Source organism: Saccharicrinis aurantiacus (genome assembly GCF_947489045.1).
GTDB classification, from domain to species: domain Bacteria; phylum Bacteroidota; class Bacteroidia; order Bacteroidales; family Marinilabiliaceae; genus Saccharicrinis; species Saccharicrinis aurantiacus.
This window is the reverse complement of sequence record NZ_CANLCN010000006.1, coordinates 1-115343: the sequence shown is the minus strand read 5'-3', so window position 1 is coordinate 115343 and position 115343 is coordinate 1. Positions and strand designations below refer to the sequence as shown.

General features: G+C 34.5%; 90 protein-coding genes (1 of these 90 running past the window's edge). 59 read left to right on the top strand and 31 right to left on the bottom strand.

Features of this window, described 5'->3' with window-relative positions:
• The 4 genes from hisD to QMO11_RS08880 form a co-directional block, all read left to right on the top strand.
• A protein-coding gene (gene hisD, locus QMO11_RS08895) for a histidinol dehydrogenase (RefSeq protein WP_282036957.1) crosses the window boundary here: on the top strand, positions 1-712 show its 3' portion. Its footprint begins 620 nt before the window's first position; only the last 712 of its 1332 coding nucleotides appear in the window; the start codon falls outside the window, past its left edge; it ends in the stop codon at positions 710-712.
• Between the two features lie 6 nt (positions 713-718).
• Positions 719-1756 (top strand): histidinol-phosphate transaminase, encoded by a 1038-nt coding sequence (gene hisC, locus QMO11_RS08890; protein ID WP_282036956.1) that lies wholly within the window; start codon positions 719-721, stop codon positions 1754-1756.
• A 10-nt stretch (positions 1757-1766) separates the two neighbouring features.
• The gene (gene hisB, locus QMO11_RS08885) at positions 1767-2900 is read left to right on the top strand and encodes a bifunctional histidinol-phosphatase/imidazoleglycerol-phosphate dehydratase HisB (protein ID WP_282036955.1); all 1134 of its coding nucleotides are present in this window, start codon (positions 1767-1769) and stop codon (positions 2898-2900) included.
• A 132-nt stretch (positions 2901-3032) separates the two neighbouring features.
• On the top strand, positions 3033-4253 hold the full coding sequence (locus tag QMO11_RS08880; RefSeq protein WP_282036954.1) for an alanine dehydrogenase: 1221 nt from the start codon (positions 3033-3035) through the stop codon (positions 4251-4253).
• Here QMO11_RS08880 and QMO11_RS08875 read toward each other — a convergent pair.
• Positions 4237-5589, bottom strand: coding sequence for a GAF domain-containing sensor histidine kinase (locus QMO11_RS08875; protein ID WP_282036953.1), 1353 nt, complete (start codon positions 5587-5589; stop codon positions 4237-4239). The genes QMO11_RS08880 and QMO11_RS08875 overlap by 17 nt on opposite strands.
• A gap of 215 nt (positions 5590-5804) precedes the next feature.
• On the opposite strand from QMO11_RS08875, the gene cysS reads away from it, so the two are divergent.
• The 6 genes from cysS to QMO11_RS08845 all read left to right on the top strand — a co-directional run bounded on the left by cysS (position 5805) and on the right by QMO11_RS08845 (position 12620).
• On the top strand, positions 5805-7280 hold the full coding sequence (gene cysS, locus QMO11_RS08870; protein ID WP_282036952.1) for a cysteine--tRNA ligase: 1476 nt from the start codon (positions 5805-5807) through the stop codon (positions 7278-7280).
• 31 nt (positions 7281-7311) lie between these two features.
• Positions 7312-8307, top strand: a complete 996-nt coding sequence (locus QMO11_RS08865; RefSeq protein ID WP_282036951.1) for a M28 family peptidase — start codon at positions 7312-7314, stop codon at positions 8305-8307.
• A 6-nt stretch (positions 8308-8313) separates the two neighbouring features.
• Complete coding sequence (locus tag QMO11_RS08860) at positions 8314-8922, top strand: ribonuclease HII (RefSeq protein WP_282036950.1); 609 nt, start codon at positions 8314-8316, stop codon at positions 8920-8922.
• A 164-nt stretch (positions 8923-9086) separates the two neighbouring features.
• Positions 9087-11240, top strand: coding sequence for a S46 family peptidase (locus QMO11_RS08855; RefSeq protein WP_282036949.1), 2154 nt, complete (start codon positions 9087-9089; stop codon positions 11238-11240).
• Positions 11241-11384: 144 nt separating this feature from the next.
• Positions 11385-11984 carry a MarC family protein gene (locus QMO11_RS08850; protein ID WP_282036948.1) on the top strand — a complete coding sequence of 200 codons (600 nt, stop codon included), beginning with the start codon at positions 11385-11387 and terminating at the stop codon, positions 11982-11984.
• 3 nt (positions 11985-11987) lie between these two features.
• Positions 11988-12620, top strand: coding sequence for a ribonuclease H1 domain-containing protein (locus tag QMO11_RS08845; RefSeq protein WP_282036947.1), 633 nt, complete (start codon positions 11988-11990; stop codon positions 12618-12620).
• Between the two features lie 13 nt (positions 12621-12633).
• Here the strand turns inward: QMO11_RS08845 and QMO11_RS08840 are convergent, their stop codons facing one another.
• On the bottom strand, positions 12634-14514 hold the full coding sequence (locus tag QMO11_RS08840) for a tetratricopeptide repeat-containing sensor histidine kinase (RefSeq protein WP_282036946.1): 1881 nt from the start codon (positions 14512-14514) through the stop codon (positions 12634-12636).
• Positions 14515-14610: 96 nt separating this feature from the next.
• A complete protein-coding gene (locus QMO11_RS08835; protein ID WP_282036945.1) occupies positions 14611-14808 on the bottom strand; it encodes a hypothetical protein in 198 nt (65 codons plus the stop codon).
• Positions 14809-14957: 149 nt separating this feature from the next.
• Between QMO11_RS08835 and QMO11_RS08830 the strand changes: the two genes are divergently transcribed.
• The 3 genes from QMO11_RS08830 (at position 14958) to QMO11_RS08820 (ending at position 19085) form a co-directional block, all read left to right on the top strand.
• Positions 14958-16196, top strand: a complete 1239-nt coding sequence (locus QMO11_RS08830; RefSeq protein WP_282036944.1) for a sensor histidine kinase — start codon at positions 14958-14960, stop codon at positions 16194-16196.
• Complete coding sequence (locus tag QMO11_RS08825) at positions 16186-16881, top strand: response regulator transcription factor (protein WP_282036943.1); 696 nt, start codon at positions 16186-16188, stop codon at positions 16879-16881. The genes QMO11_RS08830 and QMO11_RS08825 overlap by 11 nt, the downstream gene beginning before the upstream one ends.
• Positions 16882-17045: 164 nt before the next feature.
• A complete protein-coding gene (locus QMO11_RS08820; RefSeq protein ID WP_282036942.1) occupies positions 17046-19085 on the top strand; it encodes a TolB family protein in 2040 nt (679 codons plus the stop codon).
• A gap of 63 nt (positions 19086-19148) precedes the next feature.
• On the opposite strand, the gene QMO11_RS08815 is transcribed toward QMO11_RS08820, so the two are convergent.
• From QMO11_RS08815 to gltB, 3 genes are all read right to left on the bottom strand, one after another.
• Positions 19149-20357: a uracil-xanthine permease family protein gene (locus QMO11_RS08815; protein ID WP_068474647.1), complete on the bottom strand. Its 1209-nt coding sequence runs from the start codon at positions 20355-20357 to the stop codon at positions 19149-19151.
• A 210-nt stretch (positions 20358-20567) separates the two neighbouring features.
• On the bottom strand, positions 20568-21995 hold the full coding sequence (locus tag QMO11_RS08810) for a glutamate synthase subunit beta (RefSeq protein WP_282036941.1): 1428 nt from the start codon (positions 21993-21995) through the stop codon (positions 20568-20570).
• A 94-nt stretch (positions 21996-22089) separates the two neighbouring features.
• The gene (gene gltB, locus QMO11_RS08805) at positions 22090-26607 is read right to left on the bottom strand and encodes a glutamate synthase large subunit (protein WP_282036940.1); all 4518 of its coding nucleotides are present in this window, start codon (positions 26605-26607) and stop codon (positions 22090-22092) included.
• An 868-nt stretch (positions 26608-27475) separates the two neighbouring features.
• On the opposite strand from gltB, the gene QMO11_RS08800 reads away from it, so the two are divergent.
• The 13 genes from QMO11_RS08800 (at position 27476) to QMO11_RS08740 (ending at position 46925) form a co-directional block, all read left to right on the top strand.
• Positions 27476-28498, top strand: a complete 1023-nt coding sequence (locus QMO11_RS08800) for an outer membrane beta-barrel protein (protein WP_282036939.1) — start codon at positions 27476-27478, stop codon at positions 28496-28498.
• 198 nt (positions 28499-28696) lie between these two features.
• The gene (locus QMO11_RS08795) at positions 28697-29041 is read left to right on the top strand and encodes a P-II family nitrogen regulator (RefSeq protein WP_068474656.1); all 345 of its coding nucleotides are present in this window, start codon (positions 28697-28699) and stop codon (positions 29039-29041) included.
• Between the two features lie 40 nt (positions 29042-29081).
• Positions 29082-30275: an ammonium transporter gene (locus QMO11_RS08790; protein ID WP_282036938.1), complete on the top strand. Its 1194-nt coding sequence runs from the start codon at positions 29082-29084 to the stop codon at positions 30273-30275.
• Positions 30276-30720: 445 nt separating this feature from the next.
• On the top strand, positions 30721-32946 hold the full coding sequence (locus QMO11_RS08785) for an amino acid permease (RefSeq protein WP_068474664.1): 2226 nt from the start codon (positions 30721-30723) through the stop codon (positions 32944-32946).
• Between the two features lie 8 nt (positions 32947-32954).
• Positions 32955-34601 carry a hypothetical protein gene (locus QMO11_RS08780; protein ID WP_282036937.1) on the top strand — a complete coding sequence of 549 codons (1647 nt, stop codon included), beginning with the start codon at positions 32955-32957 and terminating at the stop codon, positions 34599-34601.
• Positions 34598-36031 carry a bifunctional class I SAM-dependent methyltransferase/glycosyltransferase family 2 protein gene (locus QMO11_RS08775; RefSeq protein ID WP_282036936.1) on the top strand — a complete coding sequence of 478 codons (1434 nt, stop codon included), beginning with the start codon at positions 34598-34600 and terminating at the stop codon, positions 36029-36031. The genes QMO11_RS08780 and QMO11_RS08775 overlap by 4 nt, the downstream gene beginning before the upstream one ends.
• 56 nt (positions 36032-36087) lie before the next feature.
• A complete protein-coding gene (gene coaD, locus QMO11_RS08770) occupies positions 36088-36576 on the top strand; it encodes a pantetheine-phosphate adenylyltransferase (RefSeq protein WP_068474673.1) in 489 nt (162 codons plus the stop codon).
• A gap of 2 nt (positions 36577-36578) precedes the next feature.
• Positions 36579-38033, top strand: coding sequence for a TlpA family protein disulfide reductase (locus QMO11_RS08765; RefSeq protein WP_282036935.1), 1455 nt, complete (start codon positions 36579-36581; stop codon positions 38031-38033).
• Between the two features lie 158 nt (positions 38034-38191).
• Positions 38192-40396, top strand: coding sequence for a T9SS type B sorting domain-containing protein (locus QMO11_RS08760; protein ID WP_282036934.1), 2205 nt, complete (start codon positions 38192-38194; stop codon positions 40394-40396).
• Positions 40389-41324, top strand: coding sequence for a PorP/SprF family type IX secretion system membrane protein (locus tag QMO11_RS08755; RefSeq protein ID WP_282036933.1), 936 nt, complete (start codon positions 40389-40391; stop codon positions 41322-41324). Before QMO11_RS08760 ends, QMO11_RS08755 begins: the two co-directional genes overlap by 8 nt.
• Positions 41325-41326: 2 nt before the next feature.
• Positions 41327-42742 carry a PKD domain-containing protein gene (locus QMO11_RS08750; protein WP_282036932.1) on the top strand — a complete coding sequence of 472 codons (1416 nt, stop codon included), beginning with the start codon at positions 41327-41329 and terminating at the stop codon, positions 42740-42742.
• 7 nt (positions 42743-42749) lie between these two features.
• Positions 42750-43721, top strand: coding sequence for a hypothetical protein (locus QMO11_RS08745; protein ID WP_282036931.1), 972 nt, complete (start codon positions 42750-42752; stop codon positions 43719-43721).
• Between the two features lie 6 nt (positions 43722-43727).
• Entirely contained in the window at positions 43728-46925 is a 3198-nt protein-coding gene (locus QMO11_RS08740; protein WP_282036930.1) for a two-component regulator propeller domain-containing protein, read from the top strand.
• Positions 46926-47008: 83 nt separating this feature from the next.
• Here QMO11_RS08740 and QMO11_RS08735 read toward each other — a convergent pair whose 3' ends face one another.
• Genes QMO11_RS08735 through rsfS form a run of 5 tightly spaced genes read right to left on the bottom strand, consistent with a single transcriptional unit; the run spans position 47009 to position 51607 of the window.
• Entirely contained in the window at positions 47009-47665 is a 657-nt protein-coding gene (locus tag QMO11_RS08735) for a phosphatidylserine decarboxylase family protein (RefSeq protein ID WP_282036929.1), read from the bottom strand.
• 14 nt (positions 47666-47679) lie between these two features.
• Positions 47680-48492 carry a phosphatidate cytidylyltransferase gene (locus QMO11_RS08730; protein ID WP_068474701.1) on the bottom strand — a complete coding sequence of 271 codons (813 nt, stop codon included), beginning with the start codon at positions 48490-48492 and terminating at the stop codon, positions 47680-47682.
• A gap of 45 nt (positions 48493-48537) precedes the next feature.
• A complete protein-coding gene (locus QMO11_RS08725; protein WP_282036928.1) occupies positions 48538-49173 on the bottom strand; it encodes a LutC/YkgG family protein in 636 nt (211 codons plus the stop codon).
• The gene (ftsH, locus tag QMO11_RS08720) at positions 49166-51208 is read right to left on the bottom strand and encodes an ATP-dependent zinc metalloprotease FtsH (protein ID WP_068474707.1); all 2043 of its coding nucleotides are present in this window, start codon (positions 51206-51208) and stop codon (positions 49166-49168) included. Before ftsH ends, QMO11_RS08725 begins: the two co-directional genes overlap by 8 nt.
• A 24-nt stretch (positions 51209-51232) precedes the next feature.
• The gene (gene rsfS, locus QMO11_RS08715) at positions 51233-51607 is read right to left on the bottom strand and encodes a ribosome silencing factor (RefSeq protein ID WP_282036927.1); all 375 of its coding nucleotides are present in this window, start codon (positions 51605-51607) and stop codon (positions 51233-51235) included.
• A gap of 164 nt (positions 51608-51771) precedes the next feature.
• Between rsfS and QMO11_RS08710 the strand changes: the two genes are divergently transcribed.
• The gene (locus tag QMO11_RS08710; RefSeq protein ID WP_282036926.1) at positions 51772-52518 is read left to right on the top strand and encodes a biotin--[acetyl-CoA-carboxylase] ligase; all 747 of its coding nucleotides are present in this window, start codon (positions 51772-51774) and stop codon (positions 52516-52518) included.
• On the opposite strand, the gene QMO11_RS08705 is transcribed toward QMO11_RS08710, so the two are convergent.
• Complete coding sequence (locus QMO11_RS08705) at positions 52515-52922, bottom strand: SRPBCC family protein (protein WP_282036925.1); 408 nt, start codon at positions 52920-52922, stop codon at positions 52515-52517. The genes QMO11_RS08710 and QMO11_RS08705 overlap by 4 nt on opposite strands.
• Before the next feature lie 70 nt (positions 52923-52992).
• Positions 52993-53625: an orotate phosphoribosyltransferase gene (gene pyrE / locus QMO11_RS08700; RefSeq protein ID WP_282036924.1), complete on the bottom strand. Its 633-nt coding sequence runs from the start codon at positions 53623-53625 to the stop codon at positions 52993-52995.
• A gap of 7 nt (positions 53626-53632) precedes the next feature.
• On the opposite strand from pyrE, the gene QMO11_RS08695 reads away from it, so the two are divergent.
• The 3 genes from QMO11_RS08695 (at position 53633) to QMO11_RS08685 (ending at position 56059) form a co-directional block, all read left to right on the top strand.
• Positions 53633-54244: an NUDIX hydrolase gene (locus QMO11_RS08695; RefSeq protein ID WP_282036923.1), complete on the top strand. Its 612-nt coding sequence runs from the start codon at positions 53633-53635 to the stop codon at positions 54242-54244.
• A gap of 103 nt (positions 54245-54347) precedes the next feature.
• A complete protein-coding gene (locus QMO11_RS08690) occupies positions 54348-54941 on the top strand; it encodes a hypothetical protein (protein WP_282036922.1) in 594 nt (197 codons plus the stop codon).
• A gap of 308 nt (positions 54942-55249) precedes the next feature.
• Positions 55250-56059, top strand: a complete 810-nt coding sequence (locus QMO11_RS08685; RefSeq protein ID WP_282036921.1) for an ADP-ribosylglycohydrolase family protein — start codon at positions 55250-55252, stop codon at positions 56057-56059.
• A gap of 75 nt (positions 56060-56134) precedes the next feature.
• Here the strand turns inward: QMO11_RS08685 and QMO11_RS08680 are convergent, their stop codons facing one another.
• The gene (locus tag QMO11_RS08680; RefSeq protein ID WP_068474729.1) at positions 56135-56326 is read right to left on the bottom strand and encodes a cold-shock protein; all 192 of its coding nucleotides are present in this window, start codon (positions 56324-56326) and stop codon (positions 56135-56137) included.
• Between the two features lie 215 nt (positions 56327-56541).
• On the opposite strand from QMO11_RS08680, the gene QMO11_RS08675 reads away from it, so the two are divergent.
• Complete coding sequence (locus QMO11_RS08675; protein WP_282036920.1) at positions 56542-57348, top strand: MBL fold metallo-hydrolase; 807 nt, start codon at positions 56542-56544, stop codon at positions 57346-57348.
• Positions 57349-57350: 2 nt separating this feature from the next.
• Here QMO11_RS08675 and QMO11_RS08670 read toward each other — a convergent pair whose 3' ends face one another.
• Entirely contained in the window at positions 57351-57635 is a 285-nt protein-coding gene (locus QMO11_RS08670; RefSeq protein ID WP_282036919.1) for a hypothetical protein, read from the bottom strand.
• A gap of 376 nt (positions 57636-58011) precedes the next feature.
• On the opposite strand from QMO11_RS08670, the gene QMO11_RS08665 reads away from it, so the two are divergent.
• The 3 genes from QMO11_RS08665 to QMO11_RS08655 all read left to right on the top strand — a co-directional run bounded on the left by QMO11_RS08665 (position 58012) and on the right by QMO11_RS08655 (position 59408).
• Entirely contained in the window at positions 58012-58209 is a 198-nt protein-coding gene (locus tag QMO11_RS08665) for a hypothetical protein (protein WP_068474738.1), read from the top strand.
• 227 nt (positions 58210-58436) lie between these two features.
• Positions 58437-58883, top strand: a complete 447-nt coding sequence (locus tag QMO11_RS08660) for a DUF2147 domain-containing protein (protein WP_282036918.1) — start codon at positions 58437-58439, stop codon at positions 58881-58883.
• A gap of 21 nt (positions 58884-58904) precedes the next feature.
• Positions 58905-59408 carry a DUF3124 domain-containing protein gene (locus QMO11_RS08655; protein WP_282036917.1) on the top strand — a complete coding sequence of 168 codons (504 nt, stop codon included), beginning with the start codon at positions 58905-58907 and terminating at the stop codon, positions 59406-59408.
• 51 nt (positions 59409-59459) lie between these two features.
• Here the strand turns inward: QMO11_RS08655 and QMO11_RS08650 are convergent, their stop codons facing one another.
• The 14 genes from QMO11_RS08650 to QMO11_RS08585 form a co-directional block, all read right to left on the bottom strand.
• Entirely contained in the window at positions 59460-60152 is a 693-nt protein-coding gene (locus QMO11_RS08650; protein WP_068474749.1) for a zinc metallopeptidase, read from the bottom strand.
• Between the two features lie 118 nt (positions 60153-60270).
• Positions 60271-61782 carry an MBOAT family O-acyltransferase gene (locus tag QMO11_RS08645; protein ID WP_282036916.1) on the bottom strand — a complete coding sequence of 504 codons (1512 nt, stop codon included), beginning with the start codon at positions 61780-61782 and terminating at the stop codon, positions 60271-60273.
• A gap of 2 nt (positions 61783-61784) precedes the next feature.
• Entirely contained in the window at positions 61785-63161 is a 1377-nt protein-coding gene (locus QMO11_RS08640) for an SGNH/GDSL hydrolase family protein (protein ID WP_282036915.1), read from the bottom strand.
• 130 nt (positions 63162-63291) lie between these two features.
• Complete coding sequence (locus tag QMO11_RS08635) at positions 63292-64833, bottom strand: lytic transglycosylase domain-containing protein (protein WP_282036914.1); 1542 nt, start codon at positions 64831-64833, stop codon at positions 63292-63294.
• A gap of 52 nt (positions 64834-64885) precedes the next feature.
• A complete protein-coding gene (locus QMO11_RS08630) occupies positions 64886-65542 on the bottom strand; it encodes a DUF5683 domain-containing protein (RefSeq protein WP_282036913.1) in 657 nt (218 codons plus the stop codon).
• A 27-nt stretch (positions 65543-65569) separates the two neighbouring features.
• Positions 65570-66442 (bottom strand): ParB/RepB/Spo0J family partition protein, encoded by an 873-nt coding sequence (locus QMO11_RS08625; protein ID WP_068474765.1) that lies wholly within the window; start codon positions 66440-66442, stop codon positions 65570-65572.
• Between the two features lie 18 nt (positions 66443-66460).
• On the bottom strand, positions 66461-67261 hold the full coding sequence (locus QMO11_RS08620; RefSeq protein WP_068474768.1) for a ParA family protein: 801 nt from the start codon (positions 67259-67261) through the stop codon (positions 66461-66463).
• A gap of 171 nt (positions 67262-67432) precedes the next feature.
• Positions 67433-68434 carry a bifunctional heptose 7-phosphate kinase/heptose 1-phosphate adenyltransferase gene (locus QMO11_RS08615; protein WP_282036912.1) on the bottom strand — a complete coding sequence of 334 codons (1002 nt, stop codon included), beginning with the start codon at positions 68432-68434 and terminating at the stop codon, positions 67433-67435.
• Positions 68435-68535: 101 nt separating this feature from the next.
• The gene (gene priA, locus QMO11_RS08610; protein WP_282036911.1) at positions 68536-71001 is read right to left on the bottom strand and encodes a replication restart helicase PriA; all 2466 of its coding nucleotides are present in this window, start codon (positions 70999-71001) and stop codon (positions 68536-68538) included.
• 118 nt (positions 71002-71119) lie between these two features.
• Positions 71120-72106: a Gfo/Idh/MocA family protein gene (locus QMO11_RS08605; protein WP_282036910.1), complete on the bottom strand. Its 987-nt coding sequence runs from the start codon at positions 72104-72106 to the stop codon at positions 71120-71122.
• Between the two features lie 8 nt (positions 72107-72114).
• Positions 72115-74673 (bottom strand): DUF3352 domain-containing protein, encoded by a 2559-nt coding sequence (locus QMO11_RS08600; RefSeq protein WP_282036909.1) that lies wholly within the window; start codon positions 74671-74673, stop codon positions 72115-72117.
• A 159-nt stretch (positions 74674-74832) separates the two neighbouring features.
• The gene (porZ, locus tag QMO11_RS08595; protein WP_282036908.1) at positions 74833-77193 is read right to left on the bottom strand and encodes a type IX secretion system anionic LPS delivery protein PorZ; all 2361 of its coding nucleotides are present in this window, start codon (positions 77191-77193) and stop codon (positions 74833-74835) included.
• Between the two features lie 3 nt (positions 77194-77196).
• Positions 77197-77772, bottom strand: coding sequence for a non-canonical purine NTP diphosphatase (locus tag QMO11_RS08590; protein WP_282036907.1), 576 nt, complete (start codon positions 77770-77772; stop codon positions 77197-77199).
• A 75-nt stretch (positions 77773-77847) separates the two neighbouring features.
• Complete coding sequence (locus QMO11_RS08585) at positions 77848-78681, bottom strand: universal stress protein (protein WP_282036906.1); 834 nt, start codon at positions 78679-78681, stop codon at positions 77848-77850.
• 93 nt (positions 78682-78774) lie between these two features.
• Between QMO11_RS08585 and QMO11_RS08580 the strand changes: the two genes are divergently transcribed.
• The 22 genes from QMO11_RS08580 to QMO11_RS08475 all read left to right on the top strand — a co-directional run bounded on the left by QMO11_RS08580 (position 78775) and on the right by QMO11_RS08475 (position 105556).
• Positions 78775-80541 (top strand): adenylate/guanylate cyclase domain-containing protein, encoded by a 1767-nt coding sequence (locus QMO11_RS08580; RefSeq protein WP_282036905.1) that lies wholly within the window; start codon positions 78775-78777, stop codon positions 80539-80541.
• Positions 80542-80656: 115 nt separating this feature from the next.
• On the top strand, positions 80657-81034 hold the full coding sequence (locus QMO11_RS08575; protein ID WP_282036904.1) for a bactofilin family protein: 378 nt from the start codon (positions 80657-80659) through the stop codon (positions 81032-81034).
• A gap of 15 nt (positions 81035-81049) precedes the next feature.
• A complete protein-coding gene (locus QMO11_RS08570) occupies positions 81050-81400 on the top strand; it encodes a hypothetical protein (protein WP_282036903.1) in 351 nt (116 codons plus the stop codon).
• 33 nt (positions 81401-81433) lie between these two features.
• Positions 81434-82495 (top strand): F0F1 ATP synthase subunit A, encoded by a 1062-nt coding sequence (gene atpB, locus QMO11_RS08565; protein ID WP_282036902.1) that lies wholly within the window; start codon positions 81434-81436, stop codon positions 82493-82495.
• Positions 82496-82529: 34 nt separating this feature from the next.
• Positions 82530-82739, top strand: coding sequence for an ATP synthase F0 subunit C (gene atpE, locus QMO11_RS08560; RefSeq protein ID WP_171973234.1), 210 nt, complete (start codon positions 82530-82532; stop codon positions 82737-82739).
• A 33-nt stretch (positions 82740-82772) separates the two neighbouring features.
• On the top strand, positions 82773-83270 hold the full coding sequence (atpF, locus tag QMO11_RS08555; RefSeq protein WP_068474800.1) for a F0F1 ATP synthase subunit B: 498 nt from the start codon (positions 82773-82775) through the stop codon (positions 83268-83270).
• An 18-nt stretch (positions 83271-83288) separates the two neighbouring features.
• Positions 83289-83825 (top strand): ATP synthase F1 subunit delta, encoded by a 537-nt coding sequence (gene atpH / locus QMO11_RS08550; RefSeq protein WP_282036901.1) that lies wholly within the window; start codon positions 83289-83291, stop codon positions 83823-83825.
• Between the two features lie 26 nt (positions 83826-83851).
• Positions 83852-85435, top strand: a complete 1584-nt coding sequence (gene atpA / locus QMO11_RS08545) for a F0F1 ATP synthase subunit alpha (RefSeq protein WP_282036900.1) — start codon at positions 83852-83854, stop codon at positions 85433-85435.
• A gap of 7 nt (positions 85436-85442) precedes the next feature.
• Entirely contained in the window at positions 85443-86318 is an 876-nt protein-coding gene (atpG, locus tag QMO11_RS08540) for an ATP synthase F1 subunit gamma (RefSeq protein WP_282036899.1), read from the top strand.
• A 260-nt stretch (positions 86319-86578) separates the two neighbouring features.
• Positions 86579-90313, top strand: coding sequence for a methionine synthase (metH, locus tag QMO11_RS08535; RefSeq protein WP_282036898.1), 3735 nt, complete (start codon positions 86579-86581; stop codon positions 90311-90313).
• 141 nt (positions 90314-90454) lie between these two features.
• Positions 90455-91408, top strand: a complete 954-nt coding sequence (locus QMO11_RS08530; protein ID WP_282036897.1) for a methylenetetrahydrofolate reductase — start codon at positions 90455-90457, stop codon at positions 91406-91408.
• 435 nt (positions 91409-91843) lie between these two features.
• Positions 91844-93214, top strand: a complete 1371-nt coding sequence (locus QMO11_RS08525) for an NAD-dependent succinate-semialdehyde dehydrogenase (RefSeq protein ID WP_282036896.1) — start codon at positions 91844-91846, stop codon at positions 93212-93214.
• A gap of 48 nt (positions 93215-93262) precedes the next feature.
• Positions 93263-93721 (top strand): regulatory protein RecX, encoded by a 459-nt coding sequence (locus QMO11_RS08520; RefSeq protein ID WP_282036895.1) that lies wholly within the window; start codon positions 93263-93265, stop codon positions 93719-93721.
• An 18-nt stretch (positions 93722-93739) separates the two neighbouring features.
• Positions 93740-95140, top strand: coding sequence for an LPP20 family lipoprotein (locus tag QMO11_RS08515; RefSeq protein WP_282036894.1), 1401 nt, complete (start codon positions 93740-93742; stop codon positions 95138-95140).
• Positions 95141-95453: 313 nt separating this feature from the next.
• The gene (purH, locus tag QMO11_RS08510) at positions 95454-97043 is read left to right on the top strand and encodes a bifunctional phosphoribosylaminoimidazolecarboxamide formyltransferase/IMP cyclohydrolase (protein WP_282036893.1); all 1590 of its coding nucleotides are present in this window, start codon (positions 95454-95456) and stop codon (positions 97041-97043) included.
• An 11-nt stretch (positions 97044-97054) separates the two neighbouring features.
• Positions 97055-98077, top strand: coding sequence for a rod shape-determining protein (locus QMO11_RS08505; RefSeq protein WP_068474831.1), 1023 nt, complete (start codon positions 97055-97057; stop codon positions 98075-98077).
• Between the two features lie 146 nt (positions 98078-98223).
• Positions 98224-99051 (top strand): rod shape-determining protein MreC, encoded by an 828-nt coding sequence (gene mreC / locus QMO11_RS08500; protein ID WP_068474834.1) that lies wholly within the window; start codon positions 98224-98226, stop codon positions 99049-99051.
• On the top strand, positions 99048-99566 hold the full coding sequence (gene mreD / locus QMO11_RS08495; RefSeq protein WP_282036892.1) for a rod shape-determining protein MreD: 519 nt from the start codon (positions 99048-99050) through the stop codon (positions 99564-99566). Before mreC ends, mreD begins: the two co-directional genes overlap by 4 nt.
• Positions 99567-99577: 11 nt before the next feature.
• Complete coding sequence (gene mrdA / locus QMO11_RS08490; protein WP_282036891.1) at positions 99578-101422, top strand: penicillin-binding protein 2; 1845 nt, start codon at positions 99578-99580, stop codon at positions 101420-101422.
• Positions 101409-102827: a rod shape-determining protein RodA gene (gene rodA / locus QMO11_RS08485; protein WP_282036890.1), complete on the top strand. Its 1419-nt coding sequence runs from the start codon at positions 101409-101411 to the stop codon at positions 102825-102827. Before mrdA ends, rodA begins: the two co-directional genes overlap by 14 nt.
• 271 nt (positions 102828-103098) lie before the next feature.
• Entirely contained in the window at positions 103099-104403 is a 1305-nt protein-coding gene (locus QMO11_RS08480) for a KamA family radical SAM protein (RefSeq protein ID WP_068474846.1), read from the top strand.
• A 184-nt stretch (positions 104404-104587) separates the two neighbouring features.
• The gene (locus QMO11_RS08475; RefSeq protein ID WP_282036889.1) at positions 104588-105556 is read left to right on the top strand and encodes a lysylphosphatidylglycerol synthase transmembrane domain-containing protein; all 969 of its coding nucleotides are present in this window, start codon (positions 104588-104590) and stop codon (positions 105554-105556) included.
• Positions 105557-105739: 183 nt separating this feature from the next.
• Here QMO11_RS08475 and gnd read toward each other — a convergent pair whose 3' ends face one another.
• Positions 105740-107191, bottom strand: coding sequence for a decarboxylating NADP(+)-dependent phosphogluconate dehydrogenase (gnd, locus tag QMO11_RS08470; RefSeq protein WP_068474851.1), 1452 nt, complete (start codon positions 107189-107191; stop codon positions 105740-105742).
• Positions 107192-107370: 179 nt separating this feature from the next.
• Positions 107371-108507 carry a 4-phosphoerythronate dehydrogenase PdxB gene (gene pdxB, locus QMO11_RS08465; protein ID WP_282036888.1) on the bottom strand — a complete coding sequence of 379 codons (1137 nt, stop codon included), beginning with the start codon at positions 108505-108507 and terminating at the stop codon, positions 107371-107373.
• A 2021-nt stretch (positions 108508-110528) separates the two neighbouring features.
• On the opposite strand from pdxB, the gene QMO11_RS08460 reads away from it, so the two are divergent.
• The 3 genes from QMO11_RS08460 (at position 110529) to QMO11_RS08450 (ending at position 114948) form a co-directional block, all read left to right on the top strand.
• Complete coding sequence (locus QMO11_RS08460) at positions 110529-112811, top strand: sodium-translocating pyrophosphatase (protein ID WP_282036887.1); 2283 nt, start codon at positions 110529-110531, stop codon at positions 112809-112811.
• Between the two features lie 603 nt (positions 112812-113414).
• Positions 113415-114359, top strand: coding sequence for a pyridoxal-phosphate dependent enzyme (locus tag QMO11_RS08455; protein ID WP_282036886.1), 945 nt, complete (start codon positions 113415-113417; stop codon positions 114357-114359).
• A gap of 199 nt (positions 114360-114558) precedes the next feature.
• Entirely contained in the window at positions 114559-114948 is a 390-nt protein-coding gene (locus QMO11_RS08450; protein ID WP_282036885.1) for an HU family DNA-binding protein, read from the top strand.
• Positions 114949-115343 lie beyond the last annotated feature (395 nt).

Below are 115343 nucleotides of genomic sequence, written 5' to 3'. Positions count from 1 at the left end.
CGGAACCGAATCAATTACAAAAGTTGATAAGATTTTTGGACCTGGGAATAGCTATGTAACCGCAGCAAAACAATTGGTAAGTTTAAAAGATGTTGCCATTGATATGCCAGCCGGTCCTTCTGAGGTGGAGGTAATGGCCGACGAAAGTTGCATACCTTCGTTTATTGCTTCTGATTTATTAAGCCAAGCTGAACACGGTGTAGACAGTCAGGTAATATTAATTACTGATAGTAAAAAAGTAATTGTTGAGGTTCAGGAAGAACTTACAAAGCAATTGAACCAATTACCTAGAAAAGAAATTGCTGAAAAGGCCCTACTAAATAGTAGGATTATCCTATTAAAGGATAAAAATGAAATGATTGAGATAACCAATCAATATGCTCCTGAACATCTAATTATTGCGATGCGCGATGATGATGAAGTTGCCAACAAAATTACCAATGCAGGCTCTGTATTTATTGGAAACTACACCCCCGAAAGTGCTGGTGATTATGCTTCAGGAACCAACCACACTTTGCCTACGCATGGTTATGCACGAGCTTATAGCGGTGTGAATTTAGATAGTTATGTAAAGAAAATTACCTTTCAAAAAATTTCACCTGCTGGCCTAAAAAACATTGGCCCATCCATAGAAATTATGGCTGCTGCAGAACAGCTTGATGCCCACAAAAATGCAGTTACCATTCGTTTAGAAGCATTGAAAAATAAATAACTTGCCATGAGAACACTAGAACAGTTGGTTCGACCAAATATAAAGTCGCTTAAACCATATTCATCCGCACGCGATGAATATAGCGGTGTAGAGGCCATCTTTTTAGATGCCAATGAAAATCCATTTAATGACCCTTACAATAGATATCCAGATCCCTATCAACGCAAGTTGAAAGCCAAAATAGCAGAGCTTAAGAATATCTCTAGCAATTCGCTATTTTTAGGCAATGGAAGCGATGAACCTATCGATTTATCTTTCCGTGCTTTTTGCGAACCTGGAGTTGATAATATAGTATCTATTGATCCAACATATGGTATGTATCAAGTGGCTGCCGACATCAATAATATTGCTGTAAAAAAGGTAAAACTGACTTCTGAATTCGAGTTAGATGTTGATGCATTATTAAAGGCTACAGATTCAAATACTAAATTACTTTTCATTTGCTCGCCCAACAATCCAACAGGGAATAGTTTTAAGAAAAAGGATATTGAAAGAATCCTCAATGAATTTAATGGAATCACCATTTTAGATGAAGCCTACATTGATTTTGTTCCAGAAAAAAGCTTTTTACCAGAACTGAGTAAATATCCTAATTTAATTATCCTGCAAACCTTTAGTAAAGCATGGGGTATGGCAGGTATTCGCTTAGGAATGGCTTTCGCTTCGCCAGAAATTGTGAGTGTGTTTAATCACATCAAATACCCTTACAACATTAATATTCTTACGCAACAAAAGGCCTTTGATTTATTACAAAATCCTGAAGCCAAAGACGAGTGGGTGAACATTTTAAATAATGAAAAAGAAATCTTAAAAGAGAATCTTAGCCAGTTTTCTTTTGTTGAAAAGATATACCCTTCTGACGCCAATTACCTGTTAATTAAAACAGAGAAACCTTTAGCTATTTATGATTTTTTAGTTGAACAAGGAATCATTATCAGAAATAGATCAACCGTATCACTTTGCGAAGGATGTTTAAGAATAACCATCGGATCAGAAAGTGAAAATGCATCGTTACTTGATGCTTTAAAGAAATACAACAGCTAAAAAGAAACTTATGAGTTTAAAGAGAGTACTTTTCATAGATAGAGACGGAACGATAATTAACGAACCTCCTGTTGACTTTCAGGTGGACAGCTTGGAAAAATTAGAGTTCTACCCTAAAGCAATTTCTAACTTACAAAAAATTGCTGATAAGCTCGATTTTGAATTAGTGATGGTCACCAACCAAGATGGCTTAGGAACTGATTCATTCCCTGAAGATACATTCTGGCCTGCACAAAATAAAATGCTTAAAACACTTGAAGGAGAAGGTATTATATTTGATGAAATTTTCATTGATAAATCTTTCCCTGAGGATAATGCTCCAACCCGCAAACCTGAAACCGGACTACTTACAAAGTATTTTAATAAGGAGGAATATGATCTTAAAAACTCCTTTGTAATTGGAGATAGAATTACGGATATTATTTTAGCACAAAACCTTGGCGCTAAGGGTATTTTTATTGCTCAGGAAGGTAATGCTGAAAAAATAAAAGAAGCCAACCTCACTGACAGTTGTGGGCTGATTTCTGATGATTGGGACAAAATATGTGCATTCCTCTTTGCTAAAGAACGCACTGCACAAGTAAAGCGCACTACATCTGAAACCGATATCGATATTAAACTCAACTTAGATGGAACAGGCAAATGTGATATATCAACAGGCCTGAACTTCTTTGATCATATGCTTGAACAAATAGGCAAACATGCAAGCTGTGATTTAAGTATCAAAGTAAAAGGAGATTTACACATTGATGAGCACCATACTATTGAAGATACAGCCTTGGCACTCGGTCAGGCTTTTAAGGATGCATTAGGCGATAAAAGAGGAATTGAACGTTACGGATTTTGTCTGCCAATGGATGATTGCAAAGCATTAGTAGCGCTAGATTTTGGTGGTCGCCCATGGCTCATCTGGGATGTAGAGTTCAAAAGAGAGAAGGTAGGTGACATGCCAACAGAGATGTTCCTACATTTCTTTAAAAGCTTTTCTGATGCTTCGCTTTCTAATTTGCGCATTGAAGCCGATGGAGATAATGAACATCACAAAATAGAAGGCATCTTTAAAGCTTTAGCTAGAGCGATAAAAATGGCCATCAGAAAAGATGTTTTTAACAATACACTTCCCTCAACTAAAGGGACTTTATAAGATTTTAATCAAAATGGCGAGCTTAGTAATATTGTATTACTAAGCTCGCTATCTTTAACCCATAGGGAGTTTGTTAACTCAGCCATATTTTACTACCTTACACCATTAATTATCTCATAATCCTGATAAGAAATGGCAAGTTCAATTGGCAATTCAGATTTCCCACTTTTTCATACCTCTCTTCTACCACAAGAAGAAATGCTTGAGGTAAAACACACTCAGAAAAAGTTAACAATTGGGATACCTAAAGAATTATCAAAATTTGAAAATAGGCTAGCTTTAACCCCCCAAGGTGTAGAGTTATTAGCTGAAAATGGACATACCATTTTATTTGAATCAGGAGCAGGTGCACCTTGCAATTACACCGATCAACAATTTGCTGAATCAGGCGCAAGCATCGTTAAATCTCATGCTGAAGTTTTTGAATGTGAAATATTACTTAAAGTATCTCCTCTAACACCTGATGAAGTCAGCTTGGTAAAAAAATGCCAAACTATAATTTCATTAGTTCAAGTGCAACAACAGTCGCGTGATTGTATGCTCAAACTCATGTCTAAAAAAGTAAATGCTATAGGTTTTGAGCTGATTAGAGATGAGAATAGATGCTATCCGGTTTTACGAATTATGAGTGAAATTGAAGGTTATACATCTATTATGATAGCTAGTGAATATTTAAGCAAGGCACATAACGGTAAAGGGGTATTTTTAGGAGGTATAACAGGCATTGCTCCTGCGGAGGTTGTTATCCTTGGAGCCGGCATGGCAGGCGAAAATGCTGCTAGGGCTGCAATAGGCTTAGGAGCAACTGTTAAGGTATTTGATAATTCTTTTAAAAGCCTGCGAGAATTAGAATTGAACATCGGACAAAAAGTATTTACATCAGTTCTATCTCCAAAGGTATTAACCAAAGCTTTAAAAACGGCAGAGGTTGTGATTGGCAACCTTAGATATTTGCAATCAGGCATAAAATATATGGTTACTGAAGAACAGGTTATGCAAATGAAACCCGGCTCAGTGCTTATCGACCTAAGTATGGGACAAGGAGGTTGTTTTGAAACCTCAATGTGTACTGATTTTTCACATCCTGTATTTAAAAAACATGGGGTTACGCACTATTGTGTTCCTAATGTTGCATCACATGTTTCAAGAACAGCTACTATTGCACTCAGCAATATATTCTCAAGAATTATACTTGATGTTGCTGAAGCTGGAAGTGTAGATAAGATTATAAAAGAAAATCCAGGAATTAGTGATGGTTTATATATTTACAAAGGCATATTAACAAATCACTATATGGGAGAGTTGTTCTCCTTACCATCAAAAGATATCGGTTTACTTATGGCTGCGTTTTAACTCTAGGAATAGACATTTTAAACAAAGCACCATTCTCCTTACCCGATTCGGCCCATACTTGCCCATTCATCATTTCTGCATATTTACTAACAATAGCAAGTCCAATACCTGTTCCACCAAACTCACGTGTAGGATTTAGGTCTCCCTGCCTAAATAATTCAAATATTGATTTTTCTTTACCTTTCTCAATACCTATACCTGTGTCCTCAACAAAAAATTCAAATGAATCCTCCAGTTTAGTATAGCCTATTCTGATAATTCCTTTATTGGTGAATTTAACGGCATTTTCAATTAAATGCTCTAAAGACTTATATATCGCCTCTTTATAAGTTACGAGTTTTTCTTCCTCTGGTATTTCATCAATATAGACTTGAATCTCTATTGACTTAGATGCACTAGCAACTTCCTCCTGAAACTGCTGTTGTAAAGTAGCCAACATCTCCTCTATCGATATTTCATCTTTATCAACAGATATCGTTTGTGCCTGAAGTTTAGAAATATCAATTAAAGCATCCATCACACGCATTAATTGATTTCCGTTATGATATACAATATTTAAATACTCTGTCTTTTCCTCATTACTAAGATTATCAGAACGCAATAATTCTGTAAATCCAATTATAGAATTCATAGGTGTTCTAATCTCATGACTTAGATTAGCAAGAAATGAAGTCTTTAACTTATTACTCTCTTCTACATTTATTGATATTGTTTTAAGCTCGTTATTGATTTGGTCTAATTCCTTATTTTTCCGAATCAATTCTTCCTTAAAAACTAACAATTCTAGATTTCTTCTTTTTAACTCTCGCTCTTTTTCAACATGCTCTAACTCTGATCCAATACGCGAAGAGAACATATACATAAGCGATTCTATTCGCTTGGAGGTATCTTTAGGAGTAGTGTACAAAGAAGCTAAAACTCCAATCACTTCACGTTTTGAATTATACAAGGGAACTCCAAAATAAGCTTTAATCCCAAGCTCTAAAAACTTTGTATGATTAGGGTACGATAACTGAACGTAATCGTTAATTAAAACGCAAGAATTATTTAAAACCTCAGCACATGGGGCATTATCAAAGTTATACGAATAGTTCGTTAGGTTTTCAAACTTATTACAGAAGGCAACCTTTTCAACACGTCTATCCTCTTTATTAAAAACTCCAATAAAAGTATAATCAGCTCCTATAAACTTATTCAACATTAGTACTGAATTAGCAAAAAAAGCTTCTCCTTTAATATTAGACTCCGGACTAAAAAGTTCGTATAGGCAATCCTCCCAACTTAAAAAGTCTGTCAGGTTATTTGCTATACTACTTTGTATAATATCGTGCTTCAAAATATTACGTTTTTTAACTTATATCCGGTATACGCAATTAAGCAAAAAGGTTGGTTAAAGTCATTTCATTTTTGACGAAGCTATCTTTTTTATACTTTAATTAGCTAATTGAAGAAGATATAATTTAAACGATATCAATAATAAATTAGCAAGCAATTCACTATTGATTAGATTTTTGTAATTTTGTGCCTCATGTCATCTTTAAAATTAACATAATGCCAATTCCATTATTTATATATAATACTTTAAGTAGATCAAAAGAAGAGTTTAAACCCCTAATAGACAATCATGTTGGACTATATGTTTGTGGTCCTACTGTTTATGGAGATCCACATCTAGGTCATTCAAGGCCTGCTATCACTTTTGATCTTCTAACTCGCTTTCTGAAACATCAAGATTATAAGGTTAGATATGTAAGAAACATTACGGATGTTGGCCACTTGGAAAGCGATGGAGACGAAGGTGAAGATAAAATTGCAAAAAAGGCACTACTTGAGCAGCTTGAACCTATGGAAGTAGTTCACTACTATACCGAGCGCTATCACGATTATATGCAGATGCTTAATGTTAATAGCCCAAGTATTGAGCCACGAGCCTCGGGCCATATTATCGAGCAACAAGAGGTTATTAACTCTATTATTGAGAAAGGGTATGCCTACGAAAGCCAAGGTTCTGTTTACTTTGATGTTGAAAAGTATAACAATGATCATCCATATGGCATATTATCTGGCAGAAAACTTGAAGACCTTTTAAGTAATACACGTGATTTAGATGGGCAATCGGAAAAAAGATGTCCTGCTGATTTTGCTTTATGGAAGAAAGCAGCACCTGAACACATTATGCGTTGGCCATCTAAATGGAGTGATGGATTTCCAGGATGGCACCTAGAATGTTCTGCAATGAGTAAAAAATATTTAGGTGAACAGTTTGATATTCATGGTGGTGGAATGGATTTACTATTTCCGCATCACGAATGTGAGATTGCTCAAAGCACCATTGATAATGGTAAAGCTCCTGCGAATTACTGGATGCACAATAATATGATAACCATTGATGGACAAAAGATGGGTAAATCACTAGGTAATTTCATCACACTTGAAGAGTTATTTGCGGGTTCTCATCCTAAATTAGAGCAAGCATATAGTCCTATGACTATTCGTTTCTTTATTTTGCAGGCACATTATCGCAGTACACTTGATTTTAGTAATAGTGCACTTCAGGCATCAGAAAAAGGCTTAAAACGCCTAATGGAAGCTATCCAGAATATGGATAATATTGAGCCTTCAGAAACATCTAATGTTAATATTGATGAGTTAAAGCAAAAATGTTTTACTGCATTGGCTGATGATTTAAATAGCCCAATCGCAATATCTTACTTATTCGATACTGTTAAAGTTATTAATAACATATTAGCTGGCAATAACACCATTTCAAACGATGACCTTAGCGAGCTTAAGCTATTTATGAACACCGTTTGTTTTGACATTTTAGGTTTAGAAAACGAATTTGGAGGTAGTGAAAACTCAGGTGACTCTAAAATAAATGATGTAATGCAACTAATCATTAAACTGCGTGCCGATGCAAAATCTAATAAAGATTGGGGTACCGCTGATAAAATACGTGATGAATTAGCAAACATTGGCATCAGTATTAAAGATGGAAAAGACGGAGCCGTTTGGGAAAATAATTAATAACCACAGCTTAATTTAATTAAAATTCACAATGAGGAATATTGCCTTTATTTTTATAGTGATTGTATCACTAGCTTGTGCTAACAATAGTACAAAAGCTAAAACATCGAGTTCAGCTAAAAAAAAGAACCTCACTAAAATTGATGTTCCTCATTTTAATGCTGATTCAGCCTTTTCATATGTTCAAACTCAAGTAGATTTTGGTCCGAGAGTACCGAATACAGAAGAACATCTTGCCTGTGCAAACTACTTATCTGAGAAGTTAACTTCCTTTGGTGCCGAGGTGATTGTGCAAGAAGCTGAAGTTAGAGCTTTTAATAATACATTGCTAAATGCGAAAAATATCATTGGTCAGTACAAACCCGAATTAAACAACCGGATTTTACTTTTTGCACATTGGGATACTCGTCCGTTCGCCGATCATGATGAAGACAAATCGAAACAGAAACAACCCATATTAGGTGCAAACGACGGGGCTAGCGGAGTAGGGGTATTATTAGAAATTGCTCGTAATCTTCAAAATAAAGATCTTCCAATTGGAATTGATATTATATTTTTTGATGCCGAAGATTATGGAACTCCTGACTTTGAAGGAGCACAATACAAGGCTGATACCTGGTGTTTGGGCTCTCAATATTGGGGTAAAAATCCTCATAAAGAAAATTATTACGCACAATACGGAATATTACTCGATATGGTTGGTGCGCCAAATGCCACATTTAATCGCGAATTATATTCTTTACAATTTGCACCTCGTGTGGTTAAAAAAGTATGGAAAACAGCTGAGGCATTAGGCTATGGTAATTATTTTGTATACGAAAAGGGTGGAATGATTACCGACGATCATGTATATGTGAATAAGTATTTAAACATTCCTTGTATAGATATTATCCAACACGACCCTAGTACTGATAGTAACTTTGGAAGCTATTGGCATACCCACGACGACACTATGGAAAATGTGGATAGAAATACCCTAAAAGCAGTAGGACAAACTGTACTTGAGGTAATATTTAACGAAAACTAATTAATAATGAGTGGCAAACTAGCTTCGTACCTTAATAAAGATTTAATTGAAGCAGGCTGTGATGAAGCTGGAAGAGGATGTTTAGCTGGCCCAGTTGTTGCGGCCGCTGTTATTTTACCTCCAAATTTTAATCATCCGCTTTTAAACGACTCAAAAAAACTAAGCGAAAAACAACGAAACATTTTACGTCCAATTATTGAAAAGGAAGCTATTGCTTGGGCTGTATCCTTTGTTGATAATAAAGAAGTAGATAAAATAAACGTATTAAACGCATCAATAATAGGAATGAAAAGAGCAGCTGATGAATTAGCTATAACGCCTGAACATTTACTAATTGATGGCAACAGATTTAAAGCACATAAAACAATCCCCCATACTTGCATTATAAAAGGCGATGGTAAATACAGGTCAATCGCAGCTGCTAGTATATTGGCAAAAACACATAGGGATGAATTAATGCAAAAATATGCTGATGAATATCCAAACTACGGGTGGTCGAAAAATAAAGGATATCCAACAAAAGAACACAAATTGGCATTAATAAAGTTCGGAGAAACTCCATTACACCGTAAAAGCTTTAAGCTGATTGATACACAACTTTCCCTACAATTATAGTTTTTACGTGCAACAAATTGGGTTATTATCATTGTTTTAGCTCAAAATTGTACTTTATTTTGCAATTCCCTTAAGTAAATAGAGGGTTCATAACAGAAAATATTAATATCCAATACAACATGCCTTGAGTGTGACTCGTTCAAGAGCATTATAAAACAAAGATGATGAGAAAAATTACAATGTTAATTGTCGCTGCTTTAATCGCCTTTTCAGGAAGCGTTAAAGCTGACGAGGGGATGTGGCTTCTTCCTTTAATTTCGAAGTTAAACGTCAACCAAATGAATGACATGGGTCTTAAGCTTTCTGCTGAAGATATTTATAGCATTAATAACTCAAGTTTAAAGGATGCCGTAGTTATTTTTGGAGGCGGATGTACAGGTGAGTTAATTTCAGATAAAGGATTAATTCTTACCAACCACCACTGTGGATACGGAAATATTCAGGCATTGAGTTCTGTAGATCACAATTACCTAAAAGATGGTTTTTGGGCAAAGTCATTAGAGGAAGAATTACCTTCTAAAGGCTTAGCTGTTACTTTCCTTAAATACATGAATGATGTTACCGAAAAAGTATTAGAAGGTACAACTGATGCTATGGAAGAAGGCGAGCGTAACAAAATAATTGCTGAGAATAAAAAGGCACTTATTGAAGAAGCTTCTAAAGATAATAAGTTAACTATTACAGTTCAAAGTTACCTCGAAGGGAACCAATACTTTATTATTGCCTACCAAAAATACACTGATGTTCGTTTTGTAGGAGCTCCTCCATCATCAATTGGCAAATTTGGTTTTGATACTGACAACTGGATGTGGCCTCGTCATACTGGTGACTTCAGTATGTTTAGAGTTTATGCTGATAAAGATGGGAACCCTGCAGAATACTCTGAAGATAATGTACCCTTAAAACCAGTACATCACCTACCTGTTTCGCTTAAAGGAGTTGAAATGGATGATTTTGCAATGACTATTGGCTTCCCTGGAAGTACAAATCGTTATTTAACATCATGGGGAATTGAGGAAAGAATGAATATTGTGAATGATTCACGTATTATTCCTCGCGGTGCAAAACAAGAATTATGGCACGAAGCCATGATGGCCGACGAAAAAACAAACATTCAATATGCCTCAAAATATAGCCGAAGTACAAACTATTGGAAAAACTCCATAGGTATGAACCGTGGCTTAAAAAAGCTTAAGGTAATTGATAGCAAAAGAGAAATTGAAGCCGAATTTGCTGCATGGATAAACGAATCTGACGAAAGAAAAGAACTCTACGGATCTGTTTTAAGTGAACTTGAAAACGCTTATTCGAAAAGAGCAACTAATCTTAAGGCTCAATATTATATGATTGAGTGTATGTTTAGAGGTACTGAGATAATTAGCTTAGGTACAAAAACATCGCGCTTAGCAGATGCTTTAGAAGAAGGTAACGAAGAAAAAGTTTCTGAAATTACCAATAGCATTAATGCAAGCTTAGAAGCTTTTTACAAAGATTACAATGTTAATCTAGATCAAAAGGTGTTTGCAACAATGTTAAAGCTTTATCATGATTATATTGATGCACAGTTTTACCCTTCGTTTTACAACGATGTAGTTGCTAAGAAATACAAAAACGACTTTACAGCTTATGCCAACGTTGTATTTAAAAAATCTGTTTTCACCTCTCAAGAGAAATTTGAAACCTTTTTGGCAAAACCTTCTTTAAAAGTTCTTCAGAAAGATCCTGTCTACATTGCAGCAGTTTCTGCAATCGAGAAATATAAAGAAATTCAAGGAGGACTAACACAATATAACGAGGTTGAGGATAGAAATAATCGCCTTTTCCTTAAGGGACTAATGGCAATGAATCCTGATAAAGTTTATTATTCTGATGCTAATTTTACAATGCGCTTAAGCTACGGTAAAGTTGGTAATTACGAACCAAAGGATGCCGTTATTTATAAGCACTTTACTACACTTGAGGGCGTAATGGAAAAAGAGCAGCCAGGAAACTATGAGTTTGAAGTACCTGCAAAATTAAAAGAATTATACGAAACAAAAGATTATGGTCAGTATGCTGATAAGGATGGTTCTTTACATGTTTGCTTTACTACAAATAATGATATTACAGGAGGTAACTCTGGAAGTCCGGTTATAAATGCAAACGGTGAGTTATTCGGTTTAGCATTTGATGGTAACTGGGAAGCTATGAGTGGGGACATCGCATTTGAAACAGAATTACAGAAATGTATAAACGTTGATATCCGTTACGTATTATTTGTAATTGATAAATACGCCGGTGCAACCAACTTAATTGAAGAGATGACACTTGTTAAGTAATCTAATTATATAAGATTTCATCACAAGGCTGTCTCCTCAGAGACAGCCTTTTTTTGTGCTCAATATCCAACTAAAATCATATTTCTATTTAGTGATTCATTGTACTTAATTACTACTTTTGCAAACAACTTAAATCATAAAACAATGCAAATTAACTTTTTACAAATCGTTTCGGCCTTTATCGTACTTTTTGCAGTTATTGATATTTTAGGCTCTATTCCTTTAATTCTTGACCTAAAGAAAAAAGGCAATAAAATTAATGCCAGAGAAGCAGCTATATACTCATATGCTATTCTTGTTGTTTTCTTCTTTGTGGGAGAACCCTTACTAGGATTGTTTGGTGTAGACATCTCTTCTTTTGCTATTGCTGGTTCATTTGTATTGTTAGTAATGGCTTTTGAGATGATATTTGGTATCCATATTTTTAAACACGATTCTCCTAGTGGTGCAAGTATTGTTCCTATTGCCTTTCCCTTAGTTGCAGGCGCAGGCTCATTTACTACAATATTATCTTTAAGATCTGAATTTGACACAATTAACATATTAATAGCTTTAACTCTAAATATAATTGTGGTGTATTTAGTTTTAAGATCAACAGGGAAGGTTGAAAAGCTAATTGGTGAAGGAGGCGTTTATGTACTTCAAAAGTTCTTTGGAATTATTTTACTCGCTATGGCTATCCGACTTTTCTTAACTAACTTTGCCAATCTAATCACTCAGTTTTTACCTGCGCTTAAAGGTTAATTAATGGCTAAAAAGAATAAGTATTACGTTGTATGGAATGGTGATTCACCTGGTATTTACACTAGTTGGGACGAATGTCAGGTAAATATTAAAGGAGTAAGTAATGTTCGCTATAAAGGTTTTCCAACATTAAGTGAAGCGGAATATGCTTTTAATGATGATCCTGAGAAATATTGGGGTAAAAAACCTAAGTCAGAAAGCGTTTCATTTTTAGCAGATTCTTTTAATGATGATATTATTGCAAACAGCATTTCTGTTGATGCAGCATGTAGTGGAAACCCTGGTGTAATGGAGTATCAGGGTGTCTATACAGCTTCAGGAACTCAAATATTTATCAAAAAATTTCCTTTAGGCACAAATAATATTGGTGAATTTTTAGCAATAGTACATGGCTTAGCTTACCAAAAGCAGCAAAAGATGAATCTCCCCATTTATACCGATTCTAAAATTGCTATGGGATGGGTAAAAGCAAAAAAATGTAGATCGAAGTTACCGCTTGATGCTAAAACAAAAGACCTGTTTGAAGTAATTAAACGTGCTGAAGAATGGCTCAAGAACAACACCTACAAACAGGATATTTTGAAGTGGGATACTAAGCATTGGGGTGAAATTCCAGCCGACTTTGGCAGGAAATAAATAGAATCAGCATTTAGTTTGAACTAAATGCTGGAATCGTAAACTCAACCTTTGTTCCCTGTTTCCCGCTTACAGAACGGTCTTCTACTCTTAATTGCAATTTTGTTAACGAATTGGTTTTATTAATAATCTTCAATCGTTCTTTAGTTATTGATGTAGCTAATGATTTATGTCCTTTATCGGTACCTTTACTTGAGTTGATTCCTACACCATTATCTTCAACAACTAACTTTATTTGTCCGTGACTATACTTTTTAAAACGAACTTCGATTAAACCATTTTCCATTTTATTGAGTTCTCCGTGTTCAAATGAATTCTCAATAAAAGGCTGTGCCAGCATCGGTGGTATTTTATAGTTCGAATCTTTTAGTTCCTCTTCAATTTCAATTGTATAATTAATCCGTTCTCCAAAACGCTTATTCTGTAATGAAAGGTAGTATTGTAACAAATCATACTCTTGTTTTAAGGTTATATATTCCTCCTGTGAGTACTCCAGAACCATGCGCATTAAACCCGCAAAATCAGCAAGAAAATCAACTGCATCAATTACTTTATTATCCAAAATATAACACTGTATAGCCGACAGTGAGTTAAATATAAAATGCGGATTCATTTGGGTACGTAGCACTTTCTGCTCTAACTGTAACAACCTCTCCTTATTGCGCAATCTCCTATATCTAAATCTGAAATAAACCAATACACATCCTAGTATTAATATTGATATTACTGCTATGAGAATTATATAATAGAATCGATTCTTCGATTTTAGAACTTCAATTTCATTAAGATTTTTATCTCTTTCATACTTTTTATCCAACTCTAAAAACTTATCTCTACTCTCTTTACTAAAAATACTATCATTTATAATGTGGTATTTTTCAGAAACACGTAAAGCATTCTCAAAATTATTCATGCTTTTATATGTATCAGATAGAGCTTTAAGATTCAGAACCTGAACACTCAATATACCAATGCCATCATTAACTTCTTCACATTTTAAGTAAGTTTCAATGGCTTTCGCCTTATCACCTTCAATCACAAACAAATCGCCCCTACCTTGTAAAGCATGTAGTAAACCAAACTTTTCATTAATATCTTCATAAAGAGATATCGCATCATCAAAGTATACCCTACTTTGATCATACTCTTTTGTACTAAGGTGCAGATATCCCAAATTAGTATAGATAGCGGCAATTCGACTTCGATTGTTTAGGGTTTTATATAAATCAAGAGCGAATAAGTTCGAAGCTTTAGCTTCGTCATATTTCTTAAGCTCAACCTGGATAAGTGCCAAATTAATAGATATATCTGCCGCTCTTATACTATCATTTAATTCATGAAATATGCCTAATGCTTTACTGTAACATTCAGCTTCCATTTCATATTTACCATTAAGCCCAAATATAACTCCCATGTTTAGGTAATCTTTTCCTTGCGATAAACTATCACCTAATTCTACATGCAGTTTTAAGGCCTTTTCATTGTATTCGTATGCATCATCATATACACCTAACCTTAACTTTATAGTGCCAATATCATTATAACATTTGGCAATCATTTTCTCATTAGAAGCTTGCTCAAAATACTCCAATGCAATTAAAAATTTTTCTTGTGAATCATGGTATTTTTCTTGATAGAATAAGGCTTCTCCTAAATCATGATAACCAAAGCCTTTATGTTTTATTGACTCTCCTGCATTAGCAATGAGCTTTTTAGATAAATCCTCTGCCACCTCAGATTGTTTAGATCTCAAACTAAATGCTAACTCATGCAGTTCTTCGAGGTTTTCAGAATCAATAAGTTCTTCTGCTATTTGATAAATACTATCTGCAGTATTAATTGAATAAAGACTATTTGAAATTAATAAAATAGCCATTGCAATAAGTAGTCTCATAATTAGGGATTATTTATGAGCAAAAATAATCTTTTAAACATAAAAAAGCCATCTTTATAAATAAAGATGGCTTGATAACTCACTTTAAACAAGTGATTACTTTTTCTTACAGCACTCTTTTTTCTCTTTAGTGCATTCTTTTTTGCAACAATCCTTTTTACATTCTTTGTCGCACTTATTCTCTTCTTTTTTCTCAGTCTTTACAGGCTCTTGAATCATTTCTGTAGCCATTACAGGTGCAGCTAAAGCAACCATAAACATAAATAAAAACGATACTGCTAATTTCTTTTTCATAATAAAATATTAATTGAGTGATTAAATTATTTCTTTTCTACTGATTGCAATTTATGACAATAATATTCCAACGGCTGTTAACAACTTGTTAAATGTATAAAAAAGAACCTTTAATTCTTTATTTTTGTCTCAAATAAAACATTATACAATTGAGCAATAAACAACTAAATAAACATCTGGTGTTGGGTATTTCTACCTTTATAATACTATTAACACTAATCGTTATTCAAGTACTCTTTATGGTAAAGGCGAGTAAAATTGAGGCTCGAAACTTTAACCACAGAGTAGTAATGGCACTTAAAGAATCGAGAGATGAGATAGCGCGGGCCGCAAAAACCTGCAGCAATATGAACAAGTATGTTTGTGGCCATAAATGCTCTTCAGAGGTGCGTTCGGTTAACTTTCAAAAAGTTGATAGCATCATTAGTTCTAATTTATCCCTTCATAAAATTAACTTAGACTATACTTTTGAGCTAAACAACGAAGATAACACAGAGCGTAACTTAAACATGACCTGCTATGAGCAATCATTAAATGGATTATTAGAACAAAATGGTATTAAGCTATTAATACAATTTCCTGATTCAAGTAAGTTTGTTTATGCGCAAATGGGAACCTTGTTTTATATATCCATTGCAAGTATCATTTTATTAATGATTTCCTTTTATGTTTCATATAGGATGTACTCGAAAGAGAAATCAATGTTAGAAAGCACCTCATTTTTTATTGATAATATGATTCATGAGTTCCACACACCCATAGCCAATATAAAATTTGCATCAAACCTAGTAAAAAAGAAAACTGAAGATGCAAAACTAAATAAATACGTTGATCTCATTAAAAATGAGGCTGAAAGAATGGAGTGTCACATTGTTGATATACAAGGCATAACTAATATTGATCCTAAAAACTCCCAGAGGTTTTCTTTTAACAATGTATTATTAGATTGTACTGAAGGATTTAAGATTCCTATAAAGAATAAGGATGGAGAATTAATACTAAAGTTAACTGACAAAGCCGAGACAATTATTGGTGATGTTAAACTGATTAAGTTAGTAATCTCTAACCTTATGGATAACGCATTAAAGTATAACAACAATAAGCCTAAAATTGAACTATCAACAATCTCAAACCATAGCGAGTTAACATTTTACATTAAAGACAATGGTATTGGTATACCCAACAAGGAACTAAATTCAATATTTGAAAAATACTATAGAGTCCCCACAGGCAACATTCATGATATAAAAGGATTCGGAATCGGGTTAGCTTTTGTAAAGGAAGTAGTTGAAAAACATAACGGAAGTATATCTGTTACTAATAATAATTGCGAAGGAGTTACTTTTAAACTTACATTTAAACTAGCAAACATCACAAATGAGAACTAACATCCTATTAGTTGAAGATGACGAAAGCATGGGTTTTTTGCTGGTCGATTTTTTAGAATCAAAAAACTTTAAAGTTGACCTATACAAAACCGGAAAAAAGGGTCTTGATGCATTTTATAAAACTGAATACGATTTTTGTTTATTAGATGTAATGCTACCTGAAATGGATGGATTTACCTTAGCTGAGAACATTCGTAAAACCAATGACTCAATTCCAATCGTATTTCTAACTGCCAAAGTACTAAAGCAAGATAAACTTAAAGGTTTCGATATCGGTATTGATGATTATATTATCAAACCATTTGATGAGGATGAATTGCTATGCCGAATTCAATCAATTTTAAAAAGATGTACTCAGAATATAGAGGAACAAATTAATGATCCAATAGAAATAGGAAGCTACACATTCGACGTAAAAAACTTGCATTTACACCATGAGGAAGACCAAAAACGGTTAACTCAAAAAGAAAGTGATGTACTTTATCAGTTAGCTAAAAACATAAATAACGTTGTTAAGCGCGATAACATTCTGATAGATATTTGGGGTGATAACGATTATTTTAATGGCAGAAGTTTAGATGTTTTTATAGCTAAACTCCGAAAGTACCTAAAGAAAGACAGAAATGTTAGTATTGATAATATACCCAAAGTTGGTTTTATTTTAAATGCTCCTCAAAACAATTAATCATAAATATCATATCATTAATCTAACCTTTTTAACTCTTCATTATCTTTTGCAATAAAAGATGCTGTTAATCACAACTTTATATTAACTTAGTTCGTAAACGTCCAATATTAGGCATTTAATTACCTAATACCTTTCCCAAAAGTGAACTCATATGAAATAGAATGAATAAGTTTTTCAATAAAAATATTGTATGCTTTTTTCTTTTGCTCATAAGCACAATTACTTTTGCACAAAAGACAAAGAAGTCAACAAATAAGTTATTTGAGGAGGCCATGGAATTTGCTGAATATGCAAATTATAATGAAGCCATATACAATTTCAAACAAATACTTAGCATAGATTCAATGCACATAGATGCCTTGTACAATATGGGCTTGTGCTATCTTAACACCTCGAATGGAGCAGACACTGCAGTTATTTGTTTTAAAGATGGCCTTAGCAAATTAACCGAAAGTGAAAACAGAGGTTATGTTGGTAACGAGCTCCGTTTATCGCTAGCTGAAGCCCACCAAGTAATGCTTGAACCCAACAAGGCAATTTCTCTTTATAACGAAATTCTCAACTCAAGCAGTGAGTTAGATTCGCTAACTAGATTATATATCTCAAAAGAAATTAATGTTTGTAATAACGCCTCATTTTTTATTCAAAATCCAATTGAGATTGAGATAATTAATCTCGGTAGTAATATTAATTCTATTTACGACGATCATAGCCCGTTAGTAGCTGTTGATGAAAAAGAACTAATATTCACTTCCCGTAGGAAATGGATTAAACTTCCCTTACTTGAAGATGGCCAGTTTGCAGAAAAAATTTATTCTGTTTCATTGGACAAGAATAATTGGGAATCGGCTAAACTATTATCCATGTTTTTTAAGCACTACGAACATGAATCCGCCGCTTCAATCTCTCCTGATGGCAGAAAAATTGTACTATTTAGAAATGATGAACATGGTAAAAGCCTATACTGGTCAAAGTACGATGGAACAGAATGGACACACCCTGAGAAGTTCCCTGAACCAATAAATAGTCACTACGAAGAAACGCATGGTTCTTTGTCTTCCGACATGAATTCATTTTATTTTACAAGCGATAGGCCTAATGGTTATGGAGGATTAGATATATATGTTTGCAACAGATTAGAAAGTGGTGGTTGGAGCGAACCTAGAAATTTAGGACCTCAGATAAACTCGGAATATGATGAAGAAACACCCCAAATTCATTATGATGGCAAAACCTTGTACTTTTCATCAGAAGGACATAATTCAATGGGTAAGTTAGATGTTTTTTATAGTGAAAAGCAAGATGATGAAGAGTGGAGCATCCCGGTTAATATGGGTTACCCTATTAATACACCAGACGATGATTTCTTTTTTACTCCAACTATAAATAAAAGCAGAGCGTATTATGCATCATCACGCTTTAGCGATAATTATGGAGGCTCTGATATATATGTTGTTAAGTTTAAACACAATTCAAACACTGAATTAGCAGTTGTTGAGGGTGTTATTGATTCTAGTTTAGGAGAGGACTATAGCAAGATGCGTGTTTTAGTAACAAGAACTGAAGACAATAAACTAATTGGAGAATACCGCCCAGATGAAGAGGATGGCAAGTATATGCTATTTCTAGAAGTTGGTGATCAATATTCTATTACTGAAGAGAATAATTCTGAGGAGATTACAAAATATATAAATGCCACCGAGGAATTAAGCTATATAAAAACAAAACATTCTGTTCCATTTGTAGACATAGCAATGGCAGCTCCACTGAAAAGAGAATTAGAGCCAATGATAATCCCAACTCCTATTATAGATGAATTAGAGATTATTGATCACAAGACACTTCCACTAGCAGAATCATACCCTAAACAGGAAAACAAACCGATTATTATAGATAACTCTAATGTATCAGAAACTGAAAACATAAAGATAAAGAGCTCAGAAGAAGTTGATGGGTATACAATACAAGTATATGCACTGAAACTTAAACGTATCAAAGACTTTAGCTTATTTGCAAGCAAAGGAATTAAAAATGTAAAAGAGCACAATTGTAATGATGGATATACCCGCTATACTATCGGCCACTTTACAACTCTATCCGAAACAAAGGCTATGAAAAACAAGCTCCTTAAAAGTGGATATTTTACAGATTTATGGGTACGCCCAAATAAAGATGTATACTCATTAAGAGTAAAAAAATAGTCTTACAAAAAACGCTTAACATATATGTACGTTAAGCGTTTTTGATAAATGTTATATAAGATATTACTTATCCATATGCACTTCCTTTGATTTCCCAGGCAGTATTAAATTAAGAATAACACCTACTACCGATGCTAAACCAATACCTGCCAATGAAAAGGAACCAAAATTGATAGAAGCTCCACCTATACCTATAGTTAAGATTACTGATACAATAACCATATTACGTGTTTTGTGGAAATCAGCCTTTGACTCTGTTAAGGTTTTTATACCCACACTTGCAATCATCCCAAAAAGCAATAACATAATACCACCTAAAACGGCTGTTGGTATTGATTTTAAGAAACCACTAATTTTTCCAACAACTGAAAATACAATAGCAGCTATAGCAGTAATTCTAAGTACACGAGGGTTAGTAACCTTGGTTAATTCTATTGCACCTGTAACCTCAGAATAAGTAGTATTTGGCACACTACCTAAAAGTCCGGCTAAACTAGTGGCAACACCATCTCCAAGCATTGTTCTGTCTAACCCTGGATCCTTAATAAAATCCTTTTCGGCAACTGCTCCTATTGCATAGATATCTCCAACATGCTCAATTAACGGAGCTATTGCAACAGGTATCATATAAATAATTGCTTCGATATTGAAAGTTGGCATTTGAAATGCAGGCAACTCAAACCACTGAGCATTGGTAATTGTACTAAAATCAACAGCGCCCAAAGCAATTGATGTGAGATAACCAATAACTATACCTATAAAAACAGGTATTAATCGTAGTATTCCTTTAAAATAAACAACTGCAATTATTGCTGAAAGCAAAGAGATGCTTGCTATAATCCAATTACTTGAAGCCATATCAACTCCAACCGAAGCCAACGACAAACCTATAGCCATAATTACAGGCCCTACAACTACTGATGGGAATATTCTTTTTATAAAGTTAACACCCCTCCACTTTATAACAAAAGACATTATTGAATAAACAACTCCAACAGCAACAATACCACCTAAGGTTCCAGTCCAGCCAAACTCTGCTGTAGCTGCAGTTATTGGGGCTATAAATGCAAAACTACTACCTAAAAATACAGGTACTTTTCCTTTAGTTATAAAATGAAAAATAAGTGTACCAACACCTGCTGAGAATAAGGCTATTGATGGATCGATTCCTACTAATAGTGGCACTAATACTGTGGCACCAAAAGCCACAAAGAGAAACTGAACACCAATAATAATTTGACGTCCGTTTGATAAATCTGTTTGTTGATTCATGTTATTTGTTTTTTTTCTGATTGAATGGCGCAAATATACACATTTTACCAGTAAGCCAATATCTGACACTTTAACACAAACACTACTAACTCCTTACATCCACAATCTTACTAAAACAACTTGATCAATCTATATTAAGATAAACATAAAACAAGAAAAGGTGAATTTCCCATTGGAAATCCACCTTTCTAACTTTATTTCAATTTTAACTTATTCTTTTTCCATAAGGAAATTATCCACGTTTATGGCAGCTTCCTTCCCTTTTTGGATGGCTGTTACAACCAAACTCGCTCCATTATGTGAATCACCTGCTGCAAATACCTTATCAACCGAAGTTTGATAATTACCATCAATTTTAAGGTTTCCTCTTTGATCAGTATCAACACCAATTTCTTTTACTATACCTTCATGAATTGCATGAACAAATCCCATTGAAAGAAAAACGTGGTCCACATCAACTATTTTCTCAGAACCTGCTTTTTCATTCATCTTCCATCCACCATTTTCATCTTTTGACCACTCTACTTCAACAAGTTCTACTTGCTTAAGAGTACCACCTTGACCAATAAAACGCTTAGTACTTAAGCTCCATTGGCGATCGCAACCTTCGCTATGTGAAGATGAAGTTTTAAGTGTTGTTGGCCAATAAGGCCATGGATTTTCATCGGCACGCTTAACTGGAGGTTTTGGAAGAATCTCAATTTGAGTAACACTCTTCGCCTTCTGACGGTTTGATGTACCAACACAATCAGAACCAGTATCACCACCACCAATAACTAAGACGTTTTTACCTTTTACGTCAATTCTATCTTTTGCAGCAAACTTTTGACCACGGTTTACTCTATTTTGTTGAGTTAAGAACTCCATCGCAAAGTGAACTCCTTTTAACTCTCTTCCTTCAACCGGTAGGTCTCTTGGTTGCATTGCTCCAATTGCTAAAACAACTGCATCAAAATCCTTTAAAAGTTGTGCGCCTTTAACATCAAAACCAACATATTGGTTAGTTTTAATGATAATACCTTCCTTTTCAAAGATATCGATTCTACGATCAATTACCTTCTTGTTAAGTTTAAAATCTGGAATACCAAATCTTAATAATCCTCCTACAGCTTCATCTTTTTCAAAAACCGTAACTGTATGCCCCATTTGATTCAAGCGGTCGGCAGCTGATAAACCAGCAGGTCCACCTCCAATTATTGCAACCTTTTTTCCAGTTCTTCTTACCGGAATTCTTGGTTGTATATAACCCTCAGCAAATGCTTTTTCTACTACAGAAGCTTCGTTTTCTCTAATAGTAACTGCCTCATCATGAATTGCTAAAACACATGATTTCTCACATGGATTAGGACAGATACGTCCTGTAAATTCTGGGAAGCTATTTGTTGAATGAAGAATATCGCTGGCAAGTTTCCACTCACCTTTATATATCGCATCTTGCCATTCTGGAATTTTACTTCCTACAGGACAAGCCCAGTGACAAAAAGGAATACCACAATCCATACATCTTGATGCTTGTAATACTCTATCACCTTCGTTCAATGTTTGTTCTACCTCACCGTAATCATCTACTCGCTCACTAATTGGACGGTAGCCACTCTCTTTGCGACCAACTTCCATGAAACCTTTAGGATTACCCATAACTTTATATTTTTTGTTAAGAATGTCTAAGGGTTGGTACCATACAGTACCAACTTACTTAGAACTTCCCTCTTTATTAAAAGACTATTTATAATTATTCGTTAACATATGGAGCATCTTCAGAAGCTTGAAGCTTACGCTCTAGCTCTTTTACTTTCTCCTCTTGAAGAACCTTCTTATATTCGAAAGGAATCACCTTAACGAACTTAGGTAAGTACTTATTCCAATTTACAAGAATATCTTGTGCTTTCTCACTATTGGTGTGTAATAAGTGCTTGTTTAATAAGAACTGTAACTCTTGAATATCGGCAGCATCTTCAACAGGAGATAGCTCAACCAATCCTTTATTACAGAAATAATCAAAGTTACCACCTTCATCAAGTACATAGGCAATACCACCACTCATACCTGCAGCAAAATTACGCCCGGTTTTACCGATAACAACAACTCTACCACCTGTCATATACTCACAACAGTGATCACCAACACCCTCAACTACAGCAAGAGCTCCTGAATTACGCACACAGAATCGCTCACCTGCTACACCGCGTACATAAACATTACCCTCAGTTGCTCCGTATAATACAGTATTACCAATAATGATGTTTTCTTCAGGTTTAAATGTAGAACCTGTTGGCGGAACTACAACAATTTTACCACCTGATAAACCTTTACCTAGGTAATCATTTGCATCACCTTCTAATTTAAATGCCACACCTTTTGCAAGGAAAGCACCAAAACTTTGTCCGGCAGATCCATCAAATTTACAATTGATTGTATTCTTTGGTAATCCTTCCTCACCGTAACGTTTACTAACTTCTCCTGAAAGAGTAGAACCTGTAGCACGATCAAGGTTTGTAATTGTTTTAGCAACCCAAACTTTTTGTTGATTCAATAATGCAGGTTGTGCATCTTCAATCAACTGCCAATCCATAATTTCATCAATTCCGTGATCTTGTGTTGATGTATTATGTAACGGATATATTTTACCTTCCTCAGGGAAATGTAATAATTTACTCATATCGATACCTGAAGTCTTCCAGTTACCAACTGTTGGATCTTGCTCTAATAAGTCAGTACGTCCTACTACCTCATCAAGAGATTTGAAACCTAGCTCTGCTAAAATTTCTCTAACCTCTTCTGCAATAAAGTTCATGTAGTTAACTGTGAACTTATATTTACCGATGAATCGTTTACGTAAATCTTCATTTTGAGTAGCAATACCTGCAGGACATGTATTTAAATGACACTTACGCATCATAATACAACCTAAAGTAATTAAGGCCGAAGTTGCGAAACCAAATTCTTCAGCACCTAAGATGGCAGTTTTTACAACATCTAATCCAGTTTTTAACTGACCATCTGTTTGTAACATAACCCTACCACGTAGGTTGTTCATCACAAGTGTTTGTTGCGTTTCGGCTAAACCGATTTCAACTGGCATACCTGCATGTTTTACTGAACTTGTTGGAGAAGCTCCTGTACCACCTTCGGTACCTGCAATAATAATACGATCAGCATGCGCTTTTGCAACACCTGCAGCAATAGTACCTACACCTGACTCAGAAACAAGTTTTACACTAATTTGAGCCTGAGGGTTAGTACATTTTAAATCGTATATTAATTGTGCTAAATCCTCAATAGAATATATATCATGGTGAGGAGGTGGAGAAATAAGTGTAATTCCTGGCGTTGAGTTTCTCAACTTAGCAATAATCTTATCTACCTTAAATCCTGGCAACTGACCACCTTCACCTGGCTTAGCACCCTGAGCAACTTTAATTTGAAGCTCATCAGCATTTGTTAAATAGTTACTTGTAACACCAAAACGACCTGAAGCAACTTGTTTGATAGAACTACGTGCAGGAGATTTAAAACGCTCAGCATCTTCACCACCTTCACCCGTATTACTTTTACCACCAACTTCGTTCATCGCAAGCGCTAATGCTTGGTGAGCTTCTTTTGAAATAGAACCATAACTCATAGCACCAGTCACAAAACGCTTGGTTATATTTTTTATTGGCTCAACTTCGTTAATATCGATTGGCTTTCTATCTTTTAATTTCAAGAATCCTCTTAAGAATAATGGATTCTGATTATCTGCGTTTACAGTTTTACTAAATTCTTTAAATTTAGAATAATCCCCATTACGAGTAGCCCATTGTAATAAGCCTACCGTTTCAGGATTCCATCCATGCTTTTCACCATATTTACGGTAAGCATATTGTCCTGTACTATTTAATAAATCAGCATCAGTGGTTTCTTTAAATGCACTTTCGTGATACATTTGAGTTTCACGAGCAATTTCTTCGAAACCAACACCACCTATTTTTGATGATGTACCAGTAAAGTATTTTTCAACTAATTTATCAGAGATACCTACTGCCTCAAAAATTTGTCCACCATGGTAACTACGTAGCGTAGAAATTCCCATTTTAGACATAATCTTCATTAATCCTTTATCGACAGCTTTGATATAGTTCTCACGAGCAACGCCGTATTCCATATCAATTTCGCCCTTCTTCACTAAATCATCAATAGCAGCAAAAGCAACATAAGGATTAATAACACTAGCCCCATATCCTAATAATAAAGCAAAGTGCATTACTTCACGAGCCTCACCGGTTTCAACGATAAGACCAATTTGCATACGCTTCTGCTTTTTAATTAAGTGATGGTGAACCGCAGCAGTGGCTAATAACGATGGCACTGGTGCTTGATCAGGACTGATATTTCTATCCGAAAGGATAATAAAATTATTCTCATCATCCACTGCTTTTTCTGCAGCCGCACACATTTCATCAATTACTTTCTCCATGCCAGCTCCACCTTCTGAAGCTTTATATAACATTGGAATCGTAACGTGAGTAAACTCCTCGCGATGATAATCTTTAATTTTACCTAAATCGGTATTCGTTACTAATGGACTCTCAAATTTAATAAGACGACAGTGATCAGGACTGTATTCTAAAATATTTTTTGAAGCTGAACCAATATAATTGGTCAATGCCATAACTAGTCCTTCACGAATTGGATCAATAGGAGGGTTAGTAACCTGAGCAAACAATTGACGGAAATAATTGAATAAACGCTGAGGCTTTTCAGACATTGCCGCAATTGGCGTATCGTTACCCATTGATGTTGTAGGTTCCATTCCGGCTTTAGCCATTGGGCCTATCAATGAAGTAACATCTTCTCTTGAATATCCGAAAGTCTTTAAATAAGACTCGTAACCTTCAATTGAAGACTTAACTCTTTGCTTCACTTCAATATCCTTTAAACGAATACGGTTTTCTTTTAACCAGTTTTCGAAAGGATGCTTGTGAGCAAGTTCTTCTTTTATCTCTTCATCAGGAATAATAATTCCCAATTTAGTATCTACTAATAATAATTTACCTGGCTTTAAACGGCCTTTTTCTTTAATCTCCTCAGCAGGGAACGTTTGAACACCAACCTCAGAACCCATCACTATCATATCATTTTTAGTAATAACATAACGTGAAGGACGTAAACCATTTCTATCTAAAGTACCACCAATATAACGACCATCAGAGAAAACAATAGAAGCCGGACCATCCCATGGCTCCATAATAGTAGAGTGATACTCGTAATAAGCTTTTAAACTTTTTGGAATTGGATTCTTATCATTCCACGACTCTGGAATAAGCATACTTAATGCTTGTGGTAAAGAGCGGCCAGTTAAAACTAAAAACTCTAATACATTATCAAGAGAAGCTGAGTCACTCATATCAGGAGCAACTACAGGAAATAATTTATCTAAATCTTCACCAAATAAATCAGACTTTAATAATGATTCACGAGCCTGCATCCATAAGCGGTTACCCTTAATGGTATTAATTTCACCATTGTGAGCCATAATTCTAAATGGCTGAGCAAGATCCCAGCGAGGGAATGTATTTGTACTAAAGCGAGAGTGAGCTAATGCTATAGCACTTTTAAATACAGGATTTTGTAAATCAAGGAAATATTCGCCTACCTGAGCAGGAGTTAACATTCCTTTATAAATCATCACCTTACTAGATAAACTTGGTAAGTAAAAGGCGTCTTTTGCTTTAAGATCTGAATTTCTTATTGCTCGCTCAGTTACCTTACGCGCTATAAATAATTTACGCTCTAACTTATCTTGTTCGTATTTTCCTTTTACTAATATCTGGCGAATACGTGGCTCTGTACGTTTAGCTATCTCACCTATTACACTACTATCAACAGGTACATCTCTATAGCCAATTAACTCAAGGCCCTCATCTAATAAGTTTTTATTTAACTCATCCTGACAAAGTAAAGCTTCACGATCTTCTTCTGGTAAGAAAACTAACCCAGTACCGTATTTACCAGCCTCTGGTAGTTCGAAACCTAATGAACGACAAAACTCGTCAGGAACTTGAAGGAATATACCAGCACCATCACCCGATTTATTATCAGAGCTTTCTGCACCCCTGTGTGTCATGTTAACTAATACTTCAAGACCACGTTGCACTATATCATGCGATGCCTTACCTTTAATATTAGCAACAAACCCAATACCACAGTTCTCATGCTCGTTAGCAGGATCATACAACCCCACTGCTTTAGGATATTTATTATACATCATATTCATATATTAATAAAGAAGGAATATTTCTGATTATTACACTTCTGGTAAAGTGCTCAATCTAGCTAACTATCAGATCATTCATAACTACATATTGTAATAAACATACAATTACGCGCCTAACAATTATTATTTTTTCAACTCATTTACTTCGAAAACGGAAGCAAAAATAGCGTTTTTAATTATATTTTCCAAGAAGAAGGGATTCCTAAGCATCAAAAAATGAGCAATATTATGCTTTTTCAATGACTTATGTCATGTGTTAAAAAATGTATAACAACGGAGACGATAGATACTAGAATGATAGAAACCTTATAATAGTTATATATAGATACTGTAAATATTATAGGGAAAAAGATTAATGCACACCTTAAAACCTATTACATTAAACTTAGTGATAACAATATATTGATATTAGATAGTACCCCTATAACACAATAGTCCATACTTTTTATGAATAAGTAACAATTTATAGTTGAACTTTTACATTTCATGTTATCTCAATATTCTATTAACAAACAACAATACTCCTAATAGATCAAGTTAAAGCATATTGAATTAGTTAGAAACTAAAAATATAAACAGCACCCCCTATTTTCAAGCACCTATTCATATAAAATAAGTAATTAAAACATAAAACCTCTCGAAAAAACAGGGTCTCAATTCAAAAAAGTAACTTTTTTTTGAAATTAACCCCTAAAAAATTTGGGGGTTGCAAAAAAAACACTCACTTTTGTAACGTGACCTAGTTAATAACACCCCTTCGAAAGGAAAAAGTTCCTTTTTTTCAACTCAACACCCCAATCAAAACACCCTAGTTATTAATTAATGTCACTTATGTGTAACCTATTTTAAAATACCTATTAAGATGAAAAAGTTAATTTTATCATTAGCGATCGTATTCGCATTTGGATTTGCTGCTAAAGCGCAAGATGAAAAACCAGGATTAGAAATTACTGGATCAGTTGACACCTATTTCAAGTATGATTTTTCTGGGCAAAGTAATATCCCAACATCTTTTGCAGATGATCACAACTCGGTATCTCTTGGGATGATTGACATAGCACTATCTCAATCTGTAGGGAAAGCAAGCTTTGTTGGTGAAATATCTTTTGGACCGAGAAGTTTCAAATCAATCCCTGTATTTGAAGATCCAAGTGGCGAAACTCATGACATTAACATTCAAAACCTATATACAACATATGAGTTTTCTGATAAGTTTTCTGCTACTGCAGGTTACATGGGAACATTTGTTGGATATGAGGTAATTTCTCCCGCTGCGAACTTTAACTACTCTACTTCTTATTTATTCTCTGCTGGACCATTTCAAAACGCAGGTTTAAAATTAGACTATGCAATTTCTGATAAATTTGGAGTAATGGTTGGAATGTTTAACGACTGGAACGTTTATCAAGACTTAGAAGGAGTATCTGATTTTGGTGCTCAAGTATATGTTTCTCCAGTAGATGGATGGGATGCTTACGTAAACTTTGTAACAGGTCCTAATTCAGGAACAATTATCGATTTAACAACAGGATGGCAAATAACAGATGCATTTTATTTAGGATTAAATGCTGCTGATTACTCATATAAAGAATCTGATTTAGGTGGATACTCTGGTGTTGCTTTTTACCCTCAATATGCTTTCTCTGAAAAAGTATCATTAGGTTATAGAGGTGAATTCTTTTCAATAAAAGAAGATAAAATTTCTGAAACTGAAAGCTCAAGCATATTCTCTAATACACTAACATTAAACTACTATCACGGACCACTAACATTTGTTACTGAATTTAGATTAGATTCAGCTAAAGATGAAATCTTTATGGATGCTGATGATATGGCAACAAAAGGAGCAACTCAGTTCTTGTTAGCTGCTATTTACGCATTCTAAAAAAAGAATACTCTAATCATTATTATAAAAAGGAAGATGAAATGGTCATTACATTTCATTTCTCAAAATTTATTGTTCTCCAAGAAACACCTTTGTAATAATTTTTCCCGATAAATACAATTTGGTGTTAATGGCTACGGTTCATCTTCCTTTTATTTCAATTCGAACAATATAGTTCTCACTATAAAAACATACATCATGAAAAAAATTGAAGCAATTATCAGATTAACTCAATACGAAAGCGTAAAAAAAGCTCTTGAGGAACAAGACATTACTTTCTTTTCATATTGGGATGTAAGAGGTGTTGGTACTGCACGTGAAGGGCACCTTTATAGAGGTACTATTTACGACACTAGTATCATTGAGCGTAGACTGATTTCTATTATTGTACGCGATGAAAATTTAGAAAAAACAGTACAAGCTTTAATGCTTGCAGCACGCACTGGAGAAATAGGTGACGGAAGAATTTTTGTTTCAGACATTGTAGAAACCTACAGAATCAGAACAGGTGAGTCTGGTCCTGAAACTCTTTATACAAAATAACAACCCAATAATCTGATTAAAAACTTTAAAACACAATAACATGGATGCAAACGGAGCTTTAGATATATTATGGGTACTTCTAGCAGGTATTTTAGTATTTTTTATGCAGGCAGGATTTGCCTTAGTAGAGGCAGGTTTTACAAGAGCTAAAAACGTAGGTAACATTTTAATGAAGAACTTTATGGATTTCTCATTCGGTTCTTTAATATTCTGGATCATAGGATACAGCATTATGTATGGAGGTGAAGGTGCTTTCTTTGGAGCATTTGATTTCTTCTACAATGATCCTGAGGATCTTCACAATTTATTTTTCCAAACAGTATTTGCAGCAACAGCAGCTACTATTGTTTCAGGAGCAATGGCTGAACGTACAAAGTTTAGCACATACTTAATTTTCTCTGTTGTAATTACAGCAGTAATTTACCCAATCTCAGGTCACTGGGTATGGGGTGGTGGTTGGTTATCAACTATGGAAACTCCATTTCACGATTTTGCAGGTTCAACAGTTGTTCACTCTGTAGGTGGATGGGCTGCTTTAGCAGGTGCTTGGACTATCGGACCACGTTTAGGTAAATACAATGGTACTACAAATGCAATACCAGGACACAACATGGTGTTAGGTGCATTAGGGGTATTCATCCTTTGGTTAGGTTGGTTTGGTTTCAACCCAGGATCACAGTTAGCAATTAGCGGCGATAATGCATATGCGGTAGCTAGTATATTTATCACAACAAACCTTGCTGCAGCAGCTGGTGCAACAGTAACAATGTTTGTAACATGGTTCCGATATGGTAAACCAGATTTATCAATGACTTTAAATGGTGCCTTAGCAGGTTTAGTTGGCATTACAGCTGGTTGTGATATTGTTACACCGATGGGTGCGGCCATAATTGGTATAATCGCAGGTTTTGTGGTAGTATTCTCAATCGAGTTCTTCGACAAAAAATTAAAAGTTGATGATCCTGTAGGTGCTATTTCAGTGCACGGAGTATGTGGTGCTGTAGGTACATTATTAGTAGGTTTCTTTGCTGTAGATGGTGGTGTATTCTACGGTGGTGGATTTGCATTATTAGGATCTCAAGCAATCGGAGTTGTAGCAGTTGGTGCATGGGCATTTGTAATTGGATTAGTATTATTCCAAGTACTTAAAGCAACAATGGGATTAAGAGTGTCTGAACAAGAAGAAAGAGAAGGTTTAGATATTCACGAACATGGTCAAAGTTCTTACAATTAAAGTAAAATATTACCATAGCTTTTAAATATTTGATGTGTAAGCAGCCAGGGAAACTTGGCTGCTTTTTTTATGCATATTTTTCTTTAAGAAATCTTTCTATGAAATTAATTAACACACTATCCAAGCGTTAAAATTTAAAATGAAAGGATACTTTATTAAGCAACAAAATTTATAATTATATAAATGACGGAACATATAGACATGAAAAAGCCGGAAAGACACCCCTGACTTTCCGGCTTCCTCAAAGATTATGTGCAATCTAAACCTATTGTTTTGAGTATCTTAAATATACAACATATGAAACGGCTTAGCAAGCTTTTAATTAAAAATGTTAATTTTTTTTAATTACTCATATCTACGAATAAGCTATAATTAGTGAACTGCGGTTAAAAAAATAGATGTATATTCTGATAATTTTCTATTTTTGAAAAAATGATTTATACATATGGCTAAATCTCTCACAAATCCGAATGCAACTTTTGGCTCAATGCCAGTATTTATGACTGCTATTTCTACTATCCTAGGAGCTATATTGTTTCTGCGATTTGGCTGGGCTGTTGGAAATGTTGGTTTTTTAGGTGTAATCACCATAATTATAGTTGGTCACCTAGTTACAATACCTACCGCTTTAGCTGTTGCCGAAATTGCAACCAATCAAAAAGTACAAGGTGGTGGAGCTTATTATATTATCTCACGATCATTTGGTTTGAATATTGGAGGAGCAATTGGCATTGCCCTTTACTTATCGCAAGCCATAAGTGTCGCGTTCTATATCATTGCCTTCGGAGAAGCTCTTGATTCTTTAGCACCATACATTCCTTGGGACATTGAAATGGCTGTTTTAAAAAAGATAGCCACTTTAACAGTAATGAGTCTACTCAGCATTATTGTTTTAATTAGAGGAGCGAACATAGGAATGAAAGCACTATATGTTGTAGTTGCAATGCTATTCCTATCCATTATATTTTTCTTTTTAGGAGATGCAACAGAAAATGCAACACCATTCAATATTTATGAGACCACTAAAAACCCAGAAGGCTTCTTCTATGTTTTTACTATTATATTTCCTGCCTTTACAGGAATTGCTGCCGGACTAGGATTATCAGGCGATTTAAAAGATCCTAAAAAGTCAATCCCTAGCGGGACCCTATGGGCTACCTTAATAGGAATGCTAGTTTACATTGCCATAGCATACAAACTAACCGTAACTGCTTCTGCTGATGAACTAGCCTCTGATCAGTTAATAATGCAGCGCATTGCCATATGGGGCCCTATTATACCAATAGGATTAGCAGCAGCAACACTATCTTCTGCAATTGGATCGATACTTGTAGCTCCGCGCACATTACAAGCCATTGGGTTTGATGATATACTGCCCTACCCCGCTTTAAATAATTGGCTAGCCAAAGGTCGACAAAAAGACAATGACCCTGTTAATGGAACAATTATTACAATCGTAATAGCCTTCTTTTTTGTTGGCATAGGCGATGTTAACTTTGTAGCGCAAATCATCTCTATGTTCTTTATGGTTACCTATGGAGCAATTTGCCTGATTAGTTTCTTAGAGTACTTTGCTGCAGATCCTTCATACAGACCCACATTTAAACATAACAAATGGTATTACTCTTTAGGAGGAGCGATACTTTCATTTTGGTTAATGTTCAAAATGAATTTGACTTACGCCATGTTGTCCATATTAATTATGGGTATTATGTACTTTATTATTAGCAAATACAGACCTGAACGCAGAGGACTTGAAAAACTGTTTAAAGGGGTAATATTCCAGTTAAGTCGACAAATACAAATATTTGTGCAGCAGGCAAACAAAGAAGAAACGGAATACAATTGGCGCCCTTTTGCAATTTGCGTAAGTGGCGAATCATTCGAAAGGCAATCAGCATTTGACCTATTAGGCTGGATATCTCATAAATATGGCTTTGGTACTTATATTCATTATATCGAAGGACTATTAAATGAGAAAACCCATCGCGATTCTCAGAATAAACTACAACGTCTTATTACTAGAGCTAAAGGTAGTAACACTAAAATATATATCGATACCATCATTAGCCCATCATACACATCAGCAATTGCTCAGGTAATTCAACTGTCTGGTATCTCTGGAAAGGGAAGCAACTTAATATTATTTGAGTTTCCAAATTCTAATGCACAATCGTTGAAAAACGCATTAGATAATTACTCCTTATTTGATGCCAGTAAATTAGATGTTTGCTTCTTACAAACTTCACTAAAAGGATTTGGGTATAAAAAAGAAATTCATGTTTGGATTGGAAGACAAGATTTCCATAATGCAAATCTAATGGTTTTACTTGCCTACATTATCTTAGGTCATCCTGATTGGAAAAAAGGAGGAATAATTAAAATATATTCATTAGTACCGAATGAAGAATCGAAGGACGAGCAACGCAGATGGGAAGAGAAAATAATTGCTGGACGTTTACCAATATCTCCAAATAACATTCAAATTGTTCCTATTAGCGCTGGCGATAACAAAAAAGAATTAATAGAAAAGCAAAGTCACGATGCTGATTTAACGATAATGGGTTTTGCATCTAAAGAAATTAATAAGGGAGCAGATCACTTTACTCAATATGAAGATATGGGGAATATTCTATTTGTGAATGCTTATCGCAAGAAAGAGATTAAATAAAAGAATCAATGAACAGCAATACTGATTTAGCTACTAAGATAGAAACCTGGCTAGCTAAGAACTCAAATTATGTCTTTTATGCGCTTCTTGCCATATTTGTATTATCTAGTTTACTTCACTTTAGCTTAAGGCTTAGCATTGCAGGAGATGACTCAACGTACATAACTAGGGCACTAAATTTTATTGAGTCGGGTAAATACCCCGATTACCAAGCCCCTCTATACCCAATATTCTTGGCCGCAATAATAGCAATCGTAGGAATTAACATTCCCATTCTAAAACTAAGCTCCCTATTACTTTTGTTAATTTTCATGGTGCTTTTTTATCGTACTTTTAAAAACAAAGTCAGTTTTACCATTTTAACATACAGTTTTACAATACTAAGCTTAAGCAGCTATTTTATATTTTTCAGTAGTCAGACATTCTCAGAACCACTATTTCTCGTATTTACGATACTATTTTTTCACCAATCCTTTAGGTGGATTCCTAATAAAGCCCCATCTCACTGGACTCCGCAAAGAAAAGATATTATAGAAGTATTGCTTATTAGTCTGTTTGCACTAGGTATGTACCTAACACGAACTGTAGGCATAGGGGCCATAATAAGTCTGGTAATATTTTTATTAATTAGCAAAGATTACAAAAGAGCCACTTGGAGCATTATTACATTTGGCTTATTCGTTTTTGTTTTTAATGTAATTAGGGATGCCATATGGGATATTCCAAGTTCTGACAGCGTGCAAGCATTGCAGTTACTAAGTAAAAACCCCTACAATGCCACTGAAGGAAACGAAGATATTGTAGGATTTATAAACCGATTTATTGATAACTCAAATTTATATTTATCAAAACACTTCTTAAGAATCATAGGCTTTAGAACTGAATTAAACAATACAGTTATACCATTGGCAACAATAGGACTTTACGCCTTATATATATGGGGACTATTTACCACATTTAAACAAAACAAATATCTACTATTCACGGCTATTTTTATAACTACCATGCTTGGGATAACCTTCATCTCATTACAAAAACTATGGGATCAATACCGCTTAATTATCCCATTTATCCCATTCATGTTATTATTCATATGCAATGCACTTATTAATCTGTTTAATACAAATAGACTAAAGAAATACCGTAAAATAGTATTATTAATATTTACTGGCTCTATCATCTTAACAGGATGGAGCAGCGTTAAAAAAACGGATTTAGATAATTTATCGCAAAATATTAATGGAAATATATATGCCGGTTTTACCCCAGATTGGGTAAGCTACCTAAAAATGGTAAATTACGTAAACACACAATTGCCCAATGATAGTTATGTTGCTTGCAGAAAACCCAACATTGCACGTATTTATGCCAATGGTAAGAAATTTTACGGCATATATCGCATTCCTTCTGACGATCCGTACGAACTTGCAAAGTTATTAAAAGACAAAGGCATTACACATGTTATTATGGGAAGCCTACGCAAAAACCCATATGCCTATACAGGTAAGAGCATTAATACCATTCAGCGCTTTTTAAGTCCAATGGGCAAACTTTACCCAGAAGCTTTTTCAATTGTAAAGAAGTACGGAGAACAAGAACCTACCTATCTCATAAAAATTAATTACGATATTATTCTCAATAAAGAAGTTCAATGACCACATCTACAAAATCAGTTATAAAGGAGTATTGGAACAATTTTGCACCTAAATGGAATAAGTATAGAAAAAATAGAGCTTACTATTGGAATTCAATATCTAAATATTGCAACTATTTCATTCAAGAAGATTCTTCTGTTCTTGAAGTGGGCTGTGGCACTGGCGATCTCCTTCAAACCATAAATTGTAAGCGAAAAGTGGGGATCGATTTCTCCATTGAGATGATTAAATTAGCTAAAGAACAACACTCTGAAATTGAGTTTCATGAGATGGAGGCTGAAAATATTTCTCTAAATGAAAAATTTGATGTAATTATTTTATCCAATGTAATTGGGTTATTACCCGACATTGAACATGTATTTAAACAATTACACAATGTAACTCATCCTAAAACCAGAATAATAGTAACCTATTATAACCGTTTATGGGAACCTATTATACGCTTTGCTGAGCTTCTGAGATTCAAAAGAAAATCACCTCAACAGAATTGGCTATCTACAAAAGATATTGAAAACCTATTATATCTATCAGACTTTGATGCTTACAAGAGCAATCGGAACATGCTAGTTCCATATAATATCCCAATAATATCAGGATTCTTGAATAGAATAATAAGCAGGCTTCCTCTTTTTAATAAATTAGGCTTAAACACATTTGTTTTCGCTCGTCCAATTCCGAAAATACTTACTCCGGACGAACGTAATAAATTATATTCTACCTCCGTTGTGATTCCTGCGCGCAACGAAAGTGGCAATATTGAAGATGCAATCAAACGAATTCCGGATTTTGGAAAGCATATAGAAATCATTTTTGTTGAAGGAAATTCTACCGATAATACCTGGGAAACTATCCAAAGCATGAAAAATAAATATCAGCACACACATGATATTAAAATTATGCAACAAACTGGTAAAGGTAAAGGTGATGCCGTTCGTAAAGGTTACGATGCAGCAACGGGTGATATCTTAATGATTCTGGACGCTGATTTAACAGTTCCGCCAGAGGATTTGCCAAAGTTTTACGATGCTATTGCTTCTGGTAAAGGAGAGTTTATTAACGGAGTAAGACTTGTATACCCAATGGAGAAAAATGCGATGCGTCCTTTGAATACAATTGGCAACCATTTCTTCAGTAAGCTATTTTCATACATCCTTGAACGACCAATAAAGGATACACTTTGCGGTACAAAAGTGATGTTTAGAAAAGACTATTTGAAATTAGCTGCCAATAGAAAGTTTTTTGGTGAGTTTGATCCCTTTGGCGATTTCGATCTGCTTTTTGGAGCCTATAAATTAAACCTAAAACTGATTGACTTACCTATTAGATACAAAGAGCGCAAATATGGAGATACAAATATTAGTAGATTTAGGCATGGGTTAATATTACTCCGCATGTCGGCATTTGCGGCTATTAAAATTAAGTTTTGGTAATAAACTTTTGCTGTATCTGTTCTTTTTATCAACTTTACGGCTTATAAAAAATACACATGGAACGAATAGCGGTATTTCCAGGGTCATTTGATCCATTCACAACTGGTCATGAGAATATTATATTACGTGCAGTAGACCTTTTTGATAAAATAATTATTGCAATAGGATATAATGCAGAGAAGCAACACTTTTATCCTGTAGAGCAACGTATACATTGGATTGAAGAGCTATTTGCTGATGAGCCTAAAATTAGCGTTGGTACTTTTACTGGCCTAACGGTCGATTTTGCGAAAAAGGTTAATGCCAACTATCTATTAAGAGGGATTAGAACATCTGCCGATTTTGAATACGAAAGAGCTATTGCCCAAGTAAATAAGAATATGACTGGTATTGAGTCTGTATTTTTATTAACAACTCCTGAACATACTCCGGTAAACTCATCAATTGTGCGTGACATAATTAGACATGGAGGTGATGCTGGTAAATTTATTCCTGATAAGATTAAGGAAAAAATGAATATTTATAATCGCGAGAATAAACATTAATAATGCGAGTATATTTAATAGTTGTTATTTTTCTTTACGGCACGTTTGCTAAATCACAAGATACCGAGGTTACTCTTTATGGCACTGCCGTTGAGTACAGTAACTACAACCTTATTGTTGAGCAAACACAAAATTACATAACAAACGAGAAAACAGAATTACAACGCTTTGCGATAAATAAAAAAGGTGATTTTAAAGTTTCCTTTGATATTAAAGAAACTTCGAAGATAAACATAAAGCTTGGAGCATTACAGGGTTTTCTATTTGTTCAGCCAGGTAATTCATATAATATTTTACTACCACCATTAATTCCACTAAAAACTGAAGACCAACTAAATCCTTTTTTTATTCCTGACGAAGTAAATATTGGAATACTAAACACAGATCCTGATAATCTTAATGAAAAAATACAAAGTTTTGATATATACTTTAACCAACAAGTTAACTTGAATATACGCAGCATTATAATTGCAAACAACAAGAAAAAAATTGAAGAAATAATTTCTCAAACTGATTCTTTATTTCCCTCTATATCTGGAACATGGTTTAATAATTATAAAGAGTATGCTTACCTATCTTTAATCGCTTTAAAGAATAAAGATAATCTTCGAAATATTAGCACTGGATATTTCTCTAATAACGATATTTTGTATAGTATACCCACTTATTGGTCTTCATTTAATCAATGCTACAAAAACTTTCTATATAAATACTTCAAATCAGATGAAGGATCTCAATTAAAAACTATATTCTCTGAGAAAGCAAACTTTGCAGCACTCGTAAATACTCTTACACATGACTCTCTCTTTAATAATATTGAGTTGTCAGAACTTATTTTACTGAAAAGTATATATGATGGTTATTACAGCAAAACATTTGATAATAATTATCTTACTTCACTAGCAGAAGAGGCCACTTCCATATCATCAAATCAATATAATAGGCAGGTTGCTGAGGATATCTATAAAAAAATCACAAAACTTACCGTGAATAGTGTAGCTCCAGAAATTGAATTACCTGATTTAAAAAACAAAACACGAAAACTAAAAAACTATAAAGGGAAGTTTGTGTACCTTAATTTTGCCTCAACGGACAACTATGCCTGTAAAAAGGACTTTCAAGTACTTGAAGCAATGTCAAAAGCCTACAAAAGAGATCTACATATTATTACTATTCTTACAGACTCTGATATTGAGAATGCAAAAGCATATGTTAAAAAAAATAAGTTAGAATGGACCTTCCTTCATTTTAACCAAAATGGAAAAGTTTTATACGATTATAATGTTAGAGCTTATCCTACCTATTATTTATTAGATCCAGAAGGTAATATCGTAATAGCTCCAGCACCAGCGCCGGAAGAAGATTTTAAAGCGATTTTTTCAAAAACATTCAATAATTACAGACACCAGCAACTTCGTAAAAACAAGCAAAAGGAACGAACCATATATGACCTATGATGGCTCTTTTGTAACAAATTTACACCAAAACCCGTATACTTTACACGAATATAATAACCTCCCCTTACTCACTTGCCATAAATTAAAGTATTTTTATGACATAATGATATATGTTTTTACAAAACATAATATCTTATTAGCCTAAATAGTATTGAGATATGAAAAATAACAAGAACCTATTCTCTCTAGCCCTCTTATTGGTTAATTGCATAGCCTTGTTTTCTCAGCCTACTGCAAAAATTATTAGTGATGATGTTCGATTATGTGAATCAGGAACAGCAGAAATAGTAATAGCACTAACGGGTACACAACCATTTGAAGTAGACCTAAGATTTTTAACAAATAGCGGATATGTGATACAACACGCACGTATCGAAGAACAGGTTACTGAATTCACAATCCCGATAACACTTCCTTATGCAGACGAAAAGGCTCCCCTAGAATATACAGTTGAGTTAATAAAGATTACCGATCGTTATGGTTCTTTAGATATTACTGATGAAGAGGTAAACGTATTTGTTGATGATAAATCCCAGATTACAATAGGCTCTAATGATAATATATGTGGTAGGTCATTTACAACAAACTCACAATCACTCTCGCCTAATGCAACATACTTATGGACATGTGCAACCGGTACATTTGATGATCCTACTAAATTAAACCCAACTTTTACAGGAACAAATACAACTTTAGAAGAGTCATATACTCTTGTGTTAGAATCCGAAAATGGGGCCTGCAGAAATGGAAATGCTATTACCCAATCAATGTTACTCACATTAAAAGGTAGCCCCGAAGGAACTATCACCACAGAAGAAGATATTATTTGTGCACCTGCAGATAGAACAGTTAACTTAAACTTTGATGGGAATGGAAGCTACTCCTACCAGCTTATCAATACTGCTGGGGATACTTTTGATGGAACATCCAATTCAAATTCTGAATTAGAAACCCTTACCATAGCTAATAACGATAAAATCCAACTTTATTCACTAACAGATAACTCAAGCGGTTGCCAAGCGGCAACATCTGATTTAACCGGAGAAAAGTCATTTATTAATGAAACTCCAAACACCTTGGTAGGTGAATATAGCACTGTTTGCGGTGAGGGACAATCCATAGCTTTAAATGGATCTAATAACACAAACACTTCTGGAACATGGACTAGCCCAACATTAGGTGTAGTTTTTACAGATGCCTCCGACCCTAATTCATTAATAAGCTCAGGCTCCTATCAAGAAGCCGATATAACATGGACAGAAACAACACAAAACCTAGGTTGTGTAAATTCTGCAAGTACAACAATCTTATTCTCTGAATCACCTACATTAACTATTGATAAAAACCAAGACCAAATATGTGAGAATTCATCAACTGTACTGCCCCTAAATGTTACAGGAAATAGTCCTTGGGTAGTTACCTTTACCGATGGCTTCGGAAAATCATATACCGAAGATGTTACTTCTAACATTCATAATGTAATTATAAATGGTGAAGATCTTGCTCCTGGTATATTTAATTATTCATTTACTGATATAACAGGTTCGAATGGATGCATAAAAGAAATTACGGATCTTACTTTTAACCTCTCAATTGATGAATTACCCTATCCTATTGCTGGAGAAGATCAAACAGTTTGTGGTAGAGAAGTAACATTAGAAGCCAATACACCATTAGTTGGGATCGGTTTATGGAAAGGGAAAGGTACTTTTATTGATCCAGGAGATCCAAACACAGAGTTCACCGCATTAAATTTCGGTCAACAAGATTTACAGTGGATTATAGTAAATGGGGTTTGTATTGCTGAAGATATCGTTAATATTAATTTTCTTGAAGCACCATACCCTGTTAATGCAGGCTCAGACACAACAATTTATGTGAGCACAGCTATGACTCTGAACGCACTTCCCCTTGAAACAGGCAAAGGTCGATGGGCAGTTATTTCAGGTAACTCTAAGATTGATGACCCATATAATCCTAAATCTCCAATCTCAAACCTCGAAAAAGGACAACACATTCTTACATGGACCGGTTACATTCAAAACTCTGAAGCATGTGAAAGTATTGAAGATGAAATAACCATTATATCCAAGGATATCGTTGCTCCATCAGGAATATCTCCTAATGGCGATGGATTTAATGATGTGCTAAAAATATTAGGAGCAGAAAACATTACCAACAATAGATTATCTGTTTTTAACCAACATGGGAAATTAATTTATAGCGCCACTAATTACGAAAATGATTGGAATGGCATTGACAATGGAGGATCAAAACTAAGCCCCGGAACTTACTATTATACTTTTGAGGGCGATCAACTTAAAACCCCAATAAAAAACTACTTGATAATTAAATATGATTAAGATTATTAAATCTAATTTTAAGAATTATACAATTGGGTGCATGCTACTTTTAGTTTGTTCAAGTAACTGTTTTGCTCAACGAGAAATAATTATGAGCCAATACATGTATAACAAATACAGTATTAACCCTGCTTTCGCTGGATCTCATGAGTCTCTTTCCCTCTTTGCTTCATACAGAAAACAATGGTTGGGATTTGACCATAGTGCTAGTGGAGGAATAGCAACAATTCATTCTCCCCTAAAGAATGAAACAATGGCCTTAGGAGCTCAAGTATACTCTGAGAAAGTTGGCGTTACAAATAACACTGGCTTTAACATTTCATATGCATATAGAACAAACATTAGTAATACCACAAAGTTAAGCTTTGCTCTGTCTGCAGGTTTCTACAATCAAAACAATAATTGGTCTGATGTTACAATTATCGATCCTGAAGACCCTTTATTTGGATACGCAGAGCAATTAAGTGCTCCATGGCTTGGCTTTGGTACAGCAGTGTATAACAATAACTATTTTATAGGCTTATCTATCCCTAGCTTAGTATATTCTGATAATTATGAAACAGGCGAAAATAAATTAGATTTCGGTAAAATTGATTATTTATTTACTGGAGGGTATTTTTTCCACATAAACTCAAATTTTACGTTAAACCCTGCAACCTTAGTAAGAGTAAATCCAAACACAACCAGCTTTATTGACTTTAGCACTACCGCAATCATAAATAATGCTCTAATTTGTGGCGTTTCATACAGAACCACTAATGAGATTGTAGGAATATTAGGATATCAAATATCACCTCAAACACGAATCACCTATAGCCTCGATTACACACTCGAGAAGCTATCTAACTATAATAATGGAACACATGAAATAGCCCTACAATTTGACTTCGGTTATAAAATAAATACTCCAAACCCTAAATTCTTTTAACTATGAGCCGAATTTTTAAAAATATTATCATTCTTCTCATACTAGCACTATTTATTAATATAGCGTTAACTGCTCAAAATGCTATTATTAATAAACTCCCATTTAATAGTTCTGCGAAGAATGATTTTGCTCCATTCGTTGTTGATTCAACTATCTACTTTTCTTCTGACAGAAAAAATGAACTCATAAAATCATATCTCGACCAAAATAATAATTGGCTTCACAGAATATATCAAGTTCAAATTGTAAGTGAAAATAACTTCAGTAAACCGATATTATTCTCTGCAACAAAAGACTATAAACTTAACACAGGTTCCATTTGGCTAAGCCCTGATGAGAAACGAGCATTTGTAACTCAAAATCAAGCTCCTAAAACAAATAAAAAGAAACAACAGAAAAATCTTTTAGGTATATTCACTATAGATAAAATTTCTGGATCTAATTGGCAAACACAAACTCCATTTCCATACAATTCACTTAATGAACATTCTACTGCTCACCCTACATTCAGCAGTGATGGTAAAACTATGTTCTTCGTTTCTAATCAAAACGATAGTTATGGAGAGAGCGACATATACAAATCTGATTTTGAAAACGGACAATGGTCAGAACCTATAAATTTAGGTTCAAACATTAATACATCAGGAAAAGAGATTTTCCCTTACTATCACCCATCCGGCAAACTCTACTTCTCTTCAAACGGAAGAAGTGAATCTAATGATTTTGATATATTCGTTAGTACATTCGAGAATAATGAATGGGGCAGAGCAAAAGCTCTTGAAGAACCAATAAATTCAAAATACAACGATTTCTCATGCTTTATTTTTGAGTCTGAACTTGAAGGATATTTTGCATCTAACAGAGAGGGAGTGGATAATATATATCACTTTAAAATCCCCTTTCCATCTTTTCCTAACGCACAAGAAGAGGTTGAAGACATATTCTGCTTCACACTTTTCGAAAATGGCCCCTATCAGTCTGATACTCTACCTTACAAATATAAATGGCTTTTTAATGATGGCATTACCAAAATGGGTACAGAGGTAGACCATTGTTTTCCTGGAGAAGGCGAATATTCTGTTAATTTAAGTGTTTATGACACCTTACAAAATGTAGACCTTTTTACAGTTGCCACCTATGATTTGCCTCTTGAGAACACACAACAAATAAAAATAGAATGCTCTGATACTGTAAAAATTAATGAACCAATGAATATTTCAGCTAAAAACTCAGAACTGAAAGGTTTTATTCCCGAGGATTATTACTGGATATTAGATCACAGTAAAAAGACAAAAGGTATTACAATAAATCATATCTTTAGAAAGTCAGGAACGTATACCATTATATGTGGTGCGCCATCAATACATAACCCACAACACAAGCTTGCAACTAAAAAAACAATAATTGTAATAGAATAATAAACACATGTATAAACTTATCACCACAATACTTTTCTTAACCTTTTCATATATACTATTAGCCCAGCCAGTTCCAGCAATTGACGAGAATATACCCTACTTAGTTACCTTTGGAAAAGATGGAGAAACAGCATGGGGTGATAATGATTTCACACAAGTAATTTTCTATTCGGTCCCCAAAAGTCATACCGAACCAATATACATTAGGGTTTATGATCCAGATATTGGAGGGAAAATTGATGAGCAAAAAGGCAAATGGAATACAAAAATGAAATATAGCATCTATGGTGGTAAAGGAACATGTTCTGATGACGATGCTCGTAAAATTAACAAAAGTGGAAACTATAAAAGTGGTACTTTATTATACACAAAGACATTTGGTATAAGTGATAAGTATGATGAAGATTGGTATACTTTTGGTCCAATTAACCCCACCGAAGGAGAATACCTACCTGATTATGGAGGTTATGTTTTTAAAGTTATTGTAGAAGGAATATCTGGCGATGATGGCAACTTGTATAGTTTATATCAAAGCTCTAAACCTAAAGAAAATGTTCCCGTAGAAGGAGCTTTTGCCTTTTACTTTAAGTACAAAATTAGACTTCATGATAATGTCAATGAAGTAAGCCATATCTATCCATACATTGATGACAAAGTTTTAGCTATTAAACAATCTAATTTTGATTGGGATAACGATGGTATCATTCGAATTATATCTGTCGCAAAAAATGGTGAAATGTTGGCCGTTTCTGCAGATGATAACTGGGCAGAATCAAGGCATACGATACACCCTTCTGAAAAAAATACCTCATACGATATTCAAATAATTAAAAACAAAACAGCTAATATTAAAAACAACAATGTTGTTATATACCTTGAAAACCAATTTGGGGAGTTAATGCCATTCTACAGTGTACCAATTGGTGGAATACCAAAGTATAAGTACAGCATCGGCATTAAACCTAAAATCTCTAAATAATAGTTCATGCAATACATAAAAAGAATATCTACCCTATGCTGCACTATATTATTTTGGCTTTGTGCTACCGTAAGCAGCAATGCACAATCCCTCGATTTTAAGAATTTTGATTCTGACATGGGATTGCCGCAAAATTTTGTGTATTGTTTAACTCAAGATCATAAAGGGTACCTTTGGATAGGAACTGGCGAAGGACTTGTAAGGTATGATGGTTTAGATTTTACAACCTATACTGTTAATGATTCACTAAGCTCTGATTTTGTTCATTCTCTATATGTTGATAACAAGAACACTCTCTGGGTAGGTCATAAGAATGGGAAGATATCTTATTATGAGAATAACAAATTCCATAAAATAAAATCGGACTTAGAGACTTCAAGCCCGATACGCGATATTTGTGAAGATGAATTAGGTAACATATGGGCTACTGTTCAAAATAATGGACTTATTAAGATCACCCCAAATAAAGAAATCACATCATATTTTAATTCCGAACTATTCGGAGATAAATTATATTACTCCTTAGAATCCATAAATGCCTTTAGTATTTTAATAGGTACATCCGATGGTTTAGAATTATTACACCTCGACTCTAATGGATTTCCAAAGAACATTGAAACCATAGAAGATATAGCTTATACAAACATCAACTCAATTGTTAAACGCAGAGCAATTGAAGGAGAATATTGGATTGGCACTGAAGACAGTGGATTCTTTTTATTCAAATACGATAAAAAAACAGCATCGCACGTAGCAAATAACAATTTATGCATTGCTTTTAATATTGAAGAAGAAAACATTATAGATATTTTTGAAGATGATAATGGAGATCTGTTGTTGGCAACATGGGGTAACGGAGTAATTAAACTTTTTTACGACTCAGCGAAACAGTCATTTCGAGAATCATATCAGTTTTCGAAAGCCAATGGTTTAAACCATGACTTTATCAAGCAAATACTCACCGATAGAGAAGGTAACTATTGGATTGCAACGTACGGTAGTGGGATCTCAGTATTATTAAACGATAAGTTCATTCGTTACGATCTTGAGAATATAGGGTTCAAGCAACATAAAGCGGTAGCAGTATTATCCGTCAATAATAACATATGGATAGGCTTGGATAATGGTATATTAAAAGCTGATGAATTTTGCTTTACAAACCACGAATATTACGATAGTGCTCTTGGAATTCCTAATGACAGAATCACTGGTTTCAAATACGATAAAGACAGTACCCTATGGGTTTCATCTTTAAACAAAGGCTTGTATTACAGAAAAACAGGTCAATTAAATTTTAATCGTTATAACTACTCAAACAATATTATAGATAATAAAATTAACGATATTGAAATTATTGACAGTAAACTTGTTTTAGCAACGGTTGGAGGGCTTTTTATAATTAATTTAACAACTAAAGCTATTGATAAACTTACAACACAAAGGGGATTGCCACATAACTGCATTAATTTCATTTATGTAGATAGGAACAATAAAATGTGGATCGGTCCTAAATCAAGCGGGATTTGTAAAATAGATAATAACAATATTGAAATTCATAAATTAGCACAAACCCCTATCAACGTCTCAGGAATGACTGAAGATCGAGAAGGTAATTATTGGTTATCAACAATTGGAAAAGGAGTATTGAAATACAATAACGATAATCTTGAATCAATTTCAATATCTGATGGATTAACCAAAAACTATTGTTATGATATAATATGTGATAAGAATGATCAATTATGGATTTGCCATTGGCCAGGTATCAGTTCTATTAATTTAAATACTAACCAAATCAGACAATTTGGCTTCGCCGATAATTTAGGAAGCGATTTCTATAAGCTTTGGGAAGACAATGATAGAAATATTTGGTTTGCCTCGAGCAAAGGAATTATTAAATATTTTCCAGATAGAGACAAGAAAAACCTTGTTCCGCCAATGCTAAACTTCACCAATGTATTAATTTCTGGCAAATCATATATAAATCAGAAAGTCATCAAACTTCCTTACCCATATGGTAACGAAAACTACAAACTCAAATTTGAGTTTACGGGTATTAGCTTTAAGTCTCCTTCTGATGTGACTTACAAAATAAAAATGGAAGAGAAAAGTGACCCCGATTCAAATGATTGGATAGACCTTGGATTAACAAACTTCCGAGAATATGAATACCTTCCGGATGGTGAGTATACCTTTAAAGTAATGGCTAAAAATGCAGACAATGTTGAAACCAGTAAACCAATTAGCATTAAAATAATTATAGCTACACCTTTTTGGAAAAAATTATGGTTCTACGTCCTTGTAGTTATTGCAATAATAGCTAGCATTAGATTCATTATAATGTTTAGAGAACGTAAAATTAAAGCCCAAAATGAATATCTTGCCCGAGAGGTAGCTTCAAAAACAGTTATCCTTCGTCAACAAAATGAAGAAATTAAACAAAAGAACCAAGACATTACTGATAGTATAACGTATGCCAAAAAAATTCAAAGATCTATACTCCCTCCTCTAGGTGAATTTGAAAATATTTTCCCAGAATCGTTTATATTCTTCAAGCCGCGTGATATTGTTAGTGGCGATTTTTATTGGTTTAAGAAAACAAAAGACCTATTTATATTATGCTGTGCTGATTGTACTGGACATGGGGTTCCTGGCGCATTTATGTCTATGATTGGATCTACACTACTTAATGACATATTTAAGCTACCTAACGTTAATTCACCTGCCGAGATGTTAGAAAGGTTAGATAATGATATTAGAGTTCTGTTACAGAAGGGTGGTGATGAGCATTCTAAAGATGGAATGGATATTTCTGTTGTAGAAATAAATTTAAATACTAATAAGGTAAGATTAGCATCTGCCAAGCGCCCTGTATTTTTATATATAAACGACGAACTTACTATTTATAATGGAACAAGAAGAAGCATTGGTGATGATGAACTAACTACAGGTTCAAGGTTCGTTAATTACGAATATAATTGTGATAAAGGTGATATTATATACTTATTCTCTGATGGCTACACTGATCAATTCGGAGGGCCGAATGAGAAGAAGTTTATGAAAAGTGGAGTCAAAAAGCTACTGCACGAAATACATAATAAACCAATGCAAAACCAAGGTTCAATTGTTAAAGATAACTTCCTTAATTGGATGGGTGATTGCGATCAAATAGATGATGTTCTATTTATGGGCATTCGGTTATAAAAGATTTCAATTGAATAAAATAAGAATGGGTAATATGTATAGTTCATATTACCCATTCTCATTTTATAATTATCCTATTCCCTTTACAGTTGAGCGATTATTGTTTGAGTACCTGTTACTTTCTCATCTAAATCAACCTTAATATCAGCATCTAAGGGTAGATATAGATCAAGTCTTGATCCGAACTTAATAAAACCCATTTGTGCTCCTTGAGCAACTGTAGTATTGTTCTCAGCATAACAAACAATCCTACGCGCCATTGCACCAGCAACTTGCCTTACAACAATTTGTTTGCCTGACTTATCTTCAATTAAAACGGTTGTTCTTTCATTCTCAGTAGATGATTTCGGCAAATAAGCTCCCATAAACCTACCTGAATGGTGCTTCACAAATTTCACAACTCCACTCATTGGAAACCAATTAACATGTACATTCAATGGAGTCATAAATATTGAAACTTGTTTACATTTTGTCTTCAAACATTCTGGTTCCTCAACCTCCTCAATTACAACTACAGTACCATCTGCTGGGGCTATTACCGTTCCATCCTGTATTTTACATACACGTAATGGGCTACGGAAAAAGTTAACAACTACAAGCCATAATATAAAACTCAATCCTAAACTTATTAAGGATATTATTAAACTTTGTGATGATAAGAAATACACCCCCAAATTTATTATAGCCAAAGCTATGAACGAAACTAGAATAGTGGAATATCCTTCTTTATGAATTGTCATGTTTATAGTGGGAATTAATTAACAAAATAAATTAAAAAAAAGAGAGTTATTGGAATTGCGAACAAAACCGCATCAAAACGATCTAGTACACCGCCATGGCCAGGTAATAAGTTTCCGGAATCTTTAGCATTTAGGCTCCTTTTCAATAAGGACTCAGACAGATCTCCATAGATTGCTACTACAGATATTAAAGCTGATAAGACTAACCAATGAATCAAAGACATAGCTGGCCAAAGTATATAAATTTCACCGGCCGCAAACAAAGTAAGCATAAATCCTCCTATGGCGCCCTCCCAAGACTTTTTGGGGGAAATTCTTTCAAATAATCGGTGTTTACCCAAAGATACACCAAACAGGTATGCACCTGTATCATTTAGCCAAACCAAAATAAAAATTATCAAGGGTACTCTAAAATTATAAGTCCCGCTTAAATACGCAATTTTACTTAAAAGAGAAAACGGCACTGCTATTAGCAAGGCAATTAGTAAAGTACCTCCTATATTACCAATAGGGTTATTCTTTTTACGATACAGTTCAGTAATAAATATTCCCATTGAGATTGGGATCAATAAAAAGAAAAGCTTTGGGTCTGAAATGCCAGAGTTAACCAAAAATGAGGCTACATAAACAAAAACCGACAACAATACAGTTAAAAAAAACGAAGGTTCAATACCTCCACCCTTTAATAGTTTATGCAATTCCGTTGTCCCAAGTATAACTACTGCAAAAAAGACTACAAAAAAAGAAACAGGACTATAAAATATTCCTCCTGCTATAATAAGAACAAATAATATACCTGTTATGGTACGTTGCCAAAAGTTATTCATTAATTTCAGATCTTTCCGTGCAAAATTAAGCAATTAAGTAAACTATTATCTACTTTCATCGATAAAAACAAACAATTCTTTAGGTCCATGTGCTCCCATAACCAATGTTTTTTCAATATCTGCAGTTCTGCTTGCGCCCGTTATAAACGAAACTAAAGAAGGAAAGTTACGTCCAAATCGATTTTCTAACAGATTTAATGCATCCGTAGGAAAAGCAACCAATTGCGATTTTGCTGCAATTACAATATGAATTGGTGGAAAGACGTTGAGTCTTCTTCCTGACTCATGTGTTGAACTTATTACTATTGAACCAGTTCTAGATACTAAATATTCACATCTCGTAATTGCTGCTTCCATATTATTAAAGTCAGCATCAACATCAGTAAGTGAAATTTTCTGTTCTTGAGCTAACTTTTTAATTTCAGAATCTAAACAGAAAACCGTTTCTAGCCCTTTTTTAGAGATTAATTGTTCAATTTCACTTATTATTATTGAACTATCATTACACAATGATACATGCCCTCCAATAGATTCCAACTCATTTTTAAAAGTTAACAACAAATCCTCAGGCATTGGAAACTCATGCTTATCAAAATCGGAAAGAGGGAAAGTATAATCCCTTCCCTCTTCCATTGATTCCTTTATGCGTGATAATATTTTCTCTCTAGACGAGTTACTCATTTATTTCACTTTTTATTTCATCCGTTGATTCATCCTGTTTAGGCAACTCCTTCGAATCTGATTTCACTACTGCCTCTTCATCTAAATCAATAATATGTCTTTTTCCCTTAGATTTTCCAAAGATAGACTCTAAATCTTCACCAAAAATTACTTCTCTCTGCAATAGAAGCTCTGCTAATTCATTTAGTTTTTCTCTATTATCAACTAAAATCTGCTTTGCTCTTTCGTATTGGGTTTCTATAATTTTACGAGCTTCTTCATCAATAGACTGAGCTGTAGTTTCACTATATGGTTTTGTAAAACCGTATTCGTTTTGACCACTTGAATCGAAGAAACTTAAATTTCCAATTTGATCACTCATACCATAATAACTAACCATGGCATAAGCTTGCTTGGTTACTTTTTCAAGATCATTCAATGCTCCTGTACTTATTTTACCAAAAACAACCTCTTCTGCAGCTCTACCACCTAAAGTAGAACACATCTCATCCAATATTTGCTCTGTGGTTGTTAATTGGCGCTCTTCTGGTAAATACCATGCCGCTCCTAAAGCTTTTCCTCTAGGAACAATTGTTACTTTAACTAATGGATGTGCATGCTCAAGTAACCAACTTATTGATGCATGACCAGATTCGTGGTAAGCAATGGCTTTTTTCTCTTCTATTGAGATAATCTTATTTTTCTTTTCTAAACCACCAACAATTCTGTCAACAGCATTCATAAAGTCTTCTTTCTCAACAATTTTCTTATCTCCACGAGCAGCAATCAATGCAGCTTCGTTACAAACGTTGGCAATATCAGCTCCTGAGAAACCAGGGGTTTGTTTTGCTAAGAAATCTCCTTTAACATCATCACTTAACTTTAGTGGGCGTAAATGAACTTCAAATATTTGTTTACGCTCTGTAATATCTGGCAACTCAACATGAATTTGTCTATCGAAACGACCAGCACGCATCAAAGCTCTATCAAGAATATCTGCTCTATTGGTAGCTGCAAGAATTATTACTCCTGAATTGGTTCCGAAACCATCCATTTCTGTTAATAATTGATTTAAGGTATTTTCCCTCTCATCATTAGCACCCATATTAGCACTTTTACCACGCGCTCTACCAATTGCATCAATCTCATCGATAAACACAATACATGGCGATTTTTCTTTTGCTTTCTTAAATAAATCTCTTACTCGAGAAGCTCCAACACCAACAAACATCTCAACAAAATCTGAACCTGACATACTGAAAAAAGGTACGTTAGCCTCACCAGCAACGGCCTTAGCAAGCAATGTTTTTCCAGTTCCCGGAGGTCCAACTAGCAAAGCTCCTTTCGGGATCTTACCTCCAAGTTCTGTATATTTTTCAGGTCGGCGCAGAAATTCAACAATTTCTTCCAACTCAGTCTTTGCTTCAACTAAACCAGCAACATCTTTAAAATTCACGTTGATATTTGATTCTTTATCAAACATCTTTGCTTTAGATTTACCAACATTAAAAATATTGCCACCGCCAGCACCACCGCCTTGAGAACCCATTCTGCGGAATATGAAAATCCATACAACTAGTAACAAAATTAAGGGCCACAAAAAGCCAACCATTTCATTTAAGTAGTTTGATCGCTCTTCATAAGACTCATCAATGGATATTCCTTTTTCAGTTTTAACCTGTTGAATAGCTTCTGTTAAATTATCTACACTTGGAATACTAACCCTTAACTGAGGCCCATTTGAAACTGTTTCATCAAAATTCTCACCTAGTATTTCGCTATAATTACTTAAAGCATCCTTTTTAAGCGTTACTTCTGCAACACCTTGGTTCTTTATTACTGTAACTTTTTCAATATCACCTGATGGCAAAATTTTAGTCTTAAAAACCCCATAATCTACATTCTTTACACTTTCATTTTGATTCATGAAAAAGATAGAGATAAATAAGAGTAATATCGCCCCGTATATCCAATAACCATTGAATTTGGGCAGTTTATTGTTATTACCGCCTCCTGTGTTTAACGGTTCATTAGGTTGCTTTTGTTCCTTAGCCATCCGATAAAATAATTTTAATCTTTTTTAGAATAAGTTTTCTATATCTGTTCTTTCAGCATCAGCCCATAACCCTTCTAAGTTATAAAACCCACGCACATCACGCTGGAATACATGAACAATTACATCTACAAAATCTACCAAAACCCACTCAGCGTTTTGCTTTCCTTCGATACTTAATGCTTTTTCGCCTAATTCCTTATTTACAAACTCTTGAATCGAATCTGCTACTGCACTAACATGTGTAGTACTATCTCCGTCACAGATAACATAATACTGACAGATACTTCCATCAATTTTACGCATATCTAAAATAGCAATATTTGTGCCTTTTTTCTCTTGAATGCCTTCTACAACGGTATCTACTAAATGCTTCGAAGTCAAATCCTCTTTATTTATCATCAATTATAAATGTTTTAATTTTCTTTCAACACAGGGCCTACGCAGCTTTACTGCTTCGGAAGTGTAAAGATACTACTTTTTTTATTTTCAATTTTACGTGTACTTTTGTCTAGAAATATGACAATTATTAATTTATGTCAACCTGACATTAAATAATGCAATATATGACAGACACTCCTAAATTTAAGATACAATGGCACGAAAAGCTAAATTCAACAAATATATTTTTAAAACACGAGTTATTAGAAAATAGTTTTGATGAATTTTATGTAGTTTGTACAAAAAGTCAAGTTAAAGGAAAAGGTCAAGGTAATAACAAATGGGAAAGTGAAGATTCTAAAAACCTAACATTTAGCTTACTCCTTAGACCAGGCTTTATTGAAATTCAAGATCAATTTATTATCTCGAAAGCTATATCAATAGCAATAATAAATGTTTTAAACAGATATAAAAAGGGATTCTGTATTAAATGGCCCAATGATATTTATTACCAAGATAGCAAAATAGCAGGAATACTGATAGAGAATAGCCTTATTCAAAACAGAATTGGAACTTCAATAATTGGGATTGGAATTAATATAAATCAGACTAATTTTTTTAGCGATGCCCCAAATCCAATTTCGTTAAAGCAAATTATTAATTCAGAAACTGATATTACAAAATTCTTAGCTGAAATATTGACATCGATATCAGAACAATATCAGCGCTTACGCAATAATGATCATACTGATATTGACACTGAATATTTTAACTCATTATTCCGTAATACGGGTACTTACAAATTTAAGGACGAGGATGGCTTATTTAAAGCATCTATATTAGGAATTAGTCCCTATGGACATTTGATATTACAATCATCTAATAACGAAGAAAAGTCATATGCCTTTAAAGAAGTTGAGTTTATTCTTTAATAACCACCATAGTTAGCTATTGCATCACCTAGCATATTTAAAAACTTTTTCACATGCTTTCCTACCATCATTTTCATCATGGGATTCAAATCTGCTTTAATAGTAAGTTTAATACGCGTATCATTTTCAGCCACTTGCTTTAACTGAATCCACAGAAAAAAATTAAATGGCACCTTACCATCGGTGCTATATTTTACTGTAGTAGATGCCTGTTTTTCAACTATTCTTAATCCAGCATCACCAATCCCATCAACAGAAAACTTACAGGTATCTTCTGTACTCTGCCAGTTTTTGATTTTATCTTGGGGTATAAGGCTTTCAAAATTATTAAAATCAGATATGAACTTAAAAATTTTTTCATCACTCTGAGACACCTTCTTTATCTCACTCTCAAATTTAGTCATCAATGAAGTATAAGAGTAACTCATTTTGTATAATCACAATACAAAATGAGTACTAAATATTTTATAAAGATTATTTACCCCAATTTGCAGGATCAGTTCTCCATGTTCCTAATGCTTTCACATCATCAGCGGAAACTGTACCAGTTTGAGCAGCAACTTCAATTAAAGTTTGATAATTACTTAAAGTAGTAAGTTCTACATTATTCTTCTCAAAATTATCACTTGCTACTTGAAATCCATAGCTAAAAATTGCTAACATTCCCATAACTTCACAACCACAATTCCTAATAGCTTCAACAGCTTTTAGACTGCTTCCTCCTGTAGAAATTAGATCTTCAATTACAACAACCTTTTTTCCAAGTACTAACTCACCTTCAACAAGATTTTCCAAACCATGTCCCTTTGGAGAAGACCTAACATAAACAAAAGGCTTGTTTAATATATCAGCAACCAATGCACCTTGAGCTATTGCTCCTGTGGCAACGCCAGCAATAACATCTGCATCTGCATAAAGCTCTTTAATTTGAGCTGCAAATTGCTCTTTAATATAGTCCCTAACCTCAGGATAAGAAAGTGTTTTGCGGTTATCGCAGTAAATTGGCGAAATCCATCCTGAAGCCCATGTAAATGGGTTTGCTGGTTGCAATTTAATTGCTTTAATTTGCAACAATTGTTTTGCTATTATTTCTGATACTTTTTCCATAGTGCAAATGTATAAAGTTTTTTTTAAGGATAGAATTGTTTTTTTAACCGATGATATAGATCGCGATTTAAGCGACAACTTTGGTGCTATTTTTAAATACTCAAACTCGAAAGAGTTATTTGATTTTATTGATAATTTTATTCAACGTGAAGAAATTCAGAATGCATTTATCTACCACCATGACGTAGAAGAACTATATACTGTCTTTTGTAATTATTTTAAATTCATAGAAGCTGCTGGTGGACTGGTTTTTAATAACGAAAATCGAATTCTGTTTATTAATAGATTAGACAAATGGGATCTTCCTAAAGGAAAAGCCGAAAAAGGAGAGAGCATCGATGAAACTGCATTAAGAGAGGTTGAAGAAGAATGTGGTATTTCTAACTTAAAGATAACCAAACCTCTGGTTTCTACCTATCATACATATCCATTAAAGAACAAAATTGCACTAAAAAAAACCTATTGGTACAGAATGGAATATTCTGGCAATGAAGATCTAGTTCCTCAATTAGAAGAAGATATCCAAGAAGCTGTATGGTTGAATCATGACGAATTAGAAAAAGTTTATGAAAATACTTATCCAAGCATTCTTGAGATATTAAACAACGAAATAAAATAAATAATAAGAAGCCTACCTATTAAACTAATATAAGGTGAAGTTTTGTTGCAATAATTTATATTTTTACATTTTGAAGCATATTTAAGACTCCCATTTATATAAAATGACACCACAGGAGATAGAACATCAAGATTGGAAAAATAAAATGCGAAAGAAAGCTCTTGAAAAAGAGTTGGTACGTCTTAGAAAAAACGAGACTAAAAACCTGAAAAAGATTAGTGATTTAAGAAAGTCAATAATTTTTATAGGTATAGCCACAATCATATTATTTTTCCTGCTCCATGTAACTGGTACCATATCATTTACCCCAAAGGATAATATTAAAAATAACAATTATAACTTTAAGATTAACTCGCTTGAAGATTCTGTCGATTTTTTAAATAAGAAAATTGATATTTTAGTAAAAACCAAGGCAAGCATAGTTGCTGAAAAAGGGTATCGATTTAAAGTTCAATTTGGCGCCTTTAAATCAAACGACCTCGATAAATACTCTGAGAATTTAGTCTCTCTAAATCAGAAGAAATACAATCGAATAAATCATTACACACTTGGATCATTCGAAAACCTAAATAAGGCGAACGAGTTTCTTATTAAGATGAAAGAAATTGGATTTACTGATTCATTTATTATTGCTACCCTCAATGGCAATATAGTGCCGATAGAAGAAGCTAAGAAACATTTTACAGAACAAAAATAGCATCTCAGTAAATGCATGTGTCTAACCCAAGCCATTACAAGTTAATAATAAAATAGAGGATCTACTTTACTCAAATACCCATCAAACAAGACAATATTAAAATAGGCTCAAACAGATCTCATATGGTATCGTTTGCAGAATTTTACACATAGTATAGAGTTCTATTTATCAACCATAAGGAAAATAATCAAAATTATCTACTAGTGTACATAGTCGTTATTTTTATTTATGGCAATAAATATCTACATTCGTAAATTAATGACATTAATCATAACTTTACATTCATATTAAACTTCTAAACTAATCCTATGAAAGGAGCAATAATTGGAGATATTATCGGATCTGCATTTAATACAGATAAAAGATTAACCACCGAATTCCAACTTTTTAAACCTGTATCATCCTTCACTGACGATACAGTGTTAACATTAGCTACAGCTGACTCTGTAATCAATAATCTTAATTTTAAGGAAACAGCTAAAAAGTGGATTGAGAGATATCCTAATGCAGGATATAATACCAACTTTATTAAATGGTGTAACAATGAAGATACGGATTCAACTTATGTAAGCTACCGAGAGGGAGCTACCCGTAGAATTAGTCCCATAGGTTTTGTCGCTGAATCAATTGATCAAGCAATGTCAATGGCAGAATCTACTACCCTTTTAACACATAATACTCCTGAGATGATTAAGGCTGCAAAAGCAGTAGCAGCATGTATATTCTTAGCAAAAAGCTCTATCAAAAAAGAACAAATTAAAGATTATATATCTGATACATTTGGCTATAACTTAAATCGAAGTATTTCTGACTTAAAAGCAGAATCAGATCGAGAAATAATTTCAGTAATAGCACCAACAGCAATCACAATATTCCTTATCTCTTATAACTTTGAAGATGCTATTAGAAAAGCAGTCTCTTTAGGTTTTAACAGGTGCAATACCGTTGCTTCCATTGTAGGTGGGATTTCCGAAGCATATTATAAACATATACCGAAAAGTATTATAAGAAAAGCACTTCACAGAATAACTCCAGAGATGGAAATTTTCATTAATGATTTTGACAAGAAATATGTTTATGATCCACACCCTGTAAGGGTATTAATAGGAATGCACTAACAGTTATATTCTGTAAAAAACAAAAAAGCCTGAATGTAATAACATTCAGGCTTAATAGAAATCTTAAATAATATATTATATTACTTTTACGTTTACCGCGTTCATTCCTTTTCTTCCTTCTTGTAGGTCGAATTCTACTTCGTCGTTCTCACGGATTTCATCAATTAATCCTGTTACGTGTACGAAATACTCGTTGCTTGATCCTTCTTCTTTAATGAATCCAAAACCTTTAGACTCGTTGAAAAATTTTACTGTTCCTTTATTCATTTTCTTATTGTAAAAAATATTAATGCGACAAAGGTAAGTTAATATATTTCTTACGCAAGTTTTGTATGTAATTATTTTACAACTAATTATATTAACAAGTAAAACTGCACTTTAAATCGTGTACTGGCTTGCTTATTAATATATAAAGAAAATTTGTTATCAGATGAAATATCTGCATTAAAGCATTATATATTTGTATCCTTTAAAACCGCATCATGGAAATAACTATTCTAATAGATAATAATAAAGAAGACTTAAAGTATAGAACAGAGCATGGGCTTTCTATCTTAATCGAAGATTCTGGTTATTCCATCTTATTTGATACAGGAAAGACTAATGCATTCATACAAAATGCTGTAAAACTTGAAAAAGATTTAAGAAATGTTGATTACGTTATCCTATCACATGGACACTACGATCATACTGGAGGATTAGAGGCTTTTTTAAAGCTAAATAGAAAAGCCAAGGTAATACTTAAAAAAGAGGCCCTTCAAAAAAAATGGAGTAAATCTCAAACTATAGAACGCAATATTGGTATTCAAACACAAATTAAAGGCGAACGATTCATTTTTATAGATAGTCCACTTGAACTTTTTAAAGACTTTTGGATTCTACCAAATATTGATCGTCCTAAAAATCAAGAATACACGGATACCTATCTTTTTGTTGAACACAATAATTCCATCTACCCTGATACGTTTACTGATGAATTATTCGCAATATCAATTGTAGATAATGAATTAGTTGTATTTACCGGCTGTGCTCATAATGGGGTAGAAAATATGCTAAGAACAGCTATTAAACATTCACATATAAATAGAATAAATCACATCGTAGGAGGAACACATTTAAATAGAGCGTCAACAAATCAGCTAAATGATACAATAAATGCACTTGAGCAATTTGATATAAAGAATGCCTCTTTCAATCATTGCACAGGAATTCATAATATTCCAAAAATAAATAAACAATTAGCTGGTAATATTTCATATGCATATACCGGAAATGTAATCCGAATATAAACCTATTTCTTCTTTGAGTTCCTAACGAACTGAAGACCTCCAAAGCCGGATATTATTGCCATATAGTAACCAAAATCATACCACCACCCTGTGTTATTAACCTCATATATACTGATTGACTCATTAAAAAAACCAACAATCAAAGAAAATGGAGCAATCCAACCATGCCAAATACCTGTAAAAAAACCAGCTGGTTCTAAAATATTATTATTCCCACCCCCAGGTAAACACGAGCTCATTAAGAAACCAATAAGAATTATAAGAACTAGATTTTTATAATTTTTCATAACAAACAGTTTAAAATTATCAATTCCAATATAGGTATAAATTACTATCTATGCCCAAAATGTCAATTCCTCTAATCATTTTAATAACCATAATTATCAATCAAATTAGCAATTACAAAGCGATCAAAAAAAAATTAAATGGTTGCGTCAAACCATAATGTTTTATGACTAAACCATTATCTTTTTACACCAACACATAACATTAACGCAAGTACAAGAATCCCAATGCAGGGTGAGAAAATTGTATTCTATAAAAGTTTGTTATTTGGTGTTAAAAATGACAAAAGACAGTTCGAACTAGTTAATCTTTTTACTATATTGGAAGTATGAAAAGAAACACATCTTAGAAGAAGTAAATCAATTAAAACAAATAATTATGTTCAGACGAAAAGAAAAAAAATTACCCGAGTTAGAAGAAAGAATTTTTGATGTTGTAAGTGAAAAACAACCAATGCATATTGGAGAAATATTCAAAGTATTACGCATCTCCCCTACTAAAGGACTAAATTCAGTAATATCAATGATTAATCAAGGTAAATTAAGTTATGCGGCTAATAATCAAGTACACATCTAGTACACTGAGAAGAAAGAACCAATTACTTAGAAGAGTTAGAATTTAAACTTCCCACATAAATAATGTTGGGAAGTTTTTTTTGCTCTATTATTTAAGATTAATTTATATAAAATATCCAAAAAACTTACCCAGTTAACCAAACGATTAAGAATTCTAAGTTTTAAGAGTTTTGCGTCTTTTTATTTAAAATATATTATTTTCGTATCAGCAAGAAAATTAATATACGTATGCAAGCAAAGAAAATCTTATTCTGTTTAACTATACTTTTAGTATCAAGCAACATATTTGCTCAAGGCAATGAAATTTTGGGAGTTTGGTTAACTCAAGATAATGACTCTAAAGTAAAGATTAGTAAAACTACTAATGGTAAATATTATGGAGAGATAATATGGCTACTGAACCCTAAAGACGACAACGGGAATATTCGTAAGGATACTAAAAATCCTGATAATGACTTAAAATCACGTAATATTGAAGGTTTAAAAATCTTGAATGATTTTGAGTACAATGCTGGTGATAAAGAATGGCAGGATGGTACAATTTACGATCCAAAGTCAGGTAGTACTTACAAATGCTATATGTGGTTTAAAACTGATAGTGATAAATTGTATGTAAAAGGTTATATTGGTTTCTCATTAATTGGCAAAACAGTGAATTGGAAACGGGTTAAATAACACCTAATTAAAATCCTTGTTATGAATAAAATAATTCTTGTTATTACTTGTCTTATTATAATTTCGTGTAATCCTGGCAAAAGTGATTCTCCATCATATGTACTGAAAGTCAACCATAATAGAAATGCCACTGTTAATTCATCCTATCACAAAGGATCCACTTACCTATCAGTATATTCACAGGTATATCAACGAAATGAACAACGCACATATGACCTAACTGTAATGGCTAGTATGAGAAATACCTCGCTAAGCGATTCAATTTATATTATTAGTGCTGATTACTATTCTACCAAGGGAAAGTTATTAACAAGCTATATAAAATCCCCTATATATATTGCTCCAATGGAAACTGTTGAAATTGTTATTGAAGAAGATGATAAACGAGGAGGAACAGGAGCTAACTTTATTTTTAATTGGGCTTGTAAAGATTCTATTCAAGAACCATTTTTTGAAGGAATAATGACATCAACAACTGGTCAACAAGGCTTATCTTTTGTGACTAATGGAATGCGTATAAAATAAAAAAGCCATCAATTACGATGGCTCCTTTAATATAAATTCGTTTACAAAACCTTAGTCTCTATTCCCTAAATACATCATAACGTAATACATTAAAGTTACTAAAGCTGATAAAGCCGCAACAACATATGTATACGCTGCCCACTTTAAGGCATCTTTTGCTTGCTCTTGCAACTGCCCTGTTGCAATGCCACTAGTGTTTAACCATGAAAGAGCTCTTTGAGTTGCATTTATTTCCACTGGCAAAGTAATAAAGGCAAATGCAGTAAAAACTGTATAACAAGCTATAATAACCTTCATTGCTAAATCAAATGAAATAAACTGAGGCAATAAGAAACCTCCAAATAGCATGGCTATAAATATGAAGTTTAAAACTTTTGAGCTTATATTTTGTAAAGGAACAAGCGTTGAGCGCATTTCTAGTGGTCTATATCCAACAGCATGCTGAACTGCATGACCGCACTCATGTGCAGCTACAGCTGCAGCTGAAACACTATTTCCATTATATACATCCGGACTTAAGTTAACCGTTTTATTTGCAGGGTTATAATGATCTGTAAGTTGTCCTCCTACTGAAACAATCTTAACATCATGAATTCCATTATCGCGTAACATTTTCTCTGCCACATCTCTGCCTGTTAAACCATAGTTTAATCTAACCTTAGAATACTTCTTAAACTTTGATTTCAATTTTGAGCTGACAGACCAACTCAATATTAAAAACCCAATAAATATTATCATTAACATACTCGTATATTTTTTACTTGTACAATACTCAAAAACTTTGCCATATTATCTTAATATGACAATATTTCTAATCATCAATTATTCAATGTTTGCTAAACTATTAGATAACATAAGGTTTCTAAAACCTAAAATAAATAAATGGCTTAACCTCTAATAAGCTAAATTGATATACAATTATTGATATAACAATAATGAATAATAATTTCAATATTACTGATGACTTAATAAATGAAACTTTTATTAACCGGTTAAGGTTATCAGGAAGCCAATGACTCATAAAACCGATGAAAATTAGAAATACAGCAAAGGAATGCTTCGCTAATATATAATTTATTGGATATATGGAGAAGGCGGACTGGATACGGTAGATAAACAAATTAAAGGACTCGATATCGGAAGATCGGAATACAATCCACGTAAGTGTTATAAAGTGAAACGTAAAAACTCTGCCTAAAATCTTAGGAAAGCGAAACCCTAAATTATGAGATATTCGCAATAAAACTTTATCTATAAGAAGTGCAAAACCATGTAATGCACCCCAAATAACAAACATCCAACCTGCCCCATGCCACAAACCACCAAGGAGCATCGTAATCATTAAATTAAGGCCTTGGCGAAACTTCCCTTTTCTATTTCCTCCCAGAGGGATATACAAATAATCTCTTAACCAGGATGATAATGAGATATGCCACCTATGCCAAAACTCAGTAACAGAAGTAGACTTATACGGTGCATTAAAGTTCTGTGGTAAACGAAAGCCTAATAGAAGCGCCACACCAATTGCAATATCGGTATAGCCAGAAAAATCACAGTAAATTTGCAAAGTGTATGCATAGGCACCCAATAAAAGTTCCATCCCACTATACATCATAGGTGAATCAAACACCCTATCCACAAGGTTAACTGATAGATAATCTGAAATTACCATTTTCTTAAACAAGCCCATCATTATTAACCAAACAGACCACCAAAACCACTTATAACTTAGTTGGTATCGTTTGTGTAATTGCGGAATGAACTCCCAGGCTCTAACGATAGGTCCGGCAACTAATTGCGGAAAAAATGATACATAAAATCCAAAATCTATGATACTTCGTACAGCCTGTACCTTACCCCTATATACATCCACTGAATAACTGATGGTTTGAAAAGTAAAGAACGAAATACCAACTGGCAATATAATATCAGAAACAGTAAAGTGGGTACCCAATATTGCATTAAGAGAACTTGTATAATAGTTATTGATATTAATGCGAAGATTGAAATATTCTGCAACTAAATCTGATATAAAATAGCTGTATTTAAAGTAAGCCAATAAACCGAGGTTTACGAATATACTTAGGCTTAGTAATATTTTTCGCTTTAATAAATTACTACTTCTAGAAATCCCTATACCAATTGAATAATCGATAATTGTTGAAAACACCAGTAAGCCGAAATAGATACCCCCAGCTTTATAGTAGAAGAACAAACTACATGCAAAAAGAAAAGCATTACGTAATACACTCTTTTTATATAGGATAGCATTACCTAGCAATACAAAGCCAAAGAAAATCCAGAATGCCATATGTGTATACACAAAGCTAGACTCTGGATTGTAAGTTAATATGGATAGTATCTGATCAATCAACTTTATTCATTTACAATGGTTTGACTATTCATCCGACTAAAATCAGACATAATTGATTTATAAATCCATTCAGCAACTTTTTCACCACCTCTTTTATTGAAGTGGGTATAGTCTGACATGGCTAAGTGCGGAACTCCATTTGCCCATTTTATAATAGCTCCCTTTCCTCCCATAACCTCATATAAATCAAAAAAAGCGAATCCAGCTTCAACAGCTGCTTTCTTTTGTGCTTCTTTTATATCATAAACATGCGAATAAGAACTCACACTACCTTCATCTTCAAATGCTACATCTCCAACGCCCACAATAACTACAGGTACATTAGGTATCGTTTCTTTTAAAGTTAAAAGTTGCTTATAAAGCATTCGGTAATAAAAATGGTAATTTTTAGCTACAGTAGGAACCATATTAGTGCCATACTGAAGTATGATCATCCCAATATCTAAATGAGATGCCATTGCCTTGAATAGTTCTTTATTTGTTTTATCAAGCCTCGGTGTTGATTGCCCTCGCATCGCAATATTATCAACCGCAATACCACTTAAACTATCTAGTGTCATCCCCAAAAATAATGGGCTATCTGAAGCGTTTAATTTTACAGTAAATCTCTTAGGAGTTTGTTTAAAAGACCAATTAATCTCGGTTATGTCAGATTCTTGTTTGAGCGAATCAGAACTAATTAAAGTATTACCCCAGTAGGCATCTACAAGTAAAGGGCTCTCAATATTTTTAACAAACATACGCGAATGGTAATACTCTTTGGCAGAAGGTAGGGCACTCGGCGCTGTTGACACCTTAATTGATGCCCAACCCGGCGACTTAATAGTATTAACTTTACCAACTAAACCATATTCGTTATTCGGTATTTCACGGGGGTATTTATATACAGCATGCTCTTTCCAATCACCAGTGTTACTAATCCAAACAGAACTGAAGTGCTTGTGTGGGTCATATAATGGGATAAAACCAGGGCCGGTTCCTCCAAAATCTTTCTGAAACGATGCTCGCAAATATCGTGTAATACGATCTCCTTCAATTTGAGAATCACCAAAATGAAGTACTCGAATTACTTTACCGGAAGAATTTGCTGTTAGTATTTTTGAGTAAAAACTTTGAAGAAGCGGCTTAAACTCATCAGAATATTCTAATTGTAAATCTTCCTCGCCTTTGAATTTATGAATTAAGGAACTATCGACTAATTCAGTAGCCTCTATAGTATCTTTTAATACAATTAAAGTATCTAAATTTACACTAGGACTATTCTCAATAATAGTTTCCTCTTTATAAAATAAATTCTTCGTATCCTTAAGAGATACCCATCTCAATTTTTGATTGCCCAATGGGATAACTCCAGAAGGAAACAATACTGAAATGCACAAAAAAACAGCGCATATCAACAAAAAAGTAAAGAATATTTTAGGAGGTTTTATCATTAGTTATAAGAAGTTCAGTTATATCTGAAAATCCAAGATAACAAAATCTAAATATATTAAAGCGCTACATGGCAAATTAACTCTTAGGCCTAATTTTTAGCTTTTGACCAGGACTTAATTTTGACGCATCTGAAATACCATTAAGCTGCATGATATCAGCATTTGAAACACCTGGGTATTTTTTTGCAATGGTCCACAAATTATCCCCTTTTCTAACTGTATAAACTTCGTAATCACCAGAATGCGTTACTGGTGCTTTAACAGAAGATTTAGATGCAATTACAACCGTTTTCCCATCTAGATTTTTCTTCTGGGCATAACTCATCTTATTAATTTGCTGATAATAAGTGACTTTGTTATTAGGAACATATACTGCTAACTTCTGACCAACCTTTATAAGATTTCTACTTATATTATTCCAATATCTTAAATCCGAAGTTCTTACATCATACCAATCTGCAATTAAACCAACAGCATCGCCTGATTTAACCGTATAGTATAACTTAGTTTTATTCTTTGGTGCCGATGGTGCGTAATGATGGTTACTTGGCTCAACAAGCTTGTTTGATGCAAAATACTTTTCTCGCTCAAAAGAGTAGATAAACTCTTCTTTATCAATAAACGAATCAATACTTTTTGTTGGTAATTTTAGTGCATATTTTTTATTTATACTTGGCACAACATCTAAACGATAATGTGGATTGAGCTCTCGTAAAGTTTCAACATTAACATCCATCATAGCCGCTACCTGATTAAAGTGCAATAAATTATTGATCATTATTGTATCAGTTTCTAATACAATATCTGATTTTTGCGGACTGATTAAATGCTCTTCATAATAATTCATAGTATATGCTGCTGCAATAAATGCTGGCACATAACCACGTGTTTCGCGAGGTAATCTATGATAGATTTCCCAAAAATCTCTTTTACCACCTGATCTGCGAATGGCCTTATTTACATTACCCTGACCACAATTATAAGCTGCTATCACCAAATACCAGTCGTTATACATTTCATATAAATCTGATAAATAACTTATAGCTGCCTCTGTACTCTTTATAGGATCACGTCGCTCATCAACGTAAGAGTTAACTTGTAATCCATATTGTTTTCCTGTGGGATACATAAACTGCCATAAACCAGAAGCTCCCACTCTAGAAAATGCTCTTGGATTTAAGGCCGATTCAATTATCGGCAAATATTTCAACTCTAGCGGCAAACCCGCAGCATCAAGTTGAGCTTCAAATATTGGGAAATAGTATTCTGACAAACCAAGCATTATTGATACTTGATTTCTTTTTCGTTTTGTATACAATTCAATGTAAGCTTTTACCTTACTATTGTATGGGAAATTAATTGGAGACTCAATACTCTGTAAGCGATTAATATAAATTGAATCAGGAATATTCTTCAAGGCACGTTCTGCTGCAATTCTAAGCGAATCTGCATGAATAGATTCAATCCCTTTAAAGGCTAAATCATCAAGACTCTCAGTAAAAGCACCTTCTTCAACATCTGTTCCTAAATTAAGCGTATCCTTAAGTGCTATTTCAGTTTGAGCTGAAATACAAATGCATGTGATTGAAATTAATATGGTAGAAAATAATGTCTTCATTACAATGATTTTACTCTGTTGATAAAATTAAACTTGGCAAAAGAGAGTAGTGCTAAAATACAAGCCGAACCTGCAATCCAACATGATTAAACTGCGATCCGATAGGAGTTACGATAGGTTCCCAATGAATGCTAAGGTCGTTGCTAACATCATAGGTTTTAAAATGAGCATCTACACTTGCATCAACAAGGTTAAGAACATATACAAGTACAATACCAACATAACTTAAATCGCGATAACGTTTGTAGTAATTCTTTTTATTTTCAAGAGCTCCTTCGAACCAAACACCTAATTCTGATTGTCCACCTGATTCATTTATAAGATCTTCTTTCTCATAAGGGCGAGGTAAAACATCCAAATAGCTAGTATTATTAGGATCCTGAATTACATAATCGCGATAAGCAGTCTTGTATTTACTGTAATAGGTACTATTAAAATCGATAGCATAAACTAAACCACCAAGTGCTGCATAAACCAAAGGAATCTTCCAATACTTCTTATTATAAGCTTGTCCCAAACCAGGTAGAATAGCAGAATATAAGGTAGCTTTATGAGGAGAGTGTAACTTAATTTCAGGCTCGGGTACAAATACCAAGGTGTCTGTGGCTTCAAAATATGCTGTATCACTCTGCGCCTTTGCATTAATTGCAAAAGAGTTGAGGATTGCTATCAATCCAATTACCCACAGACTACTTTTAATATTGATCAAAATAAAGCTTTTAAATGTATCGGTTTGTTACTTGTTATTTGCTTTATCCAGAATGCCAATGATTTTTTCTAAATCTTCATCCGATGCAAAAGGAATTACAATTTTTCCTTTTCCGTTATCATCACGAGAGAATTTAATATTTGTTTTAAAAACACTTGATATCTGATTACTCAATTGCTGATATTCTTCAGGCAGTTGAGGCTTCGTTGATTTTTTAGGTTCGCTAGGATTATTATATTCACGAACCAACTCCTCCACTTTTCGAACCGAATAATCATTCTTTACAATTTCTTTAAACAGCTTAATTTGTTCTCTAGAATTGTCGATTCCAATAATGGCACGGGCATGTCCCATTCCCAATAATTTATCTCTAAGCCCTAACTGAACTTCGGCAGGGAGTTTTAATAATCGAAGGTAGTTTGTTACTGTCGCCCTCTTTTTACCAACTCGTTCCGACATACTTTCTTGTGTAAGATTACACTCATCTATCAAACGCTGGTAACTGATGGCAACTTCAATCGGATCTAAATCCTCACGCTGAATATTCTCAACCAATGCCATTTCAAGCATTGTATCATCATCAGCAGTTCGAACATAAGTAGGTACTTTATCAAGGCCTACCATTTTTGATGCTCTAAACCTACGTTCTCCGGCAATTAACTGATAAGTATTACCTGATTTACGAACGGTTAAAGGCTGAACAATTCCAATTTCTTTTATAGAAGCGGCTAATTCCTGAAGCTTTTCTTCGTCGAAATGAGAGCGAGGTTGCCAAGGATTGGCTACAATTTTACTCACATCAATCTCATTCATTCCTGAGAGGGGCTTATTTTTTACAACATCATCTGTTCCTTCAATAAGTGCACCTAATCCTCTTCCTAAAGCATTCTTTTTAGCCATTCTGTATATTGTATTCTATTATTTTAAGACCTTATCTTTATTATCGATTTTAGTCATATTATTTTTCTGCAATAACTCACGTGCCAAATTCAAATAATTTTGAGCACCTCTAGAAGTTGCATCGTATTCAACAACTGCTTTTCCATAACTTGGAGCTTCGCTCAGCTTGATGTTGCGAGCAATTAGCGTTTCAAAAACCATATCTTGGAAGTGACGCTGTACTTCTTCAACAACCTGATTCGATAATCGTAAGCGTGAATCATACATTGTTAATAAAAATCCTTCTATTTCTAAATCGGTATTTAAACGACTTTGAATGATTTTTATTGTATTTAAAAGCTTTCCTAAACCCTCAAGTGCAAAGTACTCACACTGTACAGGTATAGCAACAGAATCAGCTGCTGTTAGCGCATTAACCGTAATCAACCCTAGGGATGGAGAACAATCAATAAGAACAAAATCGTAATCGGCTTGTACTTGTGCTAACACATTTTTTAATACATTCTCTCTTTCGGGCTTATTGAGCATCTCAATTTCAGCACCAACAAGATCGATATGAGAAGGTAGCAAATCTAAACCTTCAATATTTGATTTTAATATAGCCGTTTTTGGTTCAATGTCATCTACGATACATTCGTAAATACTTGCATCAATTTCTCTTAAGTCGAAGCCCAAACCAGATGTGGCATTTGCCTGAGGATCGGCATCTACTAAAAGAATTTTATACTCAAGAACCGCCAAACTTGCCGCTAAATTAATAGCAGTTGTAGTTTTCCCGACTCCCCCTTTTTGATTTGCAAGTGCAATGATCTTTCCCATATTCAGTAATTAAATCAATTAAGTATTTTAAAATTACTTAGTTAAGCCAAATCAAGTTGTCTGATTTTTAAAGCTTGTCAAAGTTAAACTTTTAATTAAAATAACGTATACGAAAAACAGTATAAAAGTTACACTGATTATTTATAACCCAACTCTTTTAAAAAGTCTTAATTAGTCAGTAATTTTAACTATGCACTCCTCTAAAAGAAGCTTTTTATTTATCGGAACAACTCCTGATTCTTCACAAACTAAGCCCCCTGCCATATTTGAGACGCGAGCAATCTTATTCAGATCCAACTTTTGTAATAGACATAAAGTGGCAACACTAATTACAGTATCTCCTGCTCCGGAAACATCAGCAATATTTCGTATTTCTGCAGGAACAATATAATTAGCTCCTCCTTTCTTGGAGATAAACACACCATATTCCGATAGGGTTACCATTAAAATATCGATATTCTGATCTTCTTGAAACTTACAGGCAGCCTGCACCAACTCGTCACTAGGTCCTTTTTTAAGATCTAACTTACAACCTTCTGTAAACTCCTTAAAATTAGGCTTAAAGAATGTTATATTCTGATAGTCGATATAATTACGTTTTTTGGGATCAACTAATGTTGGTATACCAAGTTCATTAGCAATTGAAACAATGCGCTTTATTACTCGGGGCGTAATTACGCCTTTATCGTAATCTTCAAATATAATGGCGTCAATAGCATTATTTTCGATGACTGTATGAAATTGCCCAAGAATTTTGGCTTCCGTTACTTCTGGGATTGGACTTGTTATTTCCTCATCTACGCGCAACAAATGTTGCTGTTGACTAATTACTCTAGTTTTAACAGTCGTCATCCTGTTTTCGCACCTTACAATCCCCTCACTGCTCAACTTTTGATTATCAAGTAAGCTAAAGAAATCATGACTTCGTAAATCATCCCCTATAACTGAACACAAAATTGGATTGGCCCCTAAGGCTTGAATATTAAGGGCCACATTAGCAGCTCCTCCTAAGCGATCTTCACGACCAATACCCGACAATATTGGCACTGGTGCTTCTGGCGAAATACGATTAACATCTCCCCATAAATAGGAATCTATCATTACATCCCCAACAATGAGAATATTTTTATTATTAAAGGATTCGAATAAATCGTTGAAGAACTCTTTTGACATTTATATTGAGTTTGACCGTTTAACTTTATTGTACTTTTTAAAAGACGCAGCAAATATAAAACAAATATTAGCAGCTAAAAGCAATCTTTATTTTTGAACCACTACATTGGATCCACGTCTATTTGAATTTGAGCGGCTTTAAATGCTGGATGAGAAAGCGACGCTACTATTGCTTGATTAATTAATTCCTTAACTTTTTTAAGAGATGCACCTTTCTCAATTTTTACCATCACCTTACGTAAATGCCAATTTTGAATTTTGCTGACTGGAGGTTCTTGCGGACCAATGACTCTTGAATCAAATATCGATCGCAAATAATTAGTAAAATAATCTGCGACTTGCTCAGCTAGCCTATTGTTTTTATGTCGTACAGTGAAATAGACGAGTCGATAAAAAGGAGGATATTTAAACAACTCACGCTCTGCCAATTGCTCATTATAATGATTCTTGAAATTATTATTGATAACATCCAAGATGACAGGATTATCAGGATTTGTAGTTTGTAATATTACTTTCCCCTGTTTATTCTTACGCCCTGCACGTCCGCTTACTTGCGACATTAACTGAAACGAACGCTCAAAAGCCCTAAAATCGGGATAGTTAAGCATACTGTCTGCATTCAATATACCTACTATACTGACATTATCGAAATCTAATCCTTTCGATATCATTTGAGTACCTATTAATATATCAACTTCACCACTCTGAAAGCTATTGATTATTTTCTCATGTGCCTTTCGAGTTCTGGCTGTATCTAAATCCATACGCAACACCGAAGCCTCTGGCAACATTAACTTTACATCCTCCTCTATTTTTTCGGTACCAAAACCTTTAGTTTCAAGCTCATGAGATTCACAAGCTTTACAAGTGCGTGGCAAAAAATAACTATGCCCACAGTAGTGGCATATCAACTGATTATTATGCTTATGATAGGTCATACTGACGTCACAATAATCGCATTTGGGCACCCACGCGCACTGATTACACTCAATATAAGGTGAAAAACCTCGTCGGTTTTGAAATAAAATAACCTGTTCGTTTTTAGCTAAGGCACCTTTAACTTCATCAATTAAAATTGGAGAAAAGTTGGTTACCATCCGCTTTTTTCGTCGCTCTTCTCTTACATTAGAAGTAATTATCTCGGGCATCTGAATACCTTCGTAGCGATTAAACAATTCTACAAATCCGAATTTGCCTATCTGCGTATTATAATAGGTCTCGATGGATGGTGTTGCAGTTCCTAACAATACTTTTGCCTTATGCATGGCTGCTAAAACAATTGCGGTATCGCGGGCATGATATCGTGGTGCAGGATCAAATTGCTTATAGGTATTCTCATGCTCCTCATCAATGATAATTAAACCTAACTTATCAAAAGGAAGAAAAATTGAAGAGCGAACTCCTATGATGACCTGATAATTATTCTTTTTCAGAATATCATCCCAAACTTCAACACGCTCAGCATCGCTATATTTAGAGTGATAAACACCCAACTTATTTCCGAACACGGCCTTAAGTCGTTGCGTTATTTGAGTGGTTAAGGCAATCTCTGGTAAGAGGTAGAGTACTTGATTGCCAAGCTTTATTTGTTCCTCAATTAAATGTATGTATATCTCAGTTTTTCCACTTGATGTGACACCATGCAATAAAATAGCATCTTTTTCGCGATATTGAGCTTTAATCTCCGTATAAGCTTTTTCCTGTTCGCTTGTAAGCGGATGTAATTCTTTAATTTGCGTATCGCTTTGATTTAGGCGAGAGATAATCTCGTCCGTCTCTTCAAGGATTCCTTTTTGTACTAGCTGCCTAATTGCTGCCCCGGTAGGATCACATTTCTTTTTGAGCAAATCACGCGTAATTGTTTTTGCAAAATTCTCAGGATGCGCTCCTCCTATCAAGGTAAGCAAAGTCATTAGTACCTCAAGCTGCTTTTTTGCTCTACTCAATTCTGAAAAGGCATTCTGCAACATTTGCTCCTTTTGATACTTTGCTGAAATTCCAATGATCTTTTGTGTACGAGGCTTAAAACCATCTTTCAGTTTCTCACTCACAAATAAAGCTTCCTTATCGAGTAATCGCTTTACAGTGGGTAGTGCATTTTTAATTTCCGATAGGTTATTAAGCTCTTGTATGGAGGCTACCTTCTTTTCTTGAAGAATATCTAAAATCTGGGATTCTTTCTGAGTTAAAGCCTCATCTTTCTCCCAATCTGTATTATAATGAATCTTTGTTTCGCTCTCTAACTTTAAACCCGCAGGTAATGCAGCTTTATAAACCTCACCTAGGGTACACATATAATAATCGGCAATCCATTGCCAAAAATTAAGTTGGGTTATTGTAACTACCGGTGTTTCGTCGAGTACTGTACCAATTTCCTTAACCTCATAATCTTGCGGCTCATTATCATGTAATTGATATACTACCCCCGAATAGAATTTCTTTTTTCCAAAGGGTACAATTACTCGCATTCCTACCTCTAGATTCTCTGCTATATCCCAAGGTACAGCATAAGTAAATAGCCGTGGAAGCGGAACTGGTAAAATTATATCAGCAAATATCTTATACATTTATGAAAAATGAAATTTTATTGAATTGACGAAAGTATTAAGAATTTGTGGTTTTCTCAGATTTACAAATAAAAAAAGCCCAACTGTTATAGTTGAGCTCGTATTACAATTAATTTGTTTATACTGTAACCCAACTATTTATTTCCGATGATTTAAATATCGCATCAATAACTGCTGCATTATTAATTGAATCTTGAGCAGATATTGGAAGATCTTGATTCTTAATAATTGCCTCGGCAAATGCTTCAAACATCAAGCCATATTGATCGCTTACTTCAAATGTAAGCTTTCTACTGCCTTGAGCAGTGTGCACCCACACTTCACTCTCAGTATCAACATAAGTATTAAACGGAATAGGTATAGATATTCGCCCTGCTGCGCCTACAATTTCAACATTCTGGTTTGCTTCGGATAATGTTGATACATTAAAAGTTACATTAGCACCTTCAAAATCCATTAGAGCCGATGATAATATATCTGTTTTTGTTTCCTCGTTTCTATTCAATAAAGAAACTACCCTTTTGGGTTCACTCCCTAATAAAAAGCGAGGTACAGAAACGGCATAACAGCCAATATCATACATCCCTCCTCCACCAAATTCTTTAATATTTCTAATATTAGCTTTACTCGGATTGTTATACGAAAATGCGACATTAATATACTGAATGGCTCCAATTTGGTTGGTATCAACAATGTTTTTAACATGTAGCCATAATGGATGAAATTTATACATAAAAGCCTCCATCAACAAAACATTTTTTTGCTTTGTGTAAGTAAATACATCTAATGCTTCTTCTCTATTAAGAGAAATGGGTTTCTCGCACAATATGGGCTTATTTGCATCGGCACATTTTTTAATCCACTCACTATGCAGATGATTGGGAAGTGGTATATAAATGACATCAACATATTCGTCACTAAGTAAATCCTCATAGTTACCATAGCTGACAGGAATCCCAAATTTACTAGAAACCTTTTTTGCTTTTTCTTCAGATCTTGAGGCTATAGCGTATAACTCACAATTATTCGTATTTTTTAGAGGTAGTATAATTCGTTTAATTAAATGGTTTGATGCCCCTAATACCCCTATTTTAAGTTTATCCATAATTGAATCTATTGAACTGTATAGTTATATAAATAATTATTTTCTCCTCCAACAATTAAATTAAAGTTAGATTTCTTTTTAGTGAGAAACCCAATACTAAAACGAGAAGAACCTTTTAAAGGGAAGTTTTTATAAAACGACCCATCCTTATTGATAAGGTAAATCTTTTTATTTTCTTCATCATAAACACCAATTTTATAATCAGTAGACGAGAATTGATAAATATCTGCATGCAACGCTAAAGTCCCCTTAATATCAATTGATGCCATTTCTTTAAACTTATTATTATAAATCATCACTTTATTCTGTGTGACTAAAATATACGATGTTTCACTACCTTTACTAACCATAGTAAAGTAATGCGAAAGCTCTGTATTAAGAAGGTTTTTAGTTGTAACATTACCATCTTTCAAATCAATAAATCGGATATTTGCATAAGAATCAGTGGTAACTAGTTTATTGTTTACACAGAAAACTGAACTTAATTTATTTCGTGAAAAATCGTCCTTGATGGTGAGCCTAGTTTCTCCTCTACGATTCAAAACATAATTTCTATTCTCATCGGCATAAATAATATAGTCGTTTCCATTATTTCGAATGTGCTGAATTTCTTGACTGACTATATGCTCTGATTTGGAGGCTTTCCAACCCGTAATTATGCTCCCCTTTTTATCATACACTTGAGTTTTATGATCTGCTGTTGCAATAAAAATCCGATAATTTTTATTTTTATCATAGTCAAACAAGGCTAAGCCATTGGTAGCTTTATTTGAAAGATTAATGGGATAACGCTCAACATTATTGCCATTTCTATCTAACAAATAAATACGATCCTCTGTATTAAATAAATATTGAAGTTTATTATTCTTATAGAAATCAATTTGATAAATATCACTGAGTATTGGCTTGTTGAGTTTTTTCTCCCACAAAATTCTACCATCTGGAGTTATAAGATAAACTTTATTACTCAAATCCTGAATTAATATTTCTTTTTCCTTTGTATAATGATTTAGTACAATACTTGGCTTAAGGTGCACAGAGCTATCAAGTTTACTTTGCCATATTGTTTGCGGTTCCTGGCTACGCGAAGGGTTATGTTGTATGCAAATATTAGAATACAGCATATTATTGTTAGTTGCCAATTGAATTCCTAAGCCATAAAAGTTATTAAGAGCTTCTTTCTGCTCTGCGTTAGGATTTAATAAAGTACACTTTGGTTTAGGGTTAAAATGCTTGGCTACATTCGCTAGATTACAATAAAAATAAACATTCTGCTTTGAAGCAAAATTTTCTGAGAAGATTTTATTATAACTATTATAATGGATAGTTTTACCTAGAATATTAGCATATAGAATCTGCTTAAGCGATTCTTTAGTATTTGCGAAAAATATATGATTATTATAAAATGAGAAATATTTGCTTGGAGTATAAGGCAGTAAATGTTTGAAGATATTCGTAAAATCGTTTTCGCGATCGTTTTTATAAATAGCGATCTTTGTTTGTTTATCTAACTGGTAAAAACTTGTCTCCTTTAATGGCTTGTTAAACAGCTTAGATAAACTACTTTTTGCTCTGTTCTCACTTTTGGTTTTCAACACTAAAAAACTGCCTTCTTTAGGGCTTAAACTATTTATATTCGCATCAACTAATGCAAATTCGCTATCCATTAATTCAAAAATTAAATCTTCAGAATTGCCATTCGAAAACCCTTTTTTATAATCCGATTGAAGATTATTATTTTTAAGGTACGTATTAAGATTATTCTTAAGCTTTGTAGATTTATTATAAGTATAAGCAAGGATAAGACCTGAATTAGCCGGAATTACTTTTGAAATCTTAGAATATTGTGGACTACAATCTTTAAATATCTGATTTAATTTATTCTGATTCTCGTTAGAACTAATAAAACCATTCAATAACAACTTATCATCCTTAATATTTACATCAAACTCAGCCCAAGATCCAAAAAACTTCAACCCTTTAAGTTCAGGATAATAAGATCTATCAAACAATGGTAATAGAGCATCTGGTATTCTATCAAAGTTAACAAACAGATTTGCATCATCCGATTGCCCCATTGTTTTTAATACCAAATTAAAAGAAGTATCATCTAACAAGGAGATTGCAGATTGAACCTGTCGTATCGATTTTTCTACTAAAAGACTTGACTTACTTACTATTAAAATACCCGAGGTGAAAGAAACATAGTAATTATCTGATTGCGGTAATACTATCTCATATATATCATTAGCATTATACCTTCTCTTGTCAACATGAAATCCATTGGGTAAAGATCCTCTAAGGTAATCTTTGATACTACTTTCTTCAGCTTTATTTTTTAAGCGATATAAGTATAAAGCATCAATTGATCTATCGCCACTCGTGTGTAAAGAAACACTCAAATTATTTGATAAAATTTGATTAAGAGGGGTCTCTACTACATTATCAATGAGTACATCAGAATGTTTGACAAAATCATTAAACCAATTAAAACTTTCAAGTTCTTTTTTGTAATTAGTTTTATTTAGAATTGTTTTATAGGTCCCCTTTAAGTTATTAATACGCATAATACAAAACGCATTATCTGGAACAGCCTTTATTATATTATTATTACTATAATTTTTTAAACTTGAGAAATAAATGTAACAAAAAACGAGGCTTAGAAATAGTACAACAGATAGTATAATTAGCGTTACCTTTTTAAGCATTATTCTCTAAATCTAAAATTAATTTATAATCATTATTTTTGTGGATACAGTTTCAGATCCATCTTTATTTGTAGCGTATACAATATACACTCCTGACTTTACTTTATCATTGTAAATATTACGCCCATTCCAAACCAAACGCCCTCCAAGTGAGATACCTTGATAAACTAATTTACCGCTGACATCTGTAATACGCACAGTTGAGTCGTCAACTAAATTTGCAATAGTAATCACACCCTCATACCCAGGCTGAACAGGATTTGGAAATGCATAGACTTCATTATACGACTCTTTACCATTTACTGCTTCATTCATATAAGAAACTATCCCATTATCTGTCCCAAAATATACCATCCCATTACTTGGGTCAATCGCAATTGTAGTTATAAAATTTGAAAGTAAAGGAGAATTATCTTTATTAAAGTGATGAATCGTTTTAATGCCATCTGGTGAAACACAGTAGACACCATCAGTTTCTGTCCCGATCCACTTTCTATTTGCACCATCAACAACAATAGATGAAATGGATACATTATCCAATAAGTAATCTGCTAGATCACTACCATCATCTCTCGATATTTTGATTCGAGATGAAACAGGCTTTTCTTCTTCAAATATTCTATCTGGTCTATAATAAACCAAAACTCCAGAATTCGTACCTATCCAAATGTAACCATCCTTATCTTCACAGAGTGCATTTGGAATTACATCAATAACTGCTCCATTCTCATCCCAGAATTTTAAATATTCACAACGGCTATCTTCAGATCCTTGAATGGGACCTTTTACAGTATCATCAGTGCCATCATCTATGGTTTGATTAAAATTAAATACATACATACCTGGATTCACATATTTTCCGACACTCCAAAGAAATTTATGAGTTGAATAAAGCATTGAATGATATCTTGGTCTGTGTATACCATTCTCATCAAAGTTATAGTATTTATACTTAAACCAATCAGAGTCTTTAGTTTTAATAAGTATCGGGTTTGAAGTTTCATAATCTACATCACCTCCTTGATTATTAATATAAAGATTTCCTTCTTTATCAGTAGTTAACCCATTCACTAAGTTCCATACATATACTTTTTCAATAAGGCTATTCTCATTCGTAAAATGATTTACTATTTTAGTATCAACAAATTCAACTACCCCATATCTACTAGCAACATAAGCCCTATTTTTATTGCGTGAATCTATAGCAATATCACAGAAATTACTAAGACTTGCTAAATACGGATCGGTATATTTATTAACTCGTGTCCATGTGTTTTGTTGATAAATAGAAAGTTCTGCTGGGTAACTTCTAGGCGACCATGAGAATTCATGTCGAATACCAGGAACAGCATATACAACACCCTCTGAAGCGGCAATCTTATAGGTTCTGTTTGTTGAAGGACCATTAGGCAAATATTGAATATCGTAAGGTGCTTGCTTTTCGACCAAACCTAAAACTTCATCTCCAAGCCAAGTCTTATTATCCTCTTCTATTACCGAAGTAAAATTGGGAGTACAATTTATATCTTCTAAGTTATAAAAGGTGAATTTACGTTGAAGTTCAAGACTATTATTCAAGACCTGAATACTATCCTTAAATATTGAATATATCAATTTCTCTGCCTGCTGATATTTTACAAAAGAAGACTTAATAACACGCGAACTCCACTTGTCTCCAATATTATTTTCTTCATATAATTTATTATTTGATTTTCTGACAGCTAAAATTCCTGAACCATGAGGTATAATATCGAGAAACTCATTGGCTGGATAAACATTCTTCCAAGTTTCATAAAATGCAAGTGCATTGCTCGCTATAGGAGCTCCTAATATACCGATCTCAGTTGCTGCATAAATAGAATCATTTTGCGTACAAATCTGATTTATATTTATCTCCGCTGCATTATCCCCAATATAATAAGTATCTCTAATCTCATGATTTTTATAATCAACTACCAATATTCCAAAATCTGTAGAACAGAAAGCTTGATTATTTACTATCGTAATATTATTAATAACTTTCGAAACGGATAATTGCTTTAACTTAAGGTCGGGAATATTAATACAATTATCACCCTCAATTATATCTATATTCCCATTTTCATAACCAATCATAATGCTCTTCTGATCTGGAAGAATTATTGCTGCTGATATATCCACATCACTTAACCTGTTAAGCTTTGTGTATTTCGTCATTGTTTCTTCTTCAGAATCGATAACAAAATATCCATTTCTTGCAAAGGCAAATACTTTATTCCCAGATTTCTGTACCTGAAAAACATCATTCACGGCTATATGCTCTTGCCAAGTTCCAATAGGAACTTGAGCAAAAATAACCGAATATGAAAGTGATAGTATAATTAATAGTACCTTGTTCATTATTTATAATTGATTTAAAAAATCTATCAATTTATTAACCGCCAATGCTCTATGACTTATTGTATTTTTTACCTCAAAATCCAATTCAGCAAATGTCTTTGTATAACCATCAGGAATAAAGATTGGATCATACCCAAATCCTTTACTTCCAATGGGTGAATCTGATATAACACCATTCACAATTCCTTCAAACAAAAATTCTTCGTTATTTATAATTAATGATATTACCGTCTTAAATCTGGCTTTTCTATCCTTAACTCCTTTTAAATTATTAAGAAGCAATTTCATATTCGCATTGGCATCTTTGGCCTCCCCGGCATACCTGGCACTATAAACCCCTGGTTCTCCATTCAAGTATTCTACTTCGAGACCTGTATCATCTGCAAAACAATTTATTTTATACTTGTTAGCAACAAACGAGGATTTTTGAGTAGCATTAGCTTCAATAGTATTGCCTGTTTCTGGAATCTCGTCAAAACAACCAATCTCGTTCAATCCCTTTAAAGAAATTGAATCCTTCAGTAGCTCTTTTACCTCTGATAATTTATTCGTGTTATGAGTTGCAAATACAAGGTTCATATTTTATTTAATATTTGTTATAAAACAAAAAACAACGACAGTTAGGCGTTGTTTTTTATACTATGAATAATTTATTTAGAAACCGCCATAACCATATTTCATCAGATCAGTTCTTGGATTCACTACCATTGCAGGTATTTTATGCTCATTAGCGATAATTTGCTGCTCTGCAGTTCCAAGCACATAATCATGAAAGGCAATATCTCTAGTTGTCATCGTCATAATTACATTAGCCTCTATTTGTTTTGCAAATGCAATTGTTTCTTGGGCCAAAGATTCTTTTCCTGTTGAAATAGACAATTCATAATTAATATTCCTCTCTGAAAGAAAATTCTTACAAAATGCTAAATTGGCTTTTGTTCTTGAGTCAACCTCGCCTCCTTTACTTGAAATTCCGAATAGATAAATTTTGGTATGATAAAATTTACTTAAGAAATCTACCCAGATTAGTTTCTCTTTATTCTCAGTTTTGAAATTAACTGGGAAAACTACTTTACGAACCTCATTAGGAGCAGGAGGGTCTTGAACCACTAAAAATGGTATTTTTGAACCCACAATAACTTTCAGCGCCCAACTTCCAGTCAACTTTTGCATCCCCTTAATTCCATGAGTTCCCATAACAAGCATAATGGCACCTATCTCATCGGCAACATCATTTATTGTTTTAAAAATAGTACCCTCTCTCACTATTCCTTTAAACGTAGTTTTAGGATTGATGGTTTTAAGTTTTTGTATTTCATCCTCTAACGCTACAGTTGCTTCATCTATACCCACGTCCTTTTTTACTATATGCAGCAAGGCTATAGTAGCATTTTGCTTTAATGATAATATCTTAGCATGTTCTATTGCATTGAATGCTATAGGCGTAAAGTCGAATGGTACAACAATGATTTTTTCAGAATTCTCCATATGTGTGCTTATTAAATAAACTTGGTTTATTTTGCGAATAAATATACTACTTTTGATATAAATACAACTACATAATTATAAAATCTAATAATCTTGAAAATTAAATCTCTACATATAAATCTCTATTTGTGGTTGTTCATTTCTCTACTAATATCGGAACTATCTCTTCTTTCGCAGAATAAACAAATTCTGATCGATAACATAACGGTTAACTTAGATACAATATTGTTAGATGAAGATTCAATTATTTATATTAATAAAAATGATTTATTAACCTTTGATCTTGGATCTAAAAATTCACAACCTACACTTAAGATATTCTACCTAAAAGGGATGCAATCTAACTGGTCAGATTCAACCTATCAAAATTCGGTTTCATACAGTAACTTAAATCCTTCAGAGTATACATTCTTCGTAAAAACTAATCAATTAGCTGAAAAAGTTAATATTAAGGTTAGAAGCCATTATTGGCTTTGGTTTTTATTGGCATTGATTTTACTAATAGCCCTTATTTTTGTAGTTAGAGGATCACTCAGAAAACATATAAATAACCGGATTGATATTTATAAAAAAGCTCTTGGTGTAAACTTCTTTAAAACCGACCAATCTAGAGTTGATAATATTCTTACGAAACAACAATCATCTAAAAGAAAATATAACAAGGTAACTGTTTTATTCGCCGACATACAAGGGTTTACAAAAATAGTAGAGCATTTAAACCCAGAAACACTTATTGATGAATTAGATCGGTTTTTCATACGCTTCGATGAGGTTGTTGAAAAGTATCGTATTGAAAAAATTAAGACTATTGGAGATGCCTATATGTGTGCAGGAGGAATACCTGATAAAAATAGCACTAACCCTATAGAGGTTATTCTTGCAGCTTTAGAAATGCAAAAATTTATGAAACAAGCAAATATCGACGACAAAAAGGAAGTTGGAGATTTTTGGGAAGTAAGAATTGGCGTCCACACAGGGCCTGTTATTTCAGGAACTATAGGGAGAAAGAAACTATCATTCGACATTTGGGGCGATAGTGTAAATATTGCTAGCCGGATGGAATCTTCTGGGATTGCTGGGAAGATTAATATTTCAGGAGTAACATATGAACTGGTAAAAGATTTCTTCGATTGTGAATATAGGGGGAAAATGCCTATTAAATACAAAGGTGAAACCGATATGTATTTTGTTACTCGAATTAAAAAAGAACTCTCGATTGATGGTTTAGGAATTATTCCCAACAGTAAATTTATTACTAAAATAAAATGGATACAATATATTGATATCGAAGAAAATATTTTAGACCTTTTAGAAAACAAATTATCCAAAAACCTACATTACCATAGTGTATTTCATACAATTGACGTATGCACACAGGTAGAAATTATAGGAAGAGCCGAAGGCCTTTCAATGGATGAATTACTAATAGTAAAGATTGCTGCACTTTTTCATGATGTTGGCTTTATTAATGTAATAGATAATCATGAAGAAGAAAGTGTAAAAATCGCTCAAGAGATTCTTCCTAATTTTAGGTACTCTGTTGAGGAGGTTGAGCAAATCTGTAATCTAATAATGGTAACGAAACAAAATACGACACCTACAACCTTATGTGAGAAAGTACTAAAAGATGCGGACCTGGATTATTTAGGCAGAGCTGATTTTATTCCAATCTCTGATCGCTTATGGAAGGAAATATGTGTTTGCCATACTAAAATGTCATTAAATGAATGGCATGAATACCAACTAGAGTTCTTAAAAACTCATAGATATTATACCAAAACTGCACAAGACCTTAGACAGGTTAAAAAAGAAAAACAAATTAAGAAATTAGTGGATTTAATAACAGACAAAAATAATTAGTTCAATATTTTAACTAAAAATAGCACTTTAAATACCCCAAAAATTTAAATTTTTATTTTCTTTGGTGGGCAATTATTATAGCATGTGGTTTAAAAAGAAAAAATTAAATAATAGTATGGCAAAATCAAATGAAACCGATAATAAGCTACCCAATATGATTGGTTCTGGAACCAAAATTATTGGAAATGTAGAAACCAACGGTGATATTAGGATTGATGGAGAGATTGAAGGGAATATCATATCTAAGGGAAAGGTAGTTATTGGTTCCAAAGGAAAAATTATTGGGGAGGTACAGTGTGTAAACGCTGAATTATCAGGTCTTATTCAAGGTGTGATTAAAGTGTCTGAATTACTATCTCTTAAAAATGCATCTAAGCTACTAGGAGACATTTTTACGGCTAAATTGTCAATAGAGCCAGGGGCTACATTTACAGGATCGTGTAAAATGGGAGATGTAAATCAACCTAAAACTGAAATAAAAGAAAAAGGTTAATTCAAATTAACCTCAATGAAGTTATCAACCATAAGGATTATATTACTTAGTTTAATAGTATTAGGAAATTATCTATTAGCACAGTTATTTTTACCAAATCTAAAAATAGAAATACTATATATAAACTTATATATGGCTCTAGTTTTTGGGGGTATTTTATACACTTTTAGTCTTGCAATTAAAAAGGTAAAAGATAAAACGTTAATCATTTCAATAATACTTACTTCGGTAAGATTTACAATGGCCTTAATTTATCTTTTACCAATTATTTTAAGTAATAATCCATATAAGATTCAACTTTCTCTCGTATTTATGGTTAATTATTTATTCTACCTTGGCGTTGGCTTTACTGTCGATAACAAGTAAGGATCTTAAAAAATACAACAACAGTCATTACTAATGAAAAAAGTTTTTAGTTTACTCCTCGTAATATTGGTTTCTATACCTCTTTTTGCTTCTGAAAAAAGCTCAAAAGACGAAGAGTTTGACCCTACAGATCTCATTATGCATCATATTTCAGATGCACACTCTTGGCATGTTGTATCTTGGGGTGAGGGAGAAAACGAAAAACACATCGAAATTCCTCTTCCTATATTGCTTTATAGCGAAGGGAAAATACATACCTTCTTATTTTCAAAGTTTGATAAAAAAACTCATATCGCGCAAAGCAAAGGACAGTATTTCATATACGACCACGGAACTATTTACCAAACCAATAAAGAAGGAGTTGTAACAAAAGATAGTCACGGCCATATCGTCAATGAAAAACCTTTTGACTTTTCATTAACAAAAAATGTATGGTCGATGTGGTTATCACTAATAATTATTTTAGCAATTTTCATAACAATTGCTAAAATGTATTCCGATAAACCAAGTAGACCCAAAGGGATACAATCATTTTTTGAGCCAATCATTATTTTTGTAAAAAATGACATTGCAGAAGAGCAAATAGGAAGCCATAAGGCGCATAAGTTTGTACCGTACTTACTAACAGTGTTTTTCTTTATATGGATTAACAACTTAATTGGTTTAGTACCCTTCTTTCCTGGAGGCAGCAACTTTACTGGGAATATTTCAGTTACAATGGTGTTGGCAATTATGACTTTCATAGTCACAAATATTAATGGATCAAAAAGCTATTGGAAACATACATTAACAGCCCCGGGAGTTCCGGCTTTTGTTAAGGTGTTATTAGTGCCCGTAGAAATAATAGGATTATTTACAAAGCCATTTGCATTAACAATTCGTTTATTAGCAAACATTACCGCAGGACATATTATTATACTAAGTTTAGTATGTTTAATATTTATTCTAAATACAGTAATAATATCTCCTGTATCTGTATTATTATCAATGGTAATGTTTATGCTAGAGCTTTTAGTGGCTTTATTACAAGCTTATATATTTACATTACTCTCAGCCATGTTTATAGGTATGGCTGTTGCAGATGAAGAACATTAAGAATTAAAATAAATATAAAATAAAAATTGAGATTATGGATTCAGTAGTTATTACATCTTTAGGTTTAGGTTTAATCGTTATTGGTGCGGCTTTAGGTATTGGAAAATTAGCCAATGGTGCTATGGAAGCAATGGCTCGCCAACCAGAGATTAGTTCTAAAATTCAAACTGCTATGATTGTAGCTGCGGCTCTTATTGAAGGCGTTGCCTTATTTGCCGTTGTTGTTGCTTTATTAAAAGGATAATTATTCCCATTTGTATGGGTTAAATTTAAGACTATGGACTTTTTATTAACTCCAAATCCTGGTTTAGTCATCTGGACTACCATTTCGTTTGTTGGATTATTCTTAGCACTAAAAAAATATGCTTGGGGACCAATCCTACAAGCCCTAAAAGTGCGAGAAGATACCATTGAATATTCTTTACAAGCAGCAGAAAAAGCTAAGGCTGATGTTGAAGAAATGGTAGCAACCCGTCAAAAAATGATGGATGAGGCTAAAAAGGAAAGAGATGAGCTCTTAAAAGATACTCGTGCTTTAAAAGATAGCATTCTTGCTGAGGCAAAAGAAAGCGCTCAGGAGGAAACGCAAAAATTGTTAAATGTTGCCCGTAAACAAATCGAAACAGATAAGCTAACGGCCATTAATCAATTAAAGAACCAAGTAGCTGACATGTCAATTCAAATTGCCAGTATTCTTATCGATAAAGAAATTGATACAGATGAAAAACAAAAGGAATTAATCAACAAGCACTTGGACAAAGCGAATTTCAACTAATTAAGCGAATAAAATTTCATGGATTATAGTTTAATATCTGTTCGTTACGCAAAAGCCTTATATTTATTAAGCATAGATAAAAACATCTCTGAAAAGGTGAATGAAGATATGCAATTGATAAAAGAGCAATATGGCAATAGCAACAAACTAAGCGAATTTCTCAATAGTGCTGTAATACCGAAAAATAAGAAAAAGAAATTATTTCAAGATGTTTTCGGGGAGCATGTGAATGAAGTTACCATGAAGTTTTTAACTATGCTAGTTGATAACAATCGAGAAGGAATGCTTCAATACATTACTTTGGATTTCATTGCAATGTATAAAAAGGAACAACAGATAAAAACAGTTACGCTTTATACAGCCATTCAGCTCGATAAAGAATACATTACTGATATTCAGTCCTTTTTAGCAAAAGAGCTTAAATCTATTGTTGAATTAGAAGTTGTTGTAAGAGAACATTTAATTGGAGGATTTATGCTTATGCTTGATGGAAAATTAATTGATACTACAATTTCATCAAAGCTAAAACAAATTAAAAAACAACTATTAAGTTAGTTACTACTGGTTAAAGATTAATACCAATGGAAAAAATAAAGCCAGCCGAGATATCGGAATTATTAAAAAAACAGATAGAAGGTTTTACTTCTAATACTGATCTTGAAGAGGTTGGTACTGTGCTGCAGGTAGGTGATGGAATTGCCCGTGTTTACGGCTTGCAAAATGTACGTGCTAACGAACTTGTTGAGTTTGAAAGTTGCAATGGTATTGTTTTAAACCTTGAGCAAGATAATGTCGGGGTTGTTCTTTTAGGATCTTCTACTGGGATTAAAGAAGGCGATATTGTAAAACGTACCAATAGAATTGCTTCGGTAAAAGTTGGCGATGGTATGCTCGGACGTGTTGTAGACACTAATGGTTATCCTATCGATGGACGAGGTGCCATTGAAGGTGAAGTTTATGAATTTCCCCTTGAACGTAAAGCGCCTGGTGTTTTATACCGTCAACCGGTAAAAGAACCTTTACAAACAGGTTTAAAGGCTATTGATTCAATGATTCCAATCGGCCGTGGTCAGCGTGAGTTGATTATTGGCGACCGTCAAACTGGTAAAACAGCCATTGCCATTGATACCATCATTAATCAAAAAGAATTCTACGATCAAGGCAATCCAGTATACTGTATTTATGTTGCTGTGGGGCAAAAAGGATCAACTGTAGCCGGAATTGTAAATACATTAGAAAAGTATGGCGCAATGCCTTACACTACAGTAGTTTCTGCAACCGCTGCCGATCCTGCTGCAATGCAATTTTATGCACCCTTTACAGGTACTGCTATTGGAGAGTATTTTAGAGACACAGGCCGTTCTGCCTTAATTATTTATGATGATTTATCGAAGCAAGCGGTTTCATATCGTGAGGTTTCGTTACTACTTCGTCGTCCTCCTGGTCGCGAAGCTTATCCTGGGGATGTATTTTATTTGCATTCACGTTTATTAGAACGCTCTGCAAAAATAATTGAGTCAGATGAGATTGCATCAAAAATGAATGATCTACCTGATTCGATTAAAGGAAAAGTAAAAGGCGGCGGTTCATTAACTGCACTTCCAATTATTGAAACACAAGCTGGTGATGTATCTGCCTATATCCCAACCAATGTAATTTCCATTACTGATGGTCAAATTTTCCTTGAAGGCAACTTATTTAATGCCGGAGTACGACCAGCCATTAATGTAGGTATTTCCGTTTCTCGTGTAGGTGGTAGTGCCCAAACTAAAGCGATGAAGAAAGTATCTGGTACACTAAAACTTGATCAAGCTCAATATCGCGAACTTGAAGCTTTCTCAAAATTTGGTTCTGATCTTGATCCCGCTACAAAGGCGATTTTAGATAAGGGTCGTAAAAATGTTGAGCTATTAAAACAACCTCAATATTCACCTGCTAAAGTGGCACATCAAGTCGCTTTAATCTATTGTGGTACGCAAGGCTTAATGTCTGATGTAGCATTAGAAAAGGTTAAAGAGTTTGAAACTAACTTTATCGATGAATTAGAGATGCGTCACGCAGATGCAGTTTCAAACCTATCTAAAGGAGTGATAACAGATGCTGAAATGGAAGTAATAACAAGTGTGGCTAAAGATGTTGCCCGACGTTATAAATCAGATGAATAAAATATAGATGGCTAGTTTAAAAGACATACGAACCAGAATTGATTCGGTAAAAACAACACGTCAGGTAACCAGTGCCATGAAAATGGTATCTGCTGCCAAGCTTAAAAAAGCACAAGACGATATTGTTAAGATTAGACCTTACGCCGAAAAACTAAATGATATTATTTATGATATTATAAGTTCTTTGGAGGAAGGTCATCAATTAAAACTTACTGAAGAACGGGACTTAGAAAAGGTATTAATCGTAATGATTACATCTAATCGTGGTTTGTGTGGTGCTTTTAATTCTAACGTTAGTAAAGAAGTTAACAAACTATTAAACACTGATTTTAGCGATCTACATCAACAATCAAAAGTTGATGTTATGTCGATTGGGAAACAAGGTGAAAAGCTTTTAAAAACAGCAGGAACACTCTGTGCAATTTCAAACAATGCAGTTTATAGCGATATAGCATTCCATAATGTGGAACTAATTTCTGATCAAATCATTCTCGACTTCTTAAATAAAAAATACGATAAAGTAATTCTTGTTTATAACGAGTTTGTAAATGCAGCGGTACAGAATGTGAGTGCAAAGCAATTCCTGCCAATAGAACTGCCTAAGATTGATGTAAATCAAACATCTGATTATATTTACGAGCCAAGCATGAGTGCCGTTCTTGAAGATATAGTTCCTAAGTCATTAAAAACAATGTTTTTCAGTTCCATACTTGAATCTATTGCTTCAGAACATGGTGCCCGAATGACATCTATGCACAAGGCAACAGATAATGCAAGTGAATTAATTAGCGATTTAGAATTAAGTTACAACAAAGCACGTCAAGGAGCAATTACAAACGAAATATTAGAAATTGTTGGCGGTGCAGAGGCTTTATCTCAATAAGAAATTTTAAACTTATTATATAAAGCATCAATTACTATTTGTAATTGGTGCTTTTTTATTTAATGATATTTCTACAAATAAGATATGAAATGAATTGCTTCTAACAATCTTATACTAATATGGCCTTTGTGCCTAATATTTTGCTATTTTTGCACGCTAATTGTTAATGATTGATAAATGTCATGGTTTAAGGGGTTTGTTTCGCTTAATGCGTAAACCTTTTATTGTACAATTAGTTTAATTGGCAAATACTAGATTGAATGAGTAGAACAGAGCAACTATATAAGGCGATTGAAGAGCGTATTCTGATTTTAGATGGCGCAATGGGTAGTTTAATTCAAACCTATAAGCTTGAAGAAGAAGATTACCGCGGTGAACGTTTCAAGGACTTTCATAAACTAGTGAAAGGTAATAACGACTTACTATCTCTAACACAACCACATGTTATTAAAGAGATTCATGCCAAATATTTAGAGGCTGGTTCAGATATTATTGAAACCAATACTTTTAATTCGACTTCTATTTCGCAGGCTGATTACGATATGCAAAATGCGGTTCGTGATATTAACCTTGCTGCGGCTACTTTGGCTCGTGAAATTGCCGATGAGTTTACGGCTAATAACCCTGATAAACCTCGTTTTGTTTGCGGTTCTATTGGTCCGCTAAATATTGCACTTTCGCTTTCGCCCGATGTTAATAATCCGGGTTACAGAGCTGCAACTTTCGATGAAGTTAAAGATTCATATAAGGAGCAAATTCATGCTTTAATAGATGGCGGTTCTGATCTATTGATGATTGAAACCGTTTTTGATACCTTAAACGCAAAAGCTTGTTTATTTGCCATAGATGAGGTTTTTGAAGAAAAGGGAGTGAAGTTACCTATTATGGTTTCGGGTACAATTACCGATGCCAGCGGGCGTACTTTATCCGGACAAACCTTACAAGCTTTCTTAGATTCTATTTCGCACATGGATATCTTAAGCGTTGGCTTAAACTGTTCATTAGGGGCAGCTGAGTTAGAACCTTACATTACGGAATTAGCTAAAAGTTCACCATTCTATGTCAGCGCACATCCCAATGCAGGATTACCAAATCAGTTTGGGGAATATGACCAAACGCCCGATGAAATGTCGGATTTGATTGCTACTTGGTTAGACAAACGTAGAATAAATATATTAGGTGGTTGTTGCGGAACAACACCAGAGCATATTGCTGCATTGGCAAACACAGCTACAAAATTTGAGGTACATCCCAAACAAAAGCCTTCAGACATTACGCACTTAAGTGGATTGGAATCGCTACAAATGCGTGCCGATACCAACTTTGTGAATATAGGTGAGCGTTGTAACGTAGCCGGTTCTCGTAAGTTCTTGCGTTTAATTAAGGAGAAGAAATACGAAGAGGCTGTATCTATTGCGCGTCATCAGGTTGAAAACGGAGCACAGATTGTGGATGTAAACATGGATGATGCCATGTTAGAGGCCAAAGAAGAAATGGTGACCTTTTTAAATATGCTGATGGCTGAGCCTGATGTATCCAAGGTTCCTGTCATGGTCGATTCTTCGAAGTTCGAAGTAATAGAAGCCGGCTTAAAATGTTTACAAGGTAAATCGGTTGTAAATTCTATATCACTTAAGGAAGGCGAAGAGAAATTTAAACACGAAGCATCTATTATTAAAAAATATGGTGCTGCGGTTGTGGTTATGGCATTTGACGAGAAAGGTCAAGCCGATACCTACGAGCGCAGAATAGAAATATGCGGAAGAGCTTATAAGATATTAACAGAAGAATTGAACTTTCCGCCACAAGATATTATTTTCGATCCCAATGTATTGGCTATTGCCACGGGTATTGAAGAGCATAATAATTATGCCGTTGATTTTATTGAAACGGTAAAATGGATTAAAGCTAATTTGCCACATGCACATATTAGTGGTGGTATCAGTAATTTATCGTTTTCGTTCCGCGGAAACAATGTGGTGCGTGAGGCAATCCATTCAGTATTCTTATATCATGCCATTAAAGAAGGTTTAGATATGGGTATTGTGAACCCAGCTATGCTTCAGGTTTATGATGATATTGATAAGGAATTATTGGGCTATGTTGATGATGTAGTATTCAACCGCAGAGCTGATGCAACGGATCGTTTGGTTGATTATGCCGATAAGATCAAGGACCAAGATCAAGGCGTTGTGGAAGCACAAGTTGCTGCTTGGCGCGAAGGAACACTTGAAGAACGCTTAACCCATTGTTTGGTTAAGGGAATTAGTGACTTTCTAGATGAAGATATCCCTGAAGCCATAGAGAAATACCCAACTGCCCTATCCGTAATTGAACAACCACTAATGGATGGTATGAATGTGGTGGGTGATTTATTCGGTGATGGAAAAATGTTTTTACCACAGGTGGTTAAAACTGCGCGTGTGATGAAAAAGGCAGTAGCCATTCTTCAGCCAATCATAGAATCTGAAAAAGTTGAAGGTGCTGCATCTTCGAACGGAAAGATATTAATGGCCACTGTAAAAGGTGATGTGCACGATATTGGTAAAAATATTGTGGGTGTTATTCTAGCCTGTAACAATTACGAAATAATTGACTTGGGTGTAATGGTTCCTACCGAAACTATTTTGAAGGAAGCTATTAAACACAATGTAGATATTATTGGCTTAAGTGGTTTAATTACGCCTTCTCTAGAAGAAATGGTGAATGTGGCCAAAGAAATGAAAGCGAAGAATTTTGAGGTACCTTTATTAATTGGAGGTGCAACAACTTCAAAAATTCATACTGCGGTAAAAATTGAGCCCAATTATAATCATCCTGTGGTGCATGTTAAAGATGCCTCAAAAAGCGCACAGGTGGTAAGTCAGTTATTATCTAATAACAGCAGAGAATCTTTCGGCTTAGCCATTCGTGAAGAATATGAAAAGTTAAGAGAGAGAAATGCCAATAAAAAGGCTACCGTTATAGCTCCTATTGCTAAGGCAAGAGCAAATAATTACAAAATAGATTGGAAGCAAGAAGATATTACAACGCCTCAATTTACAGGAATTAAAGTTTTTGATGATTACGATTTAAGTGAGATTCGGAAATTTATAGATTGGACTTTCTTCTTCCAAGCATGGCAATTAACGGGTAATTACGACGGTATTGAATCTGTTAATACGCCTGAAGAAGAAACCACATGGTTGGCACAATTTAAAACTGAGTTAAGCCAAAATAAAGCAAAAGAAGCACTGAAACTTTGGAACGATTCTCAAGCTATGCTTGATAGAATGGAGAAAGAACAAATGACCAAAGCGAAAGCTGTATTTGGTTTATTCCCTGCGCAAAGTGATGGTGATGATATTGTGGTTTATACCGATGAAACAAGAACTTTAGAGCGTGGTCGTTTTAACCAAATGCGAGAGCAACAAGATAAGCCAGGTAAAAAGGCATTCCATTGTTTGTCTGATTTTGTGGCACCAATTGACTCAGGTGTGAAGGATTATATTGGTGGATTTGCGGTTACTGCAGGTTTAGGTGTTGATAAGTGGGAAAAGGCTTTTGAAGCCGATCACGATGATTATAGCTCTATTTTATTAAAATCACTTGCCGACAGATGTGCCGAAGCTTTTGCTGAGTTATTGCACTTTAGAGTACGTCGCGAATTCTGGGGCTATGCACCCGATGAAGAGTTCAATACAGAGAATTTTATACGAGAAAGATATAGAGGGATACGCCCAGCATTAGGTTATCCAGCTTGTCCTGATCATTCTGAAAAGAAATTACTTTTCGAATTAATGAATACTGAAGAAAACACGGGTATTACATTAACAGAGCATTACAGCATGTTCCCTAATGCATCTGTAAGTGGACTATATTTTGGTCACCCTGAGGCAGTTTATTTCGGAATGGGAAAAGTAGGTAAAGATCAAATACAAGATATAGCTGATAGAAGAGGGGTTGCCATCGAAGAAATTGAAAAATGGGTACCTTTAAATTTGAGTTATAAATAATATAGGTTGTCAAGTTCTTTGTTTAGCAACAAAAACTGTTTACCAATAAAGTTAATAAAGAGTATGTATTAGAATAGTTGAAGCAGAGTATGGTGTTCTACACTTAAAACGACTCACTTCAGCCTTCAAACTAAATAAAATATGACTGCTGCAGAATTAGTATTAAAAAATAAAGAGACCAAATTCTCATTTGAGTTATTACCTCCATTAAAGGGAAACGATATTGAGAAGGTTTATAAAACTATTGAATCACTTAAGGAATTCGATCCTCAGTTTATTAATATTACTTCCCATCGCGAGGAGTTTTCTTTTGTCACTAACGACAAGGGATTAATTGAGAAACGTATTATTCGTAAACGTCCTGGCACGGTAGCTGTAGCAGCTTCTATCCAAAATAAATTTGGGATTAAAGTGATTCCTCATATAATTGGTCGCGGCTTTACAAAAAGTGAAACTGAGTACGCCTTAATCGATCTTAACTTTTTAGGCATACACGATATTCTAGTATTACGAGGTGATGATACCCATAAGGATAAATATCCTGCTCGCACAGAAGAGTGTAACCAATATGCCATTGATTTAGCCAATCAGGTGAACGATTTTAACCGTGGTAAATATTTAGATGGAACAGCGAATGAGCCTGTAGCAACGCCTTTTGCTTACGGTGTTGCCGGATATCCTGAACGCCACGAAGAGGCTCCAAATATGGACTCCGATTTATTACACCTTAAAGCTAAGGTTGATGCTGGTGCCGAGTACGTAATGACTCAAATGTTTTTCGACAATCAAAAGTATTTCGATTTTGTAGATAAATGTAGAGCCATTGGCATTACTGTACCAATTATTCCAGGTATTAAACCTATCACAACAGCTAATCAGCTTACTATTTTACCTAAAATATTCAGTTGTGAAATACCAGAAGCCTTTGCCAAAGAAATTCGTAAGTGTAAAGACAACGATGCCGTCAAACAAGTTGGCGTTGAATGGTGCACACAGCAATCTTTAGAATTAAAGAAACATGGTGTACCAATTATTCATTATTATACCATGATGGCCACACAAAGCGTACGTAAAGTTGCGGAAGCGGTATATTAAATACAGTCTGCATAAAATATATAATCCGATGTTATTCAATAGCATCGGATTTTTCTTGAAATTATACTAGGTGATATATAAATACCACAATGTAATACAATAAATAACTCATGTCATTGCATAAAAAACATATCTGACTCAGATTAAACTCACATCAAACTCACTTAAACGTGAGTTTGATATGAGTTTAATCTGTATTTTATATGAACAATATTAATATGCAGTACGATTTAGCCTAAACCCCAAACTACAATACTAACAAACATTCCATCAGTAAATAAACGATATTTAAAAAGTGACGATATATAGAATATCTTGTTTAATATCATTCTAATTAAGGACGGTGATACCGAATTACACATAAACTTAATTGCATCTTACTTCAAATTTCCCATATTTGCCGTAACTTTATTACTGCAATAAAATAGGAAAAACATGCTTCTTAAAAGTATCAATCCGGCTACAGGAGAGATTAGTAGAGAATTTCCCGAATCACAATGGGAAGATATTGAAAACATCTTACGCGATGTTTATGAGGTACAAGCCGTATGGAGAGAAAGCCAAATTGAAGAACGTATAGGATACTTACGACACCTAGCAATTCTGCTCGAAACGAAAAAAGAAGCTTATAGCTTTACCATAACACATGAAATGGGTAAGCCTATCGCTGAATCACATGCAGAAATTGATAAGTGTATAGAGTTGTGTGAATATTATGCCAATCATACTGAAGAATTCCTAAAAGACACTCATATACAAACAGAGGCTCAAAAGTCATACATTACTTATCGCCCCTTAGGAGTTATTTTTGGAGTAATGCCATGGAACTTTCCTTTTTGGCAGGTATTTCGCTTTGCAATTCCAGCTATCATGGCAGGCAATACAGTATTATTAAAACACGCCTCTAATGTTCCAGGATGTTCAATTGCCCTTGAAGACTTATTTCTAGAATCTAAGTTCCCAGCTGATGTATTTCGTACAGTTTTAGTTTCTAACAGAAAGGTTGAGCGTATTATTGCCAATAAAAAAGTAGCTGCAATATCCTTAACCGGCAGCACTCAAGCAGGTAAAGCAGTGGCTCAAACTGCAGGAAAATACTTAAAAAAGTGCGTACTAGAATTAGGAGGAAGCGATCCATATATTATACTTGAAGATGCAGATATTAATGCTGCAGTTGATTGCTGTGTAGCAGGAAGGCTTATCAACACTGGTCAAAGTTGCATTGGTGCAAAACGGTTCATTATTATGGATAAAGTGTATGATGCCTTTACAAAGCTTTTTGTTGAAAAAATGAAAGCGGTAACTTACGGCGATCCTTTTAATGAAGAAAATAAATTAGGGCCAATGGCTCGAGGGAATATCCGCGAAGATTTATTACGCCAAGTAAACAAATCAATTTCAAAAGGTGCCGAGCTTCTATGTGGCGGTACAATTAACGACGATGAAGATGGTTTCTTCTTTCCTGCAACAGTACTCGGAAATGTGCAGAGCGGTATGCCTGCTTATGACCAAGAATTATTTGGTCCTGTTGCCGCACTCATTCGTGTAGAAAATGAAGAGGAAGCAATTAAAATAGCAAACAGTACCTCATTCGGTTTAGGTTCTGCAATTTTCAGCCGTAATATTGAAAAAGCTATTGAAATAGGAGCGCATAAGATACAGGCAGGTTGTTGTTTCATCAACGAACATGTTAAATCAGATCCACGATTACCTTTTGGAGGTATAAAAGAAAGTGGTTATGGTAGAGAGCTATCGCTAATGGGCATGCACGAATTTGTAAACGTAAAAACTATCTATGTTCGTTAAACATCAATAACTAACAACTGTTATATGATGTAAAATATAATATTACCGATGATCTCAGCAAAAGATGCATTTATTAAAGTTGCGGCCGTATGTGCACGCCAAGAAAAGTGTATTTTCGATATAGAAAAGAAGCTCTACGATTGGCAAATTGACGCGGCTGATATCGCCAAAATAATTGATCAACTTATTGAGGAGAAATTTATCGATGAAACGCGCTATGTACGAGTTTATGTAAAAGATAAGTTTAAATTTAACAAGTGGGGCAAGGTAAAAATTCGTTATCAATTAAAGGCTAAGAATATATCTGGAAAAATGGTTGACTCAGCTCTTGATGAAATCAATAAAGATGAGTACTTTCAAACCTTAATGCTTTTACTAGAGCAAAAGAAATCAAAAAGTAAAGAAACAGATCCTTATAAACAAAAAGCATCCTTAGTGCGTTTTGCCTCTTCAAGAGGATTTGAACCAAATTATATTTACAATGCTTTGGATAATTTAAAGCTCTAATTTTAAATTTAAACCAATATGGATAGTATACGAATATTAGCAATACATTTAGTAGCAATTGTTCTACTTTCATGCTCATCAACAAATCAGTTAAATGCCAAACGCAAGCCCGATTGGGTTAAACAGCGCCCTGCAGATAATTCGTACTACATGGGTAGAGCCATGACTCCTAAAATTGGTGGCGATGTTACTTATAGAACAAACGCCCGTAACAAGGCATTAAAAGAAATGAGTTCTGAGATACAAGTAACCATTTCTTCCAATTCCATTCTCCGACAGTTCGAAAACAATTACGAGGTTAAAGAAGAATTTGAGTCTAGCACATCACAATCCGTTGAAGCAACACTCGAAGGTTACGAGGTACTTACTTGGGAAGATAAAAAAGAGTATTGGGTATTAGTACGCTTATCAAAAGACAAGTACGCAATGCAAAAAGAGATGAAACTCGATTATGCAAAGAAAATGAGTGCTACGTACTACTACGATGCGCAAAAAGCCGTTTCAGGCGGTAATATTTATCAAGCATTATTATTATATGTTCAGGCAATAAAAGCCATTCAACCTCACGTTAACGAAGATCTTACCTATAAAGATATTGAAGGGACTATAAATTTAGGATCAGCAATTTTCGCAGGCGTTCAAGATGCCTTTAAAGCAGTTCATCTTCAAGCGGACCAACCAAATTATCAATTACAATTTAGTAAAGAGTTAAAGGTACCACTAAGCCTGCATGCTTCATATGCGGATGCCATGGGTGATAAAAGAGCTTTATCTAACTTACCCCTGAAATTTTACTTTTCAAAGGGAGAAGGAGAATTATCATCTCCGGAAGCCACCAATAGGGAGGGTGTTGCAGGTTGCGATATCACACGTTTAATTTCAAAAAGAAAAAGTCAAGAGATTACTGCAAAATTTAATGTAGCTCCCTTATTCGAAAAAGAAAATGCAGAAACACGTATTTTACTGAAAGCCTTTTTTCACGATGAGTTTTTACCAACAACTATTTTTAATATCGAGGTACAAAAATCATCTGCATATTTAGTTATTGATGAAAAATCTTTCGGAAATAGTGCAAGTGCCAATGTATTTAGCAAGATGATCAAGTCTGAATTAGCAAGTTCATATTTCAATATTACCACAGATGAAGAGAATGCGGATTTTATCGTTAAAATAAATTCTTCATTTACCAAAGGAGACGAAAAAAAGGGAAGTGGCTATTCTTTATATATTGTTTTTGCTGATGTAAATATCTCAATCGTTGATAATAAAACACAAATGGAGATTTTTTCTGATGGCTTTTCTGGCGTAAAAGGGATACAACCCGGAAGCTTTGAATATGCATTAAAAGATGCTCGTGAAAAAGCCATTGAAAAACTAAAAGATGAAACACTGCTCGATATGGAGCAAGTAAATTTATAAAATTCAAAAGCTGTCTGGTAAGGCAGCTTTTTCTATTTTTAGGCATTTTCATATTGCTGTTCTACAAACTACCCGTCCGTTAATAAATAAAATGCTCAATCAGCTTCTTTTTATATTAAAAAGAACTACCCAAAAACTCCGAATAAAATTAATTTGCGACTTGCTAACTGTCCTTATTTTCTTAATTTTGCGCTAATCAAAGTCAATTCGAAAAAATAGTGTCTCAATAAAACATGCATTTGCTTTATTTGAGGTATTATTTTTATCAAAATTGATTGTATTTCTGCTAAAATAAATAGAATAAAACTGCAATATGAGTAGCTCAAGAAAAATTAAATCAGCGCTTATTTCTGTGTTCCATAAAGATGGATTAGATGAAATTATAAAAACCTTACACCAACAAGGTGTAACTATATATTCAACAGGTGGAACTCAAGCTTTTATCGAAGGATTAGATGTGCCATGTGAGCGTGTTGAAGATTTAACCAGTTACCCTTCTATTTTAGGAGGAAGAGTAAAAACACTTCATCCAAAAGTATTTGGTGGTATTTTAGCTCGCAGAGATAACGAGGGTGACTTACAACAATTAGCAGAATATAATATTCCAGAGATTGATTTGATTATTGTTGATCTTTATCCTTTTGAAGCAACTGTTGCTTCAGGAGCTCCTTTACAAGATATTATCGAGAAAATTGATATAGGTGGTATTTCCTTAATAAGAGGTGCTGCTAAAAATTATAAAGACGTTATTATTGTTCCTTCTAAAGATCAATATGCTGATTTATTAAATGTACTAAAAGAGCAAAACGGTGAGTCTACTTTAGAAGATAGATTTAAATTTGCTGCTGCTGCTTTTGGTGTATCTTCACATTACGATTCTGCCATCTCAAACTTCTTTAATAAAGATAAAGATGATATGGAACGTATCAGCTTAAACGATGGCGAAGTACTTCGTTACGGAGAGAACCCACATCAAAAAGCAACTGTTTATAAGTACAACAACATTAAAGAAGGTGCTTCTTTAGCTAATGCAAATGTATTACAAGGGAAAGCATTATCTTACAACAATATGCTTGATGCTGATGCTGCTTGGAAAGCTGCTAGTGATGCATATCATTCAGTAAACCATATTGAGGGCAAACAAGCTGTAGCAGTAGTAAAACATCTAAATCCATGTGGTTTAGCTGTAACTAATGACATTACAAAATCTTTAGAGTTGGCTTGGGCAGGAGATCCAATTAGTGCTTTCGGTGGAATTATTTGTTTCACAGGAACGGTAACTGGTGCTATTGCTGAGTGGTTCTCAAAACGTTTTGTTGAAATTATTATTGCCCCTGAGTTTACGCCTGAGGCATTAGAAGTTTTCGCTAAAAAGAAAAACTTACGCTTGTTAGAAACGCCAATTAAAAACGAAATCACAGGTGAAAAGTTGATTCGCTCAGTTAGTGGTGGTATTTTAGTTCAGGATGAAGACGAAGGTGTAGATAACGAATTTAAAAACGTTACTAAACTTGAGTTTGAAGCCACTAAAATGGAATTGGCTAAATTCGGTATTACAGCATGTAAGCATCTTAAAAGTAATGCAATTGCAATTGTAACTGAAAATGAAGATGGTTCTTTTTGGTTAACAGGAGCAGGTATGGGACAACCAAACCGTTTAGATAGTTTACGTCATTTAACAATGCCACGTTTCGATCTAAAAGAAGGAGTTAAGATTGAAAATTCAGTAGTTATTTCTGATGCATTCTTCCCATTCCGCGATAGTATTGAAGCTGCAAATGAGTACAACGTAAAATATATTGTTGAGCCAGGTGGAAGTATCAGAGATGAGGAAGTGATTGAGGCTTGCAACGAGTTTGGAATAGCTATGTTATTCACAGGGAAACGTCATTTTAAACACTAAAAACCTAATTCATGGGATTTTTTTCTTTTTTATCACAAGATATTGCCATTGACTTGGGTACGGCGAATACAATTATTATCCACAACGATAAAATTGTAGTTGACGAACCATCTATTGTGGCTTTAGACAGAAGAACCGATAAGCTAATGGCTATTGGTGAAAAGGCTCGCCAAATGCATGGTAAGACTCACGACAATATCTATACAATTCGTCCATTACGTGATGGTGTGATTGCAGATTTTAATGCTGCTGAGCAAATGATTAGAGGTATGATTAAGATGATCAATACCAACTCTCGTTTATTCACACCTTCGTTAACAATGGTAATTTGTATCCCATCGGGTAGTACCGAGGTTGAAATTCGTGCGGTACGTGACTCTGCAGAACATGCAGGTGGTCGTGAAGTGTATATGATTTACGAACCTATGGCAGCTGCTTTAGGTATAGGTCTTGATGTTGAAGCACCGCAAGGGAATATGGTGGTAGATATAGGTGGTGGTACCACTGAAATTGCTGTAATTTCTTTAGGAGGAATTGTAACCAACAAATCAATACGTATTGCGGGTGACGATTTAACTGCAGATATTATGGAGTACATGCGCCGTCAACACAACATTAAAGTTGGGGAGCGTACTGCCGAAGAAATTAAAATTCATGTTGGATCAGCTTTACCTGAATTGGAAGAGCCTCCGGTTGATTATATTGTTCAAGGTCCTAATCAGATGACTGCATTACCAATTGAGGTACCAGTTTCTTATCAGGAAGTTTCACACTGTTTAGAAAAATCAATTTCTAAAATTGAAACAGCCGTATTAAGTGCACTTGAGCAAACACCTCCAGAATTATATTCTGACATTGTAAATAATGGTATTTATTTAGCTGGTGGTGGGGCCTTATTACGAGGTTTAGATAAGAGATTAACGGATAAGATTAATATCCCATTCCATATTGCCGAGAACCCATTACATGCGGTGGCAAGAGGAACAGGCATTGCTCTTAAGAACAGACATAAGTTCTCTTTCTTAAAAAGATAATAAGCAATCAAAATATTAAAACCCGGTATAAATTTTGTACCGGGTTTTTATTTTAAAAGATTATAATTCCGATAATTGTAACTTTTTACACCAACATAAAGTACTTTAATATAGTAGATAAAGCACATTAAAATTAGTACAAGTAAATGAGAAGTATTTTACACTTTATTATCAAATACCACTTGGGCTTTTTATTTATTTTTCTCGAAATAATAGCCTTCTCCTTAATTGTAACATTCAACCAAAATCAACGTGCTTTATTCTTAAGTTCTTCTTCAAAAATTTCAGGCGATCTTTTTGAAACCACAAGTAACATTGAGCAATACTTGGCATTAAAAACCATTAATGAAGAATTAGCCAACGAGAATGCCTACCTGCGCAGCCAAATGATAAAATCGTTTAAGCAGTCGAAGGATTATTTTACATTACTCGGAGATTCATCAACCACAACCCAATATAAATATAGAGCAGCAAGCGTTGTTAATAATTCAACAAAACATACATTTAACTATATCACAATCAATAAAGGGACAGATGATGGTATAAAGCCTGATATGGGCATTATTTCACCAAGAGGTATTGTTGGTATCATTATTAAATGCTCTAAAAACTATAGCACCGGACTTTCATTATTGAATCCGCGCTTAAAAATATCTGCCAAACTGCAAGAATCTGACTTCTTTGGATCTATTAGTTGGGATAACAAAACAGCCAACACAGTAATTCTTGAAGAAATACCAGAGCATGCCTCAGTTAGTTTAGGAGACAAGGTAATTACAAGTGGATATTCATCGATATTTCCTGAGGGCATTTTAATTGGTACCGTAGATGGTGTAGAACACCCAATAGGAGAAAGTTTTTACAAAATTAGTGTTAAACTAAGTGTTGATTTCTCAAAACTCAGTTTTGTAGAAGTTATTGAGAATGTGTTTCAAGAGGAGAAAATTAAATTAGAGGAGGAGTCGAGAAGATGATAACACGAATTCCAAGGTACATACTAAGCTTTTTCTTTTTTGTACTTTTTCAAGTATTTATTTTAAATAAAATAGAATTATCAGGATACTTAAATCCATTCCTATATATTCTATTCATCGTAACTTTGCCTTTTGAAACGCCCAAATGGTTGCTATTAGTTTTAGGGGCAATACTAGGCCTGTCGGTTGACTTGTTCTCAAATTCAGCAGGTATGCATATGGCTGCTTGTGTATTAATTGCATACCTACGACCGTTTATACTTAGAAGCTTTGCTCCACGCGATAGCTATGAAGTAGGAACACTCCCACTCCCTAACTATTATGGTTTTGCATGGTTTGCAAAATATGCCATCACATTAATTATTATACACCACTTCTTTTACTTTTTCATTGAATCATTCGGAGTAGAAACATTTGTCTCTACGATAGTTAAAACAGCATTTAGCTCAATATTTACTTTATTGATAATGCTTATTGCCCTGCTGTTTACCTATTCAAGAAAACGAAGAATTTAAATTGTAAGGCTGTGGGAAATATAAATAAAAGATCGATTGTTATTGCCTTGATATTTGTTTCATTGGCATTAACATTTGTGCTTAAACTTTTCAATCTGCAAGTTTACGATCCATCTTATAAATCATATGCAGAAAACAATACTCGAAGAGAGATCGTCACCTTCCCGGCAAGGGGTTTGGTATATGATAGAAATAATAACCTCATAGTTTCCAATCAGGCAGATTATGATTTGATGGTGGTTCCTCGTGAATTAAAAAGCCTTGATACTACTTCTTTTTGCAATGCCCTTGAAATAACCAAAGAAGAATTAGTTGAGCTTTTTGATAAAATGCGGACAAAGCTAAAATACCGTAAAATTTCAGCCATTAAACCATCCATATTTTACAAACAGCTATCGGCAAAGCAATATGGTTATTTGCAAGAAAAACTATATAAGTATGATGGATTCTTCGTTCAAAGAAGAACGCTCAGAAACTATGAATATCCATATGCAGCGCACATTCTTGGTTACATCGGCGAGGTTGGGTCAAAAGATTTAAAGAGAGATAAGTATTATACAAAAGGTGACTACCACGGGATTAATGGAATAGAATCTACTTACGAAAATAACCTTAGAGGAGAGAAAGGTTATAAATATGTATTAGTGGATGTTCATGGTCGTGAAAAAGGGGCGTTTAGAGATGGGAAATTTGATATTCCTGCTGTAGCAGGAAAAGACATCAATTTAACGCTTGATATTGATTTGCAAGCCTATGGTGAAGAATTGATGCAAAATAAGATTGGTGCCATTGTTGCAATTGAGCCTTCGACGGGCGAGCTATTATCAATGGTATCTAGTCCAAACTATAATCCTAATTTATTGGTTGGTAAACAACGAGCTGGTAATTTCTCAAAATTAAGTACCGATTCTTTAAAACCACTGTATAATAGACCTATTATGGCATGGTATCCGCCAGGGTCAACATTTAAAACCGTACAAGCATTAATTGGACTGCAGGAAGGTGTAATTACTCCAAATTCAAAATTTGAGTGCTATAGCGGCTATAATGTAGGCCGTTTTCACTTGGGCTGTCACCACCATTATAGTCCGCTTAATTTACGCCAATCTATCGCCAACTCATGTAATGCATATTATTGTAATGTCTTCCGATATGTTATCGATCAACCCAAAAATGGGACAGTGCAAAATGGCTTTGAACTTTGGAAAGATTATTTAGTGAGATTTGGATTTGGATACAAACTTGGAGTTGATTTTGCAAATGAGAACAGAGGCTTTGTTCCGAACAGTAAAACCTTCGATAAAATATATAATAAAAGCTGGTCGTCATTAACTGTTGTTTCTATGGCTATTGGACAGGGAGAGTTATTGATTACTCCTATTCAAATGGCAAATATGTCTGCCACAATTGCGAATAGAGGACATTACTACACACCACATATTATTAAATCAATTGAAAATGATACTGTTCCTTCTCGCTTTTTAGAAAAGCATGAAACAGGAATTGATACAACCCATTTTGCTCCTGTTATAGATGGGATGGAAATGGCAGTATGGAACGATGAGTTAGGAACTGCTAGAATGGCACGTATTCCGGGGATAAGTATTTGTGGTAAAACAGGAACTGCTCAAAACCCTCATGGAAAAGACCATTCGGTATTTATTGCTTTTGCACCTAAAGATGACCCTAAAATAGCCATTGCCGTATATGTTGAAAATGGTGGATATGGTTCTACTTGGGCTGCGCCAATTGCAGGTTTAATGGTAGAAAAATACTTAAATAAAGAAATTCAGCCATCGCGCGAGTGGATTGAAAAAAGGATGTTGGAAGGAGATTTGATTCATGGTAAAAAATAGTACTATAAAAAACATCGATTGGATAACCGTTATCCTTTATCTTATCCTCGTAGCTTTTGGATGGATTAATATTTATGCGGCCAACTACAACCCAGAGAATCCTGTTTTCTTTGATCCAAATAAAGAATATGCAAAACAGTTAATATGGTTTGGCTTATCGTTATTTATCATATGGATTCTATTCATAACCGATAGCAAGTTTTATGTGGCATTCTCTTACTTTTTGTACGGTCTATCAGTATTCTTACTGTTCAGTGTTATCTTTTTAGGTAAGGAAATTAATGGAGCAAAATCGTGGTTTGAGCTAGGTCCTGTGAGGTTCCAACCCGTTGAGTTAGCCAAGGTTGCTACTGCCTTAACTGTTTCAAGGATAATCAGTAATTACGGCTTCTCCTTTAAAAAGCGGAAAGACTTATTAAAAATAATAGCCGTATGGATGGCTCCTGTTGTATGCATCTTATTGCAGAATGACACGGGCTCAGCTTTAGTATTTTTTGTATTGGCCCTCCCCTTCTATCGTGAAGGATTTTCAGGCAATGTATTAATATTAGCTGTTATTGGTGCTGTGGTTTCAGTGTTTACCATAATTTATCCTAACTATTTAATATTATCATCAATCATAGTTGTAATTGCGCTAATATTGATGTACAAAACCAACCTAAAGCTTGTTGCAATAAGTTTAGCAATAGGTATTACAACACTATTGCTTGGATTGGCCATTTATGCAGCCATTGAAAAGGAATATTTCTGGGAGTTATTAATTGTTGTTGCAACTTTAGCATCAAGCACCTATATATTAGTTGTTGGGATAAAAAAACGACAAAAAGTAGTTTACCCGATCCTAATGTTTTTATGGGGTGCCATAATTTTTACGCTATCAACCGATTACTTTATTGAAGAGATTTTATCAGAATACCAGCGTACTCGTATTAACGTTCTTCTAGGGTTTAAAGATGATCCTTTGGGGGCAGGATACAATGTAAATCAATCGAAAATTGCCATTGGTTCTGGTGGTTTAACCGGTAAAGGATATTTACAGGGAACACAAACAAAATTTAACTTTGTACCAGAGCAAAGCACAGACTTTATTTATTGTACAGTTGGTGAAGAATGGGGATTTGCGGGCACTACAGCAGTAATTGCGCTATTTCTTGTATTAATGCTACGGCTTATTATTCTGGCTGAAAAACAACACTCTACATTTAGTAGGGTATACGGATATTGCGTCGCGTCCATCTTTTTCTTTCATTTTGCAATAAATATTGGAATGACGATCGGCCTCGCTCCTGTTATCGGTATTCCCTTGCCATTCTTTAGTTACGGAGGATCCTCCTTATGGGGATTTACTACACTTTTATTTATATTTTTAAAGCTTGACACAAATAGAACCGAACTTATTAGGTAATTTGTTTTAATTTTTCATACTTTTGTGCCCGATTTAATCTCAAATCGCATAATATCCTTTTTTTTAGGCACTTATGGGATTTACGATTTATAACTAACTCCCCTATAAAATTGACAATTAGTAAGGAATTTGGCGCTAAGTTGAATTAATTACTAAAATAATAATCAGCATCACTGCAAATTTGCCATCTAAAATCATCCATATATCATGATTAAAAGGCAATGAGTGTTAGTGTTGAATTGAAGTACAGTAATATTTAAAATAATTATTTATGAAGTATCAGACTTATACGTTACATAATTTTAAAAACATTCCCCAAATCAATCAATTGTCTGAAGAAGATCTTTTTGCTATTGAAGTAGTTGGAAATGTTTTACCATTTAAAACAAATAATTATGTAGTGGATGAGTTAATCGATTGGAGTAATTATAAAACTGATCCAATCTTTATTCTTAATTTTCCTCAAAAGGAAATGCTCCCTTCCGATGATTTTAATTCAATGGCTCATCTATTGAAGCAAAATGCGGATAAAAAAGTAATTAAAGAGGAAGCAAATAAGATTAGAGAAAAATTAAACCCACATCCTGCGGGCCAGTTGGAGTATAACGTACCCGAACTTAACGGAGTTAAACTACAAGGCGTACAGCATAAATACAGGGAAACCATGTTGTTTTTCCCTACACAAGGTCAAACATGCCATGCTTATTGTACTTTTTGTTTCCGTTGGCCACAGTTCACCAACATGAACGACATTAAGTTCTCAATGAAAGAGGCTGATTTGATTGTTGGTTACCTAAAAGAACATACTGAAATTACTGACCTATTAATCACTGGTGGCGACCCGATGATTATGAAAGCATCTGCATTAGATGTTTATATCACAAAGATTTTAGATGCAAATATTGAGCACCTACAAACTATCCGAATCGGATCAAAAACCTTAGGTTTCTGGCCTTATAGATATTTGACAGATACTGATGCGGATGATATGTTAGCTATTTTTGAAAAAGTTACCAAAGCAGGTAAATCACTTTCATTTATGGCACACTTCAATCACCCAACAGAATTAAGTACAGACGCGGTACAAAGTGCCATTAAAAAGATACGAGCAACTGGAGCAACAATTAGAACTCAGTCTCCTGTATTAAATCACATTAATGCCGATGCTGATGTTTGGGCAGATATGTGGAAGAAACAAGTTAAGCTTGGTTTAATACCTTATTACATGTTTATGGCTCGTGATACTGGAGCTCAAGAATACTTTGGAATACCAGTAGTAAAAGCGTGGCAGATCTTTCAAAAAGCATACACGCAAGTGAGTGGTGTGGCGCGTACGGTACGTGGACCAAGTATGTCGTGCACCCCTGGTAAAGTAAGGGTTTCAGGAGTTACTGAAATAAAAGGAGAAAAAGTTATAGCCCTTGAGTTTATTCAAGGAAGAAATAGTGATTGGGCAGCACGACCATTTTTTGCTAAATACGATGAAAAAGCACAATGGATAGATGAGCTTAGTCCAGCCTTTGGAATGGAGAATTTCTTTTTCGAGGAAGAACTTGCTGAGGTACTTCTTAAATAAAAACTAATTACCTTGGAGGAAGAGTGACTTAACAATTAAGTCACTCTTTTTTTGTTTATAAAAGTGATTGATTGCACATAATAATTAAATTTGTGGCTGATCCTATAGTAAACGAATCATTATATTTAAATTAATTTGTTTACGATCAACAAATAGGATTCTATTAATCTTAATATCATAAGCATTGTCGTTTTTTAAGAAGTATGCCAAAGCAATTAAATTAATTGCAAAAATTACGCTCTCTGTTGGAGCTCTATATTACGTATTTTCAAAAGTAGATTTAGCTCAAACTTTAGGCGCCATCTCAGGTATAAATCCTTTTTATCTAGTAATTGCGATAATAGTATTTGCAGCTTCTCAGGTTTGCTCCGCATTTCGCTTAAATGTTTTTTACAAATACATTCCGGTAAGTATCCCCCAAATAACTAACATTCGTTTATTTTGGCTAGGGATGTTCTATAACCTATTCCTGCCAGGTGGTGTAGGTGGTGATGGCTATAAGGTTTACCTCATCAATAAATATTATCGAACGCCGGTAAAACGGTTAATCGGAACCATATTCGCTGATAGACTAAGTGGCCTTGTGGTTATATTGATGTACTTATGCGCTCTGGTGTTTTTCATAGAATATGATTTTACAGCTGTGGCTGGAGACTTTGAAGGAGCCAATTGGTTTAATGAGTTCTTGGTGCTTATATCACCATTCTTCAAGTGGTTCATTATATTCATCCCCTTTTTAGCAATCGGATACTACCTATACCTAAGAGTAGTTAGTAGCCATTTAAAAGGAGGTACAATTCAAGTACTTGTTCTATCCATTATCATACAAGGACTACAGATGCTTTCGGCACTTATTATACTCATGTCAATGGGAACCGAAATAGCAGGGCACGCTGAAGATTACTTATTCCTATTTTTATTATCTAGCATCATGTCGGCTATTCCAATATCACTAGGTGGGCTAGGTTTACGAGAAGTTACCTTCATGATAGGCTCTAAGTACCTTGGCCTAAATCAAGATCATGCAGTTGCATTAAGTATCATATTCTATTCGCTATCCTTATTTGTATCTCTATTTGGAGGATACTTTGCCTATAATACGCAACGAATATTCAACTTCGAGGCTCCTGCTAAAGAAGAGGATGATAAATAGCTATTAATAGGATATCAACACTTAAATAACAAGTTTTCAACTATTCGCCAAGTTGTTAACAACTTTGTTCGATACTGTAAATAAATACATTACATCATTAAAGATATTCTTTTAAAGGTGTAACCAACAAAAAAGCCGACTTATTAAAGCCGGCTTTCAACAATTATATAAGTTGCCTATTATTTATACATCGTAGGTAGTTGAAGCAGTGTCTCCTCCTCTACCCGTCCAGTTTGTGTGGAAAAACTCACCACGTGGCTTATCTACTCTTTCGTAGGTATGCGCTCCAAAATAATCACGTTGTGCCTGCAGCAAGTTAGCTGGTAACTTCTCAGTTCTGTAACCATCGTAATAACTTAATGCACTTGAGAATGTAGGAACAGGTATACCTGCAATAACAGCTTGTCCAACCACATTTCTCCATCCTTGCTCTGCATCTTTCACTTTATCTGTAAAGTAAGAGTCTAACAATAAGTTAGGAAGTGCCGGATTCTTATCAAATGCATCTTTAATTTTGTTTAAGAAAACAGAACGGATGATACAACCACCGCGCCACATTAATGCAATACCGCCGTAGTTTAAATCCCAACCAAACTCCTTTGCAGCTTCGTTCATTAGAACGTAACCTTGCGCATACGATACAATTTTTGAAGCAAAAAGAGCATCCTTAATATTATTGATAAAGGCTTGTTTATCGCCTTCGAATTTCTTTATTGGGCTACCCAATACTTTGGCTGCTTCAACTCTTTCGGCTTTTTGTGATGATAAGCAACGTGCAAACACCGACTCACCAATTAAAGTTAAAGGCACTCCCAAATCAAGAGCTGTAATTCCTGTCCACTTACCCGTTCCCTTTTGTCCGGCAGCATCTAATATATTTTCAACCAATGGCTCGCCATCTTCTTCGTAAGCCATAATATCGCGAGTAATTTCAGTAAGATAACTATCTAAATCACCTTTGTTCCACTCGTCAAATACATCGTGCATTTCTTTATGCGTCATACCAAGGTATTCCTTCATAATATGATAGGCTTCGCTAATAATTTGCATATCGCCGTACTCAATACCATTGTGCACCATCTTCACAAAATGACCAGCACCACCTTCTCCAACCCAATCGCAACAAGGTACTCCGTTCTCAACTTTAGCAGAAATATTTTGGAAAATATCTTTGATATGAGGCCATGCAGCAGGAGATCCACCAGGCATTAATGAAGGACCTGTTAATGCACCTTCTTCACCTCCTGATACTCCACTACCCACAAAAAGTAAACCTTTACTCTCTACATATTCTGTTCTTCTAATACTATCCGGATAATGTGAATTACCCCCGTCGATAATAATATCTCCTTCTTCTAAATGCGGTATCACCTGATCAATTAGGGCATCAACAGCAGCACCTGCTTTTACAAGCATCATTACCTTTCTAGGCTTCTCTAATGAGTCAACCAACTCCTTTATAGAATGGGCACCAATAAAGTTTTTGTTTGCTCCTCGTCCGTTCACAAACTTATCAACCTTTTCAGTAGTTCTATTAAAAACGGCTACAGTATAACCTTTACTTTCCATGTTTAATACAAGGTTCTCGCCCATTACAGCTAAACCTATTAATCCTATATCGGCTTTTTTACTCATAATTAGATATTTTGAAAGAGATACTGGGTAGATTACTTCCCGATATCATATGTAATATGTTTATTTTATTCTTTGTAAATGTAAGTATTCAGATATAAAGACAAATATCATTGAATATTGTTTTTCTCTAAATTAATTGATTGCGTTATATAATGTTAAAACAGAAAGCAGAATCGCCTCTATTCTTCAATTACATTTATAAACCCAATACTCTTAAGGCAATCAATGATATCTGCATTACCATTTTTCAGGCGAATTGTATAAGCCTGAAACTCACGTCGCATCATATAATTACCACGGTGCTGTTCAAAATCTTCGGGTTTAGTTTTCAAGAGCTCATCATCAATGTTGATTGGATAGGTATGCAACACTGCCTTTATCCATAAAGCATCAAAGCTATGGCCTGCTGCATCTAATTCGATTATTGGTTGCTTGGGTTGTGGCAAAGCTTCAGGATACCAATTATCGAGACCCAAATTAAAATACTTACTGATGTTATTAACAGATTGGGCTGTTCCGTTTGCTTTACCATCTACGGAGTAACCTGCAATATGCGAAGTACCAATTAAAACTTTGCTTAATAAATTAAGATTGATAGCTGGTTCCTCTTCCCAAACATCAATTACGGCATTGGAAATATGACCTGTATTAATCTGATTCAATAAATCAGCATTGTTAATCACCTCACCTCTTGAGGAGTTCATAATAACTACATCTTTCTTACAAGCAGCTAAAAAAACATTATCGGCCAGGTGATGCGTTTTGTAAAGTCCCTCACGCTGTAAGGGAACATGAAAGGTAATGACATCCGCCTTTTCTTGAATCTCTTTTAAGGATACAAAAGCATCAGCACCTTCCTTCTCAGCTCTTGGTGGATCGTTCAATAAAACTTTCATGCCGATGCCCTTGGCTAAATCTCTTACTTTAGAGCCTACGTTACCCACCCCAACTATACCTATGGTTTTTCCCTTGAGCGATTGACCTGTTGCCAAACTTAAGGTAGCAAGAGCAGCAGCAATATATTGCTTTACTGATCCAGCATTGCAACCTGGGGAATTGTTCCAACTAATATTATGATTTGCACAAAATTCCGTATCAATATGGTCGTAACCAATGGTAGCTGTAGCAATGGTTTTTACATTACTCCCTTTAAGTAGGTGGGCATTACATTTGGTGCGTGTACGCGTAATTAATGCATCCGCATTTTTTACTAATTCAGGCGTTGTTTCTGCACCGGCCTTATAAACGATATCGGCTTTGGATTCTAAAACTCCCTCGAGAAAAGGGATTTTATTATCGGCTATTATTTTAAGCATGAGGATTTAATTTGCGGTAAAAATACGTATTTAAGTTTAATGCGATAACTAAGCAATGGCAATTAAACACTTTAAATCATATTGTTTTTATATATAATGATAAACCAACATGAAACAACATGATAATTTCAAACCCCAAAAGGTAGATGATCTAATATGGCTCAATTAGTAAGCTATATTTAATTAGTCTTCAATCCGATTAAAGACAGGTAAAACATATTCGTCGACAGTAATAAACCATTAAACGAAGATCTCAGATTTGAATCATTTTAACCCGTAAATTTGAAGTATAATCATTAAAACAAAAGGTCATGAATGAGTGGGTATTAAAAATAGAAGGCAAGTGGGTTTTATAATCCAGTGTTAATAATATAGATTTAGGGTTAAGGTTAGTGTTTATTTAGGTTCTTTCAATGTTGCTCATCAACACTGGAAGAACCTTTTTCATTTATATAGATGACAATCAGCATCACATATACCTACAAACACTATGATTATAACTAGCCATTCCGATAAAAGACAGGTAGCGCATGTTCGTCGACAGTAATAAACCATTAAACGAAGATTTCAGATTTGAATCATTTAAACCCGTAAATTTGATGTATAATCATTAAAACAAAAGGTCATGAACGAGTGGGTATTAAATATAGAAGGTAAGTGGGTTTTATAATCCAGTGTTAATAATATAGATTTAGGGTTAGGGTTAGGTTAGGTTTGGTTTGGTTCTTTTGGTGTTGCTCATCAACACTGGAAGAACCTTTTTCATTTATATAGATGACAATCAGCATCACATATACCTACAATTACTATGATTACAACTACCATTCCGATAAAAGACAGGTAGCGCATGTTCGTCGACAGTAATAAACCATTAAACGAAGATCTCCAATTTGATGCAATTAAAGCTGTAAATTTGAAGTATAATCATTAAAACAAAGGGTCATGAACGAATGGGTATTAAATATAGAAGGCAAATGGGTTTTATAATCCAGTGTTAATAATATAGATTTAGGGTTAGGGTTAGGTTTGGTTAGGTTCTTTTGGTGTTGCTCATCAACACCAGAAGAACCTTTTTCATTTATATAGATGACAATCAGCATCACATATACCTACAAACACTATGATTATAACTAGCCATTCCGATAAAAGACAGCTAAAGTATGTTCGTCGACAGTAATAAACCATTAAACGAAGATCTCCGATTTGATGCAATTAAACCTTTAAATTTGATGTATAATCATTAAAACAAAAGGTCATGAACGAATGGGTATTAAATATAGAAGGTAAGTGGGTTTTATAATCCAGTGTCAATAATATAGGGTTAGGGTTAGGTTTGGTTAAGTTAGGTTCTTTTGGTGTTGCTCATCAACACTAGAAGAACCTTTTATTCTATTAACTGAAAACAGTATTACATAAGCTCACGAATACTAGGATTCAAACAGAATATCCGGTAAAAGAAAAGTATTGCATATTCATCGAAGAATTTAAACTACTAATCGAAGAACTTTGATTTGAAGTATATAATGCCGTATATTACGATAAACTCATTAAAGCAAAAAGATTATGAACAAGTGGGTGTTAAATTTAGAAGACAAGTGGGTTTTATAATCCATAGTAGATAATATAGCTTTAGGGTTAAGTTAGGACAGGTTCTTTTAGTGTTGATAAACAACATTAGGAGGACCTTTTTTATTGGACTTGATTCAACTTATTAGAGCAAATATTAATTACCACTTTAGCTTACGCAGCCTTGATAGAAGTGATAGCCTTTTGTTAATGGGTAAACAATGATACTTAGTTGGCGGAGGCGACCCAAGAAGCCCACGCACAACTTAGTTGAATTTTACCCATTAATAAAAGCTAAAACGAATAGCGAGATCAGCTGCCCCAACAGCTATTCTTATTTTTATTCAATCTACATTAAGACTGTCACAACTAATATGTTAAGCATAATAAATTGAGTATCTTACAGAGACGAATTTCTACAATACCTTAAAAATAACAGTACTAAATCTTATTTTATGATTACACAATTATTTTGGATAATACCAGTGGCATCGGTAATTGCATTGGTATTTGCGTGGCTCTTTTTTAAAGATATGATGAAGAGCTCGGAGGGAACAGACAGAATGAAAGAAATTGCACAGCATGTGCGAGATGGCGCAATGGCATACCTGAAGCGACAATATAAAGTGGTGGGTATTGTGTTTGCAGTTCTTTTGGTAATTTTAACCGTATTGGCATACATGGGTGTTCAAAATCCGTTTGTGCCAATTGCTTTTTTAACGGGGGGCTTCTTCTCGGGCCTCTGCGGATATTTAGGAATGAAAACAGCCACTTATGCCTCGGCACGTACTGCGCAAGGGGCGTCGGAATCGTTAAACAAAGGACTGAAAGTGGCTTTCCGAAGCGGTGCTGTAATGGGCATGGTAGTGGTTGGATTTGGCTTGCTTGACATTTCGTTATGGTACTTATTGCTTACTAAAGTGGTTTATACCACTGAACATATGGCGCATGGCTTAAGCTTTTTGGGTTTAGACTTTGTACACGCGGGCATGGATGAATCGCAGAAACTTTTAGAAATAACAGCCACCATGTTAACCTTTGGTATGGGAGCCTCTACGCAAGCTTTATTTGCGCGTGTGGGTGGTGGCATTTATACCAAGGCTGCTGATGTGGGTGCCGATTTAGTGGGTAAGGTTGAGGCCGGTATCCCTGAGGATGATCCGCGCAACCCGGCAACCATTGCCGATAATGTGGGCGATAACGTGGGCGATGTGGCAGGTATGGGTGCCGATTTATACGAATCGTATTGCGGTTCAATACTAGCTACTGCTGCCTTAGGGGCTGCCCTGAGCGTGAATAGCGGTGGCGATATGGCGGCCAAGGTAATTGCTCCAATGTTGGTGGCAGCCATTGGTATTATACTTTCTATTGTGGGTGTGTTTATGGTGCAAACCAAAGAGGATGCAACGCCTAAAAGCTTATTAAATTCCTTATTAATTGGTACAGGAGGAAGTTCGGTATTGATTTTAGCGGCTATAGCGGCAATGGCAGCAATGGGCTGGCTCGAGTGGGGCATATTTGGCTCAGTAGTTGCCGGATTAGTTGCCGGTGTAATTATTGGTCAGGGTACTGAATATTATACTTCTGATGGTTATAAACCTACCCAAGGAATTGCGGCGCAAGCACAACAAGGTCCGGCCACCACTATTATTGATGGCATTGCCATTGGTATGTATTCCACATGGATTCCGGTAGTTACCATTGTAATTGGCATTATTGCTTCCTTCGGTTTTGCCGGAGGCTTTACCAACTTTGCCGAAGGTGTATACGGTATTGGTTTTGCTGCCGTGGGTATGTTATCTACACTGGGCATTACTTTAGCTACCGATGCCTTTGGACCAATTGCTGATAATGCAGGCGGAAATGCTGAGATGGCAGAACTACCCCACGAGGTGCGCGAAAGAACAGATGCCTTGGATATGCTAGGGAATACCACAGCTGCAACGGGTAAGGGCTTTGCCATTGGATCGGCTGCTTTAACGGCAATGGCTTTAATGGCTGCCTACATGGAAGAAATTAAAATATGGCTGCAACGCGATTTAAAAGGCGGCGAAACCATTGTACAAAACTCTATTCAGTTTGTGCTTGATAAATCAACGGCTGTGGCTGAAGGTGTTAAAGCCGTTGTAATTTCAGAGGCTAGTCTAAAGGATTTCTCCACTTTCTACGACTTATCGTTATTTAACCCGCTATTACTAGCTGGTTTGTTTATTGGCGCCATGATGGCCTTTGTATTTTGTGCCATGACCATGAAGGCGGTAGGAAGAGCTGCCGGCGCCATGGTGGATGAGGTACGTCGCCAGTTTAGAGAAATACCCGGAATATTAGAGGGCACAGCTACACCTGAGTATGCCAAGTGCGTTGAGATATCAACAAAAGGGGCGCAGCGCGAAATGCTACTGCCTTCTTTATTAGCCATTATTGTGCCCATTGCAGTGGGTTTAATATTTGGTGTAGCCGGTGTAATTGGTCTTTTAATGGGTGGTTTAACCACTGGGTTTACTTTGGCTATTTTCTTAAACAACGCAGGTGGTGCTTGGGATAACGCCAAAAAATATATTGAAAAAGGAAACTTTGGTGGCAAAGGTTCTGATGCCCATAAGGCGGGTGTGGTTGGCGACACAGTTGGCGATCCGTTTAAAGATACTGCGGGTCCTTCGTTAAACATTTTAATTAAACTGATGACGATGGTTAGCGTTGTGATGAGCGGACTAACCGTAGCTTTTGCTTTGTTTTAAGATAATAACCCCGAAGCCCAAAAGGCTACTGATCTTTTGAACTCATTTGTTGGTTTATATTTGTTATGGCCAGTATCGAATTTATTTTGGTACTGGCTTTTTTTTGCGATGTTAATAAACATCGTAACGCAAAAGAATATAGTATTCTTTGGTGTTTCAGAAGCCGTTCCTCGCCATGACGAGCCGCTTATTAAATTTGTTCTTCTGTCTTCTATCTTCAGCCTTCACACTTTTTAGATGCTTTAATAGGCGCCTTGAAATGCCCGCGCTCCTTGCCATGACGAGGCGCTTATTAAATTTGTTCTTCTGCCTTCAATCTTCAGCCTTCACACTTTTTAAATGCTTTATTAGGCGCCTTGAGATGGCCGCGTTCCTCATCATGACAAGGCGCTTATTAAATTTATCCTTCTTTCTTCTATCTTCAGCCTTCACACTTTTTAAATGCTTTATTAGGCGCCTTGAAATAGCCGCGCTCCTTGCCATGACGACGCTTATTAAATTTGTTCTTCTGTCTTCTATCTTCAGCCTTCACGCTTTTTTATACTAACTTTGCCCGTGGGGAATCCAATAAATTTCCCCTTTCATATTTATAAGGATACACGCATGATTATTCCAAATTTCTCAGATATTGAAGAGGCCTTTGCCCGCATAGAACAATACATACACATTACCCCCGTTTTAACCAGTCAGTCGATTAACGAAATTACAGGTGCCAACTTATTTTTTAAGTGCGAGAACCTGCAAAAAGTAGGGGCCTTTAAAATACGCGGCGCCATTAATGCCGTTTTCTCGCTGAGCGATGAAGAAGCCGCAAAAGGCGTAGCCACCCATTCATCGGGCAATCATGCAGCAGCATTGGCACTAGCAGCAAAGCTTAGAGGTATTGAGGCACATATAGTAATGCCCAATAATGCACCCGAAATTAAACAGAAAGCAGTGGCGGGCTACGGAGGTAAAATTACCCTATGCGAGCCAACACTAAAAGATCGTGAAGAAACCTTGGTTAAAATTGTAGCCCAAACGGGTGCTACATTGGTACACCCCTACAATCAGGCCGAAGTAATTGCCGGACAAGGCACCTGCGCCCTTGAGTTAATGGGACAGGTAGAAGGTTTAGATGCCATCCTTACCCCAGTTGGCGGAGGAGGCTTGCTAGCCGGAACGGCCCTTAGTGCCAAATATCTGAATCCGGATATCGAACTCATTGCCGCCGAGCCCGAAGGTGCCGACGATGCTTACCAGTCGTTTTTACAAGAAAAACTTGTACCTGCCGTTAATCCGCAAAGTATTGCCGACGGCCTATTAACATCACTAGGCGAGCTCAACTACGAAATCATAAAAAACAACGTTGATGCAGTAATCACCGCTCCCGATAAGGCCATTGTTGAAGCCATGCGCATGATTTGGGAACGCATGAAAATAATAGTAGAACCTTCTGCCGCCATAACTCTCGCCATTATCCTCGAAAACAAAGACGCTTTTAAGGATAAAAATGTTGGGATAATACTTACCGGCGGAAACCTCGATTTAGAGAAGTTACCTTTTTAGTAAGGACAGACTAATATTTTCATAAGCACAAAATATCAAATAGCCACTGGCTAATCAATATTTACCCAGTGGGCATTTTAAATTAGCCAGTGGGTATTTGTATTTAGCCAGTGGATAACTTACTATTAGGCAGTGGATAAATATTATTTTATACGTATATTAGTACTAACATATACTTATAAAAATATCACCCAAAGCCATGATAGAATATATTATAACAGCTCTTGAAGACCCACGAAACAGACCGAACAAGAAATACTATGCGCGCCCTGCATATAAAGCCACTCGTACTTTAAATGATGCAGAGCAACACATCACAAAAGCCAGCTCACTTACCAAGGCCGAAACCAGAGGTGTGGTAATTTCACTAGTAGATTATATAAAACAGGCTTTACTAGATGGAGAAAGCGTGAAGATAGATGGTTTAGGAACTTTCTTTTTACGCACACAATCAGAGGGTAAGAACACCGAAAAAGAAGTTTCGTTTAGAGATTTTAAAAATACTACAATAGGCTTTAAAACCGATGCGGAGCTGCGTAAAGATGTTGCAAGAGGTGCACAGTTTAGAAAGAAACCAAAGAACAAGTAAACTATATCAAGGTTAGTTTGAAGGCAAAAGACTGAAGGCAGAAGACAACAAATACAATGACTATAAATGGTTGTATACTCTTGGTTTACTATTTGTCTTGAGATCGCCGCGTGCCTCGCGATGACGCAATATCGAATAGCAATAATGTACTTTTTACAACACGTCATTCCGAACGAAGGAATCGCAAGGCGCCATGCAAAGCACATTATTAAGCGTTTTATTATAAGTATAAATGATAAAATGGCTTTACTACTTGCCTTAAGATCGCCGCGTGCCTCGCGATGACGCAATATCGAATAGCAATAATGTACTTTTTGTACCTCGTCATTCCGAGCCGCCAACCAATAAAAATTAGCCATAATGAGTTGATGACAGGGATCAAGCCACTTGTTAAT

What these genes read in the sequence shown, in the direction of transcription:
- QMO11_RS08480 (WP_068474846.1), top strand. Translation starts at nt 103,099, where the DNA reads ATGAAGTATCAGACTTATACGTTACATAATTTTAAAAACATTCCCCAA.
- ftsH (WP_068474707.1), bottom strand. Translation starts at nt 51,208, where the DNA reads ATGGCTAAGGAACAAAAGCAACCTAATGAACCGTTAAACACAGGAGGC.
- QMO11_RS08710 (WP_282036926.1), top strand. Translation starts at nt 51,772, where the DNA reads ATGACAGACACTCCTAAATTTAAGATACAATGGCACGAAAAGCTAAAT.
- priA (WP_282036911.1), bottom strand. Translation starts at nt 71,001, where the DNA reads ATGTATAAGATATTTGCTGATATAATTTTACCAGTTCCGCTTCCACGG.
- QMO11_RS08795 (WP_068474656.1), top strand. Translation starts at nt 28,697, where the DNA reads ATGAAAAAAATTGAAGCAATTATCAGATTAACTCAATACGAAAGCGTA.
- QMO11_RS08675 (WP_282036920.1), top strand. Translation starts at nt 56,542, where the DNA reads ATGGAAATAACTATTCTAATAGATAATAATAAAGAAGACTTAAAGTAT.
- QMO11_RS08740 (WP_282036930.1), top strand. Translation starts at nt 43,728, where the DNA reads ATGCAATACATAAAAAGAATATCTACCCTATGCTGCACTATATTATTT.
- QMO11_RS08520 (WP_282036895.1), top strand. Translation starts at nt 93,263, where the DNA reads ATGATCTCAGCAAAAGATGCATTTATTAAAGTTGCGGCCGTATGTGCA.
- QMO11_RS08665 (WP_068474738.1), top strand. Translation starts at nt 58,012, where the DNA reads ATGTTCAGACGAAAAGAAAAAAAATTACCCGAGTTAGAAGAAAGAATT.
- QMO11_RS08825 (WP_282036943.1), top strand. Translation starts at nt 16,186, where the DNA reads ATGAGAACTAACATCCTATTAGTTGAAGATGACGAAAGCATGGGTTTT.
- QMO11_RS08785 (WP_068474664.1), top strand. Translation starts at nt 30,721, where the DNA reads ATGGCTAAATCTCTCACAAATCCGAATGCAACTTTTGGCTCAATGCCA.
- atpA (WP_282036900.1), top strand. Translation starts at nt 83,852, where the DNA reads ATGGAAAAAATAAAGCCAGCCGAGATATCGGAATTATTAAAAAAACAG.
- QMO11_RS08605 (WP_282036910.1), bottom strand. Translation starts at nt 72,106, where the DNA reads ATGGATAAACTTAAAATAGGGGTATTAGGGGCATCAAACCATTTAATT.
- QMO11_RS08650 (WP_068474749.1), bottom strand. Translation starts at nt 60,152, where the DNA reads ATGTTAATGATAATATTTATTGGGTTTTTAATATTGAGTTGGTCTGTC.
- QMO11_RS08735 (WP_282036929.1), bottom strand. Translation starts at nt 47,665, where the DNA reads ATGACAATTCATAAAGAAGGATATTCCACTATTCTAGTTTCGTTCATA.
- pyrE (WP_282036924.1), bottom strand. Translation starts at nt 53,625, where the DNA reads ATGGAAAAAGTATCAGAAATAATAGCAAAACAATTGTTGCAAATTAAA.
- QMO11_RS08880 (WP_282036954.1), top strand. Translation starts at nt 3,033, where the DNA reads ATGGCAAGTTCAATTGGCAATTCAGATTTCCCACTTTTTCATACCTCT.
- QMO11_RS08590 (WP_282036907.1), bottom strand. Translation starts at nt 77,772, where the DNA reads ATGAACCTTGTATTTGCAACTCATAACACGAATAAATTATCAGAGGTA.
- atpE (WP_171973234.1), top strand. Translation starts at nt 82,530, where the DNA reads ATGGATTCAGTAGTTATTACATCTTTAGGTTTAGGTTTAATCGTTATT.
- rsfS (WP_282036927.1), bottom strand. Translation starts at nt 51,607, where the DNA reads ATGATAAATAAAGAGGATTTGACTTCGAAGCATTTAGTAGATACCGTT.
- QMO11_RS08745 (WP_282036931.1), top strand. Translation starts at nt 42,750, where the DNA reads ATGTATAAACTTATCACCACAATACTTTTCTTAACCTTTTCATATATA.
- atpB (WP_282036902.1), top strand. Translation starts at nt 81,434, where the DNA reads ATGAAAAAAGTTTTTAGTTTACTCCTCGTAATATTGGTTTCTATACCT.
- QMO11_RS08815 (WP_068474647.1), bottom strand. Translation starts at nt 20,357, where the DNA reads ATGAATCAACAAACAGATTTATCAAACGGACGTCAAATTATTATTGGT.
- QMO11_RS08690 (WP_282036922.1), top strand. Translation starts at nt 54,348, where the DNA reads ATGACACCACAGGAGATAGAACATCAAGATTGGAAAAATAAAATGCGA.
- QMO11_RS08820 (WP_282036942.1), top strand. Translation starts at nt 17,046, where the DNA reads ATGAATAAGTTTTTCAATAAAAATATTGTATGCTTTTTTCTTTTGCTC.
- QMO11_RS08525 (WP_282036896.1), top strand. Translation starts at nt 91,844, where the DNA reads ATGCTTCTTAAAAGTATCAATCCGGCTACAGGAGAGATTAGTAGAGAA.
- atpH (WP_282036901.1), top strand. Translation starts at nt 83,289, where the DNA reads ATGGATTATAGTTTAATATCTGTTCGTTACGCAAAAGCCTTATATTTA.
- hisB (WP_282036955.1), top strand. Translation starts at nt 1,767, where the DNA reads ATGAGTTTAAAGAGAGTACTTTTCATAGATAGAGACGGAACGATAATT.
- QMO11_RS08705 (WP_282036925.1), bottom strand. Translation starts at nt 52,922, where the DNA reads ATGACTAAATTTGAGAGTGAGATAAAGAAGGTGTCTCAGAGTGATGAA.
- pdxB (WP_282036888.1), bottom strand. Translation starts at nt 108,507, where the DNA reads ATGCTTAAAATAATAGCCGATAATAAAATCCCTTTTCTCGAGGGAGTT.
- QMO11_RS08685 (WP_282036921.1), top strand. Translation starts at nt 55,250, where the DNA reads ATGAAAGGAGCAATAATTGGAGATATTATCGGATCTGCATTTAATACA.
- QMO11_RS08790 (WP_282036938.1), top strand. Translation starts at nt 29,082, where the DNA reads ATGGATGCAAACGGAGCTTTAGATATATTATGGGTACTTCTAGCAGGT.
- QMO11_RS08850 (WP_282036948.1), top strand. Translation starts at nt 11,385, where the DNA reads ATGCAAATTAACTTTTTACAAATCGTTTCGGCCTTTATCGTACTTTTT.
- QMO11_RS08865 (WP_282036951.1), top strand. Translation starts at nt 7,312, where the DNA reads ATGAGGAATATTGCCTTTATTTTTATAGTGATTGTATCACTAGCTTGT.
- porZ (WP_282036908.1), bottom strand. Translation starts at nt 77,193, where the DNA reads ATGAACAAGGTACTATTAATTATACTATCACTTTCATATTCGGTTATT.
- QMO11_RS08835 (WP_282036945.1), bottom strand. Translation starts at nt 14,808, where the DNA reads ATGAAAAAGAAATTAGCAGTATCGTTTTTATTTATGTTTATGGTTGCT.
- QMO11_RS08750 (WP_282036932.1), top strand. Translation starts at nt 41,327, where the DNA reads ATGAGCCGAATTTTTAAAAATATTATCATTCTTCTCATACTAGCACTA.
- mreC (WP_068474834.1), top strand. Translation starts at nt 98,224, where the DNA reads ATGAGAAGTATTTTACACTTTATTATCAAATACCACTTGGGCTTTTTA.
- QMO11_RS08780 (WP_282036937.1), top strand. Translation starts at nt 32,955, where the DNA reads ATGAACAGCAATACTGATTTAGCTACTAAGATAGAAACCTGGCTAGCT.
- QMO11_RS08810 (WP_282036941.1), bottom strand. Translation starts at nt 21,995, where the DNA reads ATGGGTAATCCTAAAGGTTTCATGGAAGTTGGTCGCAAAGAGAGTGGC.
- hisC (WP_282036956.1), top strand. Translation starts at nt 719, where the DNA reads ATGAGAACACTAGAACAGTTGGTTCGACCAAATATAAAGTCGCTTAAA.
- QMO11_RS08455 (WP_282036886.1), top strand. Translation starts at nt 113,415, where the DNA reads ATGATTATTCCAAATTTCTCAGATATTGAAGAGGCCTTTGCCCGCATA.
- QMO11_RS08460 (WP_282036887.1), top strand. Translation starts at nt 110,529, where the DNA reads ATGATTACACAATTATTTTGGATAATACCAGTGGCATCGGTAATTGCA.
- metH (WP_282036898.1), top strand. Translation starts at nt 86,579, where the DNA reads ATGAGTAGAACAGAGCAACTATATAAGGCGATTGAAGAGCGTATTCTG.
- QMO11_RS08450 (WP_282036885.1), top strand. Translation starts at nt 114,559, where the DNA reads ATGATAGAATATATTATAACAGCTCTTGAAGACCCACGAAACAGACCG.
- QMO11_RS08570 (WP_282036903.1), top strand. Translation starts at nt 81,050, where the DNA reads ATGAAGTTATCAACCATAAGGATTATATTACTTAGTTTAATAGTATTA.
- QMO11_RS08845 (WP_282036947.1), top strand. Translation starts at nt 11,988, where the DNA reads ATGGCTAAAAAGAATAAGTATTACGTTGTATGGAATGGTGATTCACCT.
- QMO11_RS08680 (WP_068474729.1), bottom strand. Translation starts at nt 56,326, where the DNA reads ATGAATAAAGGAACAGTAAAATTTTTCAACGAGTCTAAAGGTTTTGGA.
- cysS (WP_282036952.1), top strand. Translation starts at nt 5,805, where the DNA reads ATGCCAATTCCATTATTTATATATAATACTTTAAGTAGATCAAAAGAA.
- QMO11_RS08625 (WP_068474765.1), bottom strand. Translation starts at nt 66,442, where the DNA reads ATGGCTAAAAAGAATGCTTTAGGAAGAGGATTAGGTGCACTTATTGAA.
- QMO11_RS08775 (WP_282036936.1), top strand. Translation starts at nt 34,598, where the DNA reads ATGACCACATCTACAAAATCAGTTATAAAGGAGTATTGGAACAATTTT.
- QMO11_RS08855 (WP_282036949.1), top strand. Translation starts at nt 9,087, where the DNA reads ATGAGAAAAATTACAATGTTAATTGTCGCTGCTTTAATCGCCTTTTCA.
- QMO11_RS08575 (WP_282036904.1), top strand. Translation starts at nt 80,657, where the DNA reads ATGGCAAAATCAAATGAAACCGATAATAAGCTACCCAATATGATTGGT.
- QMO11_RS08515 (WP_282036894.1), top strand. Translation starts at nt 93,740, where the DNA reads ATGGATAGTATACGAATATTAGCAATACATTTAGTAGCAATTGTTCTA.
- QMO11_RS08670 (WP_282036919.1), bottom strand. Translation starts at nt 57,635, where the DNA reads ATGAAAAATTATAAAAATCTAGTTCTTATAATTCTTATTGGTTTCTTA.
- purH (WP_282036893.1), top strand. Translation starts at nt 95,454, where the DNA reads ATGAGTAGCTCAAGAAAAATTAAATCAGCGCTTATTTCTGTGTTCCAT.
- QMO11_RS08600 (WP_282036909.1), bottom strand. Translation starts at nt 74,673, where the DNA reads ATGCGTATTAATAACTTAAAGGGGACCTATAAAACAATTCTAAATAAA.
- QMO11_RS08620 (WP_068474768.1), bottom strand. Translation starts at nt 67,261, where the DNA reads ATGGGAAAGATCATTGCACTTGCAAATCAAAAAGGGGGAGTCGGGAAA.
- atpF (WP_068474800.1), top strand. Translation starts at nt 82,773, where the DNA reads ATGGACTTTTTATTAACTCCAAATCCTGGTTTAGTCATCTGGACTACC.
- coaD (WP_068474673.1), top strand. Translation starts at nt 36,088, where the DNA reads ATGGAACGAATAGCGGTATTTCCAGGGTCATTTGATCCATTCACAACT.
- QMO11_RS08695 (WP_282036923.1), top strand. Translation starts at nt 53,633, where the DNA reads ATGTATAAAGTTTTTTTTAAGGATAGAATTGTTTTTTTAACCGATGAT.
- QMO11_RS08755 (WP_282036933.1), top strand. Translation starts at nt 40,389, where the DNA reads ATGATTAAGATTATTAAATCTAATTTTAAGAATTATACAATTGGGTGC.
- QMO11_RS08725 (WP_282036928.1), bottom strand. Translation starts at nt 49,173, where the DNA reads ATGAGTAACTCGTCTAGAGAGAAAATATTATCACGCATAAAGGAATCA.
- QMO11_RS08530 (WP_282036897.1), top strand. Translation starts at nt 90,455, where the DNA reads ATGACTGCTGCAGAATTAGTATTAAAAAATAAAGAGACCAAATTCTCA.
- gnd (WP_068474851.1), bottom strand. Translation starts at nt 107,191, where the DNA reads ATGAGTAAAAAAGCCGATATAGGATTAATAGGTTTAGCTGTAATGGGC.
- QMO11_RS08765 (WP_282036935.1), top strand. Translation starts at nt 36,579, where the DNA reads ATGCGAGTATATTTAATAGTTGTTATTTTTCTTTACGGCACGTTTGCT.
- QMO11_RS08800 (WP_282036939.1), top strand. Translation starts at nt 27,476, where the DNA reads ATGAAAAAGTTAATTTTATCATTAGCGATCGTATTCGCATTTGGATTT.
- QMO11_RS08615 (WP_282036912.1), bottom strand. Translation starts at nt 68,434, where the DNA reads ATGTCAAAAGAGTTCTTCAACGATTTATTCGAATCCTTTAATAATAAA.
- QMO11_RS08655 (WP_282036917.1), top strand. Translation starts at nt 58,905, where the DNA reads ATGAATAAAATAATTCTTGTTATTACTTGTCTTATTATAATTTCGTGT.
- QMO11_RS08730 (WP_068474701.1), bottom strand. Translation starts at nt 48,492, where the DNA reads ATGAATAACTTTTGGCAACGTACCATAACAGGTATATTATTTGTTCTT.
- QMO11_RS08840 (WP_282036946.1), bottom strand. Translation starts at nt 14,514, where the DNA reads ATGAGACTACTTATTGCAATGGCTATTTTATTAATTTCAAATAGTCTT.
- QMO11_RS08660 (WP_282036918.1), top strand. Translation starts at nt 58,437, where the DNA reads ATGCAAGCAAAGAAAATCTTATTCTGTTTAACTATACTTTTAGTATCA.
- QMO11_RS08585 (WP_282036906.1), bottom strand. Translation starts at nt 78,681, where the DNA reads ATGGAGAATTCTGAAAAAATCATTGTTGTACCATTCGACTTTACGCCT.
- atpG (WP_282036899.1), top strand. Translation starts at nt 85,443, where the DNA reads ATGGCTAGTTTAAAAGACATACGAACCAGAATTGATTCGGTAAAAACA.
- QMO11_RS08760 (WP_282036934.1), top strand. Translation starts at nt 38,192, where the DNA reads ATGAAAAATAACAAGAACCTATTCTCTCTAGCCCTCTTATTGGTTAAT.
- gltB (WP_282036940.1), bottom strand. Translation starts at nt 26,607, where the DNA reads ATGATGTATAATAAATATCCTAAAGCAGTGGGGTTGTATGATCCTGCT.
- mreD (WP_282036892.1), top strand. Translation starts at nt 99,048, where the DNA reads ATGATAACACGAATTCCAAGGTACATACTAAGCTTTTTCTTTTTTGTA.
- rodA (WP_282036890.1), top strand. Translation starts at nt 101,409, where the DNA reads ATGGTAAAAAATAGTACTATAAAAAACATCGATTGGATAACCGTTATC.
- QMO11_RS08635 (WP_282036914.1), bottom strand. Translation starts at nt 64,833, where the DNA reads ATGAAGACATTATTTTCTACCATATTAATTTCAATCACATGCATTTGT.
- QMO11_RS08505 (WP_068474831.1), top strand. Translation starts at nt 97,055, where the DNA reads ATGGGATTTTTTTCTTTTTTATCACAAGATATTGCCATTGACTTGGGT.
- QMO11_RS08860 (WP_282036950.1), top strand. Translation starts at nt 8,314, where the DNA reads ATGAGTGGCAAACTAGCTTCGTACCTTAATAAAGATTTAATTGAAGCA.